This is a genomic window from Tsukamurella ocularis, from assembly GCF_965138335.1.
GTDB classification, from domain to species: domain Bacteria; phylum Actinomycetota; class Actinomycetes; order Mycobacteriales; family Mycobacteriaceae; genus Tsukamurella; species Tsukamurella ocularis_A.
In genome coordinates, this window is the sequence record NZ_CBCSDV010000007.1 from 40720 (window position 1) to 152129 (window position 111410).

The window sequence follows — 111410 nt, forward strand, 5'->3', positions numbered from 1 at the left end:
ACGGTGGACCGTCGCGACGCCGCGGACCGGTCATCGCACCACCGCCGCGTCGCGGCCGTCGCACCACCGTGACGGCGCGGCATCGGCCCGCTGCGCCGGTTTATCCCGCGCGGAGCCCGTCCCGGCGATACGTTGGACGACAGCGGCCGCGTGATCCGCGGGCGTACTTCCTGCATTGGTGAGGTGGACTGAAGATGGCTCATGCGCGTGCCGGCCGGCCGGCTCTTCCCGAGGACCTGATCGACGTCGAAGCCGTTCGTGCTGCGTACTATTCGGTCGCGCCGGATCCCGGCGATCCGGATCAGCGGGTGGCCTTCGGTACGTCGGGTCACCGCGGCACATCCCTGAACGGCAGCTTCAACGAGAACCACATCGCGGCCACCACGCAGGCCATCGTCGAGTACCGGGCGTCCGAGGGCGTTCGCGGGCCGCTCTACCTCGCGAAGGACACGCACCTGCTCTCCGGTCCCGCGTGGGAGACCGCCGTCGAGGTGCTCGCGGCGAACGGCGTGGACACCCTCATCGACCACGACGACCGATTCACGCCGACGCCGGCGCTGAGCCACGCGATCCTCACGTTCAACCGTAGGCACGGGGGCGGCGTCGAGGCGGACGGCATCGTCGTCACCCCGTCGCACAACCCGCCCGCCGACGGCGGCTTCAAGTACAACCCGCCCAGCGGCGGCCCCGCCGACACCGATGCGACGTCGGCGATCGCGGCCCGTGCCAACGAGATCCTCGAGGGCGGCCTGCGCGACGTGCGGCGCATCCCGCTCGCGCAGGCGCTGGCGTCCGACGCGATCCAGCGCTTCGACTTCCTCGACTCGTACGTGGGCGACCTGCCCTCGGTACTGCACCTCGACCGGATCCGCGACGCCGGCATCCGGATCGGCGCGGACCCGCTCGGCGGCGCGGCCGTCGGCTACTGGGGCGCGATCGGCGACCGGTACAACCTCGATCTCACCGTGGTCAACCCGACGGTCGACCCGCAGTTCGCCTTCATGACGCTCGACACCGACGGCAAGATCCGGATGGACTGCAGCTCCCCGAACGCGATGGCCTCGCTCATCGCCAACAAGGACCAGTACGACATCGCGACGGGCAACGACGCCGACTCCGACCGGCACGGCATCGTCACCCCCGACGGCGGCCTGATGAACCCGAACCACTACCTCGCCGTCGCCATCGACTACCTCTTCGCCTCGCGCGGCGGGTGGCGCGACGACGCCGCGGTCGGCAAGACGCTCGTCAGCTCGTCGATGATCGACCGCGTGGTCGCCGAGCAGCGCCGCACCCTCCTCGAGGTGCCCGTCGGCTTCAAGTGGTTCGTCCCGGGCCTGCTCGACGGGAGCGTCGGCTTCGGCGGCGAGGAGTCCGCCGGCGCCTCCTTCCTGCGCCACGACGGGTCCGTGTGGACCACGGACAAGGACGGCATCATCCTGGCGCTGCTCGCCTCCGAGATCCTCGCGGTGACCGGCAAGAGCCCGTCGCAGCACTTCGCGGTGCTGGGGGAGCAGTACGGCGTGCCCGCGTACGCGCGCACCGATGCGCCCGCCGGCCGCGAGCAGAAGGCGGTGCTGGCGAAGCTCTCGCCCGAGCAGGTCACCGCGGGCGAGCTGGCGGGGGAGCCGATCACCGCCAAGCTCACCCGCGCGCCCGGTAACGGCGCGCCCATCGGCGGCCTCAAGGTGACCACCGAGAGCGCGTGGTTCGCGGCCAGGCCGTCGGGCACGGAGGACGTCTACAAGATCTACGCCGAGTCGTTCCGCGGCGCGGAGCACCTCGCGCAGGTGCAGGCCGAGGCGAAGGCCCTCGTCGACGGAGTTCTCGGGTCCTGACCCCGCCTGACCTGCGCAGTCGTGGGCGGCCGCTATTGTGGTCGGCGTGAGCAAGGGTAAGAACGCCAAGTACGTTCCCGTGAAGCAGTCCAACACCATGACCTACGTGCTGGGCGGCATCGCCGTCCTCGTGGTGATCGTGGTGGTCATCGGTGGCGTCCTGCTGCTGAGCAAGAAGGAGGGGACGCCGGCCGATAAGGCGCAGGCCGCCATCGACAAGGCCACCCCCGCCTTCGTGCTCGGCAAGGCCGACGCCCCCACGAAGCTGACCTTCTTCGAGGATCCGTACTGCCCGGCCTGCGGCAACATGGAGCGGCAGTACGGCGAGCAGATCACCAAGAGCATCGAGGACGGCAAGCTGCAGGTGACGTTCTTCATGCTCTCCTTCCTGAACCGCCAGAGCCCGTCGGGCGACTACTCCGACCGCGCCGCCGCCGGTCTGCTGGCCATCGCGAAGTCCTCGCTGCCCGACGACCAGAAGCAGAAGGCCTGGCTGGGCGCCCACACGGCGATGTACGCGAACCAGCCCGAGGAGGGCAAGGGCGACAAGACCAACGCCGAGATCGCCACCGTCCTCGACGAGGGCTCCAAGGCCAAGGGCGTCGAGCTGCCCGCCGACGTCGTCGCCGCCATCTCCGAGGGCAAGTACACCGTCGAGTCCGCGCAGAACGCCGGCACCGGCAGCCAGCTGATGCAGGAGATCGGTAGCACCGGCACGCCGACCGTCGTCCACAACGGCGAGAAGATCACCGTGCAGGGCGACTGGCTGACGCCGCTCCTCAAGTAAACCGGCACTGACCAGCCGATTTGGTGCACGAGAGCTGCCTCCTGTAATGTTCTCCGGGCGGGAAACCGCAGGTGAACAACGCAATACGGGGCTATGGCGCAGCTGGTAGCGCACCACACTGGCAGTGTGGGGGTCAGGGGTTCGAGTCCCCTTAGCTCCACAAAAGAAACCCTTCGACTTTGGTCGGAGGGTTTCTTCGTTTCAGGCCAGGTGGCCGTGTCGCTGCCCTCTGCAAAGATCCTGTGTAGCAGGCCGGCGCCGCGCGACGATACCCCGGTATGGCAGCCGCACGAGGACTCCGCATTCGGTGGGCGGCGATCGCGGTCGCCGGTATGTTGATCGCCGTCGCTCTTCTGAGCGGGTGCTCCGGCTCGGAAGGTGCCGAGCGAGGCGAGGTAGGTGATTGGACCCGGCCGCCTGGCTCGGAAGGTGCCGAGCGAGGCGAGGTGGGTGATTGGACCCGGCCGCCGGCCGAGCTGTTCATGGCGGTCGGGCGACTGGTAGCGGCGACCGACTCGCGGTGGATGTTCGCGACACTCGAGGGCGAGCGGTACCGGTACTCCATGAAGGACTCGTCTGGGCGCACCGTCGGCGAGGACTTCCTCGCTGAACAAGACGCGTGCGCGCGCACGCGCTCGGGCATCCTGGGCTGCCAGATCGGCGACACCTTCGACATCGTCGACTTCGCAACCGCGACGCACGTGCGACGCGCCATGGGGCTGGCATCCGGCCAGTACCGCGGCCCGATCCCGCTGGCGGACGGCTGGGTCGTCGGCGGAGGCGAGGACTTCCGGGTCCTCTCGGACTCCGGGCACGAGAGGTGGCGCGTCCCTCACGGGGAGATCGCTGTCGGCCAGCGATCGAGTTTCGGTTCCACTGCACTGGCGATCGTCGTGACGACTGAACCGGGTGCCGATAAGCGGCGCGTCCGCGACGCCGCCACCGGCGCCGTCGTGGCCGAATGCAGCTGCGTGGTGACGATGAACGAGCGCGGATTCGCCACCGAGTTCGATCTCGGTTTCGGCAGCGAGGCGCCCGCGCGTCCTGCGACCGTGTACGCACTCGATGGGCGGTCGCCTGTGACGCTCGCGCCGGGGGAACTCCCGATTCCCGGCGGTTCCGAAGCGCTGATCGCGACTCCGACGGGGAAGGCCGGCGTCGAGCCCACTTTCTACCGTGTGCGTACTGCCGCGGGCCGCGACGTCTGGCAGGGAACATCGTCGAACGGCCCGCCGCGAGCGTGTCGGGACTGGCTGCTCGCACCCGACGGAGTGGTCTCGATCAAGGACGGCGCTCGCTCCCGGCGCGCGATGGCGACCGGCGCGGGGTACAACTGCCTCGGCGCGGGGCAGAACTGGATCGCGATGCCCGACGAGGTGATCGTGCCCGACGGTGTCGGCTGGCGGCCGAATGTCGGAAGCCTGCGCCTCGTCGACGGTCTGTTGGCCAACGTCATCCGCGAAACGGAGCCGGCGGCCAGAGTCGTCGTGTACTCGCCGACCGGGCCGGCGCCCACGCCGTTACCCGAATCGGCCGACACGCCTGTCTTCTCGGTGGCGCTGCCATTCACCTTCCCTCCCGGACCCGCGACCATCGACCGGACCACGGTCACCAGCGTCGCGTACGACCCGGCGAAAGGGCGCTGGTCCGTCGGCGGCGAAGGCATCACACTCGCTGGGAAGGCGGTTGCTCGCCATCCTGCCCGGGAAAGATTCGTCGTCTCCGACCACGGTGACGTGACGGGCACTCTGCCGCCGTCGGACGGCGCCCGGCCCTGCGGGCCGTACTCGGTCGCACTCGCCGACGACATCTCGAGGGTCGTGATCCGGCGTGACGACGGCGGACAGGTCGGCATCGGTGCCCAGCCCGACCCCGGTCACGTCGTCGCTGCCGGCGCGCAATGCGTCGGATACTCCGCGGACCATCTGGCGCTGGCCCTGCAGGTGCCGGGCACCGGGATCACCCTGCTGCCCCTGCACGACGGGGCTCGCGCGCTCCGCCTCCCGAACGCCACCGGATTCGCCTCGGGGAGGCCGTTCGCGACGACGTACAACGAGCCGACGCTCACCGTCTTCCCTGCGGTTCGCTGACCTCTCGATCTCCGGTTCTGCGCCGGTTCGGTCGCTTCGGGCGCGCCCGGTGCGCACGCTACCCGAAACGCTGTGAGACCAGCTGAGACGCCAGCGGGAGCGGGTAGTAGAGGTGTCGACCGGTGATGCCCGTGATGAGAATCACTTCCATGTGATTGCCTCCACGCAGGCTCTCTACCTGCATTGATAGGTGTTCATGATGGATGAAACAGGGTGCATTGACTTGTCTGATAAATCGCTCGGACATAGCCTCGGTGCAGAACCCAACAGGTACTCGAACGAAACGAGGAGCGCACACGTGTCGCTGATCAACAAGCAGATCAAGCCCTTCACCGCTGAGGCATTCAAGGACGGCAACTTCGTCACCGTCTCCGACCAGGACATCGCCGGCAAGTGGGCCGTCTTCTACTTCTACCCGGCCGATTTCACGTTCGTCTGCCCCACTGAGCTCGGCGATCTCGCCGACCACTACGAGGAGCTGCAGGCCCTCGGCGTCGAGGTCTTCTCGGTCTCGACCGACACGCACTTCACCCACAAGGCGTGGCACGCCTCGTCGGACACCATCGCCAAGATCAAGTACGCGATGATCGGTGACCCGAGCCTGCAGATCAGCACCGACTTCGAGGTGCTCCGTGAGGGCCAGGGCCTGGCCGACCGCGGCACCTTCCTGGTGGATCCCGACGGCGTCGTCCAGTTCACCGAGGTCACCGCCGAGGGCATCGGCCGCAACGCCGCCGAGCTGGTCCGCAAGGTCAAGGCCGCGCAGTACGTGCGCTCGCACCCGGGCGAGGTCTGCCCCGCCAAGTGGGAAGAGGGCGCTGACACCCTCGCTCCGTCCCTGGAGCTCGTCGGCAAGATCTAGTCGCTGGGCCGGGACACCCACCGGACCTCGACATCGGCACGCCCGCGGGGCGGGCTCACCTCCCGCCCCGCGGCCCGGCCGCCACCTCACTCGCATCTGAAGAACAAGAGGATCGGATCACCATGCTCGAAGCCGCGCTCGCCACTCAACTCAAGGGCCTGCTCACCAACGTCACGATGCCGGTCGAGCTCGTCTCGACGCTCGACGACGGTGCCAAGTCGGCCGAACTCGCGGAGCTGCTCGACGAGATCGCGGGCATGTCCGATCACATCCAGCACGACCGGACCGGCGACGACCCGCGGACCCCGTCGTTCCTGATCCGTCGCGCCGGCACCGACATCGCGGTGCAGTTCGCCGGAATCCCGCTGGGGCACGAGTTCTCGTCGCTGGTGCTCGCGCTCCTCCAGGTGGGCGGCCACCCGTCCAAGGAGGCCGCCGATCTGCTCGAGCAGGTGCGCGACCTCGAGGGCGACTACCACTTCGAGACCTACTTCTCGCTGTCCTGCCAGAACTGCCCCGACGTGGTGCAGGCCCTCAACCTGATGACGGTCCTCAACGCGCGGATCACCCACACCGCGATCGACGGTTCGCTGTTCCAGGACGAGGTCGACAGCCGCCAGGTGATGGCCGTGCCGACGGTGTTCGTCAACGGCGAGCTCTTCGACTCGGGCCGGATGAACCTCGAGCAGATCGTCGGCAAGCTCGACTCCGGCGCCGCCGAGCGCACCGCGGCGTCGCTCTCGGAGAAGGATCGGTTCGACGTGCTCGTCGTCGGCGGCGGCCCCTCGGGCGCGACCGCCTCGGTCTACGCGGCCCGCAAGGGGATCCGCACCGGCATCGTCGCGGAGCGGTTCGGCGGCCAGGTCCTCGACACGATGGCGATCGAGAACTTCACCTCGGTCTCGTACACCGAGGGCCCGAAGTTCGCGGCCGAGCTCGAGAACCAGGTGCGGCAGTACGACGTCGACATCATGAACTCCCAGCGCGGTGCGAGCCTGACCCGCGACGAGGAGACGGGCGTCATCTCGGTCGGGCTGGCGAGCGGCGCCGAACTGCAGTCGCGCACCGTCGTGATCTCCACCGGCGCCCGCTGGCGCTCGATGGACGTGCCCGGCGAGGCCGAGTACCGCAACAAGGGCGTCACCTACTGCCCCCACTGCGACGGCCCGCTGTTCAAGGGCAAGCGCGTCGCCGTGATCGGCGGCGGCAACTCGGGCGTCGAGGCCGCGATCGACCTCGCGGGCATCGTCTCCCACGTCACGCTCATCGAGTTCGACGCGGAGCTGCGCGCCGACCAGGTGCTGCAGCGCAAGCTGCGCAGCCTGCCCAACGTCGACGTGCTGGTCAGCGCGATGACCACCGAGGTCGTCGGCGACGGCGGCAAGGTCACCGGGCTGAACTACACGAGCCGCACCACCGACGAGTCGCACTCCCTCGGCCTGGACGGCGTCTTCGTCCAGATCGGCCTCCTCCCGAACACGGAGTGGCTCGAGGGCACCCTCGAGCTCAGCCCGCGCGGCGAGATCGTCGTCGACGAGGCCGGACGCACCTCGCTCCCGGGCGTCTTCGCGGCCGGCGACTGCACGACGGTTCCGTTCAAGCAGATCGTGGTCGCCGCCGGTTCCGGCGCGACCGCGGCGCTGAGCGCCTTCGACCACCTCATCCGCACGGACGTTCCGGCGGAGGTCGTGACCGCCTGATGACGAACGACCGGGGACCGCGACGGCGCTGAGGCCGTGGCGGTCCCCGGGACTTCGCGATTCCGGTGGTCGACGGTGCGCCGCTGTCCTACGGTCAGGGCGTGACCTTCACCGTCGTCGGGTCCCGTTCGGGCGCTGCACCGTTCGCCTTGTCCGTGTTGGACAACGCGCACACCGGGATGGGGTGCGCCGTCGCGGAGACCTACCGCGCGGTGATCGATCTCGCGCGCCTGGCGGAACGGCTCGGGTACCACCGGTTCTGGATGTCCGAGCACCACGCGATGCCGGCGGCCGCCACGCCGTCGCCGCAGCTGATGCTGGCGCGCCTCACCGGCGAGACGGAGCGGATCCGGCTCGGGGCCGGCGGGATCATGCTGCCGAACCACGCTCCGCTGGTGATCGCCGAGCAGTTCGCGATGCTCGACGCCCTCGCGCCGGGCCGGATCGACCTGGGGCTCGGGCGCGCGCCGGGAACGGACCCGGCGACCGCCGCCGCGCTCCGCCGACACCCCGCCGGCAACGACGAGTTCCCGCAGCTGACGGTGCAGCTCCTCGCCTTCCTGGCGGACCGCTTCCCGCCCGGGCACCCGTACCACGCCGTACACGCCGTGCCGGGGCCCTGGCAGGCCGTACAGAACCGGGTTCCGTTGGGGGACACCACGCCCGCGGTGTGGATCCTCGGCACGTCGACGTTCTCGGCGCAGCTCGCCGGCCGGCTGGGACGGCCCTACGCCTTCGCGCTCCAGTTCGGCGGCGCCGACCCGGCGGAGGCCTTCGGCGTCTACCGCGAGAACTTCCGGCCGTCGGCGGCGCTCGCGGAGCCCTACACCCTCGCGAGCGTGGGCGTGGTGGCCGACGACGACCCGGCCGAGGCGCGACGCCAGGCGCAGAGCGCGGCGGCGGCGATGCTCCGGATGATCCAGCGCGCGCCGTACACGTTGCCCCCGCCCGACGATGCCGCCGCCCACGACGCGTCCGCCGAGGAGCGCCGCACACTCGACGGGTACCTCGACCGGTTCCATCACGGCACCGCCGCCGATGTCGCGGGCCGCCTGGACGCGCTGCACTCGCGCACCGGCGTCGACGAGATCATGCTGGTCCCGATGGGGCCGTCCCGCGCGGGGCACCGGCGCACCGTCGAACTACTGGCGGAGCACTACGCGCTCGCGCCGCCCGGGTAGGCGACCCCGGCGCGGTCAGCGCGCCGGATCGCGGAGGACCAGTGCGACCGTTCCCAGCGCCACCGCCAGCCATGCAGCCGGCGCGATCCAGGCGTCGGCGTGCGCGATCGCCGCCATCCAGTCCAGGCCCGCGGCCCCGCCGAGGCGCAGCGTGGCCTGCCCGTACATCCCGATCGGGAAGACGATCGACCACAGTGCGAGCCGCAGGAAGCCGGCCTCGGGGGACCGGCGCCACTGCCACACCGTGAGCGCGGCGAGCAGCGGCACCAGCCAGGTGGCGAAGGCCCACAGGCAGACGCAGACGGCGAGGACGAACTCCGGGGCGAGGATCCGCTCGCCCGACGGCAGCGCGGCCAGCTCCGATCCCGCGAGGATCGAGATCGCGGCCGAGCCGAAGAACACCCAGTACGGGGCGACCTCCTCGCCCGGCCGCAGCGGCGAGAGCATCATCCGCGCCGCCACGACGGCCGCGACCAGGACGAGCTGCGCCATCCCGAGGCCCCACCACAGGGCGGCGACCGCGCCGAGACCGTATCCGGGCAACTGCGGCGCGAGCAGCCCCGCCACCACGGCGACGGACTGGGTGGACACGCCCCACAGGAACCACGTCCCGTCGGCACCCTGGAGCCGGTCGCCGTCCTGCGCCGCGGTGTTGTCCAACACCCGCTGTGCCGGTACGAGGTACCCCAGGACGAGCCACGCCGCCATCGCGGCGGCGCCGACCGCGACTGCGAGCGGGGCCGCCCCGCGCAGCGCCAGGTAGCCGGCGAGCACCGAGGTCCCGGCCGGCACCGTCAACGCCGTGAACCCGGCGGCGGCGATCTCGGCCCTGATCGCGGCGGCGCCCCGCACCCGGGCGATCCCGACCGCGGCGAGCACGACGTAGGCGAGCGCGGCGAGCACGAACAGCACGTCCCCGGGCACCGTCGCTCCCACGGAGTGCACCAGCGTCGCGACGATCCCCGTGGCCATCACGAAGGCGAACCGCCCCAGCGCGTGCCCGGGCGGCGGGTTCAGCAGGCGGTGCAGAGCGCGGGAAGGCATCCGTCGATTGTGGACCCCCGCGCTCCGCCGATCGGTGGCAGGATCGGGTCATGACGGATGACGCACTGCACACCCGGATCGACGCCCTCATCGCGGAGGAGCACGCGCTGCGGGACAAGCTCGGCGCGGGAGAGATCAGCGCGAGCGACGAGCACGCCCGGCTCCAGGCGCTCGAGACGCAGCTCGACCAGGCGTGGGACCTGCTCCGCCAGCGCCGCGCGCGGCGCGAGTTCGGCGAGGATCCGGACGCCGCCGCGACTCGGCCCGCGAACACCGTGGAGAACTACCGCAACTGACGCCGCGGCCCGTCAGGGGACCGGCGTCAGCATCCGGTGCCGGGAACGCAGCGCGACGGCGACCGGATCGTCGCGACGCCGCGGGTTCGGCCCCTCGCCCGGGCGGGTGTCGATGTCCCGCACCGTCGGGACGATGCCGCACCGCGGGCACAGGCCGGACTCCGCCAGGTCGGTCCCGCAGGTGGCGTGCGCGAAGATCCGCGCCGGGAAGTCGCCGTCCAGGTGTCGCTCGCCCCAGCGGACGAGGCTGAAGACGGTGGGCCACAGGTCCTCCCCGGCGGGCGTGAGCTCGTATTCGACGGTCCGCCCGACCTTGCGCCTGGTCGCCACCCCGGCGGCGACCAGGGTGTCGAGCCGCTCGGTGAGCACGCCGCGGGAGACGTCGAGGTGCTCGAGCAGGTCGCTGAAGTGCCGGACGCCGTAGAAGAGGTCGCGCAGGATGAGCAGCGTCCACCGTTCGCCGACCACCTCGAGGGCGCGCGCCAGGTAGCAGGGCTGCGCCTCGTATCCCGTCCCCAGAGCCATGCACACCAGCATAACCGGATCAAGTCTTGTGAACAGACCCGTGCTGCGCCATGATGAGTCTCATGACCAGACTGGAAACCGGGTACGAGCGGGTCCTCGCGACCGTCGCGGCGAGCACACTGCTGGCGATGCTCGCCTACGCCGGACCGCTCGGCAACGCGGTCACCCTCAACGGCGCGCTGCGCGCCGGCCCGGCGGCGGCCACGTGGATCCTGGCGTCGATGAGCGTCGGGCTCGCAGCCGCGCTGGTCACCGCGGGCGTCGTCGCCGATCGCATCGGCCACCGGCGGGTCTTCCTCGCCGGCGCCGCGGTGTTCGTCGCGGCGAGCCTCGCGTGCGCGGCGGTCGCCTCGGCGCCGCTGTTCGTGGCCGCCCGGATCCTCGCCGGCGTCGGCGCCGCGGGCATGATCGCCACTGGCCTGGGCCTGGTCGCCGCGGTGAGCGAACACGACGGCCACCGCTCGCGCACCGCGGTGTGGTGGAGCTCGTCGATGGGCGCGGGGATCGCGCTGGGGCCGGTCCTCACCGGTCTCCTCGACCTCGCGGGCGCGTGGCGCCTGTTCTACCTGTTGCTCGCGGCCGGCGGCGCGGCACTGTGGATCGCGGCGCGCCGGATCCCCGCGCGGCCGCCGCACAACCCGGACCGCCCGCCCGACGTCCTCGGTTTCGTCCTACTCACGGGCGCGCTCACGGGCGCGGTCGCGGCACTCGTCGAGGCCCGCGCCGGAGCGGGAGTACCCGCGGCCGTCCTCGGGGTACTCGCCGTGATGCTCGCCGTGGCCCTCGTCGCGAGCCAGCGCTACGGCCGTGCGCGCCTCGTCGATCCCGGGCTGTTCCGGCGCCCTCGATTCCTCGCGGCGACACTCGCCGCGTTCGGTACCGGCATCGGCGTGATCTCCGCGATGTCCGTCGCCGCCACGTTCGTGGTGCGCGGCCTGGGCCTGAGCACGCTGCAGGCGGGCGGCCTGCTCGCGCTGTGGGCCGGGACGAGCGCCGTGGCGGCGCTGGGCTTCTCGCGCCTCGCCGGGGTGCTGTCCGGCCGCACGCATCTCGTCGGCGGGCTGACGGGCGTCGCGCTGGGCCTGCTCCTCACCACCGGCCTGTCCGACGGTGCCTCCCCGTTCCACCTCGTCCCTGGCCTCGTGGTGGCGGGCGTCGCCTCCGGGCTGCTGAACACCGGCCTGGCACGCGAGGCGATCGCGAGCGTGCCCGCGGCGGACGCAGCGATGGGCAGCGGCGTCAACAACACCGCCCGCTACGTCGGCTCGGCGCTGGGCATCACGATCGCCGGGGTTCTCGCCGCGGGCACCGGGGCCGTCGCGGGGTGGAACCACATCGCTCTCGCCGCCGCCGCGGCCTCGCTCGCCTGCGCGCTGGGTGCCGGCGTCCTCAGCCTCCGCCCAGGTGCTCCCGCCGCCGCTCCGGGAACGCCGGCTGCGCCTGCACCGGCTTCTCCGCAGCGTCCGCGGGGCTGAACAGGCCTGCGCGGTCGATCTCCGCGAGCGCTCGGTCCGCGGCTCCGCCTTCCGCCCGAAGCGCGACGTCATGCGAGCGGGGCGGCACCGGTCTCCGGGTCGTCGTCGCTCGCGATGACACTGCGGCCGGCGAGGAGCAGCTCGGCGATGTCGTCGTCGCCGCGGCTGCGGTAGGCGCCGATGACGGTCGCGAGGGGCGAGTCCTCCGGCAGGCACACGGCGCGCGCGAACGACCGACGCGCGGCATCCCCGCGTAGGCGCCGGCTCGCGCCGATCAGGACCAGTGCGTCGCGAACCGGATCGCCCGACGCCGCATCGACCACCTCGACGGTGAAGAGCTGCTCATCGCCGAAGATGAGGAGGACTTCGGTCCCGGCGGAGACGTCGTACGCGAGCAGGTATCGCCGGATCGTGCCGAAGATCGGCTGATTTCCCGTCCAGTGGACGGTCTGCTCGTCGTAGTCCGAGGCGAGAGTCACCTTGTCGCCGTGGGTCATTCCCAGGATTCCGGCGATCGCGATCGGTGCGATGAACCCGCTGCCCCGCAGGTGCTCGGTGGTCACCCGGACGCGCAGCGCCCAGGCGTCGCCGTGCCGATACAGCCGAGCGGTGTGTTCCGGAGCCTTGCGGGGTTGTCGTCCGCCGGTCGAACCACGGACGATTCCGCCCCGCAGTTCGTACGGTGGATTCGATGCGTACGCCAGCACGCTGGCCGCGGAGACGGAGAAGCGGCCGGTGATCGCCTGGACGAGATCGTCGAGGGGAATGGCGCCGCCGGCCTCGGCGAGTTCTTTGCCGATGGCGGCCTTGATCCCCGCGTACCCCTCGAGACCCCATTCCGCGAGCGCCCACCGGTCGCGGTCGACTCGGGCGAACCGATCGTCCGTGCTGAGAGCGTTCGCGAGACTGCGCGCGCTCCGTTCGTGGACGAAGCGGTCCACGATCTGCTGCGCACCCAGAGGTGCTCCCTCGATCGACAACACCGCGGCCGCGTAGTCGCCGACGGACGAGATCCGGGTGACCACGTGATCGCCGTCGACGACGTACCCGCAGCGCTCCAGCCATGATCGCGTCGTCCGCTCGGGCGCCGGATCAGGGCCGAACGAGACATCGTCGATCCGGACCACGCCGTGCTGGTCCGCGGCGGCGTCGAGGAGCTGCCGCGTCCGGTTCTCCGCCTCGGCGATGCTCGGCGCCGCACACCAGCCGTCGACGATCTCGTAGCTCTCATCGAGGCGATCCAGCAACCGCCACGCCGGTTGTCCGACGGCCGAGACGGTGCCGGCGAGGGCCGGCATCACCGCGATGACCTCCTCCAGCGGGCGGAGAGCACCGATGATCCTCCGGATCCCTGCGGTCGCGTGCGAGAGGGGGCCGCCTTCCGAGACGGCGTCCGACAGCGTGGCGCGCGCCTTGTTGTCGAGCTGCCGGACGCGCTCCCTGGTCACCCCGTGGGCCTGCCCGAGCTCCTCCAGGGTGGCAGGCTCGTCGGCGAACAGGCGGAGCCGCAGAATATCGATGGTGCGCGGGTCGAATCCGGCGAGCAGTTCGTCGAGCAGGCTCGCGAGCGTGCTCGCCGGTACATCCGTATCCCGTAGGTCCGCGGCCGTGAGGCCGCGGAGGTACTCGCGCGCTTCGCGGACCTCGGCCGGCTCGCCCGGAAGCGCCCCGTCGCCGAGGAGGAGGTCGTCCGGCCGCCCGACGGCGTCGAGCCACCGTCCGATGACGAGCAGTCGGTCGCCGATCTCGCGCCCGCGCGAACCTTCCGGTGCGCACACGTCCGTGGAGAGGGCGGCGGCGGTCTCCCGTTCCATCAGCGACGCCGGATCCGAATCCGCGGTCGTGGACGGCGATTCCGTGAGTTCGGGGTGGGTGCCCTGCGCGTTGACGTTGGCGAGCGCCTCGAGGATCGCGCTCACGGTGCCGACGCCGATCGCCCTCCACCCCATCATCGTGCCGCACGTCAGGGGGCGCAGCTGGCTCGTCGTCGTGTAGTCGAACCGGGCCAGAGCGCGAGCCGCCCGAGTCGGGAGCTCCAAGGCGGTGACGGGAACATCGAGCGGGAGGAGCGGGAACAACTCGACGACGGGCGTCCCGGGGACGTGCTCCATCGCGAGCGCGACGAGTTCGGCGAGGCGTGCCTGCCTCGCCGCGGTGCCGGCGTCATCGATGGGCCCCGCCCAATCGCCTCCTCCTGGGACGGAGGTCGTGAGCCAGGGAAAGGCGTCCGTCCACCGCACCACCGTCGAGTGGGCCGTGTCGTCAGTTGCGCAGGTGGACATTGATGCGAACCTCCCCGTTCGAGCGTGTCCGAATCTTTATAGCGGTCGCGACCGACAGTGCTCGGCGGCGCGTCCCGATGACGGCGCTGGAGCGTCATCGCAGCCGGCGCGGTCAGCGGCCGGCCAGGTGTTCCCGCAGCCGGTCGAGGAACGCCGACTGCGCCTTCACCAGCTTCTCCGCGGCCTCCGCGGGGGTGAACCAGCCGGCCCGGTCGATCTCCGGGAAGCTCTGCATCCGGCCCGATCCGCGCGGCCACTCCAGGTCGAAGGTGTTGGAGCGGATCGACGTGGCGTCGAAATCGCCCTCCCGGGCGAACGCCGTCACCGTCTTCCCTCCGGACTGCCGGACGGAGCCCAGCGGCACCGTCGGGCCGGACGGGGCGGGGGAGCCGAGTTCCTCCGCGAACTCGCGCTCCGCGGCGGCCAGTGGCTGCTCGTCGGTGTAGAGCCCCTTGGGGATCGACCACGCGTGCGCGGCCTTGCGGCTCCAGAACGGACCGCCCATGTGCCCGAGCAGCACCTCGAACCCTCCGGGGGTGCGGCGGTAGAGCAGCAGCCCGGCACTGGTCGTGGTCATGCCCGGCAGCGTAGCGCGACCTACCCGGGGCCGGACCCCGTCGCCGCGGTGCCGGAATCGCCCGGGGCGGGGTCGGTCGTGGCCTTCCGAGCGGCCCGCGCCAGGACCTCGGGTCCGGTGACCATCGCCCGCCGCCACGGCGCCACGCCGTCGATCTCCACCTGGAGGGAGAAGCTCAGGACGGTCCGGATGAGCACGATGAGGCCGAGGACGGCCGCGTCGGTCAGCGTGGGGTCGGAGGTGACGGTCTGCACCAGGTCCGCCGCGACGAGGATCTCCAGGCCGAGGAGGATGACGCCGCTGAACGTCTCGCGCAGGGTCTTGATGCCGGCGGTCCAGTCCCCGGATCGCCGCCACGCACGGACGGCGAGGACGACGGCGACGACGAAGCCGACGGACAGCGCACCGACGCCGATGATCTCGAAACCGACACCGACGATCTCGAAGAAGTGCTTGGTGTCCACGTGTTCATGATCCCACAACGGCCCCGCTCAGGCGCCGGATGCGCGGGGCGGGGCGGGATGGATCTAGCGCGTGGCGGCGGGCGCGGCGCCTGCGCTCCGCTGCCGCGAGAGCATCATGTTGGCGATGCCGGCGCCGAGCACGACGAGCGCCGCCGCCAGCGGTGCGCACTGCGCGACCGCGGTGCCGAACCGTTCCGCGAGGGCGCCGTTGACCGCCGAGGCCAGCGACTGGCCCAGGATCAGGCTGCTGCCGAGGATCGTCATGACGGTGGCCGAGCGGCCGAGCGGGCTGCGCTCGGCGCCGAGACTGAACTCGGTCACCAGGGTCGGGCCCACGCCGATGCCCGCGATCGCGAGGCCGGCCACCAGCAGCGGCAGCGACGGGGCGGCGGCGATGAGCGCGGCACCGAACACCAGCACCGTCGCGAAGCTCACCCATCGGGCGGCGATGCTGAACCGGGCGGGAAGCAGCGCGGAGCCGAGGGCGAGCGCGGCGGAGCCGACGCCCATGACGCCGTAGTACAGCCCGGCGGATTCGGCGTTGCCCGCATCGCGCATGAAGGCCGTGAGGCCGGTGAGCGTGGAGCCGAAGAACAGGCCCATCCCGAAGACGCCCGCGATCACCGTGAACAACAGGGGATTCGCCAGCTCCCGCGCCGGCGCCTGCACGACGGCGCCACCGGCGTGCTGTTCCGGAGCGCGGCCACTGGGATGCAGGGCGAAGGCCGAGACGAAGAGCACCGTCAGCACCGCCGCGCCGATCATCGGGGCGGCGGGCGACATCGTGGTCGCGAGCAGCCCGACGATGACGGGACCGAAGACGAAGATCACCTCGTCCGCGGCCGACTCGTACGCCATCACCGACAGCAGCGTGCGCACCCGACGGCCCTCGGGGAGCTTCGTGGTGATCATCGCGACCAGCCGGCTGCGTGACATCGGGCCGACCTGCGGGGCGCTCGCGCCCACCAGCGCCGCCGAGGCGAGGACCGCCCAGCCGGGGAGGGGGCTGAAGACGACCCACGTCATCAGCAGCAGCGCAAGGCTGTTCGCGATCCCGGCGGCGAGCACGGTGCGGCGCTGGCCGAACCGGTCGGCCGCCGCACCGACGAGCGGGCCGACGAGGGCGGAGCCGATACCGACCATCGCGGAGCTCAGGCCGCCGAAGGCGAGCGAGTCCCGACCGGCGACCACCAGGGTGAGCACGCCGACGACCATCATCGCGAACGGGAGCCGCGCGACGAACGCGACGGGGAAGTAGCTGCGCCCCGCGACCGACAGCAGAGTCGGTGCGGGGGAGGCGGATTCCCTGGAGGGCGTCTCGTGGGGCATGGTGGCGGTCACCGTCGTCGGGCCTTTCCGCGGCGCGCGGCCGCCATCGTTTCGACGTGCCGCCTTGGGTGCCCGGAGGCCGTGCCAGGTAGATACACGGAGCTGGTGCCGCGGCGTCGCGCGGCCGAATCATCCTATCAATTCTCGGACGCGCACGCTCGCGCAGACGAACCGGACACCTTGTCGAGACTAATAAAACCCCTGGTAAAGAGGGGTTTTGTCCGATTGGTCACACCGCGTAAGTAAGGCTAGTCTCACTCGACTATGACGAGCCTAACCTTGCATGTCGCGGCGGCCGCGCCGGCCGCCCCTCCGCTGTGGCGCATCGTGACCCAGGTGGGGTACTTCGGCGCGCTGTCGCTCACCGGAGGGCTGTTCCTCGCCCTGGCCTTCCTGCTCCCGGCCGCGGCGCGGGGCGGCGCCGCCGAGCGCGCCCTGCGCGGCCTCGTGCCCTATCTCGCGGCGTTCACGGCGATCGCCGCGTACGCGCAGTACGCGGGACGCATCGCGCGGAGCAAGCTGGGCGTCTCCTTCGTCGAGTCGCTCTCGCCGGGCCGGTTCGGCGCGTACCTCGACCTGCCGAAGGAGAAGGGGGCGTGGATCTCCGCCGCCGCGATGGCGACGGTGCAGCTCGGCCTGTTCGCGGTCGCGGTCGTGCTCCTGTTCGCCGTGTGGCGGCTGCGCGGCCGGGCCATGGCGGTCGTCGCGGGCGTGGGCTTCGCGGTGGTCGCGCTCGCGGCCTCGGCGCCCAGTCTCACCACCGCGGTGGTGGGCATGGACGCGGCCGCGAACCGGGTGCTCAAGCTGGCACACATCCTCGCGTGCGTCGTCTGGCTCGGCGGCCTGTTCGTGCTCGCGGCCGCGGGCCTGCGGGCGCGGCGCTCCGGGGGCGCCGGCGCGGGCGCCTTCGAGCGCATGTGGGTGCGGTTCAGCGCCTGGGCGATGGGCGCGGTCATCGCGGTCGGCGTCAGCGGGCTGTGGCTGACGTGGGTGCACGTCGGGTCGTTCGCGCAGTTCGTCACCACGCCGTACGGGCGGTACCTGCTGGTCAAGCTGGTCCTGGTGGTGGCCATGGTCGCCGCGGGCGCCTACAACGTGCGCGTCCTCATCCCCGCGATCCGGCGGGCGCGCCTGGCGGGCGACGAGGCCACCGTCGTGCGGCTGGCCCTGCACCACTTCCCGAAGGTCGTCGCGGGCGAGGCCGTCGCGGGCATCGGCGTCCTGCTGATCGTGCCCTTCCTGTCCGGTTCCGCGCGCAAGCAGGCCGACGGTGCCGCCGCCGGCCCGTTCGACTGGGAGACCTTCGGCATCGGGGCGCTGCTCGTGTTGCTGCTGATCGCCGCGTGTTCGGCGGCCGTCCGGATCGGCGCGGACCGCCCCGCGGGCGCTCCCGCGGCCTAGTCCGATGGGACCCGGACCACCTCGAGCGGCACCGTGCCGGTGTGGTGGAAGCCCATGGCGTCGTAGAGCTTCTGCGCCGGGTTGTCGTCCGAGGTGTGCAGGAACGGGACGTCGCCGCGCTCGCGGATGCCGTGGGCGACGGCGCGGATCAGGCGGGACGCCAGCCCCCGTCCGCGCGCCTCGGGCGCGGTGCACACCGCGCTGATCTCGGTCCACCCCTGCGGGTGCATGCGCTCCCCGGCCATCGCGATGAGGGCACCGTCGGCGTCCCGGATTCCGAGGTACGTGCCCAGTTCGATGGTGCGGGGCAGGAAAGGTCCGGGTTTGGTCCGCTCGACCAGCGCCGTCATCTCCGGTACGTCGGCGGCGGTCAGTCGCACGGATTCCGGTTCCGGTGCGGTCTCCACCGCGCTGCCGTCGTACTGCACCAGGCCGATCGTCTCGACCACGCCCCATCCCTCGGGGAGCGGCGTCGCGCGGTCGCGCAGCAGGGCGATCCGATCCGCGCCGGTCAGGCGGGCGACGTCGGCGTAGTCCTCGTCGGTGAGCTCGCGCGGGTGCCCGTAGAAGACCGAGACGTCGGGGTGGTACCGCTGGATCCGGCCCGCGGACAGCCGGAACCGCGCGTGCGGGCCCGAGAGGGCGGCGTTGACGGGGTCGGCGAGGACGGTGCGGTCGGTCACGAGCCGATCATGGCAGACGCGCCGAGGTCAGAGCGCGGCGGCGGTCTCCGCCAGGCGCGGCAGCACCGCGTCGCGCCAGCCGGGGCCCATGCGCTCGAAAGCCGCGGCCATGCGCTTGTCCTCCAGGTCGAAACCGCTGTGCTCCAAGAAGACACGCGTACCGCGTCCTTCGGCGCGCAGCTCCCAGGCCAGGGTCCATTCGGGGGTGAAGGTGTAGACGAAGCGTTCGGGCGCGATCGATTCGAGGACCCGGCACGGCTGCGCGCCGAAGCCCGGCATGTCCAGCGTGAACTCGTGGCCGACCTCGGCGGCGACGTCGCCCTCGGCCCACCACCGGCGCAGCAGCTCCGGCTCGGTGAGGGCGCGCCACACGGCGGCCGGCGTGGCGGCGATGAACTGATCCAGCGTGATGACGGCCATTCACAACTCCTCTGCGACTGCGGCGAGCGCGGACAGGCGTGCGCGCCAGAACTTCTCGAACGGGTGCAACCACTCGCCGAGCTCCGCCAGCGGCTCGGCCGTGAGCCGGTAGATCCGGCGGCGGCCGTCGGGGGCGTCCGCGACCAGTCCCGCGTCGCGGAGCACCTTGAGGTGCTCCGCCACGGCGGGCCGGCTCAGTGTGAACCGCTCGCTCAGTTCGCCCGCCGCGAGCGGCCCGTCGGCGAGGATCCGGAGCAGTTCGCGGCGAACGGGATTGGCGAGCGCGAGGAAGACACGATCGGTGCTCTCCGGCTCAGTGGTCACGCCGTCGAGGATATGTCGGAGGATTCCGACGTGTCAACTTTATCCGACGCTTCTGTGCTCAGTCGAAGGAGACGCCCTCGAAGTCCTCCGGGGTGTATTCGCGGGCCTCCACGAGCACCATCCAGTTGCCCGAGTTGTCGCGCATCAGCGCCTCGACGCCGTACGGGCGCTCCTCGGGCGGCTGGATGAACTCGACGCCCTTGGCGGAGAGCGCCTCGTACGTCGCGCGACAGTCCTCGACCGCGAGGCCCAGGCCGGGCAGGCCGCCGTCCGCCTGGGCTCGCTGCATCGCGGCGATGAGGTCGTCCGAGAGCGGCTTCGACGGGGTGGTCAGGTGCACCTGCAGCTCCGGCTGCGCGGGGTGGCACACCGTGACCCAGCGGAAGTCGGGCCCCATGGTGATGTCGTCCTTCGGCTCGAAACCGAGGATCTCCGTGTAGAAGCGGAGGGATTCGTCGAGGTCCTGGACCCAGACGGATACGAGCGAGATGTTCTTGATGATCATGCGACGAGCCTAGGAGCCTCCCGGCGTCCGCGGCTTCTCCTCGCTTGCGGACTCCGCGCCGGGGACGTGCCGCTCCGCCAGTCCGGCCATGAAGACGTAGCAGCTCGGGATCCGTGGGGCGCCGTCGGACCACCGCGCACGGAACTCCGTGGGCGATTCGCCGACCAGGTCGCGGAACCGGCTGCTGAACGATCCGAGGCTCGCGAAGCCGACCGCGGTGCAGATCTCGGTGACCGTCAGGTTCGTGGCGCGGAGCAGGTCCTGGGCGCGCTCGATCCGCCGGCGCGACAGGTGTTCGGCGGGCGACACACCGTAGGTCGCGACGAACAGTCGCTGGAAGTGGTACTTGCTGATCCCCGAGATCGCTGCGAGCGCCGCGAGGTCCAGGGGCTCGGAGTAGTTGCGGTCCGCGTGATCCCGCGCGCGCCGCAGGTGGGGGAGGAGATCGTCGGACGCGCGGGAAGTCACCGGGGGTCGCCTCCGCCCTCGTTCAATGAGTGAATTCTCTGCAGATCCTCTCACCGCGCCCCCTACGATGGGCGGCTATGGACCTCAAGGGCATCGTCACCACACCGCTGCGCGTCGCGTTCTCGACCGCGGACGCCGCGATGTCGGCGATCGAGGGCGGCGTCGCCGTCACCCGATTCGCCGTGCAGAACGTCGACACGGAGGTGAGCAACGCCCTGCACGTCGAGGCGGGCATGTCCTCCGCCACCCCGATGCAGCTGCTGCAGCGCCTCGGCTCCCTGCTCGAACCCGACCGCCCCGTCGGGATCATCCTCTCCCGCGGCGGGCCGCTCGATCGCGTGCTCAAGCCCGGCGGCGTCGTCGACCGGCTCACCGAGCCCGGCGGCATGCTCGAGAAGCTCACCGCCCCCGGCGGCCTCCTGGATCAGGCCACCAAGGAGGACAGCCCCGTCACCCGGCTGACCACCGAGGGCGGCCCTCTGGACCGGCTCACCCGCCCCGGCGGCGTCGTCGACCAGATCACGGAGTCCGAGGGCGTGCTCGAGCGTCTCACCTCGGAGGGCGGTGTGATCGACAAGCTCACCGCGCCCGACGGCGTGCTCGAGAAGCTCATGTCCAAGGACGGCGTGCTGGACAAGCTCACCGAGAAGGGCGGGGTGCTCGACAAGCTGGCCGCGAAGGACGGGGTCCTCGACAAGCTCACCGGCCAGGACGGCCTCATCGACAAGCTCACCGAGCGGGGCGGCATCATCGACCGCGCGATCGCCGACGGCGGCATCGTCGATCAGCTGCTCGGCCAGGAGGGCGCGATCGAGCGCGCCATCGCCCCCGGCGGCACGCTCGATGCCGTCTCCCAGCTCCCCGACGTCGTGGCCGAGCTCAACGAGGCCGTCGCGCTGATGACCGCCGCCGTCAACCCGATGAGCGACCTGGTCAACCGCCTGCCCAAGCGCATCCTCAAGGGTCGCGAGGGCCGGGAACCCCGCCGCGGGTCCTCGTCGTACGACGGTGCCCCGTCGGCTCCGTCGGCCCCGTCAGCTCCGACCGCTCCCGCGCCCCGTCCCGCGGGGGCCGAGGCGGACGATCCCGCCGCTCCGCCCCAGTAACGCCGAGGCGAACCCGAGGCCACCCCGAGGAGAACGCGGGGGATCGCGGCGGGCGCGCTCGTGAATCTCCGCGTAACCCTTGCCCAACTCCGGCGCGCGGCCCTTTCGTGTCGCCCTGGCGCCGACCTACTTTCGGCGCATGAAGATCACAGTGCTGGGTACGGGGTACCTGGGAGCCACGCACGCGGCGTGCATGGCGGAGCTGGGCCACGAGGTGCTCGGCGTCGACGTCAACCTCAGCAAGATCGCCGCGCTGTCGGAGGGCAAGGTGCCCTTCCACGAGCCGGGGCTCCCTGCGGTGCTCAAGCGGAACATCGAGGCCGGCCGGCTGCGCTTCACGGACTCCTACGAGGAGGCCGGCGCGTTCGGCGACGTGCACTTCATCGCGGTCGGCACGCCGCAGCGTAAGGGCGAGTTCGCGGCCGATATGACCTACGTGAACTCCGTGGTCGATTCGCTCGTGCCGCACCTGCGTCGCGACGCGGTGATCCTGGGCAAGTCGACGGTCCCCGTCGGCACCACCGACCTGCTCCGGGCCCGCGCGGCCGAGCTCGTCCCGGCCGGCGTGCGCGTCGAGTTCGCCTGGAACCCCGAGTTCCTGCGCGAGGGGCACGCCGTCAAGGACACCCTCGAGCCCGACCGCCTCGTGCTCGGCGTCGAGCCCGGCGGCCGTGCCGAGGAGGTCGCCCGGGAGGTCTACGCGGGCATCCTGGCCCGGGACACCCCGTTCTTCGTCACCGACACCGCGACCGCGGAGCTCGTGAAGATCTCGGCGAACGCCTTCCTGGCCACGAAGATCTCCTTCATCAACGCGGTCGCGGAGGTCTGCGAGGCCGCGGGCGCCGACGTGGTCGCGCTCGCCGATGCGATCGGCGTGGATTCCCGCATCGGCCGGAAGTTCCTCGGCGCCGGTATCGGCTTCGGCGGCGGCTGCCTGCCCAAGGACATCCGCGCCTTCATGGCCCGCTCGGGCGAGCTGGGCGCCGGCCACATGCACGGCCTCCTCCGCGAGGTCGACGCGATCAACATGAGCCGCCGCACCCGCATGGTGGACCTGGCGCGGGAGGCCTGCGGCGGTTCGCTGCTCGGCGCCAAGGTGGCCGTGCTCGGCGCGGCCTTCAAGCCGGATTCCGACGACGTGCGCGACTCCCCGGCGCTCAACATCGCCGGCCAGATCCAGCTGCAGGGCGCGGCGGTCTCGGTGTACGACCCCGAGGCGATGGACAACTCGCGCCGCGTCTTCCCGACCCTGGACTACGCCACCACGGCGCTCGAGGCCTGCGAGGGCGCGGACGTGGTGCTGGTGCTCACCGAGTGGACGCAGTTCCGCGAGCTGGACCCGGCGGTGGTCGGCGCGGTCGTGCGGAACCCCGTGCTGCTCGACGGCCGCAACTGCATGCCGACCGCCGATTGGGTCGCCGCCGGCTGGGAGTGCCGCGCCTGACGTCACGCACCTGGACAGTTTGAGTGCACAGACGTACACTCAAATGTTGTGAACGCTGTCCAGGACCGTCGGCGCGCAGAGGTGCGCGCGCTCGCTGAGCTCGGATGCACCGAGGTCGCGGGCTCCGTGGACGGTATCCACGGCGTGCACCGGGCCATCTCCGACCGGGTGTTCCGGTACGTGCGATTCGGCGTCGGGCCGGCGGTCGCGCCCGTGCGGGCGCTGCACGACGGCATCACCGACGGGGTCTACGCGACCATCAGCACGGTGGCCCGGACCGTCGGGCGGGTCGCCGCCGTCGGCGCGGACTGGCCGGGGGAGCGGCCACCGTCGGAGACCGCGCGCGGGGCGGCGCTGATCGGCGCCGTGCTCGGCCTCATCGGCGACCATCTCGAGGAGCAGGGCTCACCGCTCGCCGCGGACCCGGTGACCGTCCGGATCGACGGCGCCGTCGTGCACCTGGGCGACGGGCCGGTCCCGCCGGGCCGGTTGGACCCGACGGAGGTCTTCGACGGTGCGACGGGGCGCGTCGTGGTGCTCCTGCACGGGCTCACCGAGACCGAACACGCCTGGGGCGTGGGCGGACTGGAGGCCGACGACTACGGCGTACGGCTCGCGGTCGATCTCGGTGCCACGCCGGTCTACGTGCGCTACAACAGCGGGCGACACATCAGCGATACGGGCCGCGACCTCGCGGGCCTGCTCGAGCGACTCGTGGACGCGTGGCCGGTGCCCGTCACGGACCTCGTGCTGCTCGGCCATTCGATGGGCGGCCTCGTCGCGCGCAGCGCGGCGCACCAGGCGCAGCAGCGGGGAATGGCCTGGCCGGCCGCGGTGTCGGCCACCGTCAGCCTGGGGACGCCGCACCTGGGCGCCCCGCTGGAACAGGCCGCGCACTACGGCAGCGCGGCACTGGCCGCGGTGCCGGAGACCGCGCCCTTCGGGCGGCTGCTGCGGCGCCGCAGCGCGGGGATCCGCGACCTGCGCGGCGGGTCGATCGTCGACGAGGACTGGCGCGGACGCGAGGCCGACGCGCTCGGTGCCGCCGCCGCGGCCGAGGTCCCGCTCCTGGGGGACGCGGAGCACTACTTCGTCGCCGCGACGTTCACCCGCGACGCGCGGCACCCGCTGGGACGCCTCCTCGGCGACGGCCTGGTGCTTCCCGGGAGCGCCGCGGGCACGGGGAAGGCGCGCCGGATCGGCTTCACCGACGACGCCGGACTGCACGTGGGCCGGGCCCACCACTTCACCCTGCTGCAGTCCGACGTCGTGTACGAGCAGGTGCGCGCCTGGCTCGATCAGCCGCGAGATCAGCCGCGCGCGCGGGCCGGCGTTACGGGGGAGTAGTCGGAGGCGTCGCCCTTGAGCGCCACGCCCTCCCGGCCGTCGACACCCACGGGCAGATCGCCGGCGAGCGTCACCCGGCGCAGGAGGCGCTTGTGGTCGCCGTAGTCGTTGATGCCGAAGTGCTGCGTCGAGCGGTTGTCCCAGATCGCCACGTCACCCGGCTGCCACGCCCAGCGGACGGTGTTGTCGGGGTTCTCGATCCGCCGCTGCAGCAGCGCGAGGATCGGCGCCGAGTCCTGCGTGCTCAGGCCCGCGAAGGACTTCACGAAGTGGCCCAGCAGCAGCGACCGCCGGCCGGTCTCCGGGTGCACGCGCACCACGGGGTGATCGGCCTCGAAGATGTTCCGGATGAACTCGCGGTGGTACTCGGCGCGCTGGTAGGTGGCGTTGTGGCCGGCGTAGTCGTAATCGTTGGTATGGATCGCGCGCAGGTTCTCCGCGAGCGCCTTGAGCGGCGCCGGCAGCCGGTCGTAAGCGCGGGTGGTCGACGCCCACGTCGTGTTCCCGCCGTGCGGCGGCAGCTCGACGGGCCGCAGGATCGACGCCTTGGGCACGCGATCGACGAAGGAGACGTCGGTGTGCCAGCTGTTCGCCGCGCCCTCGATCGGCAGCAGGTCCGAGTCCGAGCGGACCGTCGGGTGCGGAGTGGTCGGCACGCCCAGGCGCGCGGCGAAGGCGTGCTGGCCGGCGTCGTCGAGGTGGTGCTGCTCGCGGAAGAAGATCACCTCGTGCTCGGCGAGCAGATCGAGGATCCGCTCCGCGGTGGCGTCGTCGATGTCGCCGCCGAGCCGGACCCCGTGCACGATCGCGCCGATGTGTTCGCTGAGCTTGGTCACGGTGATCTCGGGCGAGACGGTGGTGGGATCGAGCGTTGCGGTCATGGCTGCCTCCGGGGTCCGTTGCGAGCGTCGTAGTGCATCCAGCTCACCCGATCCGGGGCGACGGGGCCAGGGTTGCGTTCAGCGCGGGCGCAATCCGCTCAGTCCGCCTCCTCCTCGGCCTCCTGCTGCAGGCGGTCGATGTCGTTCGACGGGACGCCGACGGCGCCCGGCGTGTACGTGACCGCGTGCAGCGCACCGGAGTACGGGAAGGTGCCGCGGCGCTCGCGCAGCTCCCAGGCGACGGGACCACGGGCGTCGAGGCCGACGGAGATGCCGGTCCACGGCGCCATGCCGATGAGCTGGACGCGGTCCGGGAGCAGGGCGGCCTCGGCGCCGTCGACCGCGAGCGCGAGGTCCCACCGCAGGTTCGGGCGCACCGTCGCGGTGAGGGTGACGGTCCGCCGTCCCGGTGCGACGGGGCCCGAGCGCGCCTCCGCGTACCGGCCGTAGGCGTTGTAGCCGAGCACCGCCGCGCCGTCCTCGACGTAGACGAGGTAGCCGCCCAGGGCGTCGCCGTGTGCGACGAGAACACCTTCGGCACCGGCAGCGATCTCGACGTCGATGTCGACGCGGAAGTCCCGGTACTGCACGAGCTTCGCCGAGCGGTACCGCTCGAGCACGGGTGTGCCGGGCAGCAGCCGCACGGGGTCGGCGAGGCGTCGCTCCGCCGGGTTGCGGGCGGAGCCGTCGATCACGATCGGGAAGACCGTGTTGCGCCAGGCCTCGTGCTCCCACTCGGCGGCCAGCTCCGCGACCAGGTCGGGGTGCTGCGCGGCGAGGTCGGTGGTCTCCGCGGGGTCGGCCCGGTTGTCGAAGAGCTGCCAGCGCGGGGCGAGCGGATCGTCGCCCCGGCCGTGCAGGCTCAACAGTTTCCAGCCGTCGCGGTAGTAGCCGCGGTGCCCGCGGAACTCGGAGTACTGGCGCGTGCGGGCCGACGGCGCCGCGGCGTCGGACCACGCGGCGCGCTGGGAGAGGCCGTCGCGCTCCTGCGCGGGGAGGCCGTGCCGCGTCGCGGGCGTCGGCACGCCCGCCAGGTCCAGCAGGGTGGGCGCCACGTCGGTGACGAAGGAGAACTGCTCGCGCACGCCGCGCGCATCCGGCAGGCCCGCTGGCCAGGACAGGACGAACGGCACGCGGACGCCGCCCGCGAACGTCTGCCCCTTGTAGAACCGGAAGGGCGTGTTGGACACCTGCCCCCATCCGCGCGGGTAGTGCACGCCGAGTCGCGCGGTGCCGATGAGCTCCTCCGGGTGGTCGACGTCGCCCTCCCAGCCGTCGGGGCCGATGCCGTCGGCGAACTTCACGAACTCGGCGAAGTAGCTGCGGGTGCCCTCCGGGCCGCCCTCGGCGGTGCCGCCGTTGTCGGAGGTGAAGACGACGATCGTGTTCTCCAGCTCGCCCAGCTGCTCGACGGTGTCCAACAGCCGGCCCAGGCTGTCGTCGACGGTGCGCACCATCGCCGCGTACACCTGCATGTACCGCGCGAAGCGCCGCCGCCGGTCGGGATCCAGCTCGTCCCACGGCGGCACGTCGTAGCCGGGCTCACTGTTGCGGCGCGCCGGCCGGACGTCGGGGCCGAACAGCCCGAGCTCCTGCTGCCGGGCGAACCGCCGCTCGCGCACCGCGTCCCAGCCGCGGCCGTAGTCGAGGTCGCCGCGCGGCAGATCCTCGCCGCGGACCTGCAGCGGGCCGTGCATCGCGATGTGCGCGAAGTACAGGAAGAAGGGCTTGTCCGCGTCGTGTGCCCGCAGGTCCTTGATCCACGAGACCGCGGTATCGGTGAGTGCGTCGGTGACGTAGAAGCCCTCCGGGTACTCCGTCACCGGGTCGACGGTGTTGTCCCGCACCAGCTGGTTCGGGTGGAAGAAGGAGTTCAGACCCTCCAGGGAGCCGTAGTAGTGGTCGAAGCCGCGCTGCAGCGGCCACGACGAGCGGTCGGCGTCCGGCCCGAGCCGGGAGTCCTTCGCCAGGTGCCATTTTCCGACCGCGTGGGTGGCGTACCCGGATTCGCGGAGGATCTCCGGCAGGGTGAGCACGTCGTCGGCGAGGCTCAGCCGCAGGTTCGGGAAGCCCGGGTCGGAGTTGGCGACCGAGCCGTACCCCGCGCGGTGCGGATTGAGCCCGGTGAGCAGCGCGGCGCGGGCCGGCGAACAGACGGGCGTGGTGTGGTGGTTCGTGGAGACGACGCCGCGGGCGGCGAGGGCGTCCAGGTGCGGGGTGGGGATCTCCGAGCCGTAGGGCCCGATGTCGGAGAAGCCCATGTCGTCGACGAGGACGACGATGATGTTCGGCGCGCCGGGCCTGGCCCGCACGCCGGTCGGCCAGGCCGGTTCCGAGTCGGCCTCGGAGCGGCCGATCCGCCCGGTGAAGCCGTCGTACCCGCGGGCGTGATCGGGGATCGTCATGCGGTGGCGGCCACCGCCGAATCCTGCTCCACGCCGAGGGCGTCGAGCAGCGAGCCGCGCAGCTCCGCGAACCCCGGCTCGCCGGGGCGGCGGCCGGCACCGTCGGCGAGGGTGACGTCCACGGAAAGGATGCCGTGGTCCAGCACCAGGATGCGGTCGGCGAGCGCGATGGCCTCGTCGACGTCGTGCGTGATCAGGAGGACCCCGGGGCTGTGCCGCGCGACGAGGCGCCGGAGCAGCTCGTGCATCTTGAGCTTGGTCAGGGCGTCGAGCGCGCCGAAGGGCTCGTCGGCCAGGAGGACGGCGGGCTCGCGGACCAGGCTGCGCGCCAGCGCGACGCGCTGCTGCTGCCCGCCGGAGAGTTCGCGAGGCCAGGCCCTCTCGCGCCCGTCCAGCTCGACCTCGCGCAGCAGCGCGCGGCCGACCTCCTCGGCGTCCGCACCGCCCAGGCCGAGGATCACGTTGTCCAGCACGCGCGACCACGGCAGCAGCCGGGAATCCTGGAAGACCACCGCGCGCCGCGGATCGACCTCGAGCACACCGGATCCGGGGACGCCGTCGTCGAGGCCGGCGATGGCGCGCAGCAGCGTCGATTTGCCGGATCCGGACCGGCCGAGCAGCGCGACGAACTCGCCGCGGCGGATGATCAGGTCGACGCCGCGCAGGACCGCGCGGCCGTCGAAGCCGCGCACGAGGTTCCGGGCCTCGATCACCGGCCCGTCGACCTCCGGGGCCGCGGTCGGCGTGTTCAGTGGGCCAGGGTGCTCTGCCATGACAGGGCCTTTCGTGCGGAGAAGCGGACGAGGAGGTCGGTGCTGAAGCCGAGGAGCGCGTAGACGGCGAGGCCCACGACGATGACGTCCGTCAGGCCGTACAGCCGCGCCTTGTACATGAGGTAGCCGATGCCGTCGGACGCCCCGACCTGCTCGACGACGACCAGGGCGAGCCACGCCACCGTCGCCCCGAGTCGCAGGCCGGTGAAGAAACCGGGCAGGGCACCGGGGATCGCGATGTACCGCACGAACTTCGCGCGGCTCAGGCCCACGGTCTCGGCCAGCTCCACGTACTTGCGGTCGATGCCGCGCAGGCCCGCGTGGGTGTTGAGGTACACCGGCGTCGCGACCGCGAGGGTGATGAGCACGATCTTATTCTCCTCGCCGATGCCGAACCAGACGATGAACAGCGGGAGCAGCGCGAGGGCGGGGATCGCGCGGTAGATCGTGACGGTGCCGTCGATGAGGGCCTCGCCGGGCCGGGTGAGCCCGGACAGCAGGGCGAGCACGACGGCCAGGCTCACCCCCAGCACGCCGCCGACGATCGCGCGCTGCGCGGAGGCCCAGATGTTGGACCACAGCGAGCCGTCGAGCGCGAGGTTCCACGCGGTGGTCGCCACGGTCCACGGTGCGGACAGGACGGTGTCGGGGATGATCCCGGTCGCGGACCCCGCGGCCCACAGGGCGACGACCAGCGCGGGGCCCGCGAGGATCCAGGCGCCGATCGGCCGGGAATCGACCAGGGCGCGGCGCGTGGCCGTGCGGGGCAGCAGCTCGTGGTCGGGATCGAGTGCGCCCGGCCGCTGCTCGGGGGCGGAGTCGTAGGCGAGGCCGCTGCCGAGGCGGCCGGTGGGGGGAGAGGTCACGGGGAGGGCCTTACGTTGCGGGATGGGTGTCGAACCGGAAGTCGACGGAACCGTCGGCGGAGATGCGGCCGCCGGGGATCTCGCCGAAGGCGGCGAGGGTGTCGATGGTGTCCTGCTGGCGCGCGACCAGGGCTCGGTCGAGCGGGATGGAGTGCCAACTGCCCTGCCCGTCGTAGGCGATCCGGCCCACGGCGGCGGGGATCTTCAGGGCGCCCGCGTAGTAGGTGGTGATCCAGCGGTTCTTGTCGGCGTCCACCCAGGCGCGGGCTCGGTCGACCGCGGCGGAGAGTCGCTTGAGGGCCGCGGCGCGGGCGGGGTCGGCCAGCGCGGCCTGCGGCGAGTACAGGAACATCAGGCCGGATTGCGCCGCCTGCGAGAGCCCGTCGGGCAGGACCTGCGCGTCGGGGTGCGTCAGGCGGTACTTGGTGCTGATCGGCTCCATGAGCGGCGCGACGTCGATCTGGCCCGCGCCCAGGGCCTCACCGACTTCGGTGAGCTGCAGCGGGACCAGTTGGACGTCGTGCTTGGACAGGCCCGCGCTGCGGAGCAGGCGCAGCACCATGGCCTGGTGGGCGGTCCCCTCGGCGTAGCCGATCTTGCGGCCGCGCAGGTCGGCGGCGGTGCGCAGTGGGACGCCGGGGCGCGCGACGGTCGACACGCCGCCGCGGTCGAGCTGCCAGGCCTTGATGATCGGGCTGGGGAAGCGGGCGATCTGCGCGTGGATCGGCGGCACGTCGGCGACGATCGCGACCTGCGCCGCGTCGGCGCGGAAGGACTCGAGGATGGCGGGGCCGCCCGCGAAATCCGCGAACTTCACCCGGAACCCGAGCTTGTCCGCCTCGCCGGACGCCGTGAGCAGGGTCTTGATCAGGGACTGCTGGTCGGCGACGGTGATGACGGTGCCCGCGGGAACCTGATCGGGGATCGGTGCGGACGGGTCGTACGCGGGCCCCGACGACGGCGCGCACGCGGCGACGCCGAGCGCCGCGACGACCGCGGTGGCGAGCGTCACGGCGCGGCGGGGGAGTCGAAAAGGCATGGGGGCCATTGAAGGGGAGCGCAGGCACCGTCGGAACCCTTGCGCGCAGGCTGAGCGCAAGGCCGCACCGATAGAATGGTGGCGTCATGGGCAAGGTCGTGCTGTTCTACGTGTTCGCCCCGCTGGCCGATCCGGAGGCGATCCGGCTGTGGCAGCGGGCGCTGTGTGAGGCGAACGGTCTCCGCGGCCGGATCATCGTCTCCCGCCACGGGATCAACGTCACCGTCGGCGGTGAGATCCGTGCGGTGAAGCGGTACGTCCGCGCGGTGCGGGAGTACCCCGCCTTCAAGGGCGCCGACGTGAAGTGGTCCGACGGCTCCGCCGAGGACTTCCCGAAGCTCTCGGTGAAGGTGCGCGACGAGATCGTCACCTTCGGCGTCCCCGACGAGATCGAGGTCGACGGAGACGGCGTCCGGGGCGGGGGCGTGCACCTGACGCCCGACGCGGTGCACGCGCTGCTCGCCGAGAAACCCGACGCCGTCTTCTTCGACGGTCGCAACGCGATCGAGGCCGAGATCGGGCGGTTCGCCGGCGCCGTGGTGACCCCGGCGAGGACCACGCGCGACTTCGTGACCCTGCTCGACGCGGGGGAGTACGACCACCTCAAGGACCGGCCGGTGATCACCTACTGCACCGGCGGCGTGCGGTGCGAGGTGCTGAGCGCCGTGATGCGCAAGCGCGGCTTCGGCGAGGTCTACCAGCTGGAGGGCGGCATCGCCCGGTACGGCGAGCGGTTCGGCGACCGCGGGCTCTGGGAGGGCTCGATGTACGTCTTCGACCGGCGCATGCGCGTCGATTTCTCCGACGCGGCGAAGCGGATCGGTCGGTGCACGGGGTGCGGCGCACCGACCTCGAACGTCGCGAACCTGGCGCCGCCGCAGGACCGGGAGCTGGCGGTGCTCTGCGTGGACTGCGCCCCGGCCGCGGCACCGTGAGCGCTCGGGCCGTACCCGTCGTGGTGGTGGCGGGCTACCTGGGGGCGGGCAAGTCGACGCTGCTCAACCATCTGCTGTCCGGGGCCGGCGCCGCCCGGATCGGGGTCGTGGTGAACGACTTCGGCGCGGTCAACATCGACGCGATGCTGGTCTCGAGCGCGTCGGGCGGGGGCTCCGTCCGCAGCGTCTCGCTGAGCAACGGGTGCGTGTGCTGCACCGTCGACGACGAGGAGCTCGAGGACGTCCTCGGGTCGCTCGCCGCTCGCGGCCTCGACCTGATCGTGGTCGAGGCCTCCGGGCTCGCGGAGCCCGCGGCGATGGTGCGGCGCGTGGTGCTCGCGCAGGATCCACGGATCGACTACGGCGGGCTCGTCTACGTCGCCGACGCCGCGCACCTCGCCGGCACGATGGAGCGGCATCCCTCGCTGCGGCACCACCTGGCCCTCGCGGACCTGGTCGTGCTCAACAAGATCGACCTCGCCGTCGACGCGGAGGCCGCGCGAGCGCTGGTGCGCGAGCACGCACCGTCCGCCCCGGTAGTGGGGACCGTCGACGCGGTGGTGCCCGTGGAACTGCTCATCGACCCGGAAGTGCTGGCGCGCCGTGCCGCGCAGCGGCGGGACTCGCCGCGCCAGTTGACCCTCGATGAGGCGCTGCGCGAGCACGCCCACGACCATGCGCACGATGAGCCGCACCGGCATCTGCACGACGACTACGCCGCCGTCACCGTCGAGACCGGGCGCCTCGACGCCCGGGCGACGGCCGCGCTGCTCGCGGATCCGCCGCGCGGCGTCTTCCGCGCGAAGGGCTTCGTGACCGTCGCGGACGGCACCCGGCTCGAGGTGCACGCGGTGGGCAGGCACGTCCGGACGGCGCCCGAGCGGCGCCGCCGGGACGGGGCGGAATCGGTGCTCGTCTTCCTCGGCGTCGAGGTCGACGACGAGGCCGTCCACGCGCGGGTGCAGGCGTGCCTCGCGGACCCGCAGGCTCCCGAGGACCCGCAGGCGGTGCTCTCCCTGCTGCGGTACTCCGCAGCGGCGCAGTCGGATTCGGCGATCGTCGAGAACTGACCGGCCTCCGTTCCGGTAACGATCCGGTAACGATCACCGACCCCGATTTTCCTAAAGTCTCAATTGATGGTTGACTGTTTCTCGTGTGACTGATGTGACGAAAGTTGCACAAGAGAATTGGAAGGAGAGCGGCGCCACTTCCCCGGCGCCCAGCTGCCCATGAAGAAGACCCGTGTCCTCGCAGGCTCGCTTGCGACCGCGGCCGTCGCGCTGTTCGGTGCGCCCGGCCTCGCGTCCGCCGACCCCGCCCCCGCCGCACCGGCCCAGCCGCTGTCCGGCAAGACCGTGTTCCTCGACGCCGGCTCCTCCGTCGCGTCGGCCGTCGACCAGGCCCGCAAGGTGGCCGATGGCCGCGGCGGTCAGGTGCCGTGCGTCAATCCGGTGGCCATCGCCTCCAACGGCACCGCCGACCACTCCATCAACTTCGCCGTGGCCAAGATGGTCGAGGCGGCGCTCAAGACCCAGGGCGCCAAGGTCATCCTGTCCCGTGCCGACGATGCCGGCTTCGGCGGCTGCGTCGATCAGCGCGCCACCGCCGCCAACAAGTCCGGCGCCGACCTCGCGCTGAGCATCAACAGCGCCGTCCAGGACGCCGCGCAGCGCGGCTTCCTGCTCGAGAAGCCGGCCCCCGGCGTCGCCGACTCGACGGTGACGGCGCAGCAGGCGGTCAGCGACCCGGCCACCACCGTGATCCGCGACGCCACTCGCGCCGGCGGCTTCGTACCGGCGCAGTACCTGGGCGGCCAGGACGGCATCGCGAAGACCACCAACGCCTTCGCCTCGCTGGTGAACATCCCGCTCGTCTACGCGAACCTCGGCAACCTGGCCAACGCGGACGACGCGGCGCTGCTCACCTCCCGTGAGGGGCAGACCCAGTACGCCTCCGTGCTCACCAACGGCGTGATCCAGCAGCTGACCGGCAAGGTGAAGCCCGGCGGTGTCGTCGAGCAGCCCGTCGTGGCCCAGCCGGTCGCGCCGCAGGTCGATCCCGCGGTGCCGGTGACCCCCGCCGCCCCGGNNGCGCCGGCGGCGACGGCCNCGGCCGCCACCGCGCCGACCGCGACCGCCCCGGCGGCAACTGCACCGGCGGCGACCGCTCCGACGGCACCGGCACAGACCCCGATCGTCCCGGCCGTGCCGGGCGCTCCCGCCGCGGCGGCTCCCGTCACCCCGACCACCGGCACGGGGACCTCCCCGATCGTCTCGGGCGTGCCGATGCTGCAGGGCGGAGCGACTCCGGCCGGTACGGCGGCGCCGCAGGCCACCGCGCCCGCGGCCACCGCTCCGCAGGGCACCTCGGTGACCATCCCGGGTCTGGGGCAGGTGGCGCTGCCGCAACTGCCGACGGTCTCGATCCCGGGCCAGGCGCAGCCGCTGGGTGTGAACTCGCTCTTCGAGATGGGGCCCAAGGCCGCCGAGTTCCTCACCAGCTCGCAGGGGACGCAGCTCGTCAACACGCTGATCTCCAGCCCGCAGGCGTTCAACTCCCTGCAGTCCGCGCAGGGCCCCGCCGCCGCCCAGGAGATCCTCAAGGCGATCCTGAGCGCCGGCGCGATCCTGCCGAAGTAGGGATCACACCGCACCGACTTCCGCCGGGGACGTCACGCCCCGGCGGGAAGCGGTAGCGCGGCCCGATCTGGCAAGCTGGCTGATATGGCACTCCGCGATATCGTCCGGCTCGTCCACATGGCCCCGCCGATCAAGGACCTGAAGGGGAAGAAGGTCCTCGTCACCGGCGCCGCCAGCGGGATCGGCCGCGCTACCGCGAATCTCCTCGCGGCGCACGACGCCGAGCTGGTGTTGACCGACATCAACGCCGAGCAGCTCGATGCAGTCACCCGCCACGTCACGGCCCTGGGCGCGAACGTCATCGCGTCCAGGGCCTTCGACGTCTCCGACTACGACGCGGTGCGGGCCTTCGCCGACGAGGTGCACGCCGCCGTGGGCCCGCTCGACGTGGTGATGAACGTCGCGGGCATCGCCGTGTGGGGCACCGTCGAGAACCTCACCCACGAGCAGTGGCGCAGGACCGTGGACGTGAACCTGATGGGGCCGATCCACGTGATCGAGACCTTCCTCCCGCCGATGATCGCCGCGGGCCGCGGCGGCCAGCTGGTCAACGTCTCGTCCACCGCCGGCCTCATCGCGCTGCCCTGGCACGCGGCGTACTCGGCCGCGAAGTTCGGCCTCGTCGGCGTCTCCGAAGTGCTTCGATACGACCTGCGGCGCTACGGCATCGGGGTGTCGGTCGTCGTGCCGGGCGCGGTGGAGACGGGACTGGTGAAGACGGTCGAGATCAACGGGGTCGACCGGTCGAATCCGAAGGTGAACAAGGGGATCGACGCGTTCCCGAAGGTCACCGCCGAGAAGGCGGCGCAGGCGATCATCGACGGGGTACTGCACAACAAGTTCATCGTGTACACCTCGTTCGACACGCGCTTCGGCTACTTCTGGAAGCGGAAGTTCGCGCTGCCCTACGAGATCGCCATGCGCGTGGCCAACGACCGGTTCGCGTACCTGGCGAAGATCTCAGAGCGCGGTCAGTAGCCGCACGTGCTCCGCCCACACGGCCTCGAGCTCGTCCTGCGAGACGCCCGAGGCCAGTTGGTGGAGCACCCACGCGGGGCTGAGCGTCGCCATCAGGGCTGCGGCCCACACCTCGGTGTTCGCCGTGCGGCCCGCGTCGACGAGCATGGATCGCACCGTCATCGCGGAGACGCGCCACGGCGGCTCGTCGTACGGGTCGCGGGCGGCCTGCTCGGCGCCGCGCAGCAGGTCCCCGTGGCGGGCGATGAGCTGCATGCGCGCCGTGCCGTACTCGGTGAGGCGGTGCACCGGGTCCCCGCCCGGGCCCAGCGGGGGCGGGCCGAACATGAACCGCTGCTGCAGCTCGGTCTCGTCGTGATCGAGGAGGGCCTGCAGCAGCCCCGCGCGCGAGCCGAAGCGCCGGAAGACGGTGCCCTTGCCCACACCGGCGGCCTGCGCCACCGCGTCCATGCTCACCGCGTCGACGCCGTGTTCGGCGAACAGCCGCTGCGCCGCGTCGATGAGGAGCTCGCGGTTGCGGGCCGCGTCACGGCGCGGCTCGGTCTGCGGCTGCGCGAGGGGCAGGAGTGGTCCGGTCATCGGATGGAGCCTACCGTGCGGGTTTTCGACTCACCATGATCCCGGGGAAGAAATACGGACCGAAGTCCGTTAGTTTGTGCGGAAGCGGTCCGGGGTGGGCCGCGCGGAGAACACCAGGAGAACTGAGGATCATGTCGGACATCACCGTGCTCGCCGTCGTCGGATCGCTGCGCAGCAGCTCGCTCAACCGGGAACTGGCCGAGGTCGCCGTCGCGAACGCGCCCGCGGGGGTGCGCGTCGAGATTGCCGAGGGCATCGCGGACGTGCCCTTCTACAACGAGGACATCGACGGCGAGACCGCGCCGGCCACCGCCGCGGCGCTCCGCGACCGGATCGCCGCCGCGGACGCGCTCCTGCTGCTCGCCCCGCCGAACAACGGCACCGTCAGCGCCGTGCTCAAGAACGTCATCGACTGGGGTTCGCGCCCCTACGGCGCGAGCGCGCTGTCGGGCAAGCGGGTCGCCCTCGCGGGCGTCGGGCACCGTCTCGACACCACCCTGGCCGACGCCGAGCGCGCGGTCACCATCGCCGGCGGCGAGGTCCCCGAGGGGCTCGTCGAGGAGTTCCCGATCTCCGGCCTCGACGGCAAGTCGGTACGTGAGCACGACGCCGTCGCGCAGCGTGCGGAGAACCTCCTCGAGCGTCTCGTCGCGCCCGTCCGATAGGCCCACCGGGGGCGGGTTCCGACGGTGCCGGGCGTGTCGGATCGGCGTGTCGTCGATCCATGGCGTGTCCTGGGGATTCACGATGAAAAACGCCCGAAAGACGGTCTTGCGAGCTGGTAATTTCACGAATGTTGTTCGCAAGTGGTTGTGTCGCTTCCTAGTGGCCACCACTAGGTGTAGTGTTCAGTCCACTGCGAGAGCGGACGGGCCGAAAGGCCGTCCGGGAGGCAAGAGGACGTCGCTGAGGGGTCCGCGGGCCGACCGAGTTCACGCAGGTAAACGTGGCGAGAAAACTTGTCAGTCCGTAGGTCGATAATGGGGTTCCGAGCAGTCTTCGGGACCGTCCAGCGAAGGGGTGCCATCCAATGAGCCAGGTCGAGATCACCGTCTACACCAAGCCCGCCTGCGTGCAGTGCAACGCCACGTACAAGGCGCTCGACAAGGCCGGCCTCGAGTACCGCGTGGTGGACATCACCGAGGACCCCGAGGCCCGGGACTATGTCATGGCGCTCGGCTACCTGCAGGCCCCCGTCGTCGTCGCCGGCGATGCGCACTGGTCGGGCTTCCGCCCGGACCGGGTCAAGGCGCTCGCCGCCGTCGCCGCCACGGCGTAGCGATGACCTCGCCGCTCGTCGTCTACTTCTCGTCGGTGTCGGAGAACACGCACCGATTCGTCGAGAAGCTGGGGATGCGCGCTCTGCGCATCCCGGTGACGCGGGCCGCCGAGCCGCTCACCGTCGACGAGCCCTTCGTCCTGATCACTCCCACCTACGGCGGGGGGAAGCAGGCCACCGCGGTGTCGGGCGGGGGATACGTCCCCAAGCAGGTGATCCGCTTCCTCAACGACCAACACAACCGTTCCCTCATCCGTGCAGTGATAGCAGCGGGGAACACCAACTTCGGCGAAGAGTTCTGCTACGCGGGGAACATCATCTCCCGCAAATGCCGGGTCCCGTACCTGTACCGCTTCGAGCTGATGGGCACCACCGAGGACGTGCAGAGCGTCCGCAGCGGGCTCGTCGATTTCTTCTCCCGTATCAACAGCAAGGAAAGCGCGTGACCGCAACTCAGGAAGACCTCGTCCCCTCCGCGAGCCAGTCGGGTGTCCACACGGGGCCCGGCCACGGTGAGCTGGACTTCCACGCGCTCAATGCGATGCTGAACCTGTACGACAAGGACGGGCGCATCCAGTTCGAGAAGGACCGGGAGGCGGCGCGGCAGTACTTCCTGCAGCACGTCAACCAGAACACGGTCTTCTTCCACAACCTCGACGAGAAGCTGGACTACCTCGTCGAGGAGAACTACTACGAGCCCGAGGTGCTGGACAAGTACAGCCGCGAGTTCGTCAAGGGGCTCTTCGACGCGGCCTACGCCAAGAAGTTCCGGTTCCCCACCTTCCTCGGCGCGTTCAAGTACTACACCAGCTACACGCTGAAGACCTTCGACGGCAAGCGCTACCTCGAGCGCTTCGAGGACCGCGTCTGCATGGTCGCGCTGACCCTGGCCGACGGTGACGAGAAGCTCGCCGTGAACCTGGTGGACGAGATCATCGCCGGCCGGTTCCAGCCCGCCACCCCCACCTTCCTCAACTCGGGCAAGAAGCAGCGCGGGGAGCCGGTCTCCTGCTTCCTGCTCCGCATCGAGGACAACATGGAATCGATCGGCCGCTCGATCAACTCGGCGCTGCAGCTGTCCAAGCGCGGCGGCGGTGTCGCGCTGCTGCTCAGCAACATCCGCGAGCACGGCGCGCCGATCAAGAAGATCGAGAACCAGAGCTCGGGCGTCATCCCGATCATGAAGCTGCTCGAGGACTCGTTCAGCTACGCCAACCAGCTGGGCGCGCGGCAGGGCGCGGGCGCGGTGTACCTGCACGCGCACCACCCGGACATCTATCGCTTCCTCGACACCAAGCGCGAGAACGCGGACGAGAAGATCCGCATCAAGACCCTCTCGCTGGGCGTGGTCATTCCCGACATCACGTTCGAGCTGGCCAAGAACAACGACGACATGTACCTGTTCTCGCCCTACGACGTCGAGCGCGTGTACGGCGTGCCCTTCGCGGACGTCAACGTCTCGGAGAAGTACCACGAGATGGTCGACGACGCGCGGATCCGCAAGACCAAGATCAATGCGCGCGAGTTCTTCCAGACCCTCGCCGAGCTGCAGTTCGAGTCGGGTTACCCGTACATCATGTACGAGGACACCGTGAACCGGGCGAACCCGATCGCCGGCAAGATCACGCACTCCAACCTGTGCAGCGAGATCCTGCAGGTCTCCACCCCGTCGACCTACAACGACGACCTGTCCTACGCCGAAATCGGCAAGGACATCTCCTGCAACCTGGGCTCGCTGAACATCGCGAAGACCATGGACAGCCCCGATTTCGGCGCCACCATCGAGACCGCGATCCGCGGACTGACCGCCGTCTCGGATCAGACCGACATCAGCTCCGTGCCGTCGATCGAGAAGGGCAACAACCTCTCCCACGCGATCGGCCTCGGGCAGATGAACCTGCACGGCTACCTCGCGCGTGAGCGGGTCTTCTACGGCTCGGACGAGGGCGTCGACTTCACGAACATCTACTTCTACACGGTGCTGTTCCACGCGATCCGCGCGTCGAACAACATCGCTCGCGAGCGCGGCCAGTCCTTCGGCGGCTTCGAGAACAGCAAGTACGCCTCGGGCGAGTTCTTCGACAAGTACACCGAGCAGGAGTGGAAGCCCGCCACCGACAAGGTCGCCGGGCTCTTCGCCGACGCCGAGATCCACATCCCCACGCAGGACGACTGGCGCGCGCTCAAGGCCGACGTGCAGAAGCACGGGCTGTACAACCAGAACCTGCAGGCGGTGCCGCCCACCGGCTCGATCAGCTACATCAACCACTCCACGAGCTCGATCCACCCCGTCGCGGCGAAGGTCGAGATCCGCAAGGAGGGCAAGATCGGCCGCGTCTACTACCCGGCGCCCTACATGGACAACGACAATCTGGAGTACTACCAGGACGCGTACGAGATCGGCTACGAGAAGATCATCGACACCTACGCCGCGGCCACGCAGCACGTGGACCAGGGCCTGTCGCTGACGCTGTTCTTCAAGGACACCGCTACCACCCGCGACGTGAACCGCGCGCAGATCTACGCGTGGCGCAAGGGCATCAAGACGCTCTACTACATCCGCCTGCGCCAGATGGCGCTCGAGGGCACTGAGGTCGAGGGCTGCGTCAGCTGCATGTTGTAAGCGTCGCTAATAAGATGCCCCGTTCTGCTCCCTGAGGAGAGAGCGGGGCATCCTCGCATTCGAGGAACGTGGTGGGATCGCCTGTTTCCGGGGATGCCAGACCTTCGAGTCAGCCTGACGTCGAAACGTTCTCGACCGCACCAACTGTGGAGTTGCGGGCGATGCGGGTGACGGCTCCGGCCGGTTCTCGGTCCGGTGGCCGATCGAAAACAGGAAACACGGCCGCGCGAGGCGCTGGACGGCCTAGGTTGGGCATGTCCACATTTCCTCGTCCGCAAGGCGGTGGGACCATGAGCTTCCTCGACCGGGTCGTGAACAAGGCCCAGGCGACCATCCCGATGGAGCTGCAGGTCCAGGGCCTGCACCTCTTCCAGAAGGCCAAGAAGCTGGCGCTGGGTGACGGGCAGCCGAAGTTCGTCGAGGAGACGATCCCCGACGTCGACGCGGTGGCGCTGACCGAGATCGACATGAGCAACCCGTTCATGTGGCGGCAAGGTCAGTGGCGCCCCTACTTCGAGCGCCTGCGCAACGAGGCGCCGGTTCACTTCCGGGCGTCGAGCGAATTCGGGCCGTACTGGTCGGTCACGCGGTACGACGACATCGTCACGGTGGACCGTGACTTCGAGACCTACTCGGCGGAGCCGCAGATCGTCATCGGCGTACCGCCGGAAGGCCTCGACATCGAGATGTTCATCGCGATGGACCCACCACGGCACGACGTGCAGCGCGGAGCGGTCCAGGGCGTCGTCGCACCCAAGAACCTCGAGGAGATGCAGGGACTGATCCGGTCGCGCGTCCAGGAGGTCCTCGACGACCTGCCGGTGGGCGAACCGTTCGACTGGGTGGACAGGGTCAGCATCGAGCTGACCTCCCGGATGCTCGCCACCCTGCTCGACTTCCCCTACGAGGATCGGCGCAAGCTCGTGCACTGGACCGAGTTGGCCGGTGCCAGCGCCGCGGCCACCGGCGGCGATGTCGACATGGACGAGATGTACAAGGGCGTCGCCGATATGGCGAAGAGCTTCAGCGCTCTGTGGCACGACAAGGCGGCGCGCCTCAAGGCGGGCGAGAAGCCCGGGTACGACCTGATCACCCTGATGCAGATGTCCGAGGACACCAAGGACCTGATCAACAGGCCGATGGAGTTCCTCGGCAATCTGATCCTGCTCGTCGTGGGCGGGAACGACACCACCCGCAACTCGATGTCGGGCGGCGTGTACGCACTGAACCTGTTCCCGGACCAGTTCGATCGCCTCAAGGCCGATCACAGCCTGATCCCGAAGTTCGTCCACGAGAACATCCGCTGGCAGACGCCTCTGGCCTACATGCGGCGCATCGCCAAGAAGGACACCGTTCTGGGCGGTCAGTTCATCCGCAAGGGCGACAAGGTCGTCATGTGGTACGCCTCAGCGAACCGGGACGAGCGCACCTTCGAGAATCCGGACGACTTCATCATCGACCGGCACAACGCCCGCCACCACCTCTCGTTCGGCATCGGCGTGCACCGCTGCATGGGCAGTCGCGTGGCGGAACTGCAGCTGCGGATCCTCTGGGAGGAGTTGCTCGCGCGGTTCGAGGACATCGAAGTGGTGGAGGAGCCGGAGTACCTCCAGTCGAACTTCGTCCGGGGCTACACGAAGATGATGGTCACGTTGACGCCTATCGGGCAGGAGCCCCGCCCCCGCGACCAACGGCCCCTGCAGCCCGCCGCGGTGCGGGCTCCCGCTCGGCAACCGCTTCGTCGCTCCCGCGAGGTGACCACCACCACCGAGACGGAGGTCGACGTTCGGGTAGCGGGCCGGCGCGACGTGGCGGACGGCGTCGTCGAGCTCACCCTCAGCGATCCGGCAGGGGCACCGCTTCCTGCGTGGACCGCCGGGGCCCACATCGACCTCCTCCTGGAGCCGTCGCTGACGCGGCAGTACTCGCTGTGCGGCAGCGCGTCGGACGAGTCGTCGTGGAAGATCGGCGTCCTGCGCGACCCGGACGGCCGAGGCGGCTCGGCGTACGTCCACGAGAAGCTGACGGAGGGTGCGACCGTCCGCGTGCGCGGTCCGCGCAATCACTTCCCCTTGGTCGCCTCCGCGAACTACCGGTTCGTCGCGGGCGGCATCGGGATCACTCCGATCCTCCCGATGATCGAAGCAGCCCAGGCGCGCGGGGCGACGTGGAGCCTGCTCTACTGCGGCCGCTCACGCGAGTCGATGGCGTTCCTGGACCGATTCGAGGACACCGAGAGGGTCACGATCTGGCCGAGCAGCGAGAACGGCCGGATCGACCTGGCGGCGACGCTCGGAACACCCACGCCGGACACGGTGGTCTACTGCTGCGGCCCCGGAGGCTTCCTCGACGCCGTGGAGGAGGCGTGCGCGTCGTGGCCCGACGGCAGCGTGCACGTGGAGCGCTTCGCGGCCAAGGAGGTCGCGGCGGCCGAGGACGCGCTCGACTCGTTCGAGGTCGTGTGTTCGCGCTCGGGAGTGAGCGTGACCGTTCCGGAGGGCACCACGATCTTCGACGCGGTCGAGAAGGCCGGCGTCGACGTCCTCGGATCCTGCATGGAGGGAATCTGCGGCACCTGCGAGGCCGACGTGCTCGAGGGCACGCCCGAGCACCGCGACTCGATCCTGTCCAAGGCGGAGAAGGAACGTGGCGACACGATCATGCTCTGCGTTTCCCGCTCCCTGTCGAAGAAGCTGGTGCTGGACGTATGAACGAGACCGTTCGGAACCATCCCCCCGTCACCTATCCGAGGGACTGCTGGTACGTCGTCGCCACCGCTGCCGAGGTCGGATACGGATTCACGGCGCGGCGCATCCTCGATACACCGGTCGTGCTCTTCCGCCTCTCCGACGGCACGATCGCCGCGCTGGAGGACCGCTGCGCGCATCGGCCCTACCCGCTGTCGGCGGGACGCCGAGAGGACGACTTCATCGTGTGCGGCGTCCACGGCTGCACGTACGACGCGACCGGACGCTGGGTGAGCGTGCCGTCTCAGGACAACCCGCCCTCGTCCGCGCGGGTGCGCGCCTTCCCCGTCGTCGAGCGCGGACCCTTCGTCTGGATCTGGGCGGGGACGCCCGGCGGCGAACGGTTGCGGCCGCCGCCGGCGACACCGTGGCTGCACGGTGACGGCTGGGCGAGCGTCGGGGAACGGCGCGAGGTGGCCGCCGGCCTGCCGCTGCTGCACGAGCACTACCTCGATCTCTCCAACGTCTTCGCGATGCACCCCGAGATGGTGCCGCCCGGCATCGAGGCGCTGCCGCCGCTGGAGGACGTCGAGGTCTCCGAGGTCTCGGTCTCCTACCAGCGAGAACTGCCCGCGGCGCCGCTGGCCCCGTGGGAAGCCGCGGTCACCGGGCTGGACGATGCCACCGGGTCCGCGTCGTTCGGCCGGACGGAGACGGGCACGTTCGTGACCCCGGGCCTGCACAAGCAGACCTACACCATCGTCGGCGAGACCGGTCCGGAACTGGAACTCGTGCGCACGCACGGTTTCACGCCCCGGTCCTCCGGAGCCACCCATGTCTTCCTGCAGATCTCGTGGCGAGGGGCTTCGGTCTCGCCCGACGTCGGCGAGCGGTTGATCGAGGTCTTCCACGCGATGGCCGACCGGGACGTCGCCGTCCTCGAGACCATGCAGCGGTGCCTCGACGAGGACCCGGTTCCACGGCGCTACGTCAACGTCAAGGCGGACCGGGCCGCCGTGCGCGCGCGTCGGATCCTGACGGCGATGGTGGAGGACGAGCGGGGAATCTAGGAGTACCCGCCGAAGGCCACGGAGAGCATTGCGGACGGAGCTCGACCCGGTCTCCGGGCAGGTGGTGGTCGGCGTCGGGGCCCGGTGCGATGTTTGAACTCTCCGGACCGCGGTTACTCCGGCATCATGACATCAGCACTCGCGATCACCTGCACGCTCAAGCCCTCACCGTCGGCGTCGAGTAGCGACGTCCTCGCGCGACAGGTCCTCGACGAACTCGCCGGACACGGTGTCTCCGGCGCCGTCGTCCGCGCAGTGGATCACGACATCAGGCCCGGAGTGCAGCGCGACATGGGCGACGGCGACGAGTGGCCCGATGTGCTCGCGAAGGTCCGTGCAGCGGACATCGTGCTCCTTGCCACGCCGACATGGCTCGGGCACATGTCGAGCGTCGCGCAGCGGGTTCTCGAGCGTCTCGATGCGGAACTGTCACAGACGGACGACGAGGGGCGTCCGGCGATGCTCGGCAAGGTGGCGCTGTGCGCTGTCGTCGGTAACGAGGACGGTGCTCACAAGATCATCGCGGACGTCCTCGGCGCCCTGGGCGACATCGGATTCACGGTCCCCGCACAGGGGGCGACGTACTGGAACGACGAGGCGATGGGCGGCCGGGACTACAAGGACCTCGAGCGCACCCCGGACGCGGTCGCGACGACCACGGCCGACGCGGCGCGGAACGCCGCCCACCTCGCCGCGGTCCTGCGCGGCTCACCGTACCCGCCGTACCGCTGAGGCGGTCAGCGAAATCCCGAGCCCGCCGCCGGGCACCGCCGGCGNCACGACGGAAAGGAGTCACCGATGACCACTGTCGACGAGAACGTTCCCGCCACTGTGGAGTTCAGCATCCCGGGCCTCGTGGCGGGGGACGCCGAGGAGCTGGTGGGCGTCCTGCAGGACCGCCTGATCGCACTCGCCGATCTGGCGCTCACCCTCAAACACGTGCACTGGAACGTCGTCGGACCGCACTTCATCGCGGCACACCGCATGGTGGACGACCACGTCGGCACGGTGCGTCGGATGGTGGACGAGACGGCCGAGCGGATCGCGACGCTGGGGGGTGTTCCTCGAGGGACGCCAGGGGTCATCGTCTCCCAACGGAATTGGAGCGACTATCCGGTCGGCAGGGCCGATGCGAGCGCGCACATGACCGCGCTCGATGCGGTCTACGTCGGCGTGATCGAGTCGCACCGGGCGGCCGTCGGTGCGAGTGCGGATCGCGACCCCATGACGCACGACATGCTGATCGGCCATTGCCGGGCGCTGGAACAACTGCACTGGATGGTGCGGGCCCACCTCGAGGACGAGAACGGCGAGATCGGCCGCGCTTCGTAACGCGTCGGTGCAGCCGTGTGCTGCGCGTCGGATCACTCACCGACCCGGATCGGAAACGATCCGGGTCGGTCCGCGCCCGCTCCGCGACTCCGCGCCCGCTCCGTGACTCCGCGCCCGCTCCGCGACGGAGCCGGACCGGTGGTGTCGGGGGGAACGGTACCGGTGTCATCGCTCCCGACGCCTGCGAGATCGCCGTCTGCGATGACTGCTGTCGCAGAGGGGCGGAGTCCGAGAACCGCCGCAGACGCACAGCGCGACGACGAAGCGGTCGCACGGCGTCTGCTCGCCATCGGCGCCGACCACGTCGACCGGGCCCTCGACGAGCACGGGACCGCCCGGGACGACACGCACGCGCCGCCGGCGTGCCGCGGGCGCGCGGGGTCCGTCGCCGGGCTGCCCGGCGGTCACCGTGCACCGCCGGGCCGATGAGCACGGATGACGACGATCTCCTCGTCGTGGCAGTCGGGCGGAATCACGGCGGCGCGGCGCAGCTGTTCGCACCGAGCCAGCAGCACAGGGCCGAAGGGGATCGCCCGACGGCGCGCCACGTGCGCGCTGAGACCTGCTTCCCGCACCACGGCCAGGGTCTGGTCGCAGTCGGCGAAGGCCGATTGGACGATCAAGGCGGTCCCCGTCGGCGACAGGAGCTCATCGAGCCGCGCGCAGACGACGTCGAGGACCGCGCGCCCGTCGGTGCCGGCGTTCCACGCCTCGGCGGGGCCGGCCCCGGCTCCCGGGACGTCCTCGGTGCCGACCGGGGTCGGCACATAAGGGGGGTTGCAGGTGATCACGTCGAAGCCACGGGTGCAGCGGAATTCAGCGACTCCGACCTGCAGCACGTCGACCTCGACCCCCGCGCCGGAGCTCACCGCCCGGGCCGCGCGCGCCGCCGCGGGCGAGGAGTCGATGGCGGTGACCCGGGCACCGCGGGAGGCCGCCTCCACGGCGACGACGCCGGAGCCGGTACACAGGTCGAGCGCACGCGCTCCCCGGAGCGGAAGTTCTCCGAGCGCCTCCATCAGGAGGAGGGTGTCGGCCTGCGGCCGATAGACGCGGTCCGATCGGTCCGCGAGCGCGGCCCGGTCGTTCGGGCCGCTGCGCCGCACGTCGGGGCCGGTCGCCCGACCCGGTGTCCACAGCCCGTGTGGGGCCGGTACGGGCATCGAACGAGTACCCCTCGACATCGTCACTCCTTCCACCGGCGCGTTCCACGGGGCGCACCGGAACTCTGCACCGCGGCTGACGATGCGATCTACCCCGGGGCGCGGGCCGGCAAACGCATCGGCTCGTCAGCGGTTTCGAGAGGCGGGTGAGCGGGTACCGGAGCTGCAACGACGTCGACAGGAACGGTGGTGGAACATGATGCGGATCGCGGAGCCGATGCGGAACGGGCATGAGGCGCCGTTGCCCTCCCCGCGGGGCCCGATCTCGCACTGGGCGATCCGCGCTCTGGAGGGNGGCGATCCGGGCTCCGGATCGCCGCCTGNCACGACCGGGGCGGACGTCTGGGGCGACGACGCCCAGCTGGCACTGTTCGTCTGTCAGGAGATGCACTACCGCGGGTGGCGCGGGGTCGATCCGGTACTGGAGTGGCATCCGGCGGTCGTCGCCGCCCGGGTGACCCTGGAGGACGCGCTCCTCGCCGCCATCGACCGCGAACTGGAGCCCCGGACGGCCGGCGTCTCCGCCGCCACCGCGCTGGAGGACCTGGCCGGCGAGAGCCTGCGCGCCGCCGGTGCCGTGGAGTGGTTGATGTCCACCTCCGACGGGACGCGATTCCGCGACTACTTCGCGGCTCGGTCGCTCTACCACCTCAAGGAGGCGGACCCCCACGCCTGGGCCATCCCCAGGCTCGCACCCGTCTGCAAGGCGCCGTTCGTGGCCGTGGAGTTCGACGAGTACGGCGCCGGGCACGGCGAGGACGTCCACCAGTGCCTGTACGCCGATCTGCTCGCGGCGATGGACATGGGGTGCGAATACCTGGAGTACTTGGACCGCGCGCCCGCAGCGGCGATCGCCCCGGTCACGCTGATGAGCACGTTCGGCCTACGTCGAGCGGAACTGGGAGCGGCGATAGGGCATTTCGCGGCCACGGAGGTCACCTCCCCGCCGGGATCGGCGAGAATGGTGGCCGCCCTTGAGCGGATCGGAGCGCCGGACCCGGCGAAGCGCTTCTATCGCGAGCACGTCGAGGCCGATTCGGTGCACGAGCTCGTGATGCGCCACGACGTCGTCGGAGCCATGGTCGCCGCGCACCCGGAGACCGAGGCCGATATCGTCCGCGGCATCTGCTCGTGGCGGCTGGTCGAGGACCGCCTCGACGAGGCGCTGCTCGCGGCGTGGCGCGAGGGGACGAACCTCGTGCGCGACGTATGAGCACGGTCGTCTACGTACCGCTCATCCTCATTCCACTGTTCGCGCTCGCGGTCGCGTGGAAACAGCTCACGCTGTCGAGGAACACGAGCGGCGGCTACGGGCTCACCATCGGAGCGCGGAGGATCGAACGGGTTCCCGGTATGTCGACCGTGGGGGTCGGACGCGACGACCAGTGGAACTCCGTCGAGTTCCGGATCGTCGCGCGCGGCCCTGGCCGGTGGTTCGACGTGGTCGGGACGGTGGTCCGCGACGACGGCCAGGACGTCGTGGTGGACCGGGTTCCGCGCCTGGACAACACGACGGAGGCGCTGACGGCGACGGTGCAGCTTCGCACGCGTGAACTCGACTCCAGTTGGTTCGTCGTGGATTGGCTGGCACCCCGAGGAGCGGGCGTGCGGCGGGAGGCGTATCGGACCCGCGTGCGAGCGGCGGGAACGAGCCCGTCGCACGCGCGAAAGCGGGCCATTCCGTCGCAGGCGGCAGTAGCGCCGATCGTCGACGAGGGAGCGTTCGCGGTTCCGGATCTCGAGGAATGGCGCTGGGACCGAACCTGGAAGGCGCGGTACTGGCTCTGGTCGCTGCTACCCGGTCGATGGGAACGGGCGCAGTCGGCGGCCGGGTGGCCCGGGCGCTGCGTGCGCCGATGGCTGCAGGCGGGTCGGTGGCGTCCGGTACATCCGCGTGAGCCGGTGCGCACGGGGTGGATGCCCGGAGTCCCCGGGGGCGGGGACAGATAGGTGTACGGCCACGGCACCGTGTTTCCCGCTCACCCGGGCCGGGTATTCGGGGAGTGTGATGCCGGTGTACTCGGCGCGTGAACAGGGAGGAGGACTCGTGGAGGAGGGTGTGCGACCCGCGGGCGAGGGCTCGTCGCCCCTGTTCGTCTGGCGGGGTGCGGATCGAGACGTTCCGGAGATCAGGGATCTCGCGGGACTCGTTCGCGCAGTGCGGAGCCGGCCCGTCCTGTACATCCGCTACTCCGAGGGGCCCGCCGCCGACCTCAGGAACGGGCCGAGTCGTGACTACGAGGCCGAGTACGTGCTCCCGGGCCTGTCGGTGGCCATGCTGACACCCGAGCCGTGGTGGTCTCTCGAAACCCGGGCCTGGGTCGTGCGCCGCGTGTGCGCCTACCGCGAACTCGACATCGCCGGCAGGTACGCGTGGGTCCTGACGGGACGATGCGTCGCTCGAGGTCCGGATCACGAGCCGCTGGTGCGAGCGGTCAGCCCGGTCGGGCGGCTGGCCGGCGGGGTGATCGACGAGGCCGCCGCGGAGTACCGGCGTCGGTTCGTGGCGGGCCGGGACTCGCGGGATCCGCCGCGCCGGTGATGCGGGACGTCCCGTCAGTGCGCGATCGGCGCGGATGCGCGGCCGTACCGCCGGAGCAGATGCCGTGGCAGCCACCACCAGAAGAAGGCCGCGCATGCGCTGCCGGCGACCGCGGCGCACGCGCCGATGGCCACCGATTCGGATCCGACCGCGACGACGAGCGCCGCCGCACCGGTGAGCGCCAGACCGACCGACCCCATCCCGAGGAGTACGAGGCGGTGCGTCGCGGTGACCACCACGGCCAGGTTGTGCGTGCGGAACAGCAGCCGATGGAGCGCGATGGGGGTCAGGAAGATCACGACTGCCGCGAGGGACGCGGTCAAGGTCGAGTAGTACAGGGCCAGGCACGCAGTGCTCAGCGTCGTGAATCGCGGCTGGAACGGGAGCACGAGGAGATAGCCGGAGAGCAGTTGCACGCTCATCTGGAGCACGCGGACCTCTTGCAACAGTGAGGCCCAGTTCCGATCGAGCCGCTCGGTGGGGGTCTCGTTGCGAGCTCCGGGGCCGCGATCGGGAGGGGGGAGCCGGTTCATGGCGACCCGCTCAACCCGGCAGGGTCTCGCCGCCGATCGGGGCGAGGGTCTCCCCGGAGTAGTAGGAGGACATCCTGGTGGACGCGAAGAAGACGTACGACGGGGCGATCTCGTCGGGGTCGGCGGCTCGTCCGTACGGGGCCTGCTCGCCGAATTCCGCGACCGCGCCCTCGTCGAAGGTCGCCGGGATGAGCGGAGTCCATACCGGGCCGGGGGCAACGCAATTGACGCGGATCCCCCGATCGACGAGGGACTGCGCCATCGCGTAGGTGAACGCGAGGACGGCGCCTTTCGATGCGGAGTAGTCGATGAGATGGCGGTTGCCCCGCAGGCCGTTGATCGAGGCCGTGTTGATGATGCAGGAGCCCCGTGCCAGCAGGGGGAGCGCGGCGCGGGTGACGTGGAAGAAGCTCTCGATGTTGACGGCGAAGGTACGTCGCCACTGCTCGGTGGTGATCTCGGTGAGATCGTCCGCCGGCTGCTGGGTGCCCGCGTTGTTCACGACGATGGACAGGGCGCCCAGCTCGGAGTGGGCACTCTCGACCACGTCACGGCAGTGAGCGGGATCCCCGAGGTCGCCGGCGTAACGGACGCACCGCCGGCCCTCCCGTTCGATGAGATCCACGGTCCGGGCGGCGTCGTCCCCTTCGTCGAGGTAGGCGATGGCCACGTCAGCGCCCTCCTTCGCGAAGGCGATCGCCGTCGCGCGCCCGATGCCCGAATCGCCGCCGGTGATGAGAGCCTTCTTCCCCTTGAGGAGGTCGCGGCCGTGGTAGCCGCGCATCTCGTCGCGGGGCTGGTCCTTCATCTCGGCGGTGTCGCCGGGGTATCGGATGGTCTGGCTTCGCACGGTCTCCTCCTTCGACGGTGGCGGTCGGTGGCCGGAGCACGTCTACCCCTCCGGGGCGGTGGCCAAACGTCGCGGCCGTCGCGGCGGGGTTTAGGGCCGTGCGACGGAGGGTAGCCGTCGGGCGGCAGTGTCGCGACGACGAGGAAGGAGACGGAGCGATGCCGAAGACCACCGAACGCGGTTCGGCCGATGAGGACGAACTTCCGGGCACCCTGCAGCGCTCGAGCGCGAAGGCCCAGCGGACGTTCGCCAAGGCTCACGATTCCGCGATCGAGGAGTACGGGGACGAGAAGCGGGCGCATCAGGTCGCCTACGCGGCTCTCAAACACAGCTACGAGCGGGTCGGGGACCGGTGGGAACGCAAGCCCGGCGGCAGGCGGGGTACGTCGGAGCGGCCCGGCCAGGGCCGCGGCGGCCCGACACACGAGGGCGTCGACGTGAACGCGACGAAGGAGCACCTCCTCGACGTCGCCAGGCGACTGAAGATACGCGGGCGGTCGACGATGCGGAAGAAGGAGCTCATCGCTGCGATCGAGCAGGCCAACGAACGGGCGAGGAGCGGCGACTGATGCTCGGCGCTTCTCCCGGGCACGCCGGCGCGGGACAGAACGCCGGTTCCCTACTTCGCTGTACAGGGGAGGCGGTCGCGTGTTAGCACGGGAGGTGCCTCTCGATGAACGGAGTCTCATGGCGCACATGGCACGGACTACGCCGGCCCACCCCGTCGATCTGCGCGTTCCGGCCGATCTCGCCTACCTCCCGGTCGTGCGTGCGGTACCGGAAGCGCTGGCGATCATGCTCGATCTCGATATCGACGGGGTGTCCGACCTCGGTCTCGCGATCGACCAGATCTGCACCGAGCTGATCGCGGACGCGCGGGAGGATGCGAACGTGGAGATCAGGGTGGAGCTCGGCGCGGGGGAGTTGGCGACCACAGTGGCGACCGACACCCGCTCCGACCGTGTCCCGGACCGATCCGGGTTCGGCTGGCGGGTCCTCACCACGCTGACCGAGGGCCTCGAGGTCGAGCGGGCACCGGCCGCAGGCGGCGGATGGTGGACGAGCGTGTCGTTCCGATCGGCTCGGAGCGCCGTGTAGTGCCGCCGCACCCTCGGGAGCCGCGGCCCTCGAGCGATGACTACGCCGATGTGGCGGCGATCCTCCGAAACGCGCGGCGCTCCGGTGGGACGCCCGAGGCGACCGCCAGGGAGGAGGTCATCAGCCGCTGTCTGCCCCTCGCAGAGAACTTGGCGCGGAGATTCGCCGGGCGCGGTGAGCCGCACGACGACCTGGTGCAGGTCGCCCGCCTCGGACTGGTCCATGCGGTGGACCGCTTCGATCCGGAGAAGGGCACCGATTTCCTGTCTTTCGCGGTGCCCACCATGTTGGGAGGCCTCCGTCGCCATTTCCGCGACACCGGATGGGCGACCCGCGTGCCCAGACGCATGCAGGAGTTGCATCTGCGCATGAACGCCGCGATGGCCGACGCGGCGCAGGACCTCGGGCGGACACCGACCTACCGTGAGCTCGCGCAGCGGCTGGACGTGGGCCTCGACGAGATCCGTGAGGCGGCACTCGCGGGGAACGGCTACCGGGCACGCTCGATCGACCAACCGATCGGCGACGACGAGCGGTCCACGCCGGTGGAGCGGATCGGCGAGGCGGATCCGGGCTTCGAACTCGTCGAGGAGTTCGCATCGCTGCGCCCCGCGGTCGAGCGATTGGATGAACGGGAGCGCACCGTCCTCGCACTGCGCTTCTACCGATCGATGACGCAGACCGAGATCGCGGCAAGGCTGGGGATCTCGCAGATGCACGTGTCGCGGATCCTGTCCCGCGCTCTCAGCAGGCTCCGGTCGTACGCCGCCGAGTAGGCGACCTCGGTGAATCGTCCATGCTCGACTGCAAACATTCAGCGGCGGAGCGGTTTTCGATGACGAACGGCCCGTCGGCTCCTGTACAGCCCAGGGCGTCTGTGGTACGAACGAAGGAGGTTGAGTGCCGCAGCCGGAACATCACGATCTGTTGCTGGAGGCCCCATGTCCTTATCCGTCATCGAACGTCCCGACACGCTCAAGATGAGCGCATCCCCCACGTCGGCGCCGCTCTGTACCGAAGTGGCTCCGGAGGGTGACCTCGACGGCTTCACCCTGCCGGCCTTCATCAGGGCCGTCGACGCCGCCCTACGGACCTCCGCCCGAGTGGAGCTGGACCTCACCGGCGTCGACTTCATGAGCATCGCCGCCGCCGCGTACGTGTGGAAGCGGGTGGCTGCCCCCGGCACGGCGCCCGTGGAGATCGTCGCCGTGAGCACCGCTGCCTCCCGATCGCTCGTCGTCACCGGCTTCGGAGGCGTGACCGAGGTTTGACGCACTCGGTCCGGGGTAGATCTCTACTGCAGCGCCGCCCGCGGGCGGCCCGACGAGAAGAGAGGACGAGCACCGTGACGTTCATCAATCCGTACACCTTCATCGATGAGCTCGCTTTCCAGCATCAGCGGATCCTGCAATTGTTCGATCGTGTCCTCGCCAGCGACGCAGAGGACCGCGACGAAGCGTTCCTCGCTCTGCGACGCCTGCTCGCCGTGCACGAGGCCGCCGAGGAGATCATCGTGCACCCCAAGGCCCGCGCGGCGATCGCGGCCGGCGGAACCGTCGTGGAGGAACGCCTCGACGAGGAACGTGCCGCCAAGCAGCTGCTCGCCGAGCTCGAGGACATGAACCTCCACTCGGGCGAATTCGAGGCGAAGATCGAAGCCCTGCGTGCCGCCGTCGAGCGGCACGCGGAGCGCGAGGAGCGAGAGGAGTTCGTCGCGCTCCGCAACGAGATCGACGACGACGAGGCGGCACGCATGGCCGACGCGGTCCAGGCGATCGAGTCGATCGCGCCGACACGCCCGCATCCCGGCGTCGAGTCCGCATCGGCGAACCTCCTCGTCGGGCCGTTCGCCGCGATGCTGGACCGGGCCCGGGATGCGATCTCCGCTCGGATACGGCGAGGAGCGCACTGATGCAACGCATCGCACGGCAATGGGGAGGCGCCGGCTTCGTCGGGGTCCTCGTGGGCGTCGGCGTGCTGGCGATCGGGATCAGCGCGACAGCGACCGGTGCGCCGTGGGCGTGGGCCGCCATCGGCGGCGGCATCGCGCTGATCGTCGTGGGCGGCGCAGCGATGACCGCGGTATCACTCAGTCACCGCAGGAACGCGTGGGACGACCGCGGACAGCGCGACCCCGTCCTCGGCGAGGAACTCAGCCCCACCGAGGAACGGCGGTACCTGCGGAGGTACCGCCGGCGCGGCGGACGCGGCGCGCGCTGACGACGAACGAGCCGAGGAGGCGGAGTATGGCGGACGAGCAGATCGAAGCGGTCACCGCGACCGGGCAGGGAGGCGAGCCGCATCAGGTCGCGGTGGAGGCCCTGACCACGTCGCAAGGGGCGCCGGTCCCCGACAATCAGAACTCGCTGCGAGCGGGCGAACACGGGCCCGCCTTGCTGGAGGACCTCGTCCTCCGGGACAAGATCTTCAGGTTCGACCACGAGCGCATACCCGAGCGGGTGGTCCACGCCCGCGGATACGGTGCGCACGGCGTCTTCGAGTGCACCCGGTCACTGACCGGTGTCACCGTGGCCGATGTCTTCGGCGAGGTGGGGAGACGAACGGAGGTCTTCGTTCGCTTCTCCACCGTCGCCGGTCGCGCGGGCTCCTTCGACCTGGCACGCGACGTCCGGGGGTTCGCGGTCAAGTTCTACACGCGCGAAGGCAACTGGGATCTGGTGGGGAACAACATCCCGGTCTTCTTCATCCAGGACGCGATGAAGTTCCCGGATCTGGTCCACGCGGTCAAGGAGGACCCCGATCGGGCCTTCCCTCAGGCCCAGTCCGCGCACGACACGTTCTGGGACTTCGTGTCGTGCCTTCCCGAGTCGACGCACATGACCCTGTGGCAGATGTCGGATCGGGCGATCCCGCGTTCGTTCCGGTTCATGGAGGGGTTCGGTGTCCACACCTTCCGCTTCCTGGCGGAGGACGGGGCCTCGACGTACGTGAAGTTCCACTGGAAGCCCAAGCTCGGCTGCCAGTCGGTGGTCTGGGACGAGGCGGTCAAGATCAACGGTGCCGATCCGGACTTCCACCGTCGCGACCTGTGGAATGCGATCTCGTCCGGTGACCATCCGCAATGGGATCTGGCGGTCCAATTGTTCGACCAAGCGACTGCGGACGCTCTGCCCTTCGACGTCCTCGACCCCACCAAGATCGTTCCCGAGGAGACGGTGCCGCTCCAGGTGGTCGGCCGCCTCACCCTGGATCGGACAGTGGACAACGATTTCGCGGAGACGGAGCAGGTCGCCTTCTGCACGCAGAACATCGTCCCCGGAATCGGTTTCACCGACGACCCGCTGCTGCAGGGCCGCAACTTCTCGTACCTCGACACCCAGCTGTCCCGTCTCGGCGGACCCAATTTCACGCAACTGCCGGTGAACCGTGCCCGGTGCCCGATGGCGTTCTTCCATCAGGACGGTCACATGCAGCAGGACGTGCCCTCCGGACCGATCAACTACGAGCCGAACTCCAGCGATGACGGCGGTCCCCGCGAACGCGCCGGCGCTCAGGCGCTCACGACCTTCGCCGAACCGCTCTCGGGAACGAAGACCCGTTTGCGCCCGGAGTCCTTCGCCGATCACTACAGCCAGGCGAAGATGTTCTGGGACAGCCAGACTCCGGTGGAGCAGGACCACATCGTGGCGGCGTACGTCTTCGAGCTGAGCAAGGTCCGGGAACGGGCGATCCGGTTGAGGATGGTAGCGAACCTCCGGGCCGTCGACGACGGGCTCGCCACTCGTATCGCGGCCGGCCTGGGGCTCCCGCTTCCCGAGCCCGCGCCCGCCGCGGTGCCCGTGCGTACCGACCTGCCCGCGTCACCCGCGGTCAGCATGCTGCGCAACCCGCCGCGGACCTTCGCCGGGCGCACCCTCGGCACGGTGGTCACCGATGGGGTGGATCGCGCGCTCCTCGAAGCGCTCCGCCGTCACGCCCGCGACGCCGGCGCCTCGGTGGCCGTGATCGCGCAACGCGTGGGGGGCGTCGTCGCCGACGACGGCGAGCCGATCGTCGCCGACGCGCAACTGGCGGGTGCGCCTTCGGTCCTGTTCGACGCCGTAGCCGTTCTGACATCGGCGGCCGGCGCGGAGGAGCTCGCGGCCGACCCCGCGGCACAGGACTTCCTCACCGACGCCTTCCACCACAGCAAGTACCTGGCGATCGGCGAGCACTGCGGACCGCTACTGGATCGCACGGGTCTCGCGCACAGCGTCGATGACGGTTGCTTCCTCCTGGACGCCGACCGCGTCGCCGCTGATTTCATCACGGCCTGTGCGGACCTGCGGTACTGGCCCCGCACGGCCGTCCGCGGGGCAACCCCTCCGAAGGAGTGATCACGATGACCACGAATCACCACGACGACGCGGACTCCGGCGCGCCCGGCGAGGACGCGTCCGCGAGCGTGTCCGTCGACGCGGAGGCTCTCGATGAGGACCTCTTGGGGCACGACCCGTGGGACACCGCCATCGATCCGCCAGACGGTTGGGCGGAGAGCGACCGACACGGCGTCACGGGGCCCGAGCAGTGGGAAGGCCCTTCGCTCGACGAGCGACTGGCGCAGGAGGAGCCGGACGAGGGCAGCCCGTGACGTCGGTACGCGCCCGGTGCGTGACAGCATCCCTGCGAGCCCGGCGCAGCAAGCGGTTCTACCGCGACCGCGAAGTCATGGTCGCCGGCCTGGCGGACAGGCAGAGCCTGAAGGCGGCGATGCCGCCGTGGTGGATCCGCCTGGGCGTCGAGATCAGGTCGGCCACGGTGGGCGGGACGCGATGCGTCAGCATCACTCCGCCGACGTCCTCCGGCGCACGAGTACTCCACCTCCACGGCGGGGCGTTCGTCGAACAACCCGAACACCACCACTGGCGTTTCCTCCGGTGGCTGGCGCTGACCACCGGCGCCTCGGTCGTGGTGCCGCTGTACCCCCTGTGTCCCATCGCGGATCACGATGCGATCCGCCGATGCGTACGGCGTGTGTACGACGACGCGATCGCCGGCCACCCCGGGCCGGTAGTGGTCTCCGGTGACTCGGCCGGCGGTCTTCTCGCCGTCGAGCTCGCGCGCACTGCGCCCTCCCGAGGCGCTCGCCGCCCCGACGCCCTGGTCCTGAGTTCTCCGTGGCTGGATCTCGCGATCACGGATGGCCGGTCCGAGCGCATCGAGCCCGACGATCCCGAACTCGCGATCGCGGGGCTTCGAACGGCGGGACGCTGGTACTCCGGTGGAGGGCGAGGGGAGACGGACCCCCTCTCCACCGACCTGTCGGCCCTGCCCCCCACCGCGGTGGCGTCCGGTACGCGCGATGTCCTCAACCCCGACGCGGAGCGGCTGCACAAGGTCCTCACGACCGCGGGCGTGGCGGTCACCATGCTGGAGTACCCCGACATGTTTCACAACTGGATCATGCACGCGATTCCCGAGGGAGCCGCAGCGCGCACGCGACTCGTCGACTTCCTCCGTGGTCTCGGTGTCGCGTCCCCCGCCACAGCGCGCCTCCGCAACGCGGGTTCGTTCCTGGTTTGACGCTCCGGACAGCGGGTAACCCGACCGCCATGGTGATGAACATCTTCGTACCCGGATTGACCCGGCCCCAACGTGAAGAACTGCGCACGGTGGACGTCGGGAGCGAGATCGGCATCCACGCGCTCCTCGACGTCGATTCCGTCACGGTCGCCGAACATCTCGACTTCCAGAGTCTGCTACGGCGGGCTCGGGCGGAGCTGGATGCGTTCGACGGCACCGTCGACGCCGTCGTCCCGCACTGGGACTTCCCGACGAGTGTCCTCGCCCCCATGCTCGCCGCAGAACACTCGCTTCCCTCGCCGTCGCTCGAGAGCGTCCTGTCGTTCGAACACAAGTACTGGTCCAGGCTGATTCAGCGCCGAGCGATACCGGAACACGTGCCGCGCTTCGCCGCGTTCGATCCGTTCGACCCCGAGGTCGAGCGGTCCGGAGTGGGACTGCCGTTCCCGTTCTGGGTGAAGCCGGTCAAGTCGCACTCCTCCCAACTCGGCTTCGAAGTACGCGATGCCGCGGGCCTCCGGGATGCGCTCGAGGTGATCCGGAAGGAGATCCGTACCGTGGGCGATGCCTTCGACGAGGTGCTGAGCATGGTCGACGTGCCCGAGGGGGTGCGGGGGGTGACGGGGACCTCGTGCATTGCGGAGGAGGTCATCGCGGGGACGCAGGCGGCTCCGGAAGTCTCCATGTTCCAGGGAGAGCTCGTCGTTCACGGCTTCTTCGACATGCGGCGCAGCGAGGACGGTCACAGCTTCGACAGCCTGTGCTACCCGGCTCGCACCGTGCCGCCGGCGGTGCGGGACCGGATGGTCGTGGCCACGGAGCGGGTACTCCGCGAGGCGGGTTTCGACAACGGGTGCGCGAACGCGGAGTTCATGTGGGACGACCGCACCGATCGCCTCAGCATGATCGAGGTCAACACCCGGATCTCGCAGTCCCACAGCGATCTCTTCGTCAAGGTCGACGGCACGTCGAATCACGAGTACGCCATCGCCGTGGCGCTGGGGCGCCGTCCACGACCGGGAGCGAGAGCAGGTCGGTTCGGTGCCGCGGCGAAACACCTGATCGGTGTACACACCGATGGCGTCGTCCGGGCCGTACCCACGGACCGGGACCTGGCGCGACTCCGAGAGGAGTTCCCCGAGACCGTCGTGCAGCTGGCGGTGAAACCGGGGGACAGGTTGTCCGAGTTGCCGAACCAGGATCCGTATCGCTACGTGCTCGCCACCGTCTACCTCGGTGCGGAGGCCTACGCGGACCTGGCCGACGTCGCCGCCCGCGTGGAGGACCACCTGCCGTTCCGCATCGAAAACGACGAGGCGTCCCTCGACCGCAGACCGGCATGAACCGTACCGAGAGGAGTTCCGTGCTGACCATCGACGACCTGCCCTGCACGACGCGCACGATCGAGAACGTCTTCATCCCCATGTCGGACGGGACTCGGTTGGCGGCGCGGATCTGGCTGCCGACCGATGCGGAATCCGCGCCAGTGCCGGCCGTTCTGGAGTATCTGCCGTATCGCAAGCGGGACGATACACGCGCCCGCGACTCGCTCAACCACCCCTACATCGCGGGGCACGGATACGCCTGCGTCCGCGTGGATCTCAGGGGTAGTGGGGACTCGGACGGGGTGCTGCGCGATGAGTACCTCCCAGTGGAGCAGGAGGATGCGTGTGAGGTGATCGCCTGGCTGGCGGAACAGCCGTGGTGCGACGGGAACGTCGGGATGATGGGCATCTCCTGGGGTGGCTTCAACAGCCTGCACGTCGCGGCACGTCGTCCGCCCGCGCTGCGGGCCATCATCTCCGCGTCGGCCACGGAGGACCTCTACGTCGACAACATGCACTACATGGGTGGCTGTCTCCTGTCCGACAACCTGTCGGAGGCCACGGTGATGTTCGCATGCACCAGCCTCCCACCCGACCCCGCGATCGTCGGCGAGCGCTGGCGGCGGATGTGGTTGGAGCGGCTCCAGCGGAGCGGGCTCTGGATCGAGACCTGGTTGGAGCATCAACACCGTGATGAGTACTGGCTTCGCGCCTCGGTGAACGAGGACTACTCCGCCATCGAATGCCCCGTGTTCGCGATCGGTGGCTGGGCCGACGGCTACACCAACGCGGTCTTCCGGCTCATCGAGCATCTCGACGTGCCGCGGAAGGGGCTGATCGGTCCGTGGGGGCACAAGTATCCCCATCTCGGGGTACCGGGGCCGCCCATCGACTTCCTCGATGAGGTCGTGCGGTGGTGGGACCACTGGCTCAAAGGAATCTCCAACGGCGCGATGGACGGCCCCGTGCTGAGGGTCTGGATGCAGGACAGCGTGGCACCGAATCCTGCGTACGACGCCCGGCCGGGGCGCTGGGTCGGGGAGGACGCCTGGCCGGCACCGTCCATCGAGTGGCGCGAGTACGAACTCGCCAGGGAGGGCATCGTCGCCCCCGGAACGTCGTCATCCCCATCCGGGATCGTCAGTGTGAGCTCGCCGCTCAGCGTGGGCATGGCGGCCGGTAAGTGGGCCTCCTACGCGGCGACCCCCGATCTGCCCACCGATCAGCGGAACGAGGACGGCGGCGCTCTCGTCTTCGAGACGGAACCGCTGGACGAACCGGTCGAGATACTGGGACGCCCGGAGCTGGACCTCGTGGTCGAGGTCGATAGACCGGTGGCCATGGTCGCCGCTCGGTTGTCCGACATCGCACCGACTGGAGAGGCGACACGGGTGACGTACGGCATCCTCAACCTCACGCACCGCGATGGCAGCGCCCGCCCGGATCCGGTTCCGCCCGGACGGGTCGTGGACGTCACGGTGAGCCTCAACGGCATCGCTCAAGTCTTTCCCGCGGGCCATCGGATCCGGATATCGTTGTCGACCTCCTACTTCCCCCTGGTCTGGCCACCTCCCGAACCGGTCGTCCTGACGATGCGCACGGGCGCGAGCCGGCTGCGGCTCCCGGTCCGGTCAGCCCGATCGGACGACGATGATCTGCGGCCGTTCGGTCCGCCGGTCGGCGCACCGCCGCTCGCGGTGACCCGGCGATCGGAAGGTGAGCATCACTGGCGCACCACCAACGACTTGACGACCGGGGGGACCACTCTCGAGATCGTCGACGACGACGGCGAGTACGTCATCGACGAGACGGGGACTGCGGTCACGCGGGCCTCGAGCGAGTGGTTCGGATTCCATCGGGACGACGTGACGTCGGCCCGGGGCGAGACCAGGACGCTGCGACGGTTCCGCCGCGATGACTGGGATGTGGAGGTTCGCACGCGCACTGTCCTCACGAGCACCGTGCGATCCTTCGTGGTCGCGGCCGAGCTCGATGCGTACGAACGCGACCCGGATCGGGGGCTGCGACGGGTCTTCGCAGACAGCTGGTTCCGGGAGATCCCACGAGAAGACGTGTGACAGAAGCGTTGCGGAGGGTCCACGCGCTGCGTGGACCCTCCGCTGCTTCGGACGGGGTCACCCGTCGGCTAGGAGGATTCCCGCCGCTCGACTCCGATCGCCTCACGCAGTTGGCGGCGAACGGACTCCGACTGCGATTCGGGGGCGCGGTCGAGGGTCGCCTCGATCAATGCGTTGAGTTTCTGCTGGATCGCTGCGTCCGCCCGGGTGGACTGGTTCTGCACCAGGGCCACGAGGAGGAAGGTGATGATCGTGGTCGCGGTGTTGATCACGAGTTGCCAGGTGTCGACGTCGCGAAGGATCAGGATCGATGGTGCCCAGATCACCACCAGCGCCACACAGAAGCTGAAGAACCACGCCTGCGAGACCCACCGTCCGGTGAGGTCGGCGAAGCGGTCGAAGATCGACACACGGCCATCGACCGAGCCGGGCAGGAGTGGCGGGCGGTGCCCCGTCGTGGTGCGGTCGGACGCGGCGGGCGGCGGGACCCCGTGGGGCCCCGCCGCCGCCGGTTCCTCGCGCGAGGAGCGCGTCACTGTCCCGAGTGGCTGTGCTCGCCACCCCGGACCTTGGCCTCCTCCGGCTGCGCCTCGGCGCCCTTCCGGCCGGCCTCGTGCGGATCCGCGCCCTCCTGCGAGCCGAACTGGCCGGGGCTGTTCTCGCCGCCCTTCCGGGCCTGCTCCTCGGTATCGGAACGATTGCCGAACTGTCCGGGGTTGTTGGGGTCTGCCATCGTGCATACCTCCTGAGTTCGATTCTGTAGAAATGGGATTCGTTTGAACCCCGGTCATGGGATACCCGCCGCGAGGTGTTTCAAACCTCGGTGGTGGTCCGTCATGTTCCGGTGGACGCGCGGTCGGCGACCGTGTGGTGCCCGCGATCGCGAGCGCAGTGCGCACAGCAGTACACGGTCGAGTCGACCTGGACGCCGTGCCCGATGATCCGGCAGCCGCATCGCGCACAGGAGGGGGCGAACGAGCTGATCGCGCACTCCAGGCTGTCGAAGTGCCTGGTCGTTCCACCCCGAGTCATCGTGAACATGTCGTCGTACTCGTTGCCGCAGGTGTCGCACGTCGTCATCGTCGACACCTAGTCGAAGGAGACGGCGGCGACGAGATCGCCCACTCGCCGGTCGGGGAGTGCCCGCGCGATATCGGCCTGAGCGATGATCCCGACGAGGGTGTGCCCGTCGATCACCGGCACGCGGCGCACCTGATGGTCCGCCATCGTCGAGAGCAGTTCCGTCGTGTCGTCGTCAGCGCCGATCGTCACGGCCTCGCCCTGGGCGAGCTCGCCGGCCCGGACCTGTGCCGGGTCGTGTCCGCGCGCGACCACCTTGGTCACGATGTCGCGGTCGGTGATCATGCCCTTCAAACGCCCGTCTTCACCGCAGATCGGTAGCGCGCCGACACGCAGTTCGCTCAAGCGTCGCGCCGCATCGGCCGCCGAGTCCGTGCTGCCGATACATGCGACGTTCGGTTGCATTATGTCTCGTGCTCGAGTCATGTCCGCTCTCCTTTCGACTCCGAGCCGTGATGGCCCGCGGGATGGGCCTACCCCGACCCGCCGCGGTGCAAACTCCGGGCGGGCGAAGTCGGGAGCGCAGCCCGGCCGACGGCGAACACCGCTCGTATACGGGCTGATTCGGGCGTAGTCGGATCCGGAAGCGGATTTCCGCTGCGGGTGTTCTTCGGACCGGAACCTTGTTACGGTGAAGGTGGTTGAACACCACAGCCTCCGTTTCACGTCGACAGTGCTGCGCCTCGGGCGTGACCGTGTGACTGAGGAGACCGTATGAGTTCAACGCCTCTCGAAGCGTCCCATGACCTGTGCGCGCACGGGTATCGGGTCGACGTCCGGGGCCCGTCGGAGCGGACTCCCACCGTACTCGCCGTGTCCGGCTACATCGACGCGTCGAACGCGCATCGAGTCGCCCGGCTGGCACAGCACGCGTTCGGCCGGCGCCACGACACCGTGATCGACCTGTCCCGGCTCGACTTCATCGGGCTCAGTGGGCTGTGGATCGTCGTCGGGCTCCCGCAGATCGCCTTCTCGCGTGACCTGTGCTGCGCAGTCGTGGCCGGCCAGCGGGTCGATCACCTCCTCGACCGCGTGAACGACGGCCGCCCGCACTGGGTGTTCGGCGACCTTCGACGTGCGTGCGATGCCGTCCTCGCGGGCGGGCGCCGGAACCTGCCCGCGGAGCGTGTCCCACTGTGGGAGACGGCATGATCGAGATCGGGACGGACGTGGTGGTCACAGTGGCGGGCAAGGCGATCCGATGCCGGGTCGCCGCGATCCGCCGCGCCCCTTTCAGCTACGTGGAGCTCGAGCCGATGGGGGGCGGCCGGCGCCGGTCGATGCCCCTGCGCGTCGTGGAAGCGGCGGTCAGGGGTCCCGCGCGACGACCTTGATCGCGGTCGCGTCCGGGTAGGTGGCATCGGGAAGGTTCATGCCGGCTTCGTGCCCTGTGCGCAGGTACGAGAGGACTGCCTCGTTGAGCATCTCGCCGGGAACGACGACAGGGATTCCGGGCGGGTACGGGGTGATCTGTTCGGCCGCCACCCGGCCGGCAGCGGCGTCCAACGGGACCGTTTCGACGGCCCCGAAGAAGGCGTCCCTGGGAGACATGACCGTCTCGAGCCGGAGCTCCGATGGTGTCGGCTGGTCGACGGCGGACGGCGCCGTGCCATCGCGATCGAGCCCCGGCCGCGCCGTCGCGAGGTCCCTGAGCGCGGAGACGAGACGGTCGGTGGTGGCATCAGTGTCCGCCTGCGACAGAGTCGCCAGAATCCGTCGGTGGTCGCACAGACCGACGTCGATCGCGCGGGCCCGACGAAGCCAATCCGCACAGGTGTACCCGCTCACGCCCAGCTCTGCGACGTCGATCAGTACCTGCAGCTCGTCGAGGTCGTGGCTCGCCTCTGCGCGGACGAGCTCATCGTGTGCGACGTGGAGGCCGTCGATCGCCTCGACCGCGGCGCGGACGCGTCGTGCGCGAGCGAGCGCCCGATCGAGTAGTGCGTGTCCCGCGTCGACCATGTGACGCCGCCATCCGTCCATCGCCGCGTAGACCATCAGGTTCGGGCTGGTGGTCATCAGGAGATCGGCGCAGTCGCTCAGACGGGAACGGTCGACCCTGTCGCCTTGCACATGGAAGACGGAGCCCTGTTCGAAGCCGGTCCCCATCTTGTGAACGCTCACGACACAGACGTCGGCGCCGGCGTCCATCGCCCAGGTGGGCAGCTCCGGGTGGAACGGAAGGTGGGCGCCCCACGCCTCGTCGACGATCAGGGGCCTGCCGCGCCGGTGGCAGATCTCGGCGATCGCGCGCAGGTCGGCACACGTGCCGTACGGCGTCGGGCTGACGATGAGCAGTCCGGCGGCATCGGGATTCTCGTCCCAGGCCCGCTGCACTTCGGCCGGCGACGGTGGATGCGTGAGATGCAGATCGCTGTCCCAGCGCGGGGAGACCCAGCGGGGCGTGAGGCCCGAGAAGATGAGGCCCGCGACGATGGATTTGTGCGCGTCGCGAGCGATCAGGAGCTTACCCCGTTCACCGCCCACGGCGAGCATCGCGGCCTTCACCGACAGCGAGCTTCCGCAGGTCGAGAAGAAGGCGAGATCGGCGCCGACCGCATTCGCCATCAGCTCCTCGGCCTGCGCGAGGTACGCGCCGCGCATACGCCTGTCGTCGAGACCGCCGGCGACGAGCAGGTCGTTCTGGAAGGGCTCGCGCCCCAGCGTCGCGGACGTCCGCGCATCGACACCGCGGCCCTGCCGGTGTCCGGGCGGAGTGAATCCGTACCGCTCGCGAAGCCGGTAGTCGTCGAGTGCTTCGAGCAGCGGAGCGCAGCCCTGATCCATGTGAGTGCGTCACCTTCCCGTCGGCGCGCGCGGCGCGCATCGCGTACCTGCCGGAGTACCCGGACGCCGAGGCGACGAAACATCGCGGACGCCGGACCGCAACGTGGATTCCGCCGAACGCTTCTGCGGAACGGGGTGACTCGGCGCTCACCGCGCGGAGGTGCGCCCGCCGACGACGCGGGGAGGAACATCGATGCACGAGGAGAGGGTGGGTCGGGATCGGGCCCTGGCCGCTCCCGACGGCACGTGTCAGGGCACCCGCAGGTGCGCAGTGAGGAGGATGTGGTCGAACCTCTCGCGGACGCTGCGGGGCACCGCCGACTCCTCGGATGCGAAGTCGGCGACGATCTGGGCCGCGAGGACACGCAGCTTGACGTTGGTCTCCTGCGAGCGCCACCGCAGGATGTCGAACGCGCGCTGCGCCGTCACTCCGTAGATGAACATCAGCACACCTTTCGCCCGGTCGATGTCCTCGCGAGCGGCGATCACGTCGGGCATGGTCTCGGCGAGGGAGTGGCGGACCTCGGATGCGACGGTCTCGGTGATATCGATGTAATAGCCCTCGGTGCCGACCACGGTGCGATCGTCGGACGTCATGCGGTCGGCTATGACGATGATGTGGTGCACGGACCCTGCGGTGTCGATGATGCGGTGTCGGCTGCTGAACGGATCCCCGGACGCCAGTGTGCGGCGTACCCGCTCCCTGACGGCCGGTGCGTCGTCGGGATGCTTGTGCGAGAGGATGAGATCGGTCGTCGGAACGATCTCGCTGGGCTCGTAACCGTGCATGCGAGCGACCTCGTCGGACCATTCCCAGCGTTCTCCGTCGAAGAACAGCCGGAAGCTCCCGAAGGATTGCGGGGCGCCGCCGACGGCGTCCAACGCCTCGTGGTCGGGTGACTGCATGGGATCATAGTACGACGAAACCAGTGCTACTCCAGACGAATTCGTATTTGACGTACAACGTGTAGGGCATCATGGGTTGCTTCCGTCCGGCGATTGCATCGACCGTGGACGTAGGGCGAACCGAGAGCGTCTCGTGCCGCCGCCGTCGATCCGCTCGGTGGAGCGGCGCCCTGGGCGGGGCGCGCATCGCGCCGGAATCCGTGGTCGAAATCCGGTCACGGAAAGGTCTGGCACTCGCGGGCGGAGAGTGCTAAAACTGAAAGCGCACAGTTGATGAGTCGCCCGCCAGGGTGGCGGGCGGCCTGGAGTTCACGGGAGGTGTTTGCTGTGCTGAGGTTCGATCCATTCTCCGAGTTGGATGCTGTGGCACAGGGCCTGCTCACCGCGGGCCGGGAAGCCGGATCGCCGCGTTCGCCGCGGTTCATGCCGATGGATCTCTATCAGGTGGACGATCACTACGTCCTCACCGCCGATCTGCCGGGCGCGGACCCGGGTTCGATCGACGTCGACGTCGAGAACGGCGTCCTCACACTCACCGGGCGGCGGACGCCGATGTCCGATTCCGGTGTTCGGTGGCTGACCAGCGAGCGCTTCTCCGGCGTCTACCGCAGGCAGCTGGCCCTCGGCGAGAGCATCGACACCGCGGGGATCGTCGCGCGCTACGACAACGGTGTTCTCACAGTGACGATTCCGATCGCAGAGCGGGCCCGGCCCCGTCGGATCGTCGTCGAGCAGGGCTCCGAGGAACCGCAGTGCGAGCAGCTCGCGGTCGCATCGAGTACGGCTGACGAACCGCGCGTCGACGTCGTCGGATAGCCCTGGTGCGGCGGCGGGGCCGGCCGCCCCGCCNCCGCGCCCGACCCAGGATCGGAGCCCGGACGTGCCCTACGCCAGTGATCATCGTCTGCACCCTCGGCAGGCCGATGTTCCTCACGCCGACCCCGCGGACCTCGCCGAGCAGGCGCGCACCGTCGACCTCGACACTCTGATCGAGGACTACCCCTGGGTGCGTCGCGACGAGGTGCTGACCATCGAGGGGCGGCGCTTCTTCATCTAGCAGAACCATGTTGCGAGGGTCGGGGGCCCCTTGACGGGCTGGTCGGAGCCCCCGACCCGACTCTCTCCTGTCCCGACCGGCCCCTGGAGTTCATGAGGAAGACCACGTCATGAGAACTCTGCATCGGCTCTCCGCGACGATCGACACCGAACACCCGTTGCCCACCGAGGACGGTGCCCTCGTCACCGGCACCGTGGAGGTGATCACCGAGTGCGCGCCGTCCGGCCGGGCACGCATGCGCTGTCGGGTCGCGGGCGAGGACGCGTGGCATCCGGTCGCGGGCGGCAGCGCCGATCTGACGGATCCCGCGGACCTGCCGTTCCATCATTCGGCGACGCTGTCCCGGTTGCTGTCCGAGCCGCCCCGCCCCGCCGGAGGTGGTCGCGACGCGGTCGCCTTCTACTTCTGTGACGATCTCGACGCGCCACCGCCCGCGGCGGCGTGAGGCGCCCGAGGATCCCGGAGTCACCGGCCGGTGGCCGCCTCGGCGGACGATCGGATCCCGGCGAGCGTCTGCTCCATGCCGTCGAGCATCAGCGCGGTGAACGCTTCCTGCCCGCCGAGGTGGCTCTCGGTGAGATCGAGGGAGAACCGGGAGATCCCGTCCGGGGTCTCCCGGCGCTGGGTGAGCACGGTGTGATCGTCGTCCGGAGTGAGAGCGAAGGACCAGACCACGTAGTTCTCGGCGATCCGGAACGCGAGGTCCCGCTCGGGCTCGTGCCGCACGATCTCCCCGTGCGTGACCCATTCGAGTTCCCCGAGGCGATTGAGGTTCGTGAACCGGGAGCCGAGCCGGATGTCGTCCTCGGGGGCGCGCAGCCGCACGGAGACCACCTGGGGGCTCCACTCGGGCATCCGGCGGACGTCGCCGACCGCTTCCCAGACGGCAGCGGGCGGAGCGGCGATGGTGATGGTGCGCTCCAGGAGGGGTGCGAACGCGCTGTCGGGCATGATTCTCCGATCTGTTACGACCGATCGGTCGTGAACATGCTTCGACGGTACGCCACGCGCTCGGTCCCGTCCAGGGATCGCTTCCTGGCTACAGTGACGGGATGACCACACCGGCCGCCGACGGTCGACGCGCGCGCGGCGNCGCCNCCCGCCGCCGCGTCGCGCGAACCGCGGCCGACGTCGCCACCGTGCACGGCCTCGACGGCATCACGGTCGGCGGTCTCGCCGCCGCGGCCGGCGTCAGCAAGAGCGGCATCCTCACTGTGTTCCCGACCCGGGAGGCCATCCAGATCGCCGCCGTTGCGGAGGCGCGGCGCGTGTACGTCGACGTGGTGATCCGTCCCGCGCTGGCGGCGGAGCCCGGGGCTGATCGCCTCCTCGCGCTGCTCGAGACATGGGTCGGTTACCTTCGCGCCGAGACGTTTCCGGGCGGCTGCTTCGTGACGGCAACATCGGCCGAGTACGGCCACCGCACCGGGGCCGTCGCCGATGCGGTGCGGGCCCTGAAGCGCGAATGGCTCGATCTCCTCGAACGCGAGTTCGCCGCCGCGGGGGCAGCGGATCCCGCGACCGACGCCTTCCGGGTGGACGCGTACCTCGCTGCCGCGAACGTCCGCCGGGAACTGTTCGGCGACGACGCCGAACTCGACCGTGCGCGAGCGCTGGCCACCGAGATCGTCGACGCCGCAGGCGCCCCTCACATCCGCGCGTAGCCGTCCTTGTCGCGGAAGCAGAAGTCGCACGCATCGCCGTTCTCGCTGCCGTAGTCCGCGAAGCCGGCGACCGCAGCGATCGCCGTGCGGGCGGTGGCGGCGTCCAGGAGTGGTTCCCGCCCGCCGAGAAGCGGATCGAGCCGAGCGAGGCCGGAATCGAACGGGGAGGAGGAGCCGCCCGGGGTCACGTCGACGACGACTGCGCCGTCCACGAACAGCGTGAGCAGATCGTGCTCGGGGAAGCCGTGATTGACCCGCAGGACCCACCAGGCACCGTCGACCACGGCGGCGTAGGGGAAGAACCGGAAGCCGGTCCGGAGCCACGCCGGTCGTGCGCTGCGGACGGAGGCGATGTCGATCATCGACCGGAGACGGCGTCGCGGAGCATGGGATTCCCTCTACTGCAGGCGGAATCGCAGGGTGGCGATCACGTCGTCGAGCGCGTCGGTCAGCACCCGCACGCGGTCGGCGGGGCCGGGCGCGGCGAGCGCGCGGTGCCGGTCGGCGTCCGCCAGCGGCAGCGCCCGGGCGAGGTAGTAGCTGCGCTCGACCGGGTGTTCCGGGAGCTTCAACTTCGGCCACCCGCGGGGCTTACCGCCCCCGCTGCGCGCGAGCCGCGCTGCGAGCCTTTCGATCTCGCCGCGCTTGCTCAGCAACGGGATCAGGTCGACGGCGGGCTGTACCTCGTCCGGCCAGAACTCCGCCTCCGCGAGCGGGTAGGGATCGTCGGGCAGCCAGCGGGCGATCCGGACCCGGTCCGTTCCCCGGCAGATCAGCGTGAACTCCCCGCCCGGGCGGCGCACGTACCGGTCGATGAGCGCTACGGTGCCGACGTCCGTGCGCACGTCGCCGCCCCCCACCTCGCTACCGCGCTCGATGAGGACCACGCCGAACCGGCCGTCGGTCGCGAGGCACTGCTCCACCATCCGGCGGTACCGCGGCTCGAAGACGCGCAGCGGCAGCTCCTCACCGGGGAGGAGCACGGCACCGAGCGGGAACATCGGCAGTTCGGTCACCGCTACAGCATGCACCGTGCGCGGCGTCGTCACCGGCATGACGGTCCCCAACGCCCTGCCGGCGCGGGAACGGGACGGCGGCGCGGTCGCCTCCACCCCGCCGGAGCGACTGGACGGCGACGGCGCCGTCGCCACGGCATTGCTGGAGGCTGTGCAGGTCACGTAGCCTGGGCACATGACGAATCATGGAAGGGGCGCCACGCCTCACACCGTCTGATGGCCGAGCTGCGGGTGAAGTCCCGCTCCGAACTGCGCCGCGCACGGCGGCGCCAAGGCCACTCCTGTTGGGATCACCTCATCGTCGCCCCACTCTGGGCGCAGCACGGCGCGAACCTCGGGACCCTGCTGCGGACCTGTGACGCCGTCGGCGCCTGCATGGCGGTCCCGTCGCACGACTGGGTGAAAAATGCTCTGCGCAAGGGCAATACGCTACCCGGGCCCAGTTGCATCCACCGCGTCGGCAACCCGCAGAACTGGCTCGTCAAGCAGCGCGAGCGCGGCTCGCGCATCATCGGCGTCGAGCTCGCCGAGGGCGCGACGCGCCTGGGCGACCTGCCCGCCGCGCGCGGGCGCACCGTCGTCGTGCTCGGCCACGAGTTCTCCGGGATACCCAGTGACACCCTGCACCTGCTCGACGAGGCCGTCGAGATCCCGATGATCGGGCGCGGCGCGAGTCTCAACGTCGCGGTCGCGGGGTCTCTCGTGCTGTATCGCCTCGCGGGCCTGTCCTGAGTTCGTAGGGTCGGGGTATGACAGCTCAGCTCTGGATCGATTCCATCGCCGCCGACGGTGCCCGCATCGCCGCGATCGACCCCGCCCACCTCGCGCTGCCCGTCGCCACCTGCCCGGGGTGGACGGTGCACACCGGCATCGTGCACACGGCGGGGGCACATCGCTGGGCAACCACGTTCCTGCAGGCGGGCCCCGATTCCCGGGAGCGGTTCATCCCCGATGTCTCCGACGCGCCCGAGGGCGCGGACGTCCTGCCGTGGTACGCGGCCATCAACGCGGCGTTGCTCGACGAGCTCCGCAAGCACGAGGCCGACGCCCCCGCGCGCGCCTTCATCGGTCGCACCGTCGCGGCGTTCTGGATGCGCCGGATGACCCAGGAGGTCTCGATCCATCGGTGGGACCTGCAGAACTCGCTGCCCGGCGGCGCCGAGCCGCTCCCGGCGTGGACGGCCGCCGACGGCATCACCGAGCTGACGCAGATGCAGATCCCGCTCATCCTCGGCAAGAAGGGACTGCCCGAGGAGCTCGCCGGGAAGGTCCTCGCGATCGAGGCGACGGACACCGGCGACCGCTGGACCCTGCGGTTGCGCGCCGACGGCATCGACGTGCTCGCCGAGCCCGCGCCGGCGGACCTGACGCTGCGCGGCACCGCGTCGGACCTGGACCTCGTGCTGTGGCGCCGGGCCGAGCCCGGCACCGTCGACCTGGACGGGGACCGGGCCGTACTCGACGGGCTCCTCGACGTGGTGATCATCTGACGGTCACGGGTGATGGATAGTGCCCGCTGAGCGAGCACTATCCACCGCAGGGCGGGGCTGAGACGTCGGTCGCACGAGCTTCGGAGCGCCGATATGCGACACGCCGAACTGGCGGTATGAACTAAATCTTGCGCCTGAGGGACTTGTCGGCCCCAAGGGGTAGTGTCATGGACGTAGAAATCCAGCTCCGCGAAAACCGAGGTGTCATGTCTGAAACCGCCGCTCACAGCCCCGCCGACGGAGCCCCGCTCAAGCTGGTCAGCCGGGTGTCGGCGATCAACTGGAACCGGGTTCAGGACGAGAAGGACGCCGAGGTCTGGGACCGGTTGACGGGCAACTTCTGGCTGCCCGAGAAGGTGCCGGTCAGCAACGACATCCCGTCGTGGGGCACGCTCACCGAGCACGAGAAGCAGCTCACCATGCGCGTCTTCACTGGTCTGACGCTGCTCGACACCATCCAGGGCACCGTCGGCGCCGTCTCGCTGATCCCCGACGCGATCACGCCGCATGAGGAGGCGGTGTACACCAACATCGCGTTCATGGAGTCGGTGCACGCGAAGAGCTACAGCTCCATCTTCTCCACGCTGTGCAGCACGCGCGAGATCGACGACGCCTTCCGGTGGTCGGAGGAGAACGAGCACCTGCAGTCCAAGGCGAACATCGTCATGGGCTACTACAGCGGCGACGACCCGCTCAAGCGCAAGGTCGCCTCGACCCTGCTCGAGTCCTTCCTGTTCTACAGCGGCTTCTACCTGCCGATGTACTGGTCCTCGCGGGCCAAGCTCACCAACACGGCCGACATGATCCGCCTGATCATCCGTGACGAGGCGGTGCACGGCTACTACATCGGCTACAAGTACCAGCGCGGCCTGGAGACGCAGAGCCCGGCGCGGCGCGAGGAGCTCAAGGACTACACGTTCGACCTGCTCATGGAGCTGTACTCGAACGAGGAGGACTACACCGAGTCGCTGTACGACGAGGTCGGCCTCACCGAGGACGTGAAGAAGTTCCTGCGGTACAACGCCAACAAGGCGCTGATGAACCTGGGCTACGAGGCCCTGTTCCCCAAGGACGCGACCGACGTGAATCCCGCGATCCTGTCCGCGCTCTCGCCCAACGCCGACGAGAACCACGACTTCTTCTCCGGTTCCGGCTCGTCGTACGTGATCGGCAAGGCCGTCAACACCGAGGACGAGGACTGGGACTTCTGATCCCGGACGATGCCGGGGAGACCCGCTCGCGCACGAGCCCGTGGTGGCTCGTCGGGGCGGGTCTTCTCGTTCTCGCGTTCGTGTTCCTGCCGCGAGCGGTGTACGGCACCGACGTCGACGCGCGAGCCCGGGGCGAGTTCCCATCGTGGCTGCTCGGGGGTCGGGCTCAGCTCACTGCGGGGCTGCGGTCGCTCGTCGACGACTGGTTCGGGTTCCATCTGATCAAAGCGGTGAGCGCCGGACTTCTCGTCGCGCTCGCGCTGTACGTCGGCCACCGCGCGCTGGCACTGATCCCGACGGTGCTCCTCATCGCGAACGTCCAGGGTGCGGTCGCGCCGCTGTCGTCGGCGTTCTCGCTCCTCGATCCGGCGCGGCTGTGGGACGGCGAGCCGGGGCGGGCACTCGCACTGATGCGTGCTGAACTGCGCGGGACACCGTCGGGGCCCGTCCACGCGCTGGTCGACGACTTCGCGCGCTACCACCTGGCCGTCGTGGTCATGGCCGGCGTTCTGACGGTGATTCTCGTGGTCTTCGCCGTCCGCGCCTGGAGGCAGGATCGCCCCCGCTGGGCGATTGCGACGGTCGTCGCAGCCGTCGCCGCCGGCGTGGTCACGGCCGCGAACGTGACGACGACGCTCGATCCGATCCGCGGCCTGCTCGACTTCCTCGGTTCCTAGCGGTTTCGGCGGCGACACGCCGGGAATCCGTCGCCGAAACCGCTGGCGACTGCGACAGTGGGCACGACGAGGAGGTTCCGATGCTGGAGATCCGGCCGAACTGTGAATGCTGCGGGCGCGACCTCGCGCCGGACGCGCGCGACGTGCTCATCTGCACCTTCGAGTGCACGTGGTGCGCGGACTGCAACGAGGACAGGCTGCACGGCACATGCCCCAACTGCGGCGGCGAGCTTGTCCGCCGGCCCGTCCGGCCCGCGGCGCTGCTCGCCGAGCACCCCGCGTCGACGGTGCGGGTGGTCAGCGACACCTGTCGGGCGTAGCTCGCCCTCGCGGTGGTGCCGAGAGTCAATGTCCTTGCGCGTCGACCTCGATCCATGCGGTCTCGGACGTGCGCGAGACGCGCAACGTCGTGGTGTCGAAACCGCCGCTGCCGGGCGGGTACTCGATGACGAGGAAGTTGCTCGGGCATGGAACCGTCTCGGACGGCACACATCCCACAGGGCTTGGGTCGACCATCCCAGGAGCTCTGTCGACGATCTGTCGGTAATCGTCGAAGCGGTCGGCCGACGCCGAGAAGGTCCCGCGGTAGGACGATCGACCGACGAACACGGGGTACCTGGTCATCGAATCGAGGTGGAAACTCGTGGGAATGTGGATGCTCCGGCGCTCGAGCTCCTCACGGGCCTCCTGCTCGCTGACGGAGTGGGGCGACCCGACGTCGAACATGCCGTTCACGAACCACCGCATGCCGAGATAGATCGCCGTCAGTACGACGACAGGCACCAGCAGAACGATGCTCCAGTAGACGCGTGACTTGCGTCGATTCGCGGTCATCTCGCGAGCGCGGCTTCCACGCCGATTGCTCCGGCGATCGGGAATCGCAGCTGTCCGATCTCGTGTGCCGCGACCACGACCTCGCCGGATGCGGTGTCTCGAGTCTCCGCGAGCACCCGCAGCACCTGGCTCAGCTGTTGGACTTCGAACCGCTGTCGGGCGAGCTCAGGCTGTTCGTTTCGGATTTGGGAGCAACTGCTGGGATAGGTATTGCGATAGAGCCTGGGGTTACCGGGGCGAACGGGTCCTCGATGAGCACCCCGTTCGGCGACCACCTCGAACTCCTTCTGTTCGCCAACCTCGCAGGTCGCCACAGGTGCGAGACCTGGAGTGCGGAACAGTCCGCTAGTGGTCTCGGTCCACACTCGGAACGTGGTGTTCGAGGCGCATCGTCCACCTGCTCCGAAGCGGCCGGCACCGCGGAAGCCTGCGGGGCAGATCGACCAGCGCCCGCGGGTGATGTGATCGGCGACCGACTGCGGCCCCGGGTCCGCTCCGAAGCCGAGCACCCGGTCGTCGCAGTCAGCGCACGGACCGATCGCATCCGCGCGAGGAGCGAAGGGACGCGGCACCTCGTCGGAGTCGGACAGTGCCACACCGCCGATACCGCCGATCGCGAGGCCGACTGCGAGAAGGGTCGCCATCATTCCGTACGCCCGCGTCGACTTCTTCATGAAAAGAAGAATAGTGCACTCAGTGTTCAGCAGACTAGATTTGGTTGCTTCGTCGATCGCGGTTGAGCGGACGGGACGACTGTGCTTCGGGCGGCCTCCGGATGAGGAGTGCCTGCGTACGGCTCAGAACCCCACTTTCGACCAGTCCAGATGGCCCACAGCCGAGGGGCCGGACTCCGTCCACGCCCAGATCAGGTCCGCGACCCCTTCGGGCGACGTATCGGCGGCGAAATGCCGGTCCGGCGAACCGTCGCGGTGTTCGATCACGCAGTGTCCGTCTCGGATCAAGGTCTGCACGTACACGTCGGTGTCGCGGGAGACGATCAGGAACGGATCGGGCTCGGTGAGCCGCGCGACCAAGGTCGTCAACAGTGCTCTGCTGAGTATGGGAAACACCCCGAGGCTGCCGTGGGTGACCTCGGCGGCCTTCGCGTCGGCGGTGGCGATCAGGAGATGCTCCTGCGGGTCGTACACATCGAAGCCTAGGCTCGCCGCGGCGGGGATCAGCGCCGCGCGACTGGCCTCCGCGTCGGACCACGACGCCGAGAAGTACGCGCCCACGCCGTGCGGCGACGGGACCTCGTGCACCACCCCGAGGCGAGATCGGTTGCCTTCGGCCAGATCGATCAGCGCTGCCACGTTCCGGGCGGGAACCGTCGTGGTCGGCGTCGACGTATCCCCCCGGCGCATCAGCGCGAGTGCGCCATCCGCGTCGGCCGCGCTGTGCCAGGGCAGAGCGAACAGGTCGTGACTCAATGGTCCTCCGATGGGCATGTCGCCGCGGGGCGCGCGACTCGTGAACGGCGTGCAGGGGGAGTCATTCGGCGAGGGGGAGGTCGTCGCGGTCGGCCCACTCGACGAGGGTGTCGAGCGAGAAGGCCTCGTCGTCGATCTCCGCGTGCAGGTCCCCGAGGTCGGCGAAGCGCGCGGGCAGGGTGCGGATGGTGAAGTCGTCCGGGTGCACGTCGGGCACCTCGTCCCACGTGACCGGCGCGGAGGCGGTGGCGATCGGGGTGCCGCGCAGCGAGTACGCGCATGCGATGGTGTGATCACGGGCGTTCTGGTTGTAGTCGAGGAACACCGCCGCGGGGTCGCGGTCCTTGCGCCACCACACCGTCGTGACGTCCGACGGAGCCCGGCGCTCCACCTCCCGGGCGAAGGCGAGGGCGCACCGTCGGACCTCCGAGAACGTCCAGCGGGGCTCGATCCGCACGTAGACGTGCAGGCCGGAGCCGCCGGAGGTCTTGGGGAAGCCGCGGATGCCGAGCTCGTCCAGCACTTCGTGCACCACCGCGGCCACTGACTGCACCCGTGACCACGGGCACTCGGGCATCGGGTCGAGGTCGATGCGCCACTCGTCCGGGTGTTCCAGGTCGCCCGCGCGGCAGTTCCACGGGTGGAACTCGACCGTCGACATCTGCGCCGCCCAGATCACCGCCCCGGGCTCGGTGACCACGACCTCGTCGGCGGTGCGGCCGAACCGCGGGAAGTAGATCTCCACCGTCTCGAGCCAGTCGGGCGCGCCGGCGGGGATCCGCTTCTGGTGCACCTTCGCCCCGTCGACCCCCTTGGGGTAGCGGTGCAGCATCGTCGGCCGGTCGCGCAGTGCCCGGACGATCCCGGGGCCGACGGCCTCGTAGTACCGCACGACGTCGAGCTTGGTCGCGCCGATCCGCGGGAAGTAGACCCGCTCCGGGCTGGAGACGCGCACGACCCGGCCGCCGACGGTCACGTCGATCGGTTCGCCGTTCGCGGTGGAGGCCACGGCGCTGAGATTACGCGCCCGAGCGGACTACGCGCCCAGGAAGCGACCCAGCGGGCGCTTGCGCTTACCCGACGGGCGGCCCTGCACGACGCCGGCCACGACGTCCTCGGCGAACTTCTCCACCGTCTCCTGCGAGTCGGTCTTGTTCGTGCCGATGAAGCCGTTGGGGCCGCGCTTGATCCAGCCCGTGACGTACACGCCGGGCAGCGGCGCACCGTCGTCCCCGAGGACCCGGCCCGCCTCGTTCGGCAGCACCGCGCGGCGGTCGTCGAAAGGCAGGCCCGGCACCGGGACACCGCGGTAGCCGACCGACGTGAACACCATGCCGACGGGCAGGTCGATCGCCTCGCCGGTCACCGTGTGCTTCGCGTGCAGGACCAGGCCGTCGTCGGTGGCCTCGATCGACTCGGGCGTGGTGAGGAAGCGCAGGCGGATACGGCGCGGCGCGTCCGACTGGGTCTCCAGCGACTCGAGGAGCTGCAGCTTGTGCCCGATCAGCTCCGAATCGCTGCCGGCGACGATGGTCTCGGCGACATCGGGGTCCGGATGGACGATGACGGTGCGCTCGTCCGCGAGGCCGAGGGCCTCGGGCAGGGTGAAGGCGGCGTGCTCGGGGCCGCGACGGGCCACGATCACGACCTCCTCGACCTTCGACTCCCGCAGCGCCGCGAGCGCGGCGGGGGAGATGGTGGTGCCTTCGAGCTCCGCCGGCTCGGCCGTGAGGATGCGGGCCGCGTCGAGCGCGACGTTGCCGTTGCCGATGATCACGATGCGGTCGTGCGTGAGGTCGACCGCGTCGCCCTTGTGCTCGGGATGGCCGTTGTACCAGGCCACGAAGTCGGTGGCGCTGCGGACGTTCGGCAGGTCCTCGCCGGTGATGCCGAGCTTCTTATCGGTGCTGGCGCCGACGGCGACGACGATCGCATCGTGGCGGCTGCGCAGCTCCTCGAGGCTGATGGTCCGTCGATTCGGCCCGCTCGCCTCGCTCCCGGCGCCGCCACCGATCTCGGTGTTGAGGTGGATCCGGAAGTTCGGGTCGGCGGCCACCTTGTCGAACAGGCCCGAGACCTTGCGGGTGCGAAGGTGGTCGGGGGCGACGCCGAACCGGGCCAGGCCGTAGGGCGTGGACAGCTTCTCGTAGACGTCGACGGTGACGCCCGGGTAACGCAGGAGCTCGTCGGCCGCGTACATCGCGGCGGGGCCGCTGCCGATCACGCCGACGCTGATGACGGTGCCCTCCGGGATCGGAAGGACCTTCGGGGGCACGGTGTGCGCCATCGGCGGCCGGCTGCGCTCCTGCGGGTTCGGCCCGCCGAGCGACGAGTTGGCCGGGTCGGCGGCCGCGAGCGAGCGGTTCAGCTCGATGTAGACCTTGTGCTCCTCGGGCAGGCGGTGCGCCGGTCCGATGGCGTCGACGGGGCACGCCGTCACGCAGGCGCCGCAGTCGACGCAGGTGGTGGGATCCACGTACAGCATCTCGGCCGTCGCGAAGCCCGGCTCGTCGGGCGTCGGGTGGATGCAGTTCACCGGGCACGCGAACGTGCACGACGCGTCGCTGCAGCAGGACTGGGTGATGACGTGGGGCATTGAGGAATCTCCTCCGGGGTGTGCGCATCCGGGCCCGGATACGGGTCCGGCTCGGCGGGTGACCGCCGAGCCGGATCATCGGGGTGGTTCGAGACTACTGCGCGGTGTACGACGGCTCGCTGCGGAATCGCGAGGTACGGCCGTGAATGCCCAGCACGCGCCACAGCACGCGGGAGACCGGGTTCATCAGGTCGGTCCGCTCGGCGAGCAGGCGGACGTCGCCGAAGATCTCCTGGCGCATGGCCTTCGACTCGGGCGAGCGCCAGAAGATGTCCTTCTTCACCGACCGCGGGATGTCGAAGGTGTCCCAGAACTGCTTCGGCGGGACCATGATCGCGCCGAGCAGGATGCGCATCACGAGCGGCATCGCCAGCGACAGCAGGAACCGGGGGACCGGGCCGCGGGTGGGGATCTTGTGCTCGAGCAGCTGGTGCGCGAACGAGATGTGGCGGGCCTCCTCGGCCACGTGGATCTGCATCACCGAGGTCATCGCGGGATGCTGCGTGTCCGCGGAGCGCAGGAACTGCTTCTGCAGGTGGTCGATCGGCTCCTCGCCGGCCAGCACGCCCATGTAGAAGATGTTCGGGAAGGTGGTGGCCGCGAGCGGGATGATCGGCGACAGGCGACGGAACCACCACGCGCCACCGGGCACGTCCATGCCCACGCGGTTGACGAACTCCTGGAACATCAGCGTGTGCTGGCACTCCTCCTTCGCCTCATGTGTGGCGTAGCGGAACTCGGGGGAGTTGTTGGGCTGCACGGCGGTGTACTGCATGATGCCGCGGATCAGGATGGACTCGAACTGCAGGCCGACCTTGGCGACGTTGGCCTGGCGCCACATGCCGATCTCGATCTGCTTGGCCAGCGGCTGCTCCTGGTACCAGGGGTGGCGGCCGATCGGATCGAAGCGCGGGTTGCACACCCAGCGCGGGTCGTCGGGGACGATCGCGAGCTCGGGGGAGTCCCAGTCGATGTCGACGTAGGGATCGAAGTTCCGGTTCACCGAGGCGACCGACAGGTCGTTCAGCGTCTGCTCGTACTCGGCCTGGCCGGGGAACGCGCGGCCGCGCATGCGGGCCATGTGGGTCACGCGGGGCATGTTCAGCAGGGCCATGATGGATCCTTTCCTGGCACCCTCGACCGGCTCGTACCTGGTGTTTCTTCCGTGACCCTGTGGGAAATCCCACAGGCGTCTGTGCTGGTAGAAGCCGTGTATGAGATTGAATCGTCCTCAGACTATCACTTGAAACAAGCATGAATGAAGGGTCTCCGGCGAGGAATCCGTGAACAGGTGTACACCGAGCGCTGGGCCAGCGGTTTTCCATGACGGATGTGAGAGGCGTCACGGAGGAACGTTCGCGTTCCGGGGTGTCTCTCGCCGCGTGGCGCGCGCACGGCCGAGTGCCCGCCGGGAGTCGACGGGGTGCGATGGGAGGAGGCTTAGGAGGAGGCCTTGATGGTGTTGCCCACGTCGTGCAGCACGATGCCGGCGGCCACGGGCCCGCCCGCGGAGAACCATGCGGAGTCCTCGACCAGCAGCTGTCGCTTGGCGACCACCGCGCGGAGCTGCTTCCACGGCTTCGAGGTCATCACGGCCGTGCCGTGCTCGCGGCCCTTGTCGCCCTGGTAGCCCACGTAGATCAGGTCGGCGTCCGCGGCGGAGAGGTCGTCGCCCGACATCTCGACCGCCTCGGGCTTGCGCTGCGGCTCGGGTCGCACGACCTTGAGGTCCGCGAGAACCTGCGCCGCGAGCGGCGCGGTGCCCAGGGCGAGGTTCTTGCCGTCCGCGGTGAAGCGGACCAGGGAGACGGTGTTGTGCACCGCGTCGATCTTCACGGACTTCTCCGCCACGTCGCGCTGGTAGCGATCGAGCACGGCCCGCGCCTCGGCGGGCATCCGCACGGCGTCGGCCAGGGCGAGGAAGCTGCGGCGCCAGTCCGCCGACGGTGCCGGGACGGTCACCGTCCGGCCCGCGCGACGGTTCGCCTCCGCCGAGTCCGCGGTGCCGACCGCGACGTCGGCCTGCGCGCCGTCGGTGAGCTTCGGGGCCTTCGCGAGGGTGGGGCCGAGGTAGGAGGGCACGTCGCCGCCGACCGCCTTCACCCGGTTCTGCAGCCCGAGGGCGCAGAGCCCGTCGAGGAGCGCGGGGTCGGCGACGACGATCGCGGCGGGGGCGGCGCCGCCGGCGACCGGGGCGGCGCAGGCCTCGTCGGGCTTGCGGTCGAGGCCGATGATGTTGGCCGATGCCAGGCGGGTGGTGGTGGTCGAGATCGAGGCGAAGGGCTGCTGGATCGGCTCCGAGCCGCCGCACGCGGTGAGTACCGGGCCGGCGACGACGGCGAGCGCGATCGCGGCGCCCGCCCTGGTTGTTCCGACCCTGTTCACGGCAACTGTCCTCACCTGTAGTTCCGACCGTGCGCCACGGTAGCAGCAGCAGCCTTTCCGGCCGGTTCCGCGACGCGAGTACGACGCAGAGTAGGACCGCGGGGACAAGCCCGGGGGCGAGGGGCTACGCTTACCCCACAAGGGTGGAGTCCGCCGTGAGCGAACACCGCCCGAAAGACCTGATTGAAGAGGCCGTACGCCGGTACCGACAGCCGCGGTATCGAAAGGCCCAGGGCAGGAGGATTTGTGACCGCGCAAGCGCATCGTCCGGCAGTCGAGGTGACCGCCGCACGTCCGTATCCGCAGCGGACCGGGCCCAAGGGCTCGTTCATCTACAAGCTGGTCACGACGACCGATCACAAGACGCTGGGCATCATGTACATCGTCACGTGCTTCGCGTTCTTCCTCATCGGTGGCCTCATGGCGCTCCTGATGCGTGCCGAGCTGGCCAACCCCGGCCTGCAGTTCCTCTCCACGGAGCAGTTCAACCAGCTGTTCACCATGCACGGCACCGTGATGCTGCTGCTGTACGCGACGCCGATCGTCATCGGCTTCGCGAACTTCGTGTTGCCGCTGCAGATCGGCGCGCCCGACGTGGCCTTCCCGCGCCTGAACGCCTTCGGCTACTGGCTCTTCGTCTTCGGCGCCATCATGGTGATCGCCGGCTTCATCACCCCCGGCGGCGCGGCCGACTTCGGCTGGACCGCGTACACCCCGTTGACCGACGCCCTCCACTCGCCCGGCCCCGGCGCCGACCTGTGGATCATGGGTCTCGGCGTGGGTGGTCTCGGCACCATCCTCGGCGCCGTCAACATGGTCACCACCGTCATCTGCATGCGCGCCCCCGGTATGACGATGTTCCGCATGCCGATCTTCACCTGGAACATCCTGGTGACCTCGCTGCTGATCCTGCTGGCCTTCCCGCTGCTCACCGCGGCGCTCATGGGCCTTGAGGTCGACCGCCAGTTCGGCGCCCACATCTACGACCCCGCCAACGGCGGCGTCATCCTGTGGCAGCACCTGTTCTGGTTCTTCGGCCACCCCGAGGTCTACATCATCGCGCTGCCCTTCTTCGGCATCGTCTCGGAGATCTTCCCCGTGTTCAGCCGCAAGCCGATCTTCGGCTACAGCGGCCTGGTCCTGGCCACGCTGGCCATCGCGGCCCTCTCGGTCGCGGTGTGGGCGCACCACATGTACGCCACCGGCGCGGTGCTGCTGCCCTTCTTCAGCTTCATGACCTTCCTCATCGCGGTGCCGACGGGCGTGAAGTTCTTCAACTGGATCCTCACCATGTGGAGAGGGCACATAACGTTCGAATCGCCGATGCTGTTCTCGATCGGCTTCATCGTGACCTTCCTCTTCGGTGGCCTGACCGGCGTGCTCCTCGCGTCGCCGCCGCTCGACTTCGCGGTGTCCGACACGTACTTCGTCGTGGCGCACTTCCACTACGTGCTCTTCGGCACGATCGTGTTCGCGACGTACGCCGGCATCTACTTCTGGTTCCCGAAGATGACGGGCCGCATGCTCGACGAGGGCCTGGGCCGCTGGCACTTCTGGCTCACGTTCATCGGCTTCCACATGACCTTCCTGGTGCAGCACTGGGTCGGCGCCGAGGGCATGCCGCGTCGCTACGCCGACTACCTCGACACGGACGGCTTCACCACGCTGAACCAGATCTCGACGGTCGGCGCGTTCATCCTGGGCGCCTCGACGCTGCCCTTCGTGTGGAACGTCTTCAAGAGCTACCGCTACGGCGAGGTCGTCACGGTCGACGACCCGTGGGGCTTCGGCAACAGCCTCGAGTGGGCCACCAGCTGCCCGCCGCCGCGGCACAACTTCACCGAGCTGCCCCGCATCCGCTCCGAGCGTCCCGCGTTCGAGCTGCACTACCCGCACATGGTCGAGCGCATGCGCACCGAGGCCCACTCGGGTCCGGGTGTGGGTGACAAGCACTCGCAGGAGCGCGGCGACGCGAAGGTGTGACGCCCGGCTCGTGAGCCGAACCGAACGGCGCTTCCCGCACGGGAGGCGCCGTTCGGCGTTCCACCGGGCGACGACTACGCTTTCCCCGTGCACGATGCGACCTCGGACCCCACGATCCTCATCACCGTGACCGGCGGCGACAAGCCCGGCGTCAGCTCGGTCCTGTTCGGTGTCCTGGCCCGGAACGAGGTCAGCGTCCTCGACGTCGAGCAGACCGTCATCCGTGGCCGCCTCACGCTCGGCGTGCTCGCCGCGGTGCACGGCGACCCCGAACACGTGCAGGAGCTCGTCGAGCAGGCCATGGCGACGGTCGGGATGGACGTCGCGGTCGAGATCACCGCGGAGCAGCCGCCCCGCCCGCCTGTGCCGACGCACGCCGTCGTCCTGCTGGGCGCGCCCGTCAGCGCCCGCGCGCTCTCGGCGCTCGCGACCGCTCTCGCCGGGCGGAACGTGAACATCGAGTCGATCGCCGGCGTCGCCGACTACCCCGTCACCGCTCTGGAACTGATGGTCACCGTGCCCGACGGCGCCGACGAGGTCGCCTTCCGGGCGGAACTCGCGGCCGTCGCCAAGGAGCAGGGCGTCGACATCGCCACCTCCCGCGCGGGCATCGCGCGGCGCTCGAAGCGGCTCATCTGCTTCGACGTCGACTCCACCCTGGTGCAGGGCGAGGTCATCGAGATGCTGGCCGCCCGCGCGGGCAAGGAGGCGGAGGTCGCCGCCGTCACCGAGGCGGCGATGCGCGGGGAGCTCGACTTCGAGCAGTCGCTGCACGCCCGCGTGCAGAACCTGGCGGGCCTGCCCGCCTCCGTCATCGACGACGTCGCCGCCGGCCTCCAGCTGACCCCGGGCGCGCGCACCACCATCCGCACCCTCAAGCGCCTCGGCTACCGCTGCGGCGTCGTCTCCGGCGGCTTCACGGCCGTCATCGAGCCGCTCGCGCGCGACCTGGAGCTCGACTTCGTCCGCGCGAACACCCTCGAGGTGGTCGACGGGGTGCTCACCGGCCGCGTGGTCGGCGAGGTCGTGGACCGGCCGGGCAAGGCCAGGGCGCTGCAGGAGTTCGCCGACGCCTTCGGCGTCCCGGTCGAGGAGACCGTGGCCGTCGGCGACGGCGCGAACGACATCGACATGCTCTCCGCGGCGGGGCTGGGCGTGGCGTTCAACGCCAAGCCCGCGCTGCGCGAGGTCGCCGACGCGGCGCTCTCGTACCCCTACCTCGACGCCGTGCTGTTCGTCCTCGGCGTGACCCGGGACGAGATCGAGGCGGCCGACGCCGTCGACGGCCAGCTGCGCCGCGTGCCGATCGACGGCTGAACGGCGCCGCCGGCCGTCAGACCTGCTGGAACGCCAGCACCGTCGGGCCGGAGACGGTGACCTCCGCGCGCGACGGGAACACGGTGCGCCCACCCGCGGGTTCGCCCGTCGGCCGCGTGGTATCGACGATGAGTTCCCAGTCGTGCGTGCACGATTCGGGTCCGCCCAGCACGACGACGGCCTCGCCGCCCGCGTGCCACACGATGAGCGCGTCCTTCTCCGCGATAGCGCTGTCCCGGCCGGGCGCGCGCACGTCGGAACCGTCGACCCAGGCCTGCAGCGTGCGCACGTCCGGCGACTGCCACTCCTCGCCCGACATCTCGGCCCCGTCGGCGCCGAACCAGGCGAGGTCGGGCTCGCCGTCCCGGGTCGCGCGGCCGTCGAAGAACTCGTGCTGCCGCAGCACCGGCGCGGCCCGGCGCACCGCCGCGACCCGCGCGACGAAGGCCGTCAGCTCGGCGTCGGCGGCGTCCCAGTCCACGGCGAAGGCATCGGCCGCGGGGGTGCCCTCGGGCACGCAGTAGGCGTTGTTGTTGCCGTACTGGGTGTGGCCGAGCTCGTCGCCGCCGAGCAGCATCGGTGTGCCCGTGGAGAGCAGGAGCGTGGCCAGGAGGGCCCGCACGTGGGCCGCACGCGCCGCGAGGATCGCGGGATCGGTCGTGCCGCCCTCGAAGCCGTGGTTCACGGAGTGGTTGTTATCGGTGCCGTCGCGATTGTTCTCGCCGTTGGCCTCGTTGTGCTTGCGCTCATAGCTCACCAGGTCGCGGGCGGTGAAACCGTCGTGGGCCGTGATGAAGTTGATCGACGAGAAGGGCGTGCGGCCCTGCGCGCCGAAGAGGTCCTGGCTGCCCGAGACCCGCGAGGCGAGTGCGCCGACGGTCGCGCCGCCGGCGAAGAAGTCGCGGACGGTGTCGCGGTAGCGGTCGTTCCACTCCGCCCAGACCGGCGGGAAGCCGCCCACCCGGTAGCCCTCGCCCGTGGCGTCCCAGGGCTCGGCGATGAGCTTGCGGGTGGAGAGGACAGGGTCGGCCGCGATGGCCGTCAGCAGCGGCGCGCGGTGGTCGAACGGGATCACCGGGCCCTGCGGCCCCGTCCCTGTGCGGCCGCGGCCGAGGACGCTCGCCAGGTCGAACCGGAAGCCGTCGACGCCGAGCTCGTCCGCGAAGTACCGCAGGCTGTCGAGCACCATGCGCACCGACGCGGGGGAGGCGCAGTCGACGGTGTTGCCGCACCCCGTGTAGTCGAGGTCCTCGCCGTTCTCGAGGAGGTAGTAACCGGGCGCGTCGAGCCCGCGCCAGGACAGGGACGGCCCCGCCACGGACTCCTCCGCGGTGTGGTTGTACACCACGTCCATGAGCACCTCGATGCCGGCGGAGTGCAGCGCCGTGACCAGCGCCGCGAACTCCTCCACCTCCGCGCCCGGCCGCGCCGCGAACCGCGGGTCCGGGGCGAAGTAGGCCCCCGTCGAATACCCCCAGTGATTGCGCATCCCGCGGTCGCGGACCCCGGGCTCGGTGAGGCACGCCTGCACGGGCAGCAGCTCGACCGCGGTGACGCCGATGCGGCGCAGGTGCTCGATCACCGCCGGCTGGGCCAGGCCGAGGTACGTGCCGCGCAGCTCCTCCGGGACGTCCGGGTGCCGCGCGGTGTAGGAGCCGACGTGCACCTCGCAGATCACCGTGCGGTCCCACGGGACGCCTGGGCCGGGTTCCGGCGCGGGCGGTGCCCCCGTGACGACGCATAGCGGGATGTCGGGCAGCGAATCCGTCTCCGACGGTCCGCCGTCCTCGCCGTAGGGCAGGAGGGCGACGCCGTCGCCGAGCGTGCCGTCGAGCCTGCGGGCGTAAGGGTCGATGAGGGCCTTGTGCTCGGAGAAGCGCAGCCCGTTCTCCGGCTCCCACGGGCCCGCGGCACGGAAGCAGTACCGCGCGCCCTCGCCGATTCCGGCGACGAAGCCGTGGTGGACGCCGGCCGTCTGCGCGGGCAGTCGGAGCCGCTGCTCGCGGCGCGCCCCGCCGTCGTCGGTCTCGATCAGGCACACCCAGACGTCGGTGGCGCGCGGTGCGTGCACGGCGAAGTTGACGCCGCCGGGCTGCGGGACGGCGCCGAGGGGGTACGCGGCGCCCGGGGTGGGGGAACGGTGGTCTGTGGACACGGGGACCATCCTGCCAACCGCCGCCGGTCCCGTGCGGCAGGATGGGGATGTGTCCGATCCCGCCGCCGCCTCCAGCGCGCCCGCCGCCGACTCCGCCGCCGAACCCGACCAGGACCTGGTCATCGACTTCCGCGGGGTGAGCCTGCGCCGCGACAGCCGAACCCTGGTGGGCCCCATCGATTGGCGGGTCGAGCTGGACGAGCGGTGGATCGTCATCGGCCCCAACGGCGCGGGCAAGACCTCGCTCATGCGGCTCGCGTCCGCACAGGACTTCCCCAGCGCGGGCACCGCCCACATCCTGGGCGAGGCGCTCGGCAAGACGGTGGTGCAGGACCTCACCGCGCGGATCGGCGTGTGCTCGGCGGCGCTCGCGTCGCGCGTCCCGGACGACGAACTGGTGACCGACCTGGTCGTGTCGGCGGGCTACGCCGTGCTCGGCCGCTGGCGCGAGCGCTACGACGAGGTGGACATCGGCCGCGCCGTCGACGTGCTCGAGTCGATGGGCGCCGAGCACCTGGCGAGCCGCCGCTTCGGCACCCTCTCCGAGGGCGAGCGCAAGCGCGTGCTCATCGCGCGCGCCCTCATGACGGACCCCGAGCTGATGCTGCTCGACGAGCCCGCCGCGGGCCTCGACCTGGGCGGCCGCGAGGAACTCGTCGCCCGGCTCGACACCCTCGCGCACGATCCCGACGCGCCCGCCACCGTGCTGGTGACGCACCACGTCGAGGAGGTGCCGCCGGGCTTCACGCACGCGCTCATGCTCAAGGAGGGCGGTGTCGTGGCGCAGGGCCTCATCGGCGACGTGCTCACCGCCGAGGTGCTCTCGGAGACCTTCAGCCAGCGCATCCTGCTCGACGAGGTGGACGGCCGGTTCTTCGCCCGACGGGCCTCGCGCCCCGGACGCCGGAGGCTGCAGGCATGAGCGGGCAGGGCGCAGGGCATCGGCGCGACCTCGCGGACGTCCCCATCCGTCCCGCGGCCACGGTCCTGCTGCTGCGGACGGCACCGTCGGGCCTGGAGGTCTTCGTCCAGACCCGGGCGAGCGGGATGGAGTTCGCGCCCGACGTGACGGTCTTCCCGGGCGGCGGCATCGAGCCGTCGGACGGCGACGACCTGCGCGTCACCGCGGCGCGGGAGACGCACGAGGAGTGCGGCGTGCGCGTGCACCCCGACGACCTGGTGCCGCTCTCGCGCTGGGTGACCCCGCCCGGGCGGCCCCGCCGCTACGACACCATGTTCTACCTGGCCGCGCTGCCCGCGGGACAGGACGCGACGTGCGTGACCACGGAGGCCGTCTCGGCGGGCTGGCACCGCCCGCAGGCGGTGATCGACGCGTGGCTCGCCGGTCGCAACAAGCTCATGGCGCCCACCTACTCCCAGCTGTTCCAACTGCTGCCCTTCGACACCGTCGAGGACGTGCTGGGCTGGGCCGCGGAGGCCGCGGACCTCACGCCGGTCGCCATCGTGGACGGCATGACCCGCGAGGAGCGGCGGTTCCCGGGCTGGGCCGAGTACGCGGAGGGCTCGACGATCTACTGACGTCCCGGCGCCGTCCGTGGGGCGAATTACGTGGACGTCCAACTAAATTTTCCGGCACCCGGTAGCCTCTGGGGTCATGACTGAATTCGTGACCCTCGAGACCTCCGACGAGCACCCCGGCATCGGCACGATCCGCCTGAACCGGCCGCCGATGAACGCCATCAACTCGCAGGTCCAGGACGAGCTCATCGCCCTTGCGGCCGAGGTGAACAAGCGCGACGACATCAAGGCCGTCGTCGTCTACGGCGGCCCGAAGGTCTTCGCCGCCGGCGCCGACATCAAGGAGATGCAGGCGATGGGCTACACGGACATGAGTGAGGCCATCAAGCTGCTCCAGGGCGGTCTCTCGGCGATCGCGTCGATCACCAAGCCGACCGTCGCCGCGATCACCGGCTACGCCCTCGGCGGCGGCCTCGAGGTGGCCCTCGGCGCCGATCGCCGCATCGTCGGCGACAACGCCAAGGTGGGCGTCCCCGAGATCCTGCTCGGCGTGATCCCCGGCGGCGGCGGCACGCAGCGGCTCGCCCGCCTGGTGGGCCCGGCCAAGGCCAAGGACATGGTCTTCACCGGCCGCTTCGTCGGCGCCGAGGAGGCCCTGCAGATCGGCCTGGTCGACGAGGTCGTCGCCCCCGATGACGTCTACAACGCCGCCCTGAACTGGGCCAAGCAGTTCTCGGGTGCGGCCTCGCAGGCGCTGCGCGCCGCCAAGCAGGCCATCGATCAGGGCCTCGACACCGATCTGAACACGGGCCTGGCCATCGAGCGGCACCTCTTCGCCGGCCTCTTCGCCACGGAGGACCGCACCATCGGCATGACTTCGTTCATCGAGAACGGGCCGGGCAAGGCGAAGTTCGTCGGCAAGTAGCCCGAGGCGCCGCGCCGACCCGCGGGTGGCAGAACGTGTTCTCATCACGCGGGTTGGCGGTGATCTGACCGGGCGGTAACCTGACGGGAACAATCTTTCCGAAAGGCCTTCATGACCGACCAGCAGCCGGCCCCCAACCCGCACGCCACGGCGGACGAGGTTGAGGCCGCATTCTCCGATACGAAGCTCGCCCAGGTGCTCTACCACGACTGGGAGGCCGAGACGTACGACGAGAAGTGGCACATCAGCTTCGACGAGCGGTGCATCGACTACGCCCGCGACCGCTTCGAGGCCGCCACCGGCGGGGAGAACGAGAAGCCCTACGGCCGCGCCCTGGAGCTGGGCTGCGGCACCGGCTTCTTCCTGCTCAACCTCATGTCGGCGGGGGTCGCGGAGACCGGCTCGGTCACCGACCTCTCGCCCGGCATGGTCAAGGTCGCGCTGCGCAACGGCGAGGCCCTCGGTCACACGGTCGACGGCCGCGTCGCCGATGCGGAGACCATCCCGTACGAGGACAACACCTTCGACCTGGTCGTCGGCCACGCGGTGCTGCACCACATCCCGGATGTGGAGCAGTCGCTGCGCGAGGTGCTGCGCGTCCTCAAGCCGGGCGGCCGGTTCGTCTTCGCGGGCGAGCCGACCACGATCGGTGACTTCTACGCCCGCTGGCTCGGCCGCATCACCTGGGGCATCACGACCAAGGCGACGAAGCTGCCCTTCCTCGCGGACTGGCGTCGCCCGCAGGCCGAGCTCGACGAGTCCTCGCGCGCCGCGGCGCTCGAGGCCGTGGTCGACATCCACACCTTCGACCCGGACGCGATGGAGGCCATGGCGGCCCGCGCCGGCGCCGTCGAGGTGCAGGCCACCACCGACGAGTTCACCGCCGCCTTCCTGGGCTGGCCGGTGCGCACGTTCGAGGCGGCCGTGCCGCCGGAGAAGCTCGGCTTCGGCTGGGCCGGGTTCGCGTTCGGCGGGTGGAAGAAGCTCTCCGCGCTCGACGAGGCCGTGATGCGCCGCGTCGTGCCGCGCAAGTTCTTCTACAACCTGGCCATCACGGGCACCAAGCCCGAGTAGTCGGGGCGCGCCGGGTTGGACGGGGCCGATCTCGCCTACCTTCGCACGGCCGACGGTGCCGCCGCCGTCGCCGCGGCGGATCGACTCGCGCTGACCGACGGCACCCTCCTGGCCGACGTCGGGACGGTGCGCGGCATCGCCGGCGCGCACGCCGCCGCCGTCATCGAGCAGGTGCGGGCCCGGCGCCGCGCCGCCGCCAAGCTCGGCGACGTCGACGGCTGGCTGCTCACCGACGAGGCGGTGCAGCAGGCCACCCCGTCGGCCGTCGCGGAGCACCGCGCCCGCCGCCTCGCCTGGCTCTCCGTGCACGACGTGACGTGTTCCATCGGGGCGGAACTGCGTGCGCTGGTGCAGGTCTGCCCACGCGTGGTCGGCAGCGACCTGGACCCGCTGCGCGCCCGGATGGCCGCGCACAACGTGCCGCGCGCGCTGGTCTACGTGGCCGACGCGCTGGCCCCCACAACGACGGCCGACGTCGTCATCGCCGACCCGGCGCGCCGGGCAGGCGGGCGGCGCATCGTCGACCCCGAGCAGTGCTCGCCCGCGCTCTCGGCGCTGCGCGCCGCCTACCGCGGGCGGTCCCTCGCGGTGAAGACCGCGCCCGGGATCGACTACGACGGGCTGCGCCGGCGGGACGGCTTCGACGGGGAGGTCGAGATCGTTTCCCTCGACGGCGGCGTCCGCGAGGCGTGCCTGTGGTCCGGCCCCGTCGCCGTCCCCGGGCTCACCCGCGCGACGGTGCTGCGCGGCTCCGGTCCGGGCGGCTACGAGGTCTTCTCCACCGACCCGCACGACGTCGACCCGGAGCCGGCGGGGAAGTACCTCATCGAGCCCGACGGTGCCGTCATCCGCGCCGGCCTCGTGCGGCACTACGCGGCGCGGCACGGGCTGTGGCAGCTCGATCCGCACATCGCCTATCTGACCGGCGACGCAGTGCCCGCGGGGGAGCGGGGCTTCGAGATCCTCGACGCGGCGAAGTTCTCGGAGAAGGCGCTGCGCTCCGAACTGCGCGCGGGCGACGTCGGTTCCGTCGAGATCCTCACCCGCGGTGCCGGCGTGGATCCCGACGTGCTGCGCAAGCGCCTCAAGCTGCAGGGCTCGCAGCCCATGACCGTCGTGATCACCCGCATCGGTCGTCAGGTGATGGCGTACCTGACCCGCCCGACGCGCTGATCGGCGCCCGAAACCGCCTGATTCCTGCGTCACGCCGAGGCATTCGCATCGTGACCGCGTGCGAGGGCGGTTTCGGACGGCGCGGGCGTGAAACGATGGACGGCATGCAGGAAGCGCGCCGGTCGGGTGTCGAGATGTTCCACGTCATGGACGTGCTGGCCGCGGCGGCACGACGCCGGGAGACCCATGGCGACGTGATCTCGCTGGCCGCGGGCCAGCCGTCGGCCGGAGCGCCGAAGCCGGTGCTCGCCGCCGCGCACGCGGCGCTGGACGCGGGACCGCTCGGCTACACCGAGTCGATGGGCATCGCGCCGCTGCGGGAGACGATCGCCGCCCACTACGGCCGGGCCTACGGACTGGAGGTCCCGCCGGAAGCCGTGGCGGTGACCACCGGCTCGTCGGGCGCGTTCACGCTGATCTTCCTCGCCGCCTTCGACGCGGGCGACACCGTCGTCATGGCGCGGCCCGGCTACCCCGCCTACCGCAACACCCTGACGGCGCTGGGCTGCGAGGTCGTGGAGCTCGACTGCGGTGCGGAGACCCGGTTCCAGCCGACCGTCGCGATGCTGGAGGCGCTCGACACGCCGCCGAAGGGGCTCATCGTCGCGAGCCCGGCGAACCCGACCGGGACGATCCTGGCGCCCTCGGAACTGGCGGACCTCGCGCGCTGGTGCGAGGCGCACGGCACGCTGCTCATCTCCGACGAGATCTACCACGGCGTGAGCTACGGCCGCCCCACGTCGTGCGCGTGGGAGACCTCCCGGGAGCAGGTCGTGATGGGGTCGGTGTCGAAGTACTTCGCCATGACCGGCTGGCGGCTCGGCTGGATGCTGCTGCCCGAGTACCTCCGGCGGCCCGTCGAGCGGCTCACGGCCAACATGACCATCTGCCCGCCCGCGATCAGCCAGTACGCCGCGGTCGCGGCCTTCTCCGACGAGGCCCGGGTGGAGTTGGACGCGCACGTGGCCGGGTACGCGCGCAACCGCGAGGTGGTGCTGGCCGGGCTGCGGGAACTGGGCGTGACCGAGGTCGCGCCGCCCGACGGCGCCTTCTACGCCTACGCCGACATCGGCCACCTCACCGACGACTCGCTCGCCTGGTGCGCCCGCGTCCTCGACGAGACGGGCGTGGCGATCACGCCGGGCCTGGACTTCGACACCGTGCGCGGCAGGCGCACCATCCGGCTCAGCTTCGCGGGCGCGACGGCGGAGATCGAGGAGGCGCTGGTCCGCCTGCAGCCGGTGTTCCGACACTGAGTGTCATATCTGGTGATCCATGTCACACTGAGGGGGTGGAGACTTCCCCGCATCGCCCGGTGATCGCGGCCTCGTGGCTGCGTTCGGACCGCGCGGGCCTGCGCCCCGACGCGCATCCGGACCCGGAGATCGGCGCCATCGAGGCCGCCGACACGCTCCTCGACGCCGCCCGGCCCGTGCTCGCCCGCGCCGCCACCGCGCTGAGCGGGTCGAACACGGCGCTGCTCCTGGTGGACCACCGCTCCCGTCTCGTCTCGCGGGTCACCGCCGACCTCACCCTGGAGCGGCGCCTCGAGGGCCTGGGTGCCATCGCCGGCGCGGCCTTCGGGGAGGAGGAGATGGGCACCACCGCGCTCGGCACACCGCTCGAGGTGCGGGGCGACGTGGCGATCAACGGCGCCGAGCACTACCTCGAGCAGTTCCGCACGCTCAGCTGCTTCGGGCGCCCGATCATCCACCCGGCCACCCGTCGCCTCGCCGGCGTCATCTGCATGGCCGAGATCGCGGACCGGATCAACCCGCTCTCGATCCCGCTGGTCCGCGGCCTCGTCGAGGACATCTCGGGCCGGTTGCTCGATCGCTCCCACGCCTCGCACCGCGCGGTGATCGCCGCCTATCAGCGGGCGGCGCGGCGTCGGGACGTCGCCGTGGCCGCGCTCGGCGACGACCTGCAGCTCACCAACGCCGCCGCCGCACAGCTGCTCGCCCCGGGCGATTTCGGCACCCTGCGGCTCCTGCTCGCCGACGGTGCACCGCGCACCACCACCGTCACCCTGGTCTCGGGCATCGCCGCGGACGTCGCGGTCAGCAGGCCCGACGGTGCGCCGCACGCCGCGGTCTTCCGGCTCCGGCCGCGCGCGGACGGGCCGGCCGCGCCGGTCGTCGTCCCGCGTTCCGCGGCCGTCACCGCGCCGACCGTTGCCGTCAGCGGGGAGCCCGGCACCGGGCGGAGTACCCGCGCCCTGTCCTGCGTCGCCGAGGATGCTCACACCGTCCTCGATGTCGCCGGCGCGATCCTCGCGGGCCGGGAGCCGGACGTGCCGGCGCTGCTGCGCGCGTGCCGGGAGGCGGGCCGCGGCCTCGTCGTCGACGGGGCGGACCTCCTCGACGAACGGTCCGCGCGGCTGCTGCACGCCGCGGTCGGCGCGCCAGCGGGCCCCGGGGTCTCCGTCGTCGTCGTGACCGGGCCCGCGGAGTCGCTGTCGCCGGCCGTCGCCGCGCTGGTGGCGCGCTGCCGGCGCCGGGTCGTGCTGGCGCCGCTGCGGGAGCGGGCCACGGAGATCGCCTCGCTCGGGCAGGGGCTGGTGGCCGCGGTGCACCCGCGTCTCGATCTCGGCGCCGATGCCGCGGACGCCCTGCTCTCGCAGGAGTGGCCGGGCAACCTCTCCGAGTTGTCGATGGTGCTCACCGAGGCGGCGGACGCCGTCCTCGCGCGGGGCGGGCGCACCGTCACCACCGCCGACCTGCCGGCCGAGTACCGCGGCTCGACCCGCGCGGCCCGGCTGCGGGGGATGGAGCAGGCGGAGCGCCGGGCGATCCTCGCGGCCCTCGCGTCCGCCGACGGCAACAAGAGCCGCGCGGCCACCGCGCTCGGCATCAGCCGCACCACGCTGTACGCCCGCATCCGCGCGCTCGGCATCCAGGGCTGACGGACTGTTCCCGCAGCTCGTCAGGGGTATCCGCCTGCCCGCGTGCGGTGACCGTTCACCCGGAGTGTCCAGTTTCCGAACACGGCCGCCCGTTCCCTCCGTGCGAGAACTGTAGGTGACGCCACGTGGCGTGCATCACACCCTCGGTTCGCAAGGAGTATCCGATGACCACCATCGCCGTGCCCGATCTGCTTCCCGCCGTCGCCGATTTCGTCTCTCGGGATCGGAGGATGCTCATCGGCGGGCAGTGGGTCGACGCCCTCTCGGGCCGCACCTTCGACACCCACGACCCCGCCACCGGACAGGTGATCACCCGGGTCGCGCACGGCGAGGCCCCCGACGTCGACCGCGCCGTCGCCGCCGCCCGCGCCGCCTACGAGGGCCCGTGGTCCCGGATGAAGCCGAACGAGCGCGAGCGCCTGATCTGGCGGGTCGGCGACATCCTCTCCGAGCGCGCCGAGATCTTCGGGCAGCTCGAGGCCCTGGACAACGGCAAGTCGGTCGCCATCGCGACGGGCGTCGACGTAGGCTGGTCGGCCGACGTGTGGCGCTACAACGCCGGCCTGGCCACCAAGATCCGCGGCTCCGCGATCACGCCGTCGATGCCCTTCGCCCCCGAGGGCCAGTTCCACGCCTACACGCGGCGCGAGTCGCTCGGTGTGTGCGGGCAGATCGTGCCGTGGAACTTCCCGATCCTCATGGCCACGTGGAAGCTGGCGCCCGCGCTCGCCGCCGGGAACACGGTGGTGCTCAAGCCCGCCGAGCAGACGCCGCTCACCGCGCTCCTGCTCGGCGAGGTCTTCGAGGAGGCCGGCTTCCCGCCGGGCGTGGTGAACATCGTCCCCGGCTTCGGCGACGCCGGCGCCGCGCTGTCGGGCCACCCCGACGTCGACAAGGTGGCCTTCACCGGCTCCACCGAGGTGGGCAAGAAGATCGTCTCCGCCGCCACCGGCAACCTCAAGAAGGTCTCGCTGGAGCTGGGCGGCAAGAGCCCCAACATCGTCTTCGCGGACGCCGACCTGGAGGCCGCCGTCGCCGGATCGGTCGCCGCGTGGACCTTCAACCACGGCCAGTGCTGCGTCGCCGGCACCCGGATGTACGTGCAGCGGTCCATCTTCGACGAGTTCACCCAGGCCGTCGCCGACGCCGCGGCCGCCGCCAAGATCGGTCCCGGGCTCGACCCCGCGACCGAGCTCGGCCCGCTCGTCTCGCAGGAGCAGTTCGACCGGGTCAACGGGTACATCCAGCAGGGCCTGGCCGACGGTGCCCGGGCCCTCACGGGCGGGAAGCGCTGGGGCGACGAGGGCTACTTCATCGAGCCCACCGTGTTCGTGGACGTCGAGCCCGGCTTCTCCATCGTCGAGGAGGAGATCTTCGGCCCGGTCGTGGCCGCGCTGCCCTTCGACGACGAGGACGACGTGGTGCGCGCCGCCAACGACTCCATCTACGGCCTGGCGGCGGGCATCTGGACCAAGGACGTCTCCAAGGCGCACCGCACCGCCGCCGCCGTCAAGGCCGGCTCCGTGTGGGTCAACCAGTACAACGGCTTCGACACCGCGCTGCCCTTCGGCGGATTCAAGCAGTCCGGCTGGGGCCGCGAGCTCGGCGACTCCGCGATCGACATCTACACCCAGACCAAGTCCGTCAACATCGCGCTCTGACGCGGAAGGGAACCATCATGAAGACCAAAGCCGCAGTGCTGCTCGAGGCCGGTAAGCCCTTCGAGATCATGGAGCTCGAGCTCGACGGGCCCGGCCCGGGCGAGGTGCTCATCAAGTACACCGCCGCCGGCCTGTGCCACTCCGATCTGCACCTGACCGACGGCGATCTCCCGCCGCGCTATCCGATCGTGGGCGGCCACGAGGGCTCCGGGATCATCGAGGAGGTCGGCCCCGGCGTCACGAAGGTCAAGCCCGGCGACCACGTGGTCTGCAGCTTCATCCCGAACTGCGGCACCTGCCGCTACTGTTCCACGGGCCGGCAGAACCTGTGCGACCTCGGCGCCACCATCCTCGAGGGGTCCATGCCCGACGGGACCTTCCGGTTCCACGGTGGCGGGCAGGATTTCGGCGCCATGTGCATGCTCGGCACGTTCGCCGAGCGCGCCACCATCAGCCAGCACTCGGTGGTGAAGATCGACGACTGGCTGCCGCTGGAGACGGCCGTCCTCGTGGGGTGCGGCGTCCCGTCGGGCTGGGGGACCGCGGTCTCGGCCGGCGGCCTGCGCCCCGGCGACACCGCCGTGATCTACGGCATCGGCGGCCTCGGCATCAACGCCGTGCAGGGCGCCGTCTCGGCGGGCTGCAAGTACGTCGTGGTGGTCGATCCCGTCGCGCTCAAGCGCGACACGGCGCTGAAGTTCGGTGCGACGCACGCCTTCGCGACCGCGGAGGAGGCGCAGGAGAAGGTGACCGAGCTGACCTGGGGGCAGGGCGCCGACGCCGCGCTGATCCTGGTGGGCACCGTCGACGAGAAGGTGGTCCAGGACGCGACGGCGGCGATCGGCAAGGGCGGCAAGGTCGTGATCACCGGCCTCGCCGATCCGGAGAAGCTCACGGTGCACGTCTCCGGTACCGACCTCACGCTGAATCAGAAGACGATCATGGGCACGCTGTTCGGATCGATGAACCCGCAGTACGACATCGTCCGGCTGCTGCGCCTCTACGACGCGGGGGAGCTCAAGCTCGACGAGCTGATCACCACCCGCTATTCGCTGGAGGACGTGAACCAGGGCTACGCGGATCTGCGCGAGGGCAAGAACATCCGTGGCGTGATCGTCCACGACTGATCGGAGCCTACGACGGCCCCGGGCGAGACGCCCGGGGCCGTCGCGGTGTCCGCGGGCTCCCGGCTCAGCCGAGCGCGCGACGGAACGCGGCGATGGCCAGGTCGAAACCGGCCTGCGCGCCGTGGGTCTCGCGCAGGGCGTTGAGCATCATGAAGTCGTGGATGACGCCGCCCACGCGCACGGCGGTCACCTGGTTACCGGCCTCGCGGAGCTTGGCGGCGTAGGCCTCGCCGCCGTCGCGCAGCACGTCGGCCTCCGCGGTGATGACGGTGGCGGGCGGCAGCCCGGCGAGCTCGTCCAGCGACGCGTTCAGCGGCGAGGCGAAGATCTCGGCGCGCTGCGCCTCATCGGTCGTGTACTGGTCCCAGAACCACTGCATCGCATCGCGGCGCAGGAAGTAGCCCTCGGCGAACTCGTGGTAGGAGCCGGTGTCGAAGTTCGCGTCCACCACCGGGTACAGCAGGACCTGTGCGGCCAGCGCCACGTCGCCGCGGGCCTTGGCCTGCAGCGCGAGGACGGCCGCCATGTCGCCGCCGACGGAGTCGCCGGACACCGCGATGCGGGTGCCGTCGAGGTTCTTCTCCGCGCCGGAGCTCACGACCCACTGCGCGACGGCGTAGTTCTGCTCGATCGCGATCGGGTACCGCGCCTCGGGGGAGAGGTCGTACTCGGGGAAGACCACCGCCGCGCCGGTGCCGACCGCGAACTCGCGGACCAGGCGGTCGTGCGTGTGGGCGTTGCCGAAGACCCACCCCGCGCCGTGGACGTAGAGGATGACGGGCAGGACGCCGGTGGCGCCCTTGGGGCGGACGATGCGGGTGCGGACCTCGCCGGTGGGGCCGCCGGGCACGGTGACCCACTCCTCGTCGACCTCGGGGAAGGTGACGCCTTCGCCGGACTGCACCTCGTCGACGGTCTTCCGGCCCTCGACGGGGCCGAGGTCGAACAGGTAGGGCGGGTTCGCGGTGGCGTCGGAGAAGGCCTGGGCGGCGGGCTCGAGGACGGTCTTGCTCATGATCTGCTCCTTGTCGGCGTCGCGGAGAACGATCGTTCTCACGCTGGGTGTTAGAGTAGGGGAACGATCGTTCTCTCGTCAAGGGGTATGGGACATGGATGCGGAGCAGCAGCGCGCCGCCGTGCTGAAAGCCGCGGAGAAGCTCTTCTACGGCAAGGGGATCCAGGCCGTCGGCATGGATGAGATCCGCACCGCTGCCGGCGTCTCGCTCAAGGCGATCTACAAGCTCTTCCCGTCGAAGGAGGCGCTCGTCGCGGAGGTGCTGTCCATTCGCGACCGGCGGTGGACCGACGGGTTGCACAAGTACGTCGACCGGGCGGGCGGGGCGGAGGAGAGGGTGCTCGCCGTCTTCGACTGGCTCGACGAGATGTTCGCCGAGAACGACTTCCGCGGCTGCTCGTTCATCAACAGCTACGGCGAACTCGGCGCGACGTCACCGGCCGTCGCCGAGGCGGCGCAGCACAACAAGGCCTGCTACCAGGACGAGCTCGCGTCGCTCGTCGCCGAGGCCGGGCTGCCGGAGCGCGTCGCGATCCAGATCGGCCTCCTCACGGAGGGCGCGCTCACGACCGCCGCCATCCTCGGGCCCGACGGCGTCGTCGACGGCGCCCGCGAGGCGGCCCGGGTCCTCATGACCGCGGCGCGCTGACCTGGGATCGGTCGCTACGCTGGGCGGATGGATCCGGTACTGCTCCGTCTCGAATGGACCGCGCAGCGCGGTGACGCCCTGCGACTCGCGCTGCGCGTGACCCCGCGGTCGTTCCGTCGTCCCCGGACGTGGGTGCTCGTCGCGCTCGTGTCGATCTACTGGGTGGTGCTGGCGGTGATGGATCGCGATCCGGCCTGGCTCCTGTTCGTGATCGGGTCCGTCGCCTTCCTCGCGCTCGTCCTGTTCGTCTGCCGCTTCGTCGTCCTGCGTAAGGCGATGAAGCCGGGCGCTCTCTGGTGGTGCGAGTACGGCCCGTCGACGATGCGGTTCAACGACAGCGGTCCGGCCGAGGTGTCCATCGCATACGCGAACATCGAAGAGGTGACCGCACATTCGTCTACCTACGAGTTCCGGCTCAGGGCGAAGGGCGGAGCTTTCGCGCTCCCGGTCGCGCTCGTCTCCGACGAGGCCCTCGCGCTGGTCCGGGCGGGTTCGGCGGCTACGCCGGCGCCGTGAGAACGAACGGACCGTCCTCCGTGATGGCGACGGTGTGCTCGCTGTGCGCGGCGCGGGAGCCGTCGGCGGAGCGGAGCGTCCAGCCGTCGGGGTCGAAGGTGATCTTGTCGGTGGTGGCGCAGAACCAGGGCTCCAGGGCCAGCGTCGTGCCGGTCTGCAGGAGCATGCCCTTGCGCGCCTTCCCGGTGTTCGGCACGTGCGGGTCCTCGTGCATCGTCCGCCCCAGTCCGTGCCCGCCGAACTGCGTGTTCACCGGATAGCCGTACTTCTTCGCGACCTCGCCGATGGACGCCGAGACGGTGCCCAGCCTGGTGCCCGGGCGCATGTGGTCGATCGCGGCGTCGAGCGCCTCGCGCGTGGCCGCGATGAGTCGCGTGTCCTCCTCGCGCGCGGTGCCCACGCTCACGCTGCGGGCGGCATCGGCGACCCAGCCGTCGATCGACACCGCGATGTCCACGGTGAGCAGATCGCCGTCCGCGAAGACGTACTCGTGCGGAAGTCCGTGCAGGCAGGCGTCGTTCACCGACAGGCACGTCACGTTGCGGAACGGGCCGCTGCCGAACGACGGCGCGTAGTCCCAGTAGCAGGAGACGGCGCCCCGGTCCTCGATCATCGTCCGTGCGCGGTACTCGAGCTCCATGAGGTTCATCCCGGGCTCGGCCATCGTCGTGAGCTCCTCGAGGAGCTCGGCGATGAAGATGCCGGTGGTGCGCATCTTCGCGATCTCGGCGGGGGTCTTGAGCTCCATCATGGTATTAAAATACCACGCGTTAGCCGGTGGGGCTGAACCGCTCCGCGGCGAGGTACTCCGCCGCCAGGTCGTCCAGGGGCTCGTCCAGCACGGCCGCCAGCGCGACGACGGTGCCGAACGCGGGGGTGGCCATCCGGCCGGTCTCGATCTTGCGCAGCGTCTCCGGGGAGATCCCGGCCGCGCGGGCCACCTCGTCGGGCCGGCGATCGCCCCGGGCCGTGCGCAGCCGCGCCCCCAGACGCCGACCCGCGGCGATCTGTTCGGGGGTGAGGGGCTGCCGGACCATGCGCCCAGCTTAGCCGGTCAGATCGCCACCATCCGGGTCGCGGCCGAGGCGCTGCGCCGGCCGCGGATCGCGATCAGCTCGCGGGCGTGCGCATCGAGCGCCACGTCGCCGGGCAGACGCGGCGCCCACGGCCGGACCGCGGTGGCGTCGCCGTCGGCGTCCAGCGCGGCGAGCACGTGCAGGGCGTGCGCCGCGGGCTGCGGCGTGTGTTCGTGCGGCCAGCACGTCGCGAGGTGCACGGACACGTGCATGGTCTGGCGCCCCGTGTGCAGCAGCCGTGCCGTCACCTCGATGACCTGCCCGATCTGCACGGGGCGGTAGAAGCGCACGCCACCGACGTAGACGGTCACGGCTTCGCCGCCGCTCCAGCCCGCCGCGCACAGGTAGGCCGCGTCGTCCATCCAGCCCATCACGCGGCCGCCGTGGGCCTTGCCGCCCCAGTTGATGTCGGTGGGCGCCGCGAGGAAGCGGGTGGTGCGGCGCTCCGCCTCGGTGGGCTGCGCGTAGTCGGCACCGCTCATCGCGGCCGCGATGCGCCGCCGCACGTCGGTGCGGGCCTCGGCCTCCTCGGCGGCGCGGACGTCCTCGGCGAGGACGGGCTGCCACTGCCGCACGGGCGTCGGCTTCCCGGCCTCGTCGACCGCGACGAAGACGAGCAGGCACGTGCTGGCGACGGTGAAGGTGCCCACCCGCGGATCGGCGGAGGCGACCTCGCACTGGATGTGCATGCTGCTGCGGCCGGTGTAGACCAGCGTCGCCCGCACCTCGACGACATCGCCCGAGGCGACGTCGCGGCCGAAGCCGATGTTGCCGACGTAGGCGGTCACGGAGTAGCCGCCCGACCAGGCGGCGGCGCAGGCGTAGGCGGCCTTGTCGATCCACTCCAGGATGCGGCCGCCGCGGACGCCGCCGCCGAGCGTCGCGACGTCGGTCGGGGCGGCGAGGAACCGCAGGGTGATCCGGCGATCGGTGATGGGCATCGGGCTGAGCTCCTTCGCAGAGCGGTGGGCGGATCGCACCATCGTGGAGGGGCCCACGAACGCACTGCGCACCGGGGGAGCGCGATGAGGAGTCGGTGACGGGCGGGTAACCGCGCGGGTCATCCGCGCGTAACACCGCCCGCGGCCCGCCGGCCGGCGGAGGCGTCAGTTCTTGGCGACGCTGTCGCCCGTTCGGCGGCCCGAGGTGAAGGCGAAGACGGTCCCGTCGTTGCCGACGGTCACCAGCTCACCGTCGGGGCCGATCGAGACGCCCGAGGCGGACGTGACCGAGTCGGGCAGGTCGAAGGTGCGCAGCGTGGTGCCCGTGTCCGTGCGGAACTCGATGAGTTGTGACTGGACGGCCGCCCACGACCGGATCACCGCGTAGCCGACGCCGCCCCGGATCTGCGTCGCGGGCGACACCATGGCGACGTCGGTGCGCTTGAAGGCCTCGCGCACGCTGGAGCCCTCGTCCTTGAGCGCGACGAACGAGGCACGGTGCAGCCCCGGCGCGGCGGGGATGATCGTCCCGTCGGGCGAGACCGACGGGGGCAGCGTGCTCTGGTACCCGAGGTCGTGCGTCCACTTGGTGGCGCCCGTCTTCGCGTCGAGCGCTGCGAGCTTCTCGCCGCGCAGGTTCACGTACAGCGTGGAGCGGTCCGATGACAGGGCGGGCGAGCCGATGGCACCGTCGGGCAGATCCGCACGCTCCCACGCGTACCGCAGGTCGTGCCGGTCGCCGCCGTTCTTGTCGTAGTCGACCGCCATCACCTTCGACGGTCCGCGTCCGCCGCCCCGCTGATCCGGCCCGCTCGCTCCGCTCCCGGCACCGACCACGACGAAGGCGCGCTCGGCCTGTGTGTCGACCGCGGGCGGCCCGGAGACCGGGCAGCCGGGCCCGTTGGTGGCGCAGTCCTCGAGGCCCGCGCCGTTCGCGTTCGAGGAGACCTGGGGGAACAGTCCGATCGCGGCGCCCGCGGCGTCGCCGTCGTGGGTGTCGACGAGGACCATCTGGCCGAGGTGCGTCACCGCGAGCACGGTGTTGTCGCCGGCGAGCTTGATCCACAGCGGCGTGCCCGCGGTGGGGTAGCGCCAGCGCACCTGGTTGTCGGCGTTGAAGCTGTAGAGCCAGCCGGGGATGCCGAGGTAGGTGTAGTCGAACTGATCCACGACGGGCGCCTGCAGGTCCGCCCCGGCGGCGTCGCGGCGGCAGTAGGTCTTGCGGCCCACCGTCAGCTCGAGGTTGAACGTGCTGCAGCCGGTCTCGGTGCGCGCGGTCACGGAGACGATGCCGCGGTTGGAGATCGCGGGCGCCACCGTGTTCGGGCCGACGAGGTCGCGGGTCCAGGCGGGCACCAGCGAGGCGGCGGCGTCCTTCTCGGCGTAGGAGTTGTTGCGGGAGTCGCCGTACATGCCGGGCCAGGCGGCGGAGTCGTCCGCGTACACCCAGGTGTTGTCGGGCGTGCACGAGACGAGCACCGCGGCGGCGGCCACCGTCGCGCCCAGTGTGAGCGCGCGCCTACCCAACCGCATGTGTCTCCCTCGACTCTCGACTGCGACGATCGCCCCACAGACTAGCGCGGCGCCGGTACCGGACCGGCGCGGCGCACCCGCCGGATAGGCTCCCCTGCATGACGAGCATGTGGAACGCCCCGTACCGATCGCGGTGGCGGCACGCACGGCAGGCCGACCAGCAGGCGCGATTCCTCACGCCCGCGTCGCTGCGCTGGGTCCTCAAGAACAAGGCGTACACACCCTGGTACCTGGTGCGCTACGTCCGCCTCCTGAAGTTCCGGTTGGCGAACCCGCACATCGTGCTCAAGGGGATGGTCTTCCTCGGCAAGAACGTCGAGATCCACGCGACGCCGGGCCTCGGCCGGATGGAGATCGGCCGCTGGGTGCACATCGGCGACTCGAACAAGATCCGCTGCCACGAGGGCTCACTGCGCATCGGCGACAAGTCGGTGTTCGGCCGCGACAACGTGGTCAACTGCTACCTCGACATCGAGTTCGGCCCCGCCTCGCTCGTCGCCGACTGGTGTTACATCTGCGACTTCGACCACAAGATGGACGACATCCACATCCCCATCAAGGACCAGGGCATCGTCAAGGGGCCCGTCCGCATCGGCGGCGACACCTGGGTCGGCACCAAGGTCACCGTCACCCGCAACACCCTCATCGGGCACGGAACCGTGCTCGGCGCGCACGCCGTGGTCCGCGGCGAGATTCCGCCCTACTCGATCGCGGTCGGTTCACCCGCCCGCGTCGTGAAGAACCGCAAGGACATGTGGGACGCCAACATCGCCGAGCGCGCCGAGCTCGAGCGCGCCCTCGCCGATATCGAGCGCAAGAAGGCCGAGGCCCGCGGCCTGCCGCAGGCGGACTGACCGCGCGGGTGCGTCACAGCACGTAGAACGGGCGCGCGTAGTGGAATTCGCCGCGCACGTCCGGCGTGTACGCGCCGAGGGTGCGCACCATGAACGAATCGCCCGACCACTCCGCGACGTCGGGCTCGATGCCGACCTCGGAGCCGGGGACGAAGCCGAAGCGCGGGTAGTAGTCCTTGTGACCGAGCAGCGCGACGAGCCGCTCGCCGAGCGCGTCGGCGGCGCCGAGCGCCGCGAGGATCAGCGCCGAGCCGGTGCCGCGCGTCTGGAATTCGGAGCGGACGCCGAGCGGCCCCGCGGCGAGCACGGGCGTCTCGCCGACGGCGGCGCGGGTGAGGCAGACGTGGCCGATCACGGCCCCGTCGTCGTCCTCCGCGACGAAGGACAGCTCGTCGATCCACGCGCCGCTCAGTCGCAGCGCCTCGACCAGGACGACCTCGAGCGGCTCCGTCCGCCCGGGCGGCGTCATGGGCGCGAAGGCGCTCCGGTGGACGTCGGCGACCGCGGCGTGATCCTCGGGCGTCTCGTTCCGGATCAGCACGCGCGGTGCTTCCCGTGGTCGATGGGAAGGGCGTCCAACGGTCGTGCTGTCATGAATTGACCGTGCCACAGGATTCGCGATCATGCACATCGCGCAGGTCGCAGGACCCGTCCGTGCCTAGAGCGGATTGGTGGGGTCGCGCTCGGGGAGGGGCCGCTCGTCGATGACCCGCCGCCCGAGCGGCGTGCGCGGACGCCGCTTGGCGGCGAGGTAGACCTGCGCCGTCTCGTGGGCCACGGCCTCCCAGGTGAGTTCCTCGACCTCGGCGCGCGCGGCGGCGGCCCAGCGGTGCGACGACGCCGGATCGTCGAGCAGGGTGCGGATCGCCGCGGTGAGTCCGGGCACGTCGGCGGGCTCGACCGACAGGCCCGTCTCGCCGGTGCGGATGAAGTCCGCGAGGCCGCCGGCGGTGGTCGCGATGACCGGGATGCCGGTCGCGGCCCCCTCGAGCGCGACGATGCCGAAGGGCTCGTAACGGGACGGGATCACCAGGGCATCGGCGGAGTGCAACTGCGCGACGAGCTCGTCGTGATCCAGCGCGCCCGTGAACTCGACGGCACGCAGCACCCGCTGCTCCCGCGCGACCTCGCGCAGCCACGCCGCCTGCGTGCCGTCGCCGGCCACCGTCAGCGTGGTCCCGGGGTGGGTGCGGCGCACCCGGGCGAGCGCTGCGATGAGGTCCTGCACGCCCTTCTCGTACTCCAGCCGGCCGACGTAGAGGAGGCGGGGCGCGCCCCGTCGGGCGTCGGCCCGGGACCGGTCCCGGTAGGGCCAGGCCGTGGCGTCGATGCCGTTCGCGATGGTGTGCAGCTGCGCGAGGCCGGGCCCGAACAGGCGGTTGACCTCGTCGGACATCGATCGCGAGCAGGTGATCACGGCGTCGGCCTCGTTGGCGAGCCACCACTCCGTGGAGTGCACCTGCCGGTTCACCGGCCCGGAGACCCAGCCGCTGTGCCGGCCGGCCTCGGTGGCGTGGATGGTCGCGACCAGGGGCGTGTCGAAGGCCTCCGCGAGCCCCACGGCGGCGTGCGCCGCGAGCCAGTCGTGCGCGTGCACCACGTCGGGCACCCACGGGCGGCCGACCGCGCCGGCGCCGTGCAGCGCGTCCTCGCCGGCGGTGGGGTTGTACCCGGCCAGCCGCAGGCCCGCGCGAAGCATGGAATGCCCCATGGACAGCACCCACGGCATCATGTCGGTGCCGAAGTCGAGCGCGAGGGGGTCCTCCGCGGCCATGATGACGCGGATCCCGTCGACCACGGAATCCGAGGTCGGATGGCTCCGCGGATCACTGCCCGTGGGCTGGCGCGAGACGACGACCACGTCGTGCCCCTGGTCGCGCAGCTGGAGCGCGAGGTGGTGCACGTGCCGGCCGAGGCCGCCGACCACGACGGGCGGGTACTCCCAGGAGACGAGCAGGACGCGCATGTCAGAACCCTCCCAGGGGCGCGGGGAGACGGCGGGCGTCGAGGCCGGGGAACGGATCGTCGGCGAGCCGCCAGGTGCGGGCCAGCGCGACGGCGCGGGTCTCGTCGCCCCGCTCGGCGGCCTCCGCGATCTCCCGCAGGGCGTGCGCGTGCTTGTAGGCGCGGTCGCGGGCGTAGCCGGCGGCGGTGTCCTTGGAGACCATGAACGGCCAATCGGACTGCAGGCACAGCAGCGCCTCCTGCAGCACCTGGTCGCTCACCACGTCCCGCGTCCGCCCGGCCCGCTTGTCCAGGACCCGCAGCGCGGTCGTGGTGATCTCCTCGTTGAGCTCGACGAACTCGTGCACGCGCGGGCCGTCCCAGACGTGCCAGTCCTTGCCGGAGCCCCAGGAGCTGGCCGGGATCTCCCGGGCCGCGCCCACGTACCCCGCCTCCGCGGCGGAGCGCAGGGTGCCGACGCGCACGCCGGCCTCGGGCAGGGCGCGCAGGACGCGCTCGAGCCAGATCGGGCCCTCGTACCACCAGTGCCCGAACAGCTCGGTGTCGAACGCCGCGACCACGAGGGCGTCGCGACCGATGCGCGCGCTCTCGGAGCGGACGCGGGCGACCACGGTGTCCACGAAGTCGGCGACGTGCTTGTCGATGGCGGCATCGGCGCGCGCGGGGTCGTACGGCGCCTTGTCGGCCTCGGCCACGTTCTTGCCGGTCACCCGGCTGGGCTTGAGGCCGGTGGCGTGGTCGTGCGCGTAGAAGTCGCGGTACGCGGCGTGCCCGGGGTAGCCGGACTTCGGCGACCACACCCGGTAGCTCACGGGCAGGTCCCGGCCGAAGGCGAGCACCGTCGAATCCCCGACGGGCCGGGCCAGTGCCGTATCGCCGCCGAGGGTGGGGCCGTCGACCATGAAGTGCGTGACGCCGGCGGCCTCGTACCCCGTCTCCATGCCGGGCTTGTAGGCGCACTCGGGCGCCCAGATGCCGGTGCGGGCGGGGGAGCCCAGCCGGGCGGTGCCGTAGGCCAGTCCCTCGCGTAGCGCCAACTCGCGCAGGCGGCGGTGGAGCAGGGGCTGGAAGGGGTGCGCCAGGGGCCCGCCGAGCAGTTCGACGGTGCCGGCGTCCGCGAGCCGGCGCAGGACGGGGGTGCCGCCGTGGCGCCAGCGGGTCTCGAACAGCTCCAGCGCGTGCGCGGCGTTGCGGTGCTCGCGCGCGCCCAGTTCCGCCGCGGCGGGCCGGCCGGAGAGGGCGGCCTCGTGGGCGCGGAGCTGCCAGTTCCCGAGGTAGTGGTGCATGGCCTCGAGGCAGTACGGATCGTCGAGTTGCGCGGCGAGGACCGGCGTCACACCGAGCGTGAGCTGGTCGGTGCGGCCCTCCGCCGCGAGTCGGTCGAGCATCTCGGTGACGGGCAGATAGGAGGCCGCCCACGACTGGTAGAGCCATTCCTCGCCGACGGGCCACGCGCCGTGGTGGGCGAGCCACGGCAGGTGGGAGTGCAGGACGAAGGCGATCATCCCGGGCACGCGCCCGGCGGTCACGGCTTCCTCGCGTAGAAGAACAGGTCGAGACTGTCCGGGGCGTCGGCCCGCAGGTCGAAGTCCTGCGCGGCGACGGCGGCGACGTCGTTCGACAGTTCCTCGGGCCACGGCTCACCGGCGAGAGACCGCTCGATCTGCGCGTCGATGAAGCTGCCGCCGTGGCGGCGGTCCAACTCGGCCAGGCGGGCACCGTGGTAGACGCCGAGCTTCTCCGTGACCTCCAGGCCGGCGGCCTCGAGGAGCTCGACCAGCTCGGCCGAGTTGAGCTCGCGCGTGTGGAAGGGGTTGAGCGGGGTGTCGCGGCCGGGGGAGAAGGTGACGCGGTTCGGGGTCGAGATGGCGAGCTCACCGCCGGGGCGCAGGATGCGCGCGACTTCGGCCAGGAACTGCGGCTGATCCCACAGATGCTCGATGACCTGGAAGTTCACGACCGCATCGACGGAGGCGTCCTCGAGGGGCAGCTCGGCGAGGTTGCCGTGCAGCATGGTCACCTTCGGGTACGCGGAGCGCACGTGGGCGACCGCGGACTCGTCGTAGTCGAGCGCGGTCACCGTCGCGCCGCCGTCGGCGAGCATCGCGGCGCCGTAGCCCTCGCCGCTGCCGGCCTCGAAGACCGTCCGGTGGGCGTAGCGGTCCACGATCGCGAGGTAGGCGATCTCGTGCCGGCGGAACCAGTAGTTCTCCTCGGGGATCCCGGGGACGGTTCGCTCGCCGGTCAGGGGAAGCGGGTCACACATTCTTCTCAGCCTAGTCGTCGCGGGGCGTGGGCCATCACACATGGACAGTTACCGTCCAGTAACTTACTCTGGCGTTAAACAGTGTGGTGAGGCGGTGCTACGTTCTACTCGCAGAACCTGCGGCGGGGGACGATTTTCCGTACCTCACAGCAGTGTGAGAATGTGCCCTACGAGTATCCCGATCATCGATGGAGGTCGACGAAGACCAATGACGAACGTAGTCGTACTGATCAAGCAGGCTCCCGATCCCGGGTCCGAGCGCAAGCTGTCCGATGACTTCACGGTCGACAGGTCGATCGACCCGTGGCTCGAGGAGATCAACGAGCGCGCCGTCGAGGCCGCGCTCCAGATCAAGGAGGCGCACGGCGGCGAGGTCACCGTTCTGACCGTCGGCCCCGCGAGCGCCACCGATGCGATCCGCAAGGCGCTGTCCATGGGCGCCGACAAGGCCGTCCACGTCCAGGACGACGCGATGCACGGCTCCGACGCGATCCAGACCTCGTGGGTCATCGCCCGCGCGCTGGGCACCATCGAGGGCGTCGAGCTCGTCATCGCCGGTAACGAGGCCACCGACGGTCGCGTCGGCGCCGTTCCCGCCATCGTGGCCGAGTACCTGGGCCTGCCCCAGCTGACCCACATGCGCACGCTCACCGTCGACGGCGAGTCGCTCAAGGGCGAGCGCGAGACCGATGAGGGCGTCTTCGAGCTCGAGGCCTCGCTCCCCGCCATCGTGTCGGTGAACGAGAAGATCAACGAGCCGCGCTTCCCCTCCTTCAAGGGCATCATGGCCGCGAAGAAGAAGGAGATCACCGTGCTCTCCCTGGCGGAGATCGGCGTCGAGCTCGACGAGGTCGGCGGCGCCAACGCCGGCACCACCGTCACGACGGTCACGCCGAAGCCGCCCAAGGAGGCGGGCGAGAAGGTCACCGACGAGGGCGACGGCGGCACGAAGGTGGCGCAGTTCCTCATCGGCCAGAAGATCATCTAAGTCCCCTCGAATCCACTCCTAAGGAGAGAAGCCGTTATGGCAGACGTACTCGTCCTCGTCGAGCAGGTCGACGGGAAGCTGAAGAAGGTCACGGCCGAGCTGCTGACCGCCGCCAAGGCGCTGGGTGAGCCCGCCGCCGTCGTCGTGGGCGCCCCCGGCACCACCGACGCCGTCGCCGAGCAGCTCAAGGCCGCCGGCGCCGCCAAGATCTACCGCGCGGAGTCGGCCGAGGCCGACGCCCACCTGGTGACCCCGAAGGTCGGCGTCCTCGCCGAGCTCGCCGAGAGCCAGGGCGCCGCCGCGATCCTCACCGCCGCCACGTTCGAGGGCAAGGAGGTGGCCGGCCGCGTCGCCGCGCGCCTCGGCTCCGGCCTGATCGCCGACGCGATCGCCTTCGCCCCCGGTGGCGTCGCCACCCACTCGATCTTCGGTGGCGCGTTCACCGTCGAGGCCACCGCCGGCGGCGACACCCCCGTCGCGTCGCTGCGTCCCGGTGCCGTCGAGGCCGACGGTGTCGCCGGCGCCGGCGAGATCGTCGACGTCGCGGTCCCGGCCGAGGCCGAGAACGCCGTGAAGGTCATCTCGAAGCAGCCGATCCAGGGCGGCAACCGCCCGGAGCTCACCGAGGCGAGCATCGTCGTCTCCGGTGGTCGCGGTGTGGGTTCGGCCGACAAGTTCTCGGTCGTCGAGGAGCTCGCCGACTCGCTGGGTGCCGCCGTCGGCGCCTCGCGTGCCGCCGTCGACTCGGGCTACTACCCGGGCCAGTTCCAGGTCGGCCAGACCGGCAAGACCGTGTCGCCGCAGCTGTACATCGCCCTGGGCATCTCGGGCGCCATCCAGCACCGCGCCGGCATGCAGACCTCGAAGACCATCGTGGCCGTCAACAAGGACGAAGAGGCCCCGATCTTCGAGATCGCCGACTACGGCATCGTGGGCGACCTGTTCGACGTCGCCCCGCAGCTCACCGAGGCCGTCAAGGCGCACAAGGGCTGACCGCAGTACGACTGAGAAGAACCCCGTCCGGATCCGTCCGGGCGGGGTTCTTCCGTCTTCGCTACGGTGGGGGACGGGGCCGTCGACTCCGCCCGACGTTCAGCCCGACGGGTGCGAACGGTCCTGAACGACAACCACATACGCGGAGGAGTACAGCCATGTCCGAGAACGCGAACTTCACCACCACGGATTCCGGAGCGCCCGCCGGGAGCGACGAGCACTCGTTGACCGTCGGCGCCGCCGGCCCCATCGCTCTGCACGACCACTACCTCATCGAGCAGATGGCGCAGTTCAACCGCGAGCGCATTCCCGAGCGGCAGCCGCACGCGAAGGGCAGCGGCGCGTTCGGCACGTTCGAGACCACCGGCGACGTCACCGCGTTCACCTGTGCGGAGGTCTTCGCACCCGGCGCGAAGACCGAGATGATGGCGCGGTTCTCGACGGTGGCGGGCGAGCGCGGCAGCCCCGACACGTGGCGCGACCCGCGCGGTTTCGCGCTGAAGTTCTACACCTCCGCCGGCGTCTACGATCTGGTGGGCAACAACACCCCGGTGTTCTTCATCAAGGACCCGATGAAGTTCCAGCACTTCATCCGATCGCAGAAGCGCCGCGCGGACAACAACCTTCGCGATCACGACATGCAGTGGGACTTCTGGACCCTCTCGCCCGAGTCGGCCCACCAGGTCACCTGGTTGATGGGCGACCGCGGTATCCCGAAGTCGTGGCGGCACATGAACGGCTACGGCTCGCACACCTACCTGTGGGTCAACGCCGAGGGCGTCAAGCACTGGGTCAAGTACCACTTCGTCTCCGACCAGGGCGTCGAGACGCTCACGCAGGACGAGGCCGACCGGCTGGCGGGGGCCGACGGGGACTTCCACGTGCGGGACCTGTTCGACGCCATCGCGCGCGGCGAGCACCCGAGCTGGACGCTCAAGGTCCAACTGATGCCGTTCGACGACGCCGCCGACTACCGGTTCAACCCGTTCGACCTGACGAAGGTGTGGCCGCACGCCGACTACCCGCTGCGGGAGGTCGGGCGCATGACGCTGCACACCAACCCGACCGACAACCACAGCCAGATCGAGCAGGCGGCGTTCGAGCCCAGCAATGTCGTCCCCGGCATCGGATTCAGCCCGGACCGGATGCTGCTCGGTCGCGTCTTCGCGTACGCCGACGCCCACCGCGCGCGGCTCGGCGCGAACTACAAGCAGATCCCGGTGAACCGGCCGCGCACCGAGGTGCGGAGCTACTCCAAGGACGGCGCGATGCGGATCGATCCCGTCCGCGATCCGGTGTACGCGCCGAACTCCAAGGGCGGCCCCGCGGCCGACTACCCCGGGCAGCCCGAGCCGCAGTGGGCGGCCGACGGCGAGCTGGTGCGGGCGGCGTACGTCGCGCATCGGGAGGACGACGACTGGGGGCAGGCCGGCACGCTGGTCCGTGACGTGATGGACGACGCGCAGCGCGACCGGCTGGTCTCCAACGTCTCCGGACACCTCCTGGACGGGGTGACGGAGCCGGTCCTGCTCCGCGCCTTCGACTACTGGAAGCACATCGACGCCGGGATCGGGGAGCGGATCGAGCGGGCCGTCCGCGAGGCGCAGGGCTGACGTCGCCGTCCGGGAGCGGGAGCGCCCGCGTCTAGGATCGGCTGTGTGAGCAGCGTGTTGATCGTCGACGACCAGCGGCTGATCCGCGACGGCCTCAGAATGCTGCTCACCGCGGCCCCCGACTTCACCGTCGCGGGCGAGGCGACCAACGGTGACGAGGCCGCCCGCGCCTACCGCGAGCTCGCGCCCGACGTCGTCCTGATGGACCTGCGCATGCCCGGCGTCGACGGGGTCCGCGGCATCGAGCAGATCATCGCCGCGGACCCCGCCGCCCGGATCGTCGTGCTCACGACCTTCGACGACGACGAGCACATGTACCCCGCGCTCGCCGCCGGCGCCGTCGGCTTCCTGGTCAAGGACATCGCGCCCGAGGCCCTGCTCGACGGGCTGCGGCGCGCGCTCGGCGGGGAGGTGCCGATGTCGCCCGGACCGGCCCGCCGCGTGCTCGACGAGGCCCTGCGCGCCCGATCCGCTCCGCCGCCGGCGGCGGCACGGCCCGCGGTGCCGCTCACCGAGCGGGAGGGCGAGGTGCTCGCCCTCGTCGCCGAGGGCCTGGGCAACGCGGCCATCGGGCGCCGGTTGCACGTGGCCGAGTCCACGGTGAAGGCGCACATCGCGAACCTGCGGCAGAAGACCGGCGCCGGCTCCCGGGTCGAGCTCGCCCGGTTCGCCGCGCGGGACTGAACCGTCGTCAGGCCGCGGGCGCCGGCACCGAGAGCGCGACCACCCAGCGATCGCCGTCGGGGCCGGCGGTGATGCTCCCGCCCGCGAGTTCGGCGCGCTCGGCCATGCCGGTGAGGCCGTAGCCGTGCCCGCGCTGCGCGTGGGCGGGCAGGGGGCTCGTCACCCGGGCCCGCCAGGCACCGTCGGCCGATCCCACGTCCACGGTGACCTCCGCGCCGCGCGGGGCGTGCTTCATGACGTTCGTCAGGGCCTCCTGCACGACCCGGACGAGCGTCAGCGCGTCGATCGCGGTGGGCTCGCTCGTGCCGAGGTCGATCCGCGCGCGGACGTCGAAACCGGCGTCGACGGTGCGCTCCACCGCGCGGCGCACCTCGGTCTCGGTGTCGTCGATCGTCCGGTCCGCGGCCGGGTCCCGTGCGCGCATCGCGGCGAGCAGCCGCCGGATGTCGGCGAGGGAGTCCGTCGCGGTCTCGTGGATGTCGCTGAGCACGTCGTCGAGGCCGGGATCGATGCCGGCGTAGACGCTGCGGGCCACGCCCACGCGCAGCGAGATCGCCGACATGTGGTGGGCCATCAGGTCGTGCAGCTCGCGCGCCAGTGCGGCCCGCTCGTCGCGGCGGGCGTGCAGTGCCTCCTCCTCGAGCTCGCGACGTTCGCGTTCGGCCTGGTCGAACCGCTCCCGCATGTACAGGCCGCCCACGACGGGAAGGCCGACGAAGCTGATCGTCTCCGCCAGCACGCGGACGAGTGTGTGCTGCTCGGCGTCGAACAGTGATCCCGCGATGTAGCAGGCGGCCCAGACGATCGCCGCCGTGACCACCTCCCGGCGGGGCCGTCGCGAGGCGGCGAGCTCGGCGAGGGCGAGCGAGGCGAGGTACGGCACGAGGCCGGCGGGGCCCCACGCCTCCACGGACAGCAGCCAGGCGCCGAGGACGGACAGGGCGATCGACACGGCGAACGGCGCGCGGCCGCCGAGGGTGAACAACGCGGCGGCGAGCATCGATCCGGCGATGTACCCGGGAGAGGCGTGGAAGCGGCCCGGGTACACGCTGACCGCGAGCAGGACGGGCACCACGACGAGGGGAGCGATCCGTACCCCGACGGTCCAGCTGGTGCGCGACATGGCTGCACGGTACGACACCGAGGGGTCGCGGCAAAGCCGTGACCAGCGCACATAGCGGGACGGTCGGAGGTTGTCAACCCCCTCCCGGCCGATCCGGGGCGCGGGTTTCCGTAGCCGCAGGGCGGAGTCGCCCGGGCGTGCCGCCGACGACGCTGGAAGCCATGATCAACGACACCGCCGAGCGGCCACGAGCCGTCGCCGGCACGAATCGCCGCCGCTTCCTCACCGCCCTGCTCGCCGCCCCGCTCGCGGGCGCCGCCGTCGCCGGGTGCCGCGCGTCGGCGTCCCCGTCGGCGCCCTCGGCCGCCCCACTGCCCGGTGGGCGACGGGCGCTGCCGATCCCGCCGCTGGCCCGCTCGGTGGTGGGCGCGGACGGGGTGCGCCGGTTCGACCTCGCGGCGCGCGCGGGTTCCGCCGAGATCGTCGCGGGCCGGCGCAGCGCGACGTGGGGGTTCAACGGCGACGTCCTCGGTCCGACGCTGCGCGCCCGCGACGGCGAGAAGGTCGCGGTGACGGTGCGCAACGGCCTCGCCGAGGCCACCAGCGTGCACTGGCACGGAATGCACGTTCCGGCCCGCGCAGACGGCGGCCCGCACCAGATGGTCGAGCCCGGCGGCACGTGGCAGGCGGAATGGACGGTGCGGCAGCGGGCCTCGACGCTCTGGTACCACCCGCACCCGCACGGCGTGACCGAGAAGCACGTCTACCGCGGCCTCGCCGGCTTCTTCCTCCTCGACGACGACGCACAGGATGCGCTGGGCCTGCCGTCCGAGTACGGCGTCGACGACGTCCCGGTGGTCGTCCAGGACCGGAAGTTCACGGCCGCGGGCGAACTGGACGAGAGTGCGCCCGGTGAGACGGGGCTGCTCGGCCCGACCGTGATCACCAACGGCGTCGCCGACGCGAGCCTCCTCGT

The 111410-nt window shown here is 70.7% G+C and carries 115 protein-coding genes and 1 tRNA gene (1 of these 116 running past the window's edge); 68 read left to right on the top strand and 48 right to left on the bottom strand.

Translation table 11 applies throughout. From position 1 onward, the window contains the following. Positions 1-194: 194 nt before the first annotated feature. The 7 genes from pgm to ACNAYW_RS08770 all read left to right on the top strand — a co-directional run bounded on the left by pgm (position 195) and on the right by ACNAYW_RS08770 (position 8458). Entirely contained in the window at positions 195-1838 is a 1644-nt protein-coding gene (gene pgm / locus ACNAYW_RS08740) for a phosphoglucomutase (alpha-D-glucose-1,6-bisphosphate-dependent) (RefSeq protein ID WP_415849312.1), read from the top strand. Between the two features lie 46 nt (positions 1839-1884). Beyond that, the gene (locus ACNAYW_RS08745; RefSeq protein WP_415849313.1) at positions 1885-2625 is read left to right on the top strand and encodes a DsbA family protein; all 741 of its coding nucleotides are present in this window, start codon (positions 1885-1887) and stop codon (positions 2623-2625) included. 87 nt (positions 2626-2712) lie between these two features. Then, a tRNA-Ala gene (locus ACNAYW_RS08750) sits at positions 2713-2785 on the top strand. A 286-nt stretch (positions 2786-3071) separates the two neighbouring features. Next, complete coding sequence (locus ACNAYW_RS08755) at positions 3072-4715, top strand: hypothetical protein (protein ID WP_415849314.1); 1644 nt, start codon at positions 3072-3074, stop codon at positions 4713-4715. A 298-nt stretch (positions 4716-5013) separates the two neighbouring features. Continuing rightward, a complete protein-coding gene (gene ahpC / locus ACNAYW_RS08760; RefSeq protein WP_415849315.1) occupies positions 5014-5577 on the top strand; it encodes an alkyl hydroperoxide reductase subunit C in 564 nt (187 codons plus the stop codon). Between the two features lie 122 nt (positions 5578-5699). Beyond that, entirely contained in the window at positions 5700-7277 is a 1578-nt protein-coding gene (gene ahpF / locus ACNAYW_RS08765; protein ID WP_415849316.1) for an alkyl hydroperoxide reductase subunit F, read from the top strand. Positions 7278-7378: 101 nt separating this feature from the next. Next, on the top strand, positions 7379-8458 hold the full coding sequence (locus ACNAYW_RS08770; protein WP_415849317.1) for an LLM class flavin-dependent oxidoreductase: 1080 nt from the start codon (positions 7379-7381) through the stop codon (positions 8456-8458). A gap of 15 nt (positions 8459-8473) precedes the next feature. Here the strand turns inward: ACNAYW_RS08770 and ACNAYW_RS08775 are convergent, their stop codons facing one another. Then, positions 8474-9502: a tellurite resistance/C4-dicarboxylate transporter family protein gene (locus tag ACNAYW_RS08775; protein WP_415849318.1), complete on the bottom strand. Its 1029-nt coding sequence runs from the start codon at positions 9500-9502 to the stop codon at positions 8474-8476. A gap of 50 nt (positions 9503-9552) precedes the next feature. Between ACNAYW_RS08775 and ACNAYW_RS08780 the strand changes: the two genes are divergently transcribed. Next, entirely contained in the window at positions 9553-9798 is a 246-nt protein-coding gene (locus ACNAYW_RS08780; protein WP_415849319.1) for a DUF2630 family protein, read from the top strand. A 12-nt stretch (positions 9799-9810) separates the two neighbouring features. On the opposite strand, the gene ACNAYW_RS08785 is transcribed toward ACNAYW_RS08780, so the two are convergent. Continuing rightward, complete coding sequence (locus tag ACNAYW_RS08785; RefSeq protein ID WP_415849320.1) at positions 9811-10323, bottom strand: winged helix-turn-helix transcriptional regulator; 513 nt, start codon at positions 10321-10323, stop codon at positions 9811-9813. Positions 10324-10385: 62 nt separating this feature from the next. Here ACNAYW_RS08785 and ACNAYW_RS08790 point away from each other — a divergent pair, with 62 nt between their 5' ends. After that, positions 10386-11798 carry an MFS transporter gene (locus tag ACNAYW_RS08790; RefSeq protein WP_415849321.1) on the top strand — a complete coding sequence of 471 codons (1413 nt, stop codon included), beginning with the start codon at positions 10386-10388 and terminating at the stop codon, positions 11796-11798. Positions 11799-11866: 68 nt separating this feature from the next. Here the strand turns inward: ACNAYW_RS08790 and ACNAYW_RS08795 are convergent, their stop codons facing one another. The 4 genes from ACNAYW_RS08795 to ACNAYW_RS08810 all read right to left on the bottom strand — a co-directional run bounded on the left by ACNAYW_RS08795 (position 11867) and on the right by ACNAYW_RS08810 (position 16462). Further along, positions 11867-14080, bottom strand: coding sequence for a sigma factor-like helix-turn-helix DNA-binding protein (locus tag ACNAYW_RS08795; RefSeq protein WP_415849322.1), 2214 nt, complete (start codon positions 14078-14080; stop codon positions 11867-11869). Positions 14081-14192: 112 nt separating this feature from the next. After that, a complete protein-coding gene (locus ACNAYW_RS08800) occupies positions 14193-14657 on the bottom strand; it encodes an NUDIX domain-containing protein (RefSeq protein ID WP_415849323.1) in 465 nt (154 codons plus the stop codon). A 20-nt stretch (positions 14658-14677) separates the two neighbouring features. After that, the gene (locus tag ACNAYW_RS08805; protein WP_415849324.1) at positions 14678-15121 is read right to left on the bottom strand and encodes a DUF1622 domain-containing protein; all 444 of its coding nucleotides are present in this window, start codon (positions 15119-15121) and stop codon (positions 14678-14680) included. A gap of 63 nt (positions 15122-15184) precedes the next feature. Next, on the bottom strand, positions 15185-16462 hold the full coding sequence (locus ACNAYW_RS08810; RefSeq protein WP_415849325.1) for an MFS transporter: 1278 nt from the start codon (positions 16460-16462) through the stop codon (positions 15185-15187). A 252-nt stretch (positions 16463-16714) separates the two neighbouring features. Here ACNAYW_RS08810 and ACNAYW_RS08815 point away from each other — a divergent pair, with 252 nt between their 5' ends. Beyond that, a complete protein-coding gene (locus tag ACNAYW_RS08815) occupies positions 16715-17851 on the top strand; it encodes a CopD family protein (RefSeq protein WP_415849326.1) in 1137 nt (378 codons plus the stop codon). Here the strand turns inward: ACNAYW_RS08815 and ACNAYW_RS08820 are convergent. From ACNAYW_RS08820 to ACNAYW_RS08840, 5 genes are read right to left on the bottom strand one after another with little or no spacing between them, the layout of a single operon-like run. Further along, on the bottom strand, positions 17848-18534 hold the full coding sequence (locus tag ACNAYW_RS08820; protein ID WP_415849327.1) for a GNAT family N-acetyltransferase: 687 nt from the start codon (positions 18532-18534) through the stop codon (positions 17848-17850). The genes ACNAYW_RS08815 and ACNAYW_RS08820 overlap by 4 nt on opposite strands. A gap of 27 nt (positions 18535-18561) precedes the next feature. Continuing rightward, positions 18562-18954, bottom strand: coding sequence for an SRPBCC family protein (locus ACNAYW_RS08825; protein ID WP_415849328.1), 393 nt, complete (start codon positions 18952-18954; stop codon positions 18562-18564). Beyond that, the gene (locus ACNAYW_RS08830) at positions 18955-19278 is read right to left on the bottom strand and encodes an ArsR/SmtB family transcription factor (RefSeq protein ID WP_415849329.1); all 324 of its coding nucleotides are present in this window, start codon (positions 19276-19278) and stop codon (positions 18955-18957) included. A gap of 58 nt (positions 19279-19336) precedes the next feature. Continuing rightward, the gene (locus ACNAYW_RS08835; protein WP_415849427.1) at positions 19337-19780 is read right to left on the bottom strand and encodes a VOC family protein; all 444 of its coding nucleotides are present in this window, start codon (positions 19778-19780) and stop codon (positions 19337-19339) included. A gap of 12 nt (positions 19781-19792) precedes the next feature. Beyond that, positions 19793-20251, bottom strand: a complete 459-nt coding sequence (locus tag ACNAYW_RS08840; protein WP_415849330.1) for a helix-turn-helix domain-containing protein — start codon at positions 20249-20251, stop codon at positions 19793-19795. Positions 20252-20328: 77 nt separating this feature from the next. Here ACNAYW_RS08840 and ACNAYW_RS08845 point away from each other — a divergent pair, with 77 nt between their 5' ends. From ACNAYW_RS08845 to ACNAYW_RS08855, 3 genes are all read left to right on the top strand, one after another. Beyond that, the gene (locus ACNAYW_RS08845; protein WP_415849331.1) at positions 20329-21357 is read left to right on the top strand and encodes a hypothetical protein; all 1029 of its coding nucleotides are present in this window, start codon (positions 20329-20331) and stop codon (positions 21355-21357) included. A 139-nt stretch (positions 21358-21496) separates the two neighbouring features. Next, a complete protein-coding gene (locus ACNAYW_RS08850; RefSeq protein WP_415849332.1) occupies positions 21497-22801 on the top strand; it encodes a UDP-glucose dehydrogenase family protein in 1305 nt (434 codons plus the stop codon). Positions 22802-22849: 48 nt separating this feature from the next. Then, entirely contained in the window at positions 22850-24148 is a 1299-nt protein-coding gene (locus tag ACNAYW_RS08855) for an esterase/lipase family protein (RefSeq protein WP_415849333.1), read from the top strand. Here the strand turns inward: ACNAYW_RS08855 and ACNAYW_RS08860 are convergent. The 5 genes from ACNAYW_RS08860 to ACNAYW_RS08880 form a co-directional block, all read right to left on the bottom strand. Further along, entirely contained in the window at positions 24112-25029 is a 918-nt protein-coding gene (locus ACNAYW_RS08860; protein ID WP_415849334.1) for a TauD/TfdA dioxygenase family protein, read from the bottom strand. The two genes, ACNAYW_RS08855 and ACNAYW_RS08860, sit on opposite strands and share 37 nt — an antisense overlap. A gap of 98 nt (positions 25030-25127) precedes the next feature. Further along, positions 25128-27434 carry an arylsulfatase gene (locus tag ACNAYW_RS08865; protein ID WP_415849335.1) on the bottom strand — a complete coding sequence of 769 codons (2307 nt, stop codon included), beginning with the start codon at positions 27432-27434 and terminating at the stop codon, positions 25128-25130. Continuing rightward, positions 27431-28207, bottom strand: a complete 777-nt coding sequence (locus ACNAYW_RS08870) for an ABC transporter ATP-binding protein (RefSeq protein WP_415849336.1) — start codon at positions 28205-28207, stop codon at positions 27431-27433. Before ACNAYW_RS08870 ends, ACNAYW_RS08865 begins: the two co-directional genes overlap by 4 nt. Next, positions 28183-29073: an ABC transporter permease gene (locus ACNAYW_RS08875; protein WP_415849337.1), complete on the bottom strand. Its 891-nt coding sequence runs from the start codon at positions 29071-29073 to the stop codon at positions 28183-28185. The genes ACNAYW_RS08870 and ACNAYW_RS08875 overlap by 25 nt, the downstream gene beginning before the upstream one ends. A 10-nt stretch (positions 29074-29083) precedes the next feature. Beyond that, positions 29084-30112 carry an ABC transporter substrate-binding protein gene (locus ACNAYW_RS08880; RefSeq protein ID WP_415849338.1) on the bottom strand — a complete coding sequence of 343 codons (1029 nt, stop codon included), beginning with the start codon at positions 30110-30112 and terminating at the stop codon, positions 29084-29086. A gap of 86 nt (positions 30113-30198) precedes the next feature. Here ACNAYW_RS08880 and trhO point away from each other — a divergent pair, with 86 nt between their 5' ends. The 4 genes from trhO (at position 30199) to ACNAYW_RS08900 (ending at position 34664) form a co-directional block, all read left to right on the top strand. Next, on the top strand, positions 30199-31047 hold the full coding sequence (trhO, locus tag ACNAYW_RS08885; protein ID WP_415849339.1) for an oxygen-dependent tRNA uridine(34) hydroxylase TrhO: 849 nt from the start codon (positions 30199-30201) through the stop codon (positions 31045-31047). Next, positions 31044-32117, top strand: a complete 1074-nt coding sequence (locus ACNAYW_RS08890) for a CobW family GTP-binding protein (RefSeq protein ID WP_415849340.1) — start codon at positions 31044-31046, stop codon at positions 32115-32117. The genes trhO and ACNAYW_RS08890 overlap by 4 nt, the downstream gene beginning before the upstream one ends. A 159-nt stretch (positions 32118-32276) precedes the next feature. Then, positions 32277-33135: N-acetylmuramoyl-L-alanine amidase family protein (locus ACNAYW_RS08895; RefSeq protein ID WP_415849341.1), on the top strand; the 859-nt coding region annotated here is incomplete at its 3' end. Between the two features lie 635 nt (positions 33136-33770). Further along, entirely contained in the window at positions 33771-34664 is an 894-nt protein-coding gene (locus ACNAYW_RS08900; protein ID WP_415849342.1) for an SDR family oxidoreductase, read from the top strand. On the opposite strand, the gene ACNAYW_RS08905 is transcribed toward ACNAYW_RS08900, so the two are convergent. Then, complete coding sequence (locus tag ACNAYW_RS08905; protein ID WP_415849343.1) at positions 34647-35243, bottom strand: TetR/AcrR family transcriptional regulator; 597 nt, start codon at positions 35241-35243, stop codon at positions 34647-34649. The genes ACNAYW_RS08900 and ACNAYW_RS08905 overlap by 18 nt on opposite strands. A 131-nt stretch (positions 35244-35374) precedes the next feature. On the opposite strand from ACNAYW_RS08905, the gene ACNAYW_RS08910 reads away from it, so the two are divergent. The 8 genes from ACNAYW_RS08910 (at position 35375) to ACNAYW_RS08945 (ending at position 44234) form a co-directional block, all read left to right on the top strand. Next, positions 35375-35908, top strand: a complete 534-nt coding sequence (locus tag ACNAYW_RS08910) for an NADPH-dependent FMN reductase (protein WP_415849344.1) — start codon at positions 35375-35377, stop codon at positions 35906-35908. A 365-nt stretch (positions 35909-36273) separates the two neighbouring features. Then, positions 36274-36522: a glutaredoxin-like protein NrdH gene (gene nrdH / locus ACNAYW_RS08915; protein WP_068521849.1), complete on the top strand. Its 249-nt coding sequence runs from the start codon at positions 36274-36276 to the stop codon at positions 36520-36522. A gap of 2 nt (positions 36523-36524) precedes the next feature. Next, positions 36525-36968, top strand: coding sequence for a class Ib ribonucleoside-diphosphate reductase assembly flavoprotein NrdI (nrdI, locus tag ACNAYW_RS08920; protein ID WP_415849345.1), 444 nt, complete (start codon positions 36525-36527; stop codon positions 36966-36968). Beyond that, complete coding sequence (gene nrdE / locus ACNAYW_RS08925) at positions 36965-39145, top strand: class 1b ribonucleoside-diphosphate reductase subunit alpha (protein WP_415849346.1); 2181 nt, start codon at positions 36965-36967, stop codon at positions 39143-39145. Before nrdI ends, nrdE begins: the two co-directional genes overlap by 4 nt. 290 nt (positions 39146-39435) lie before the next feature. Beyond that, positions 39436-41856 carry a cytochrome P450/oxidoreductase gene (locus ACNAYW_RS08930; protein WP_415849347.1) on the top strand — a complete coding sequence of 807 codons (2421 nt, stop codon included), beginning with the start codon at positions 39436-39438 and terminating at the stop codon, positions 41854-41856. Next, positions 41853-42902, top strand: a complete 1050-nt coding sequence (locus tag ACNAYW_RS08935) for an aromatic ring-hydroxylating dioxygenase subunit alpha (protein WP_415849348.1) — start codon at positions 41853-41855, stop codon at positions 42900-42902. The genes ACNAYW_RS08930 and ACNAYW_RS08935 overlap by 4 nt, the downstream gene beginning before the upstream one ends. A gap of 126 nt (positions 42903-43028) precedes the next feature. Further along, a complete protein-coding gene (locus ACNAYW_RS08940) occupies positions 43029-43634 on the top strand; it encodes a flavodoxin family protein (protein WP_415849349.1) in 606 nt (201 codons plus the stop codon). A gap of 66 nt (positions 43635-43700) precedes the next feature. Then, positions 43701-44234, top strand: coding sequence for a Dps family protein (locus ACNAYW_RS08945; RefSeq protein WP_415849350.1), 534 nt, complete (start codon positions 43701-43703; stop codon positions 44232-44234). 165 nt (positions 44235-44399) lie between these two features. Here the strand turns inward: ACNAYW_RS08945 and ACNAYW_RS08950 are convergent, their stop codons facing one another. Beyond that, positions 44400-44735 (bottom strand): CDGSH iron-sulfur domain-containing protein, encoded by a 336-nt coding sequence (locus ACNAYW_RS08950; protein ID WP_415849351.1) that lies wholly within the window; start codon positions 44733-44735, stop codon positions 44400-44402. Further along, positions 44639-45397 carry a HemK2/MTQ2 family protein methyltransferase gene (locus ACNAYW_RS08955; RefSeq protein WP_415849352.1) on the bottom strand — a complete coding sequence of 253 codons (759 nt, stop codon included), beginning with the start codon at positions 45395-45397 and terminating at the stop codon, positions 44639-44641. The genes ACNAYW_RS08950 and ACNAYW_RS08955 overlap by 97 nt, the downstream gene beginning before the upstream one ends. Before the next feature lie 589 nt (positions 45398-45986). Here ACNAYW_RS08955 and ACNAYW_RS08960 point away from each other — a divergent pair. From ACNAYW_RS08960 to ACNAYW_RS08970, 3 genes are all read left to right on the top strand, one after another. After that, positions 45987-46610: an iron-containing redox enzyme family protein gene (locus ACNAYW_RS08960; RefSeq protein ID WP_415849428.1), complete on the top strand. Its 624-nt coding sequence runs from the start codon at positions 45987-45989 to the stop codon at positions 46608-46610. After that, positions 46607-47347, top strand: a complete 741-nt coding sequence (locus ACNAYW_RS08965) for a hypothetical protein (protein WP_415849353.1) — start codon at positions 46607-46609, stop codon at positions 47345-47347. Before ACNAYW_RS08960 ends, ACNAYW_RS08965 begins: the two co-directional genes overlap by 4 nt. Before the next feature lie 97 nt (positions 47348-47444). After that, a complete protein-coding gene (locus tag ACNAYW_RS08970; RefSeq protein WP_415849354.1) occupies positions 47445-47939 on the top strand; it encodes a DUF6098 family protein in 495 nt (164 codons plus the stop codon). A 14-nt stretch (positions 47940-47953) separates the two neighbouring features. Here ACNAYW_RS08970 and ACNAYW_RS08975 read toward each other — a convergent pair whose 3' ends face one another. Together ACNAYW_RS08975 and ACNAYW_RS08980 are read right to left on the bottom strand one after the other, a co-directional pair. Further along, complete coding sequence (locus ACNAYW_RS08975; protein ID WP_415849355.1) at positions 47954-48472, bottom strand: DUF6328 family protein; 519 nt, start codon at positions 48470-48472, stop codon at positions 47954-47956. 10 nt (positions 48473-48482) lie between these two features. Further along, complete coding sequence (locus ACNAYW_RS08980; protein WP_415849429.1) at positions 48483-49280, bottom strand: SDR family oxidoreductase; 798 nt, start codon at positions 49278-49280, stop codon at positions 48483-48485. Between the two features lie 200 nt (positions 49281-49480). On the opposite strand from ACNAYW_RS08980, the gene ACNAYW_RS08985 reads away from it, so the two are divergent. The 11 genes from ACNAYW_RS08985 to ACNAYW_RS09035 all read left to right on the top strand — a co-directional run bounded on the left by ACNAYW_RS08985 (position 49481) and on the right by ACNAYW_RS09035 (position 59346). Then, entirely contained in the window at positions 49481-49891 is a 411-nt protein-coding gene (locus ACNAYW_RS08985; protein ID WP_415849356.1) for a ChaB family protein, read from the top strand. A gap of 127 nt (positions 49892-50018) precedes the next feature. Next, on the top strand, positions 50019-50420 hold the full coding sequence (locus ACNAYW_RS08990; RefSeq protein WP_415849357.1) for an ATP-binding protein: 402 nt from the start codon (positions 50019-50021) through the stop codon (positions 50418-50420). Between the two features lie 50 nt (positions 50421-50470). Beyond that, entirely contained in the window at positions 50471-51196 is a 726-nt protein-coding gene (locus tag ACNAYW_RS08995; protein WP_415849358.1) for a SigB/SigF/SigG family RNA polymerase sigma factor, read from the top strand. Between the two features lie 204 nt (positions 51197-51400). After that, positions 51401-51691 (top strand): STAS domain-containing protein, encoded by a 291-nt coding sequence (locus ACNAYW_RS09000; RefSeq protein WP_415849359.1) that lies wholly within the window; start codon positions 51401-51403, stop codon positions 51689-51691. A gap of 74 nt (positions 51692-51765) precedes the next feature. Beyond that, positions 51766-52332, top strand: a complete 567-nt coding sequence (locus tag ACNAYW_RS09005; RefSeq protein WP_415849360.1) for a hemerythrin domain-containing protein — start codon at positions 51766-51768, stop codon at positions 52330-52332. After that, positions 52332-52640, top strand: coding sequence for a hypothetical protein (locus ACNAYW_RS09010; protein ID WP_415849361.1), 309 nt, complete (start codon positions 52332-52334; stop codon positions 52638-52640). The genes ACNAYW_RS09005 and ACNAYW_RS09010 overlap by 1 nt, the downstream gene beginning before the upstream one ends. 26 nt (positions 52641-52666) lie before the next feature. Next, the gene (locus tag ACNAYW_RS09015; protein ID WP_415849362.1) at positions 52667-54757 is read left to right on the top strand and encodes a catalase; all 2091 of its coding nucleotides are present in this window, start codon (positions 52667-52669) and stop codon (positions 54755-54757) included. 5 nt (positions 54758-54762) lie between these two features. After that, on the top strand, positions 54763-55011 hold the full coding sequence (locus ACNAYW_RS09020; RefSeq protein ID WP_415849363.1) for a hypothetical protein: 249 nt from the start codon (positions 54763-54765) through the stop codon (positions 55009-55011). A gap of 20 nt (positions 55012-55031) precedes the next feature. Then, positions 55032-55943 carry an alpha/beta hydrolase gene (locus ACNAYW_RS09025; protein ID WP_415849364.1) on the top strand — a complete coding sequence of 304 codons (912 nt, stop codon included), beginning with the start codon at positions 55032-55034 and terminating at the stop codon, positions 55941-55943. Positions 55944-55972: 29 nt separating this feature from the next. Next, the gene (locus tag ACNAYW_RS09030) at positions 55973-57286 is read left to right on the top strand and encodes an ATP-grasp domain-containing protein (RefSeq protein ID WP_415849365.1); all 1314 of its coding nucleotides are present in this window, start codon (positions 55973-55975) and stop codon (positions 57284-57286) included. Between the two features lie 20 nt (positions 57287-57306). Continuing rightward, the gene (locus tag ACNAYW_RS09035) at positions 57307-59346 is read left to right on the top strand and encodes a CocE/NonD family hydrolase (protein ID WP_415849366.1); all 2040 of its coding nucleotides are present in this window, start codon (positions 57307-57309) and stop codon (positions 59344-59346) included. A gap of 68 nt (positions 59347-59414) precedes the next feature. Here ACNAYW_RS09035 and ACNAYW_RS09040 read toward each other — a convergent pair whose 3' ends face one another. From ACNAYW_RS09040 to ACNAYW_RS09055, 4 genes are all read right to left on the bottom strand, one after another. Further along, a complete protein-coding gene (locus ACNAYW_RS09040) occupies positions 59415-59780 on the bottom strand; it encodes a low affinity iron permease family protein (protein WP_458630000.1) in 366 nt (121 codons plus the stop codon). A gap of 98 nt (positions 59781-59878) precedes the next feature. Beyond that, positions 59879-60079 (bottom strand): hypothetical protein, encoded by a 201-nt coding sequence (locus tag ACNAYW_RS09045; RefSeq protein ID WP_415849368.1) that lies wholly within the window; start codon positions 60077-60079, stop codon positions 59879-59881. Between the two features lie 101 nt (positions 60080-60180). Then, complete coding sequence (locus ACNAYW_RS09050) at positions 60181-60426, bottom strand: hypothetical protein (protein WP_415849369.1); 246 nt, start codon at positions 60424-60426, stop codon at positions 60181-60183. 9 nt (positions 60427-60435) lie between these two features. Continuing rightward, entirely contained in the window at positions 60436-60852 is a 417-nt protein-coding gene (locus tag ACNAYW_RS09055) for a CBS domain-containing protein (RefSeq protein ID WP_415849370.1), read from the bottom strand. Positions 60853-61239: 387 nt separating this feature from the next. On the opposite strand from ACNAYW_RS09055, the gene ACNAYW_RS09060 reads away from it, so the two are divergent. After that, positions 61240-61578 (top strand): STAS domain-containing protein, encoded by a 339-nt coding sequence (locus ACNAYW_RS09060; protein ID WP_415849371.1) that lies wholly within the window; start codon positions 61240-61242, stop codon positions 61576-61578. Between the two features lie 156 nt (positions 61579-61734). Here the strand turns inward: ACNAYW_RS09060 and ACNAYW_RS09065 are convergent, their stop codons facing one another. Beyond that, on the bottom strand, positions 61735-63213 hold the full coding sequence (locus ACNAYW_RS09065; RefSeq protein ID WP_415849372.1) for an aminotransferase class I/II-fold pyridoxal phosphate-dependent enzyme: 1479 nt from the start codon (positions 63211-63213) through the stop codon (positions 61735-61737). Positions 63214-63462: 249 nt separating this feature from the next. Then, entirely contained in the window at positions 63463-64119 is a 657-nt protein-coding gene (locus ACNAYW_RS09070; protein ID WP_415849373.1) for a PAS and ANTAR domain-containing protein, read from the bottom strand. A gap of 327 nt (positions 64120-64446) precedes the next feature. On the opposite strand from ACNAYW_RS09070, the gene ACNAYW_RS09075 reads away from it, so the two are divergent. Beyond that, positions 64447-64935 carry an Hsp20/alpha crystallin family protein gene (locus ACNAYW_RS09075; RefSeq protein ID WP_415849374.1) on the top strand — a complete coding sequence of 163 codons (489 nt, stop codon included), beginning with the start codon at positions 64447-64449 and terminating at the stop codon, positions 64933-64935. A 350-nt stretch (positions 64936-65285) separates the two neighbouring features. Beyond that, positions 65286-65621, top strand: coding sequence for a hypothetical protein (locus ACNAYW_RS09080; RefSeq protein WP_415849375.1), 336 nt, complete (start codon positions 65286-65288; stop codon positions 65619-65621). Positions 65622-65641: 20 nt separating this feature from the next. Here ACNAYW_RS09080 and ACNAYW_RS09085 read toward each other — a convergent pair whose 3' ends face one another. Next, positions 65642-66127, bottom strand: coding sequence for an SRPBCC family protein (locus tag ACNAYW_RS09085; RefSeq protein WP_415849376.1), 486 nt, complete (start codon positions 66125-66127; stop codon positions 65642-65644). Between the two features lie 332 nt (positions 66128-66459). Here ACNAYW_RS09085 and ACNAYW_RS09090 point away from each other — a divergent pair, with 332 nt between their 5' ends. After that, positions 66460-66840 carry a TetR family transcriptional regulator C-terminal domain-containing protein gene (locus tag ACNAYW_RS09090; protein ID WP_415849430.1) on the top strand — a complete coding sequence of 127 codons (381 nt, stop codon included), beginning with the start codon at positions 66460-66462 and terminating at the stop codon, positions 66838-66840. On the opposite strand, the gene ACNAYW_RS09095 is transcribed toward ACNAYW_RS09090, so the two are convergent. Continuing rightward, positions 66825-67202, bottom strand: coding sequence for a hypothetical protein (locus ACNAYW_RS09095; protein WP_415849377.1), 378 nt, complete (start codon positions 67200-67202; stop codon positions 66825-66827). The two genes, ACNAYW_RS09090 and ACNAYW_RS09095, sit on opposite strands and share 16 nt — an antisense overlap. 36 nt (positions 67203-67238) lie before the next feature. After that, positions 67239-67856 (bottom strand): LON peptidase substrate-binding domain-containing protein, encoded by a 618-nt coding sequence (locus tag ACNAYW_RS09100; protein ID WP_415849378.1) that lies wholly within the window; start codon positions 67854-67856, stop codon positions 67239-67241. A 37-nt stretch (positions 67857-67893) separates the two neighbouring features. On the opposite strand from ACNAYW_RS09100, the gene ACNAYW_RS09105 reads away from it, so the two are divergent. The 6 genes from ACNAYW_RS09105 (at position 67894) to ACNAYW_RS09130 (ending at position 71554) form a co-directional block, all read left to right on the top strand. After that, positions 67894-68022, top strand: coding sequence for a hypothetical protein (locus ACNAYW_RS09105; protein WP_415849379.1), 129 nt, complete (start codon positions 67894-67896; stop codon positions 68020-68022). A 50-nt stretch (positions 68023-68072) separates the two neighbouring features. Further along, complete coding sequence (locus ACNAYW_RS09110; RefSeq protein ID WP_415849380.1) at positions 68073-68588, top strand: TrmH family RNA methyltransferase; 516 nt, start codon at positions 68073-68075, stop codon at positions 68586-68588. Between the two features lie 17 nt (positions 68589-68605). Further along, complete coding sequence (locus ACNAYW_RS09115) at positions 68606-69346, top strand: maleylpyruvate isomerase family mycothiol-dependent enzyme (protein WP_415849381.1); 741 nt, start codon at positions 68606-68608, stop codon at positions 69344-69346. Between the two features lie 206 nt (positions 69347-69552). Further along, positions 69553-70557 (top strand): class 1b ribonucleoside-diphosphate reductase subunit beta, encoded by a 1005-nt coding sequence (nrdF, locus tag ACNAYW_RS09120; protein WP_415849382.1) that lies wholly within the window; start codon positions 69553-69555, stop codon positions 70555-70557. A gap of 80 nt (positions 70558-70637) precedes the next feature. After that, positions 70638-71234: a hypothetical protein gene (locus ACNAYW_RS09125; RefSeq protein ID WP_415849383.1), complete on the top strand. Its 597-nt coding sequence runs from the start codon at positions 70638-70640 to the stop codon at positions 71232-71234. An 80-nt stretch (positions 71235-71314) separates the two neighbouring features. Further along, entirely contained in the window at positions 71315-71554 is a 240-nt protein-coding gene (locus ACNAYW_RS09130; RefSeq protein ID WP_415849384.1) for a DUF1272 domain-containing protein, read from the top strand. A 25-nt stretch (positions 71555-71579) separates the two neighbouring features. Here the strand turns inward: ACNAYW_RS09130 and ACNAYW_RS09135 are convergent, their stop codons facing one another. The 7 genes from ACNAYW_RS09135 to ACNAYW_RS09165 all read right to left on the bottom strand — a co-directional run bounded on the left by ACNAYW_RS09135 (position 71580) and on the right by ACNAYW_RS09165 (position 78479). Then, a complete protein-coding gene (locus tag ACNAYW_RS09135; protein ID WP_415849385.1) occupies positions 71580-72017 on the bottom strand; it encodes a hypothetical protein in 438 nt (145 codons plus the stop codon). Between the two features lie 47 nt (positions 72018-72064). Beyond that, positions 72065-72742 (bottom strand): hypothetical protein, encoded by a 678-nt coding sequence (locus ACNAYW_RS09140; protein WP_415849386.1) that lies wholly within the window; start codon positions 72740-72742, stop codon positions 72065-72067. Between the two features lie 123 nt (positions 72743-72865). Continuing rightward, complete coding sequence (locus ACNAYW_RS09145; protein WP_415849387.1) at positions 72866-73498, bottom strand: hypothetical protein; 633 nt, start codon at positions 73496-73498, stop codon at positions 72866-72868. A 61-nt stretch (positions 73499-73559) separates the two neighbouring features. Continuing rightward, positions 73560-74507 (bottom strand): non-homologous end-joining DNA ligase, encoded by a 948-nt coding sequence (ligD, locus tag ACNAYW_RS09150; RefSeq protein ID WP_415849388.1) that lies wholly within the window; start codon positions 74505-74507, stop codon positions 73560-73562. Positions 74508-74534: 27 nt separating this feature from the next. After that, positions 74535-76094, bottom strand: a complete 1560-nt coding sequence (locus tag ACNAYW_RS09155; protein WP_415849389.1) for an FAD-dependent oxidoreductase — start codon at positions 76092-76094, stop codon at positions 74535-74537. A 94-nt stretch (positions 76095-76188) separates the two neighbouring features. Then, positions 76189-77193, bottom strand: coding sequence for an AurF N-oxygenase family protein (locus ACNAYW_RS09160; RefSeq protein WP_415849431.1), 1005 nt, complete (start codon positions 77191-77193; stop codon positions 76189-76191). A 341-nt stretch (positions 77194-77534) separates the two neighbouring features. Beyond that, positions 77535-78479 carry a TroA family protein gene (locus tag ACNAYW_RS09165; RefSeq protein WP_415849390.1) on the bottom strand — a complete coding sequence of 315 codons (945 nt, stop codon included), beginning with the start codon at positions 78477-78479 and terminating at the stop codon, positions 77535-77537. 246 nt (positions 78480-78725) lie between these two features. Between ACNAYW_RS09165 and ctaD the strand changes: the two genes are divergently transcribed. Together ctaD and serB are read left to right on the top strand one after the other, a co-directional pair. Continuing rightward, positions 78726-80462 (top strand): aa3-type cytochrome oxidase subunit I, encoded by a 1737-nt coding sequence (gene ctaD / locus ACNAYW_RS09170; RefSeq protein ID WP_415849391.1) that lies wholly within the window; start codon positions 78726-78728, stop codon positions 80460-80462. 87 nt (positions 80463-80549) lie between these two features. Further along, the gene (gene serB, locus ACNAYW_RS09175; protein WP_415849392.1) at positions 80550-81779 is read left to right on the top strand and encodes a phosphoserine phosphatase SerB; all 1230 of its coding nucleotides are present in this window, start codon (positions 80550-80552) and stop codon (positions 81777-81779) included. 16 nt (positions 81780-81795) lie between these two features. Here the strand turns inward: serB and glgX are convergent, their stop codons facing one another. Beyond that, the gene (glgX, locus tag ACNAYW_RS09180) at positions 81796-83943 is read right to left on the bottom strand and encodes a glycogen debranching protein GlgX (protein WP_415849393.1); all 2148 of its coding nucleotides are present in this window, start codon (positions 83941-83943) and stop codon (positions 81796-81798) included. 40 nt (positions 83944-83983) lie between these two features. On the opposite strand from glgX, the gene ACNAYW_RS09185 reads away from it, so the two are divergent. The 9 genes from ACNAYW_RS09185 (at position 83984) to ACNAYW_RS09225 (ending at position 94278) form a co-directional block, all read left to right on the top strand. After that, the gene (locus tag ACNAYW_RS09185; protein ID WP_415849394.1) at positions 83984-84856 is read left to right on the top strand and encodes an ABC transporter ATP-binding protein; all 873 of its coding nucleotides are present in this window, start codon (positions 83984-83986) and stop codon (positions 84854-84856) included. Continuing rightward, entirely contained in the window at positions 84853-85473 is a 621-nt protein-coding gene (locus ACNAYW_RS09190) for an NUDIX hydrolase (RefSeq protein ID WP_415849395.1), read from the top strand. Before ACNAYW_RS09185 ends, ACNAYW_RS09190 begins: the two co-directional genes overlap by 4 nt. A gap of 76 nt (positions 85474-85549) precedes the next feature. After that, a complete protein-coding gene (locus ACNAYW_RS09195) occupies positions 85550-86338 on the top strand; it encodes an enoyl-CoA hydratase/isomerase family protein (protein ID WP_068521698.1) in 789 nt (262 codons plus the stop codon). A 111-nt stretch (positions 86339-86449) separates the two neighbouring features. Beyond that, positions 86450-87412: a class I SAM-dependent methyltransferase gene (locus ACNAYW_RS09200; protein ID WP_415849396.1), complete on the top strand. Its 963-nt coding sequence runs from the start codon at positions 86450-86452 to the stop codon at positions 87410-87412. Between the two features lie 15 nt (positions 87413-87427). Beyond that, on the top strand, positions 87428-88585 hold the full coding sequence (locus ACNAYW_RS09205; protein ID WP_415849397.1) for a class I SAM-dependent methyltransferase: 1158 nt from the start codon (positions 87428-87430) through the stop codon (positions 88583-88585). Positions 88586-88680: 95 nt separating this feature from the next. After that, positions 88681-89841: a pyridoxal phosphate-dependent aminotransferase gene (locus ACNAYW_RS09210; RefSeq protein ID WP_415849398.1), complete on the top strand. Its 1161-nt coding sequence runs from the start codon at positions 88681-88683 to the stop codon at positions 89839-89841. 35 nt (positions 89842-89876) lie between these two features. After that, positions 89877-91490, top strand: a complete 1614-nt coding sequence (locus ACNAYW_RS09215; RefSeq protein ID WP_415849399.1) for a sigma-54-dependent Fis family transcriptional regulator — start codon at positions 89877-89879, stop codon at positions 91488-91490. A gap of 164 nt (positions 91491-91654) precedes the next feature. Then, a complete protein-coding gene (locus ACNAYW_RS09220; RefSeq protein WP_415849400.1) occupies positions 91655-93151 on the top strand; it encodes an aldehyde dehydrogenase family protein in 1497 nt (498 codons plus the stop codon). 17 nt (positions 93152-93168) lie between these two features. Continuing rightward, positions 93169-94278, top strand: coding sequence for an NDMA-dependent alcohol dehydrogenase (locus ACNAYW_RS09225; RefSeq protein ID WP_415849401.1), 1110 nt, complete (start codon positions 93169-93171; stop codon positions 94276-94278). Between the two features lie 64 nt (positions 94279-94342). Here ACNAYW_RS09225 and ACNAYW_RS09230 read toward each other — a convergent pair whose 3' ends face one another. Continuing rightward, positions 94343-95293, bottom strand: a complete 951-nt coding sequence (locus ACNAYW_RS09230) for an alpha/beta hydrolase (protein ID WP_415849432.1) — start codon at positions 95291-95293, stop codon at positions 94343-94345. Between the two features lie 94 nt (positions 95294-95387). Here ACNAYW_RS09230 and ACNAYW_RS09235 point away from each other — a divergent pair, with 94 nt between their 5' ends. Further along, entirely contained in the window at positions 95388-95942 is a 555-nt protein-coding gene (locus tag ACNAYW_RS09235; protein WP_415849402.1) for a TetR/AcrR family transcriptional regulator, read from the top strand. A gap of 27 nt (positions 95943-95969) precedes the next feature. Beyond that, the gene (locus ACNAYW_RS09240; protein WP_415849403.1) at positions 95970-96458 is read left to right on the top strand and encodes a hypothetical protein; all 489 of its coding nucleotides are present in this window, start codon (positions 95970-95972) and stop codon (positions 96456-96458) included. On the opposite strand, the gene map is transcribed toward ACNAYW_RS09240, so the two are convergent. The 4 genes from map to ACNAYW_RS09260 form a co-directional block, all read right to left on the bottom strand. Further along, a complete protein-coding gene (map, locus tag ACNAYW_RS09245) occupies positions 96442-97209 on the bottom strand; it encodes a type I methionyl aminopeptidase (RefSeq protein WP_415849404.1) in 768 nt (255 codons plus the stop codon). The two genes, ACNAYW_RS09240 and map, sit on opposite strands and share 17 nt — an antisense overlap. A gap of 19 nt (positions 97210-97228) precedes the next feature. Continuing rightward, complete coding sequence (locus ACNAYW_RS09250) at positions 97229-97495, bottom strand: helix-turn-helix domain-containing protein (RefSeq protein WP_415849405.1); 267 nt, start codon at positions 97493-97495, stop codon at positions 97229-97231. Positions 97496-97512: 17 nt separating this feature from the next. Next, entirely contained in the window at positions 97513-98475 is a 963-nt protein-coding gene (locus tag ACNAYW_RS09255; RefSeq protein WP_415849406.1) for an acyl-CoA thioesterase, read from the bottom strand. Positions 98476-98640: 165 nt separating this feature from the next. Continuing rightward, entirely contained in the window at positions 98641-100008 is a 1368-nt protein-coding gene (locus ACNAYW_RS09260; protein WP_415849407.1) for a PQQ-binding-like beta-propeller repeat protein, read from the bottom strand. 98 nt (positions 100009-100106) lie between these two features. Here ACNAYW_RS09260 and ACNAYW_RS09265 point away from each other — a divergent pair, with 98 nt between their 5' ends. Next, complete coding sequence (locus tag ACNAYW_RS09265; RefSeq protein ID WP_415849408.1) at positions 100107-100862, top strand: acyltransferase; 756 nt, start codon at positions 100107-100109, stop codon at positions 100860-100862. Positions 100863-100875: 13 nt separating this feature from the next. Here ACNAYW_RS09265 and ACNAYW_RS09270 read toward each other — a convergent pair whose 3' ends face one another. From ACNAYW_RS09270 to ACNAYW_RS09285, 4 genes are all read right to left on the bottom strand, one after another. Then, complete coding sequence (locus ACNAYW_RS09270; RefSeq protein WP_415849409.1) at positions 100876-101403, bottom strand: GNAT family N-acetyltransferase; 528 nt, start codon at positions 101401-101403, stop codon at positions 100876-100878. A gap of 117 nt (positions 101404-101520) precedes the next feature. Beyond that, positions 101521-102828 carry a glycosyltransferase family 4 protein gene (locus ACNAYW_RS09275; RefSeq protein ID WP_415849410.1) on the bottom strand — a complete coding sequence of 436 codons (1308 nt, stop codon included), beginning with the start codon at positions 102826-102828 and terminating at the stop codon, positions 101521-101523. Between the two features lies 1 nt (position 102829). After that, positions 102830-104332, bottom strand: coding sequence for a 1,4-alpha-glucan branching protein domain-containing protein (locus ACNAYW_RS09280; RefSeq protein ID WP_415849433.1), 1503 nt, complete (start codon positions 104330-104332; stop codon positions 102830-102832). A 20-nt stretch (positions 104333-104352) separates the two neighbouring features. Next, a complete protein-coding gene (locus ACNAYW_RS09285; RefSeq protein WP_415849411.1) occupies positions 104353-105093 on the bottom strand; it encodes a class I SAM-dependent methyltransferase in 741 nt (246 codons plus the stop codon). Positions 105094-105301: 208 nt separating this feature from the next. Here ACNAYW_RS09285 and ACNAYW_RS09290 point away from each other — a divergent pair, with 208 nt between their 5' ends. From ACNAYW_RS09290 to ACNAYW_RS09305, 4 genes are all read left to right on the top strand, one after another. Then, entirely contained in the window at positions 105302-106081 is a 780-nt protein-coding gene (locus ACNAYW_RS09290; RefSeq protein ID WP_415849412.1) for an electron transfer flavoprotein subunit beta/FixA family protein, read from the top strand. A gap of 36 nt (positions 106082-106117) precedes the next feature. After that, positions 106118-107074, top strand: a complete 957-nt coding sequence (locus tag ACNAYW_RS09295; RefSeq protein ID WP_415849413.1) for an electron transfer flavoprotein subunit alpha/FixB family protein — start codon at positions 106118-106120, stop codon at positions 107072-107074. Between the two features lie 158 nt (positions 107075-107232). After that, positions 107233-108687 (top strand): catalase, encoded by a 1455-nt coding sequence (locus ACNAYW_RS09300; RefSeq protein ID WP_415849414.1) that lies wholly within the window; start codon positions 107233-107235, stop codon positions 108685-108687. A 45-nt stretch (positions 108688-108732) separates the two neighbouring features. Then, on the top strand, positions 108733-109371 hold the full coding sequence (locus ACNAYW_RS09305; RefSeq protein ID WP_415849415.1) for a response regulator: 639 nt from the start codon (positions 108733-108735) through the stop codon (positions 109369-109371). A 7-nt stretch (positions 109372-109378) separates the two neighbouring features. On the opposite strand, the gene ACNAYW_RS09310 is transcribed toward ACNAYW_RS09305, so the two are convergent. Next, a complete protein-coding gene (locus ACNAYW_RS09310) occupies positions 109379-110494 on the bottom strand; it encodes a sensor histidine kinase (protein WP_415849416.1) in 1116 nt (371 codons plus the stop codon). 161 nt (positions 110495-110655) lie between these two features. Between ACNAYW_RS09310 and ACNAYW_RS09315 the strand changes: the two genes are divergently transcribed. Further along, on the top strand, positions 110656-111410 hold the start of the coding sequence (locus tag ACNAYW_RS09315) for a multicopper oxidase family protein (protein ID WP_415849417.1). Its footprint extends 874 nt past the window's final position; only the first 755 of its 1629 coding nucleotides appear in the window; its start codon is at positions 110656-110658; its stop codon lies off the right edge, out of view.

Excerpts from the sequence above, each read along its gene's own strand:
- ACNAYW_RS08865 (WP_415849335.1), bottom strand. The coding sequence starts at position 27,434 with ATGACGATCCCCGATCACGCCCGCGGGTACGACGGCTTCACCGGGCGG.
- glgX (WP_415849393.1), bottom strand. The coding sequence starts at position 83,943 with ATGGTCCCCGTGTCCACAGACCACCGTTCCCCCACCCCGGGCGCCGCG.
- ACNAYW_RS09240 (WP_415849403.1), top strand. The coding sequence starts at position 95,970 with ATGGATCCGGTACTGCTCCGTCTCGAATGGACCGCGCAGCGCGGTGAC.
- nrdH (WP_068521849.1), top strand. The coding sequence starts at position 36,274 with ATGAGCCAGGTCGAGATCACCGTCTACACCAAGCCCGCCTGCGTGCAG.
- ACNAYW_RS08850 (WP_415849332.1), top strand. The coding sequence starts at position 21,497 with ATGAAGATCACAGTGCTGGGTACGGGGTACCTGGGAGCCACGCACGCG.
- ACNAYW_RS09050 (WP_415849369.1), bottom strand. The coding sequence starts at position 60,426 with ATGACGACGTGCGACACCTGCGGCAACGAGTACGACGACATGTTCACG.
- ACNAYW_RS09295 (WP_415849413.1), top strand. The coding sequence starts at position 106,118 with ATGGCAGACGTACTCGTCCTCGTCGAGCAGGTCGACGGGAAGCTGAAG.
- ACNAYW_RS09310 (WP_415849416.1), bottom strand. The coding sequence starts at position 110,494 with ATGTCGCGCACCAGCTGGACCGTCGGGGTACGGATCGCTCCCCTCGTC.
- ACNAYW_RS08900 (WP_415849342.1), top strand. The coding sequence starts at position 33,771 with ATGGCACTCCGCGATATCGTCCGGCTCGTCCACATGGCCCCGCCGATC.
- ACNAYW_RS08910 (WP_415849344.1), top strand. The coding sequence starts at position 35,375 with ATGTCGGACATCACCGTGCTCGCCGTCGTCGGATCGCTGCGCAGCAGC.
- ACNAYW_RS08965 (WP_415849353.1), top strand. The coding sequence starts at position 46,607 with ATGAGCACGGTCGTCTACGTACCGCTCATCCTCATTCCACTGTTCGCG.
- ahpF (WP_415849316.1), top strand. The coding sequence starts at position 5,700 with ATGCTCGAAGCCGCGCTCGCCACTCAACTCAAGGGCCTGCTCACCAAC.
- ACNAYW_RS09280 (WP_415849433.1), bottom strand. The coding sequence starts at position 104,332 with ATGATCGCCTTCGTCCTGCACTCCCACCTGCCGTGGCTCGCCCACCAC.
- ACNAYW_RS09300 (WP_415849414.1), top strand. The coding sequence starts at position 107,233 with ATGTCCGAGAACGCGAACTTCACCACCACGGATTCCGGAGCGCCCGCC.
- ACNAYW_RS09255 (WP_415849406.1), bottom strand. The coding sequence starts at position 98,475 with ATGCCCATCACCGATCGCCGGATCACCCTGCGGTTCCTCGCCGCCCCG.
- ACNAYW_RS08845 (WP_415849331.1), top strand. The coding sequence starts at position 20,329 with ATGGACCTCAAGGGCATCGTCACCACACCGCTGCGCGTCGCGTTCTCG.
- ACNAYW_RS08860 (WP_415849334.1), bottom strand. The coding sequence starts at position 25,029 with ATGACCGCAACGCTCGATCCCACCACCGTCTCGCCCGAGATCACCGTG.
- ACNAYW_RS08955 (WP_415849352.1), bottom strand. The coding sequence starts at position 45,397 with ATGCCCGTACCGGCCCCACACGGGCTGTGGACACCGGGTCGGGCGACC.
- ACNAYW_RS09130 (WP_415849384.1), top strand. The coding sequence starts at position 71,315 with ATGCTGGAGATCCGGCCGAACTGTGAATGCTGCGGGCGCGACCTCGCG.
- ACNAYW_RS09045 (WP_415849368.1), bottom strand. The coding sequence starts at position 60,079 with ATGGCAGACCCCAACAACCCCGGACAGTTCGGCAATCGTTCCGATACC.
- ACNAYW_RS08880 (WP_415849338.1), bottom strand. The coding sequence starts at position 30,112 with ATGCCTTTTCGACTCCCCCGCCGCGCCGTGACGCTCGCCACCGCGGTC.
- ACNAYW_RS08990 (WP_415849357.1), top strand. The coding sequence starts at position 50,019 with ATGGCACGGACTACGCCGGCCCACCCCGTCGATCTGCGCGTTCCGGCC.
- ACNAYW_RS09250 (WP_415849405.1), bottom strand. The coding sequence starts at position 97,495 with ATGGTCCGGCAGCCCCTCACCCCCGAACAGATCGCCGCGGGTCGGCGT.
- ACNAYW_RS09220 (WP_415849400.1), top strand. The coding sequence starts at position 91,655 with ATGACCACCATCGCCGTGCCCGATCTGCTTCCCGCCGTCGCCGATTTC.
- ACNAYW_RS08790 (WP_415849321.1), top strand. The coding sequence starts at position 10,386 with ATGACCAGACTGGAAACCGGGTACGAGCGGGTCCTCGCGACCGTCGCG.
- ACNAYW_RS09160 (WP_415849431.1), bottom strand. The coding sequence starts at position 77,193 with ATGCCCCGCGTGACCCACATGGCCCGCATGCGCGGCCGCGCGTTCCCC.
- ACNAYW_RS09275 (WP_415849410.1), bottom strand. The coding sequence starts at position 102,828 with ATGCGCGTCCTGCTCGTCTCCTGGGAGTACCCGCCCGTCGTGGTCGGC.
- ACNAYW_RS09200 (WP_415849396.1), top strand. The coding sequence starts at position 86,450 with ATGACCGACCAGCAGCCGGCCCCCAACCCGCACGCCACGGCGGACGAG.
- ACNAYW_RS09020 (WP_415849363.1), top strand. The coding sequence starts at position 54,763 with ATGACCACGAATCACCACGACGACGCGGACTCCGGCGCGCCCGGCGAG.
- ACNAYW_RS09055 (WP_415849370.1), bottom strand. The coding sequence starts at position 60,852 with ATGACTCGAGCACGAGACATAATGCAACCGAACGTCGCATGTATCGGC.
- ACNAYW_RS08870 (WP_415849336.1), bottom strand. The coding sequence starts at position 28,207 with ATGGCAGAGCACCCTGGCCCACTGAACACGCCGACCGCGGCCCCGGAG.
- ACNAYW_RS08815 (WP_415849326.1), top strand. The coding sequence starts at position 16,715 with ATGACGAGCCTAACCTTGCATGTCGCGGCGGCCGCGCCGGCCGCCCCT.
- ACNAYW_RS09105 (WP_415849379.1), top strand. The coding sequence starts at position 67,894 with ATGACGGTCCCCAACGCCCTGCCGGCGCGGGAACGGGACGGCGGCGCG.
- ACNAYW_RS08800 (WP_415849323.1), bottom strand. The coding sequence starts at position 14,657 with ATGACCACGACCAGTGCCGGGCTGCTGCTCTACCGCCGCACCCCCGGA.
- ACNAYW_RS09080 (WP_415849375.1), top strand. The coding sequence starts at position 65,286 with ATGAGAACTCTGCATCGGCTCTCCGCGACGATCGACACCGAACACCCG.
- ACNAYW_RS08775 (WP_415849318.1), bottom strand. The coding sequence starts at position 9,502 with ATGCCTTCCCGCGCTCTGCACCGCCTGCTGAACCCGCCGCCCGGGCAC.
- ACNAYW_RS08945 (WP_415849350.1), top strand. The coding sequence starts at position 43,701 with ATGACCACTGTCGACGAGAACGTTCCCGCCACTGTGGAGTTCAGCATC.
- ACNAYW_RS09115 (WP_415849381.1), top strand. The coding sequence starts at position 68,606 with ATGACAGCTCAGCTCTGGATCGATTCCATCGCCGCCGACGGTGCCCGC.
- nrdF (WP_415849382.1), top strand. The coding sequence starts at position 69,553 with ATGTCTGAAACCGCCGCTCACAGCCCCGCCGACGGAGCCCCGCTCAAG.
- ACNAYW_RS09140 (WP_415849386.1), bottom strand. The coding sequence starts at position 72,742 with ATGAAGAAGTCGACGCGGGCGTACGGAATGATGGCGACCCTTCTCGCA.
- ACNAYW_RS09155 (WP_415849389.1), bottom strand. The coding sequence starts at position 76,094 with ATGCCCCACGTCATCACCCAGTCCTGCTGCAGCGACGCGTCGTGCACG.
- ACNAYW_RS09030 (WP_415849365.1), top strand. The coding sequence starts at position 55,973 with ATGGTGATGAACATCTTCGTACCCGGATTGACCCGGCCCCAACGTGAA.
- ACNAYW_RS08960 (WP_415849428.1), top strand. The coding sequence starts at position 45,987 with ATGTCCACCTCCGACGGGACGCGATTCCGCGACTACTTCGCGGCTCGG.
- ACNAYW_RS08935 (WP_415849348.1), top strand. The coding sequence starts at position 41,853 with ATGAACGAGACCGTTCGGAACCATCCCCCCGTCACCTATCCGAGGGAC.
- ACNAYW_RS09290 (WP_415849412.1), top strand. The coding sequence starts at position 105,302 with ATGACGAACGTAGTCGTACTGATCAAGCAGGCTCCCGATCCCGGGTCC.
- ACNAYW_RS09110 (WP_415849380.1), top strand. The coding sequence starts at position 68,073 with ATGGCCGAGCTGCGGGTGAAGTCCCGCTCCGAACTGCGCCGCGCACGG.
- ACNAYW_RS08785 (WP_415849320.1), bottom strand. The coding sequence starts at position 10,323 with ATGGCTCTGGGGACGGGATACGAGGCGCAGCCCTGCTACCTGGCGCGC.
- ACNAYW_RS09235 (WP_415849402.1), top strand. The coding sequence starts at position 95,388 with ATGGATGCGGAGCAGCAGCGCGCCGCCGTGCTGAAAGCCGCGGAGAAG.
- ACNAYW_RS08795 (WP_415849322.1), bottom strand. The coding sequence starts at position 14,080 with ATGTCCACCTGCGCAACTGACGACACGGCCCACTCGACGGTGGTGCGG.
- map (WP_415849404.1), bottom strand. The coding sequence starts at position 97,209 with ATGATGGAGCTCAAGACCCCCGCCGAGATCGCGAAGATGCGCACCACC.
- ACNAYW_RS09190 (WP_415849395.1), top strand. The coding sequence starts at position 84,853 with ATGAGCGGGCAGGGCGCAGGGCATCGGCGCGACCTCGCGGACGTCCCC.
- ACNAYW_RS08905 (WP_415849343.1), bottom strand. The coding sequence starts at position 35,243 with ATGACCGGACCACTCCTGCCCCTCGCGCAGCCGCAGACCGAGCCGCGC.
- ACNAYW_RS08980 (WP_415849429.1), bottom strand. The coding sequence starts at position 49,280 with ATGAAGGACCAGCCCCGCGACGAGATGCGCGGCTACCACGGCCGCGAC.
- ACNAYW_RS09230 (WP_415849432.1), bottom strand. The coding sequence starts at position 95,293 with ATGAGCAAGACCGTCCTCGAGCCCGCCGCCCAGGCCTTCTCCGACGCC.
- ACNAYW_RS09260 (WP_415849407.1), bottom strand. The coding sequence starts at position 100,008 with ATGCGGTTGGGTAGGCGCGCGCTCACACTGGGCGCGACGGTGGCCGCC.
- ACNAYW_RS09010 (WP_415849361.1), top strand. The coding sequence starts at position 52,332 with ATGCAACGCATCGCACGGCAATGGGGAGGCGCCGGCTTCGTCGGGGTC.
- pgm (WP_415849312.1), top strand. The coding sequence starts at position 195 with ATGGCTCATGCGCGTGCCGGCCGGCCGGCTCTTCCCGAGGACCTGATC.
- ACNAYW_RS09195 (WP_068521698.1), top strand. The coding sequence starts at position 85,550 with ATGACTGAATTCGTGACCCTCGAGACCTCCGACGAGCACCCCGGCATC.
- ACNAYW_RS09210 (WP_415849398.1), top strand. The coding sequence starts at position 88,681 with ATGGACGGCATGCAGGAAGCGCGCCGGTCGGGTGTCGAGATGTTCCAC.
- ACNAYW_RS08780 (WP_415849319.1), top strand. The coding sequence starts at position 9,553 with ATGACGGATGACGCACTGCACACCCGGATCGACGCCCTCATCGCGGAG.
- ACNAYW_RS09015 (WP_415849362.1), top strand. The coding sequence starts at position 52,667 with ATGGCGGACGAGCAGATCGAAGCGGTCACCGCGACCGGGCAGGGAGGC.
- ACNAYW_RS09085 (WP_415849376.1), bottom strand. The coding sequence starts at position 66,127 with ATGCCCGACAGCGCGTTCGCACCCCTCCTGGAGCGCACCATCACCATC.
- ACNAYW_RS08940 (WP_415849349.1), top strand. The coding sequence starts at position 43,029 with ATGACATCAGCACTCGCGATCACCTGCACGCTCAAGCCCTCACCGTCG.
- ACNAYW_RS09070 (WP_415849373.1), bottom strand. The coding sequence starts at position 64,119 with ATGCAGTCACCCGACCACGAGGCGTTGGACGCCGTCGGCGGCGCCCCG.
- ACNAYW_RS08975 (WP_415849355.1), bottom strand. The coding sequence starts at position 48,472 with ATGAACCGGCTCCCCCCTCCCGATCGCGGCCCCGGAGCTCGCAACGAG.
- ACNAYW_RS09225 (WP_415849401.1), top strand. The coding sequence starts at position 93,169 with ATGAAGACCAAAGCCGCAGTGCTGCTCGAGGCCGGTAAGCCCTTCGAG.
- ACNAYW_RS08825 (WP_415849328.1), bottom strand. The coding sequence starts at position 18,954 with ATGGCCGTCATCACGCTGGATCAGTTCATCGCCGCCACGCCGGCCGCC.
- ACNAYW_RS09095 (WP_415849377.1), bottom strand. The coding sequence starts at position 67,202 with ATGATCGACATCGCCTCCGTCCGCAGCGCACGACCGGCGTGGCTCCGG.
- ACNAYW_RS09265 (WP_415849408.1), top strand. The coding sequence starts at position 100,107 with ATGACGAGCATGTGGAACGCCCCGTACCGATCGCGGTGGCGGCACGCA.
- ACNAYW_RS09000 (WP_415849359.1), top strand. The coding sequence starts at position 51,401 with ATGAGCGCATCCCCCACGTCGGCGCCGCTCTGTACCGAAGTGGCTCCG.
- ACNAYW_RS08985 (WP_415849356.1), top strand. The coding sequence starts at position 49,481 with ATGCCGAAGACCACCGAACGCGGTTCGGCCGATGAGGACGAACTTCCG.
- trhO (WP_415849339.1), top strand. The coding sequence starts at position 30,199 with ATGGGCAAGGTCGTGCTGTTCTACGTGTTCGCCCCGCTGGCCGATCCG.
- ACNAYW_RS09065 (WP_415849372.1), bottom strand. The coding sequence starts at position 63,213 with ATGGATCAGGGCTGCGCTCCGCTGCTCGAAGCACTCGACGACTACCGG.
- ACNAYW_RS09285 (WP_415849411.1), bottom strand. The coding sequence starts at position 105,093 with ATGTGTGACCCGCTTCCCCTGACCGGCGAGCGAACCGTCCCCGGGATC.
- ACNAYW_RS08930 (WP_415849347.1), top strand. The coding sequence starts at position 39,436 with ATGAGCTTCCTCGACCGGGTCGTGAACAAGGCCCAGGCGACCATCCCG.
- nrdI (WP_415849345.1), top strand. The coding sequence starts at position 36,525 with ATGACCTCGCCGCTCGTCGTCTACTTCTCGTCGGTGTCGGAGAACACG.